This is a genomic window from Nocardia sp. NPDC051463, from assembly GCF_040681975.1.
In the GTDB taxonomy this organism is placed as follows: domain Bacteria; phylum Actinomycetota; class Actinomycetes; order Mycobacteriales; family Mycobacteriaceae; genus Nocardia.
In genome coordinates this window covers 1-91,898 of record NZ_JBFBAB010000029.1, presented here as the reverse complement: position 1 = coordinate 91,898, position 91,898 = coordinate 1, and the positions used below count along the sequence as shown (strand labels likewise).

At 65.8% G+C, this 91,898-nt stretch carries 85 protein-coding genes, 4 tRNA genes and 1 pseudogene; 49 read left to right on the top strand and 41 right to left on the bottom strand.

What is annotated here, in order from left to right:
- A partial coding sequence (locus tag AB0M74_RS29030; protein ID WP_366529465.1) for a cytochrome b occupies positions 1-1,306 on the top strand: 1,306 nt, incomplete at its 5' end.
- A 118-nt stretch (positions 1,307-1,424) separates the two neighbouring features.
- On the opposite strand, the gene AB0M74_RS29025 is transcribed toward AB0M74_RS29030, so the two are convergent.
- Positions 1,425-1,634: a DUF397 domain-containing protein gene (locus tag AB0M74_RS29025; protein WP_366529464.1), complete on the bottom strand. Its 210-nt coding sequence runs from the start codon at positions 1,632-1,634 to the stop codon at positions 1,425-1,427.
- 417 nt (positions 1,635-2,051) lie between these two features.
- On the opposite strand from AB0M74_RS29025, the gene AB0M74_RS29020 reads away from it, so the two are divergent.
- Genes AB0M74_RS29020 through AB0M74_RS29010 form a run of 3 tightly spaced genes read left to right on the top strand, consistent with a single transcriptional unit; the run spans position 2,052 to position 4,318 of the window.
- The gene (locus AB0M74_RS29020; protein WP_366529463.1) at positions 2,052-2,549 is read left to right on the top strand and encodes a DUF309 domain-containing protein; all 498 of its coding nucleotides are present in this window, start codon (positions 2,052-2,054) and stop codon (positions 2,547-2,549) included.
- 14 nt (positions 2,550-2,563) lie between these two features.
- Positions 2,564-3,502, top strand: a complete 939-nt coding sequence (gene gluQRS / locus AB0M74_RS29015; protein WP_366529462.1) for a tRNA glutamyl-Q(34) synthetase GluQRS — start codon at positions 2,564-2,566, stop codon at positions 3,500-3,502.
- Positions 3,503-3,547: 45 nt separating this feature from the next.
- The gene (locus AB0M74_RS29010) at positions 3,548-4,318 is read left to right on the top strand and encodes an RDD family protein (RefSeq protein WP_366529461.1); all 771 of its coding nucleotides are present in this window, start codon (positions 3,548-3,550) and stop codon (positions 4,316-4,318) included.
- A gap of 83 nt (positions 4,319-4,401) precedes the next feature.
- On the opposite strand, the gene AB0M74_RS29005 is transcribed toward AB0M74_RS29010, so the two are convergent.
- Positions 4,402-4,959 carry a DUF4190 domain-containing protein gene (locus AB0M74_RS29005; RefSeq protein WP_366529460.1) on the bottom strand — a complete coding sequence of 186 codons (558 nt, stop codon included), beginning with the start codon at positions 4,957-4,959 and terminating at the stop codon, positions 4,402-4,404.
- A 73-nt stretch (positions 4,960-5,032) separates the two neighbouring features.
- Here AB0M74_RS29005 and AB0M74_RS29000 point away from each other — a divergent pair, with 73 nt between their 5' ends.
- Entirely contained in the window at positions 5,033-5,815 is a 783-nt protein-coding gene (locus tag AB0M74_RS29000) for a queuosine precursor transporter (protein WP_366529459.1), read from the top strand.
- Positions 5,816-5,861: 46 nt separating this feature from the next.
- On the opposite strand, the gene tgt is transcribed toward AB0M74_RS29000, so the two are convergent.
- The 5 genes from tgt to AB0M74_RS28975 all read right to left on the bottom strand — a co-directional run bounded on the left by tgt (position 5,862) and on the right by AB0M74_RS28975 (position 12,129).
- Complete coding sequence (gene tgt / locus AB0M74_RS28995; RefSeq protein ID WP_366529458.1) at positions 5,862-7,109, bottom strand: tRNA guanosine(34) transglycosylase Tgt; 1,248 nt, start codon at positions 7,107-7,109, stop codon at positions 5,862-5,864.
- Positions 7,110-7,230: 121 nt separating this feature from the next.
- Entirely contained in the window at positions 7,231-9,144 is a 1,914-nt protein-coding gene (locus tag AB0M74_RS28990) for an ABC transporter ATP-binding protein (protein WP_366529457.1), read from the bottom strand.
- Positions 9,141-10,874 (bottom strand): ABC transporter ATP-binding protein, encoded by a 1,734-nt coding sequence (locus AB0M74_RS28985; protein WP_366529456.1) that lies wholly within the window; start codon positions 10,872-10,874, stop codon positions 9,141-9,143. Before AB0M74_RS28985 ends, AB0M74_RS28990 begins: the two co-directional genes overlap by 4 nt.
- Positions 10,875-10,955: 81 nt before the next feature.
- Positions 10,956-11,495, bottom strand: coding sequence for an Rrf2 family transcriptional regulator (locus tag AB0M74_RS28980; RefSeq protein ID WP_366529472.1), 540 nt, complete (start codon positions 11,493-11,495; stop codon positions 10,956-10,958).
- 40 nt (positions 11,496-11,535) lie between these two features.
- Positions 11,536-12,129 carry a helix-turn-helix domain-containing protein gene (locus AB0M74_RS28975; RefSeq protein ID WP_366529455.1) on the bottom strand — a complete coding sequence of 198 codons (594 nt, stop codon included), beginning with the start codon at positions 12,127-12,129 and terminating at the stop codon, positions 11,536-11,538.
- 202 nt (positions 12,130-12,331) lie between these two features.
- On the opposite strand from AB0M74_RS28975, the gene AB0M74_RS28970 reads away from it, so the two are divergent.
- A complete protein-coding gene (locus tag AB0M74_RS28970) occupies positions 12,332-14,629 on the top strand; it encodes an MMPL family transporter (protein WP_366529454.1) in 2,298 nt (765 codons plus the stop codon).
- 447 nt (positions 14,630-15,076) lie between these two features.
- Here AB0M74_RS28970 and AB0M74_RS28965 read toward each other — a convergent pair whose 3' ends face one another.
- Positions 15,077-15,259: a hypothetical protein gene (locus AB0M74_RS28965; protein ID WP_366529453.1), complete on the bottom strand. Its 183-nt coding sequence runs from the start codon at positions 15,257-15,259 to the stop codon at positions 15,077-15,079.
- 596 nt (positions 15,260-15,855) lie between these two features.
- Here AB0M74_RS28965 and AB0M74_RS28960 point away from each other — a divergent pair.
- On the top strand, positions 15,856-16,785 hold the full coding sequence (locus AB0M74_RS28960) for an EamA family transporter (RefSeq protein ID WP_366529452.1): 930 nt from the start codon (positions 15,856-15,858) through the stop codon (positions 16,783-16,785).
- Between the two features lie 90 nt (positions 16,786-16,875).
- Here AB0M74_RS28960 and AB0M74_RS28955 read toward each other — a convergent pair whose 3' ends face one another.
- Positions 16,876-17,049 (bottom strand): hypothetical protein, encoded by a 174-nt coding sequence (locus tag AB0M74_RS28955; protein ID WP_366529451.1) that lies wholly within the window; start codon positions 17,047-17,049, stop codon positions 16,876-16,878.
- Between the two features lie 186 nt (positions 17,050-17,235).
- Positions 17,236-17,436 (bottom strand): hypothetical protein, encoded by a 201-nt coding sequence (locus AB0M74_RS28950; protein ID WP_328408142.1) that lies wholly within the window; start codon positions 17,434-17,436, stop codon positions 17,236-17,238.
- A gap of 289 nt (positions 17,437-17,725) precedes the next feature.
- Between AB0M74_RS28950 and AB0M74_RS28945 the strand changes: the two genes are divergently transcribed.
- Positions 17,726-18,484 carry an NAD(P)H-binding protein gene (locus AB0M74_RS28945; RefSeq protein WP_366529450.1) on the top strand — a complete coding sequence of 253 codons (759 nt, stop codon included), beginning with the start codon at positions 17,726-17,728 and terminating at the stop codon, positions 18,482-18,484.
- A 402-nt stretch (positions 18,485-18,886) separates the two neighbouring features.
- Entirely contained in the window at positions 18,887-20,314 is a 1,428-nt protein-coding gene (locus AB0M74_RS28940) for a hypothetical protein (protein WP_366529449.1), read from the top strand.
- Positions 20,315-20,631: 317 nt separating this feature from the next.
- On the opposite strand, the gene AB0M74_RS28935 is transcribed toward AB0M74_RS28940, so the two are convergent.
- The 3 genes from AB0M74_RS28935 to AB0M74_RS28925 are packed head-to-tail and all read right to left on the bottom strand — an operon-like array spanning position 20,632 to position 21,937.
- Positions 20,632-20,949 (bottom strand): hypothetical protein, encoded by a 318-nt coding sequence (locus AB0M74_RS28935; protein WP_366529448.1) that lies wholly within the window; start codon positions 20,947-20,949, stop codon positions 20,632-20,634.
- The gene (locus AB0M74_RS28930) at positions 20,946-21,197 is read right to left on the bottom strand and encodes a hypothetical protein (RefSeq protein ID WP_366529447.1); all 252 of its coding nucleotides are present in this window, start codon (positions 21,195-21,197) and stop codon (positions 20,946-20,948) included. Before AB0M74_RS28930 ends, AB0M74_RS28935 begins: the two co-directional genes overlap by 4 nt.
- Complete coding sequence (locus AB0M74_RS28925; RefSeq protein WP_366529446.1) at positions 21,194-21,937, bottom strand: TauD/TfdA family dioxygenase; 744 nt, start codon at positions 21,935-21,937, stop codon at positions 21,194-21,196. The genes AB0M74_RS28930 and AB0M74_RS28925 overlap by 4 nt, the downstream gene beginning before the upstream one ends.
- 99 nt (positions 21,938-22,036) lie before the next feature.
- Between AB0M74_RS28925 and AB0M74_RS28920 the strand changes: the two genes are divergently transcribed.
- From AB0M74_RS28920 to AB0M74_RS28905, 4 genes and pseudogenes are all read left to right on the top strand, one after another.
- Complete coding sequence (locus tag AB0M74_RS28920) at positions 22,037-22,465, top strand: NUDIX hydrolase (protein WP_366529445.1); 429 nt, start codon at positions 22,037-22,039, stop codon at positions 22,463-22,465.
- A gap of 9 nt (positions 22,466-22,474) precedes the next feature.
- Entirely contained in the window at positions 22,475-22,699 is a 225-nt protein-coding gene (locus AB0M74_RS28915) for a hypothetical protein (protein ID WP_366529444.1), read from the top strand.
- A pseudogene (locus AB0M74_RS28910) lies at positions 22,696-22,740 on the top strand (hypothetical protein); the annotation flags it as partial. The gene AB0M74_RS28915 and the pseudogene AB0M74_RS28910, both read left to right, overlap by 4 nt.
- A 277-nt stretch (positions 22,741-23,017) precedes the next feature.
- The gene (locus AB0M74_RS28905; RefSeq protein ID WP_366529474.1) at positions 23,018-23,737 is read left to right on the top strand and encodes a hypothetical protein; all 720 of its coding nucleotides are present in this window, start codon (positions 23,018-23,020) and stop codon (positions 23,735-23,737) included.
- Positions 23,738-23,955: 218 nt separating this feature from the next.
- On the opposite strand, the gene AB0M74_RS28900 is transcribed toward AB0M74_RS28905, so the two are convergent.
- A complete protein-coding gene (locus AB0M74_RS28900; RefSeq protein WP_366529473.1) occupies positions 23,956-24,444 on the bottom strand; it encodes a hypothetical protein in 489 nt (162 codons plus the stop codon).
- Here AB0M74_RS28900 and AB0M74_RS28895 point away from each other — a divergent pair.
- Positions 24,358-24,915 carry a site-specific integrase gene (locus tag AB0M74_RS28895; protein WP_366529471.1) on the top strand — a complete coding sequence of 186 codons (558 nt, stop codon included), beginning with the start codon at positions 24,358-24,360 and terminating at the stop codon, positions 24,913-24,915. The genes AB0M74_RS28900 and AB0M74_RS28895 overlap by 87 nt on opposite strands.
- A gap of 10 nt (positions 24,916-24,925) precedes the next feature.
- Here AB0M74_RS28895 and AB0M74_RS28890 read toward each other — a convergent pair.
- From AB0M74_RS28890 to AB0M74_RS28880, 3 genes are all read right to left on the bottom strand, one after another.
- Positions 24,926-25,013, bottom strand: a tRNA-Ser gene (locus AB0M74_RS28890).
- 119 nt (positions 25,014-25,132) lie between these two features.
- Positions 25,133-25,567, bottom strand: a complete 435-nt coding sequence (locus AB0M74_RS28885) for a nucleoside deaminase (RefSeq protein WP_366529470.1) — start codon at positions 25,565-25,567, stop codon at positions 25,133-25,135.
- 51 nt (positions 25,568-25,618) lie between these two features.
- Positions 25,619-26,158: a tRNA adenosine deaminase-associated protein gene (locus AB0M74_RS28880; RefSeq protein ID WP_366529443.1), complete on the bottom strand. Its 540-nt coding sequence runs from the start codon at positions 26,156-26,158 to the stop codon at positions 25,619-25,621.
- Between the two features lie 58 nt (positions 26,159-26,216).
- Here AB0M74_RS28880 and AB0M74_RS28875 point away from each other — a divergent pair, with 58 nt between their 5' ends.
- A complete protein-coding gene (locus AB0M74_RS28875; protein ID WP_366529442.1) occupies positions 26,217-27,167 on the top strand; it encodes a prephenate dehydrogenase in 951 nt (316 codons plus the stop codon).
- Between the two features lie 123 nt (positions 27,168-27,290).
- On the opposite strand, the gene AB0M74_RS28870 is transcribed toward AB0M74_RS28875, so the two are convergent.
- The 3 genes from AB0M74_RS28870 to AB0M74_RS28860 are packed head-to-tail and all read right to left on the bottom strand — an operon-like array spanning position 27,291 to position 31,822.
- Positions 27,291-27,893, bottom strand: coding sequence for a putative glycolipid-binding domain-containing protein (locus AB0M74_RS28870; protein WP_366529441.1), 603 nt, complete (start codon positions 27,891-27,893; stop codon positions 27,291-27,293).
- A 36-nt stretch (positions 27,894-27,929) separates the two neighbouring features.
- Positions 27,930-29,978, bottom strand: coding sequence for an ABC transporter ATP-binding protein (locus tag AB0M74_RS28865; protein ID WP_366529440.1), 2,049 nt, complete (start codon positions 29,976-29,978; stop codon positions 27,930-27,932).
- Positions 29,975-31,822: an ABC transporter ATP-binding protein gene (locus AB0M74_RS28860; RefSeq protein ID WP_366529439.1), complete on the bottom strand. Its 1,848-nt coding sequence runs from the start codon at positions 31,820-31,822 to the stop codon at positions 29,975-29,977. Before AB0M74_RS28860 ends, AB0M74_RS28865 begins: the two co-directional genes overlap by 4 nt.
- Positions 31,823-32,096: 274 nt before the next feature.
- Here AB0M74_RS28860 and AB0M74_RS28855 point away from each other — a divergent pair, with 274 nt between their 5' ends.
- Positions 32,097-32,375: an antibiotic biosynthesis monooxygenase family protein gene (locus AB0M74_RS28855; protein ID WP_366529438.1), complete on the top strand. Its 279-nt coding sequence runs from the start codon at positions 32,097-32,099 to the stop codon at positions 32,373-32,375.
- Between the two features lie 10 nt (positions 32,376-32,385).
- On the opposite strand, the gene fadD32 is transcribed toward AB0M74_RS28855, so the two are convergent.
- Together fadD32 and AB0M74_RS28845 are read right to left on the bottom strand one after the other, a co-directional pair.
- On the bottom strand, positions 32,386-34,305 hold the full coding sequence (gene fadD32, locus AB0M74_RS28850; protein WP_366529469.1) for a long-chain-fatty-acid--AMP ligase FadD32: 1,920 nt from the start codon (positions 34,303-34,305) through the stop codon (positions 32,386-32,388).
- A 103-nt stretch (positions 34,306-34,408) separates the two neighbouring features.
- Entirely contained in the window at positions 34,409-35,659 is a 1,251-nt protein-coding gene (locus tag AB0M74_RS28845) for a KasA/KasB family beta-ketoacyl-ACP synthase (protein ID WP_366529437.1), read from the bottom strand.
- A gap of 357 nt (positions 35,660-36,016) precedes the next feature.
- Between AB0M74_RS28845 and dcm the strand changes: the two genes are divergently transcribed.
- The 3 genes from dcm to AB0M74_RS28830 all read left to right on the top strand — a co-directional run bounded on the left by dcm (position 36,017) and on the right by AB0M74_RS28830 (position 38,576).
- Positions 36,017-37,171 carry a DNA (cytosine-5-)-methyltransferase gene (gene dcm, locus AB0M74_RS28840; protein ID WP_366529436.1) on the top strand — a complete coding sequence of 385 codons (1,155 nt, stop codon included), beginning with the start codon at positions 36,017-36,019 and terminating at the stop codon, positions 37,169-37,171.
- Positions 37,168-37,599 carry a very short patch repair endonuclease gene (locus tag AB0M74_RS28835; RefSeq protein ID WP_366529435.1) on the top strand — a complete coding sequence of 144 codons (432 nt, stop codon included), beginning with the start codon at positions 37,168-37,170 and terminating at the stop codon, positions 37,597-37,599. Before dcm ends, AB0M74_RS28835 begins: the two co-directional genes overlap by 4 nt.
- Positions 37,600-37,868: 269 nt before the next feature.
- On the top strand, positions 37,869-38,576 hold the full coding sequence (locus AB0M74_RS28830; protein WP_366529434.1) for a DUF998 domain-containing protein: 708 nt from the start codon (positions 37,869-37,871) through the stop codon (positions 38,574-38,576).
- On the opposite strand, the gene AB0M74_RS28825 is transcribed toward AB0M74_RS28830, so the two are convergent.
- Positions 38,573-38,725 (bottom strand): hypothetical protein, encoded by a 153-nt coding sequence (locus AB0M74_RS28825; protein WP_366529433.1) that lies wholly within the window; start codon positions 38,723-38,725, stop codon positions 38,573-38,575. The two genes, AB0M74_RS28830 and AB0M74_RS28825, sit on opposite strands and share 4 nt — an antisense overlap.
- Before the next feature lie 299 nt (positions 38,726-39,024).
- A complete protein-coding gene (locus AB0M74_RS28820; RefSeq protein ID WP_366529432.1) occupies positions 39,025-39,711 on the bottom strand; it encodes an esterase-like activity of phytase family protein in 687 nt (228 codons plus the stop codon).
- Between the two features lie 194 nt (positions 39,712-39,905).
- Here AB0M74_RS28820 and AB0M74_RS28815 point away from each other — a divergent pair, with 194 nt between their 5' ends.
- The 4 genes from AB0M74_RS28815 to AB0M74_RS28800 all read left to right on the top strand — a co-directional run bounded on the left by AB0M74_RS28815 (position 39,906) and on the right by AB0M74_RS28800 (position 42,263).
- On the top strand, positions 39,906-40,298 hold the full coding sequence (locus AB0M74_RS28815; RefSeq protein ID WP_366529431.1) for a RidA family protein: 393 nt from the start codon (positions 39,906-39,908) through the stop codon (positions 40,296-40,298).
- 67 nt (positions 40,299-40,365) lie between these two features.
- Positions 40,366-41,097, top strand: a complete 732-nt coding sequence (locus AB0M74_RS28810) for a maleylpyruvate isomerase family mycothiol-dependent enzyme (RefSeq protein WP_366529430.1) — start codon at positions 40,366-40,368, stop codon at positions 41,095-41,097.
- A gap of 135 nt (positions 41,098-41,232) precedes the next feature.
- Complete coding sequence (locus AB0M74_RS28805) at positions 41,233-41,997, top strand: VOC family protein (RefSeq protein ID WP_366529429.1); 765 nt, start codon at positions 41,233-41,235, stop codon at positions 41,995-41,997.
- 44 nt (positions 41,998-42,041) lie between these two features.
- Positions 42,042-42,263 carry a hypothetical protein gene (locus tag AB0M74_RS28800; protein WP_366529428.1) on the top strand — a complete coding sequence of 74 codons (222 nt, stop codon included), beginning with the start codon at positions 42,042-42,044 and terminating at the stop codon, positions 42,261-42,263.
- A 186-nt stretch (positions 42,264-42,449) separates the two neighbouring features.
- Here AB0M74_RS28800 and AB0M74_RS28795 read toward each other — a convergent pair.
- From AB0M74_RS28795 to AB0M74_RS28785, 3 genes are all read right to left on the bottom strand, one after another.
- Positions 42,450-42,522 (bottom strand) — tRNA-Arg (locus tag AB0M74_RS28795).
- Positions 42,523-42,559: 37 nt separating this feature from the next.
- Positions 42,560-42,649, bottom strand: a tRNA-Ser gene (locus AB0M74_RS28790).
- 91 nt (positions 42,650-42,740) lie between these two features.
- The gene (locus AB0M74_RS28785; RefSeq protein ID WP_366529427.1) at positions 42,741-43,481 is read right to left on the bottom strand and encodes a dienelactone hydrolase family protein; all 741 of its coding nucleotides are present in this window, start codon (positions 43,479-43,481) and stop codon (positions 42,741-42,743) included.
- A gap of 96 nt (positions 43,482-43,577) precedes the next feature.
- On the opposite strand from AB0M74_RS28785, the gene hisC reads away from it, so the two are divergent.
- On the top strand, positions 43,578-44,672 hold the full coding sequence (hisC, locus tag AB0M74_RS28780) for a histidinol-phosphate transaminase (RefSeq protein WP_366529426.1): 1,095 nt from the start codon (positions 43,578-43,580) through the stop codon (positions 44,670-44,672).
- 42 nt (positions 44,673-44,714) lie between these two features.
- Here the strand turns inward: hisC and AB0M74_RS28775 are convergent, their stop codons facing one another.
- Positions 44,715-45,782, bottom strand: coding sequence for an alpha/beta hydrolase family protein (locus AB0M74_RS28775; RefSeq protein WP_366529425.1), 1,068 nt, complete (start codon positions 45,780-45,782; stop codon positions 44,715-44,717).
- Between the two features lie 950 nt (positions 45,783-46,732).
- Between AB0M74_RS28775 and AB0M74_RS28770 the strand changes: the two genes are divergently transcribed.
- Positions 46,733-47,785: a nitric oxide synthase oxygenase gene (locus AB0M74_RS28770; RefSeq protein ID WP_366529468.1), complete on the top strand. Its 1,053-nt coding sequence runs from the start codon at positions 46,733-46,735 to the stop codon at positions 47,783-47,785.
- Between the two features lie 100 nt (positions 47,786-47,885).
- Here the strand turns inward: AB0M74_RS28770 and AB0M74_RS28765 are convergent, their stop codons facing one another.
- The 4 genes from AB0M74_RS28765 to AB0M74_RS28750 all read right to left on the bottom strand — a co-directional run bounded on the left by AB0M74_RS28765 (position 47,886) and on the right by AB0M74_RS28750 (position 51,400).
- Positions 47,886-48,938, bottom strand: coding sequence for an alpha/beta hydrolase (locus tag AB0M74_RS28765; RefSeq protein WP_366529424.1), 1,053 nt, complete (start codon positions 48,936-48,938; stop codon positions 47,886-47,888).
- Between the two features lie 633 nt (positions 48,939-49,571).
- A tRNA-Ser gene (locus tag AB0M74_RS28760) sits at positions 49,572-49,656 on the bottom strand.
- Positions 49,657-49,680: 24 nt separating this feature from the next.
- Complete coding sequence (locus AB0M74_RS28755; RefSeq protein WP_366529423.1) at positions 49,681-50,181, bottom strand: MarR family transcriptional regulator; 501 nt, start codon at positions 50,179-50,181, stop codon at positions 49,681-49,683.
- A 43-nt stretch (positions 50,182-50,224) separates the two neighbouring features.
- A complete protein-coding gene (locus tag AB0M74_RS28750) occupies positions 50,225-51,400 on the bottom strand; it encodes a lactate 2-monooxygenase (RefSeq protein WP_366529422.1) in 1,176 nt (391 codons plus the stop codon).
- 153 nt (positions 51,401-51,553) lie between these two features.
- On the opposite strand from AB0M74_RS28750, the gene AB0M74_RS28745 reads away from it, so the two are divergent.
- Positions 51,554-52,558: an NAD(P)H-quinone oxidoreductase gene (locus tag AB0M74_RS28745; protein ID WP_366529421.1), complete on the top strand. Its 1,005-nt coding sequence runs from the start codon at positions 51,554-51,556 to the stop codon at positions 52,556-52,558.
- 285 nt (positions 52,559-52,843) lie between these two features.
- Here the strand turns inward: AB0M74_RS28745 and AB0M74_RS28740 are convergent, their stop codons facing one another.
- The gene (locus AB0M74_RS28740) at positions 52,844-54,046 is read right to left on the bottom strand and encodes a cysteine desulfurase-like protein (protein WP_366529420.1); all 1,203 of its coding nucleotides are present in this window, start codon (positions 54,044-54,046) and stop codon (positions 52,844-52,846) included.
- Between the two features lie 237 nt (positions 54,047-54,283).
- Between AB0M74_RS28740 and AB0M74_RS28735 the strand changes: the two genes are divergently transcribed.
- The 7 genes from AB0M74_RS28735 (at position 54,284) to AB0M74_RS28705 (ending at position 61,042) form a co-directional block, all read left to right on the top strand.
- On the top strand, positions 54,284-54,892 hold the full coding sequence (locus tag AB0M74_RS28735; protein ID WP_366529419.1) for a bacterial proteasome activator family protein: 609 nt from the start codon (positions 54,284-54,286) through the stop codon (positions 54,890-54,892).
- Between the two features lie 276 nt (positions 54,893-55,168).
- Positions 55,169-55,996: an ABC transporter permease gene (locus AB0M74_RS28730; protein WP_366529467.1), complete on the top strand. Its 828-nt coding sequence runs from the start codon at positions 55,169-55,171 to the stop codon at positions 55,994-55,996.
- Positions 55,997-56,006: 10 nt separating this feature from the next.
- On the top strand, positions 56,007-56,846 hold the full coding sequence (locus AB0M74_RS28725; RefSeq protein ID WP_366529418.1) for an ABC transporter ATP-binding protein: 840 nt from the start codon (positions 56,007-56,009) through the stop codon (positions 56,844-56,846).
- Between the two features lie 64 nt (positions 56,847-56,910).
- Positions 56,911-57,945, top strand: a complete 1,035-nt coding sequence (locus AB0M74_RS28720) for a glycosyltransferase family 2 protein (protein ID WP_366529417.1) — start codon at positions 56,911-56,913, stop codon at positions 57,943-57,945.
- 275 nt (positions 57,946-58,220) lie between these two features.
- The gene (gene rsgA, locus AB0M74_RS28715) at positions 58,221-59,270 is read left to right on the top strand and encodes a ribosome small subunit-dependent GTPase A (RefSeq protein WP_366529416.1); all 1,050 of its coding nucleotides are present in this window, start codon (positions 58,221-58,223) and stop codon (positions 59,268-59,270) included.
- Positions 59,271-59,325: 55 nt separating this feature from the next.
- Positions 59,326-60,030 carry a hypothetical protein gene (locus AB0M74_RS28710; protein ID WP_366529415.1) on the top strand — a complete coding sequence of 235 codons (705 nt, stop codon included), beginning with the start codon at positions 59,326-59,328 and terminating at the stop codon, positions 60,028-60,030.
- Between the two features lie 160 nt (positions 60,031-60,190).
- Complete coding sequence (locus AB0M74_RS28705) at positions 60,191-61,042, top strand: NAD(P)-dependent oxidoreductase (RefSeq protein ID WP_366529414.1); 852 nt, start codon at positions 60,191-60,193, stop codon at positions 61,040-61,042.
- Positions 61,043-61,113: 71 nt separating this feature from the next.
- Here AB0M74_RS28705 and AB0M74_RS28700 read toward each other — a convergent pair whose 3' ends face one another.
- Positions 61,114-63,015, bottom strand: coding sequence for a glycosyltransferase (locus tag AB0M74_RS28700; RefSeq protein WP_366529413.1), 1,902 nt, complete (start codon positions 63,013-63,015; stop codon positions 61,114-61,116).
- Between the two features lie 153 nt (positions 63,016-63,168).
- Entirely contained in the window at positions 63,169-63,699 is a 531-nt protein-coding gene (locus AB0M74_RS28695; protein WP_366529412.1) for a GtrA family protein, read from the bottom strand.
- Between the two features lie 195 nt (positions 63,700-63,894).
- Between AB0M74_RS28695 and AB0M74_RS28690 the strand changes: the two genes are divergently transcribed.
- From AB0M74_RS28690 to AB0M74_RS28680, 3 genes are all read left to right on the top strand, one after another.
- Positions 63,895-64,890: a glycosyltransferase gene (locus AB0M74_RS28690; RefSeq protein ID WP_366529411.1), complete on the top strand. Its 996-nt coding sequence runs from the start codon at positions 63,895-63,897 to the stop codon at positions 64,888-64,890.
- Complete coding sequence (locus AB0M74_RS28685; protein ID WP_366529410.1) at positions 64,887-66,563, top strand: DUF2142 domain-containing protein; 1,677 nt, start codon at positions 64,887-64,889, stop codon at positions 66,561-66,563. The genes AB0M74_RS28690 and AB0M74_RS28685 overlap by 4 nt, the downstream gene beginning before the upstream one ends.
- 322 nt (positions 66,564-66,885) lie before the next feature.
- Positions 66,886-67,590, top strand: a complete 705-nt coding sequence (locus tag AB0M74_RS28680) for a hypothetical protein (protein WP_366529409.1) — start codon at positions 66,886-66,888, stop codon at positions 67,588-67,590.
- A 63-nt stretch (positions 67,591-67,653) separates the two neighbouring features.
- Here AB0M74_RS28680 and rfbB read toward each other — a convergent pair whose 3' ends face one another.
- On the bottom strand, positions 67,654-68,667 hold the full coding sequence (gene rfbB, locus AB0M74_RS28675) for a dTDP-glucose 4,6-dehydratase (RefSeq protein WP_366529408.1): 1,014 nt from the start codon (positions 68,665-68,667) through the stop codon (positions 67,654-67,656).
- Positions 68,668-68,964: 297 nt separating this feature from the next.
- Between rfbB and AB0M74_RS28670 the strand changes: the two genes are divergently transcribed.
- Complete coding sequence (locus AB0M74_RS28670) at positions 68,965-69,675, top strand: hypothetical protein (RefSeq protein ID WP_366529407.1); 711 nt, start codon at positions 68,965-68,967, stop codon at positions 69,673-69,675.
- A gap of 305 nt (positions 69,676-69,980) precedes the next feature.
- Here the strand turns inward: AB0M74_RS28670 and AB0M74_RS28665 are convergent, their stop codons facing one another.
- Positions 69,981-70,973 carry an alpha/beta hydrolase gene (locus tag AB0M74_RS28665; protein ID WP_366529406.1) on the bottom strand — a complete coding sequence of 331 codons (993 nt, stop codon included), beginning with the start codon at positions 70,971-70,973 and terminating at the stop codon, positions 69,981-69,983.
- Positions 70,974-71,198: 225 nt separating this feature from the next.
- Between AB0M74_RS28665 and rfbA the strand changes: the two genes are divergently transcribed.
- Both rfbA and rfbC read left to right on the top strand, forming a co-directional pair.
- Positions 71,199-72,071 (top strand): glucose-1-phosphate thymidylyltransferase RfbA, encoded by an 873-nt coding sequence (rfbA, locus tag AB0M74_RS28660; protein ID WP_366529405.1) that lies wholly within the window; start codon positions 71,199-71,201, stop codon positions 72,069-72,071.
- A gap of 2 nt (positions 72,072-72,073) precedes the next feature.
- Positions 72,074-72,622, top strand: a complete 549-nt coding sequence (gene rfbC / locus AB0M74_RS28655) for a dTDP-4-dehydrorhamnose 3,5-epimerase (protein WP_366529466.1) — start codon at positions 72,074-72,076, stop codon at positions 72,620-72,622.
- Between the two features lie 72 nt (positions 72,623-72,694).
- Here rfbC and AB0M74_RS28650 read toward each other — a convergent pair whose 3' ends face one another.
- Positions 72,695-74,155 carry an MFS transporter gene (locus AB0M74_RS28650; RefSeq protein ID WP_366529404.1) on the bottom strand — a complete coding sequence of 487 codons (1,461 nt, stop codon included), beginning with the start codon at positions 74,153-74,155 and terminating at the stop codon, positions 72,695-72,697.
- An 85-nt stretch (positions 74,156-74,240) separates the two neighbouring features.
- Between AB0M74_RS28650 and AB0M74_RS28645 the strand changes: the two genes are divergently transcribed.
- On the top strand, positions 74,241-74,666 hold the full coding sequence (locus tag AB0M74_RS28645; RefSeq protein WP_366529403.1) for a MarR family transcriptional regulator: 426 nt from the start codon (positions 74,241-74,243) through the stop codon (positions 74,664-74,666).
- 29 nt (positions 74,667-74,695) lie between these two features.
- Here the strand turns inward: AB0M74_RS28645 and AB0M74_RS28640 are convergent, their stop codons facing one another.
- Both AB0M74_RS28640 and AB0M74_RS28635 read right to left on the bottom strand, forming a co-directional pair.
- Positions 74,696-75,571 (bottom strand): helix-turn-helix transcriptional regulator, encoded by an 876-nt coding sequence (locus tag AB0M74_RS28640; RefSeq protein WP_366529402.1) that lies wholly within the window; start codon positions 75,569-75,571, stop codon positions 74,696-74,698.
- A gap of 219 nt (positions 75,572-75,790) precedes the next feature.
- The gene (locus AB0M74_RS28635) at positions 75,791-76,351 is read right to left on the bottom strand and encodes a DUF4282 domain-containing protein (protein ID WP_366529401.1); all 561 of its coding nucleotides are present in this window, start codon (positions 76,349-76,351) and stop codon (positions 75,791-75,793) included.
- A 191-nt stretch (positions 76,352-76,542) separates the two neighbouring features.
- Here AB0M74_RS28635 and AB0M74_RS28630 point away from each other — a divergent pair, with 191 nt between their 5' ends.
- The 3 genes from AB0M74_RS28630 (at position 76,543) to AB0M74_RS28620 (ending at position 80,199) form a co-directional block, all read left to right on the top strand.
- Positions 76,543-77,028: a hypothetical protein gene (locus AB0M74_RS28630; RefSeq protein ID WP_366529400.1), complete on the top strand. Its 486-nt coding sequence runs from the start codon at positions 76,543-76,545 to the stop codon at positions 77,026-77,028.
- 115 nt (positions 77,029-77,143) lie between these two features.
- Positions 77,144-79,333 carry a molybdopterin-dependent oxidoreductase gene (locus AB0M74_RS28625; protein WP_366529399.1) on the top strand — a complete coding sequence of 730 codons (2,190 nt, stop codon included), beginning with the start codon at positions 77,144-77,146 and terminating at the stop codon, positions 79,331-79,333.
- Positions 79,334-79,557: 224 nt separating this feature from the next.
- Positions 79,558-80,199, top strand: a complete 642-nt coding sequence (locus tag AB0M74_RS28620) for a pyridoxamine 5'-phosphate oxidase family protein (RefSeq protein ID WP_366529398.1) — start codon at positions 79,558-79,560, stop codon at positions 80,197-80,199.
- Between the two features lie 132 nt (positions 80,200-80,331).
- Here the strand turns inward: AB0M74_RS28620 and AB0M74_RS28615 are convergent, their stop codons facing one another.
- A complete protein-coding gene (locus tag AB0M74_RS28615) occupies positions 80,332-80,787 on the bottom strand; it encodes a GtrA family protein (protein ID WP_366529397.1) in 456 nt (151 codons plus the stop codon).
- A 110-nt stretch (positions 80,788-80,897) separates the two neighbouring features.
- On the opposite strand from AB0M74_RS28615, the gene AB0M74_RS28610 reads away from it, so the two are divergent.
- The 6 genes from AB0M74_RS28610 (at position 80,898) to AB0M74_RS28585 (ending at position 91,747) form a co-directional block, all read left to right on the top strand.
- Positions 80,898-82,361 (top strand): FAD-binding oxidoreductase, encoded by a 1,464-nt coding sequence (locus tag AB0M74_RS28610; protein ID WP_366529396.1) that lies wholly within the window; start codon positions 80,898-80,900, stop codon positions 82,359-82,361.
- Complete coding sequence (locus AB0M74_RS28605) at positions 82,358-83,119, top strand: decaprenylphospho-beta-D-erythro-pentofuranosid-2-ulose 2-reductase (RefSeq protein WP_366529395.1); 762 nt, start codon at positions 82,358-82,360, stop codon at positions 83,117-83,119. The genes AB0M74_RS28610 and AB0M74_RS28605 overlap by 4 nt, the downstream gene beginning before the upstream one ends.
- 421 nt (positions 83,120-83,540) lie before the next feature.
- Positions 83,541-85,736 carry a galactan 5-O-arabinofuranosyltransferase gene (locus AB0M74_RS28600; protein WP_366529394.1) on the top strand — a complete coding sequence of 732 codons (2,196 nt, stop codon included), beginning with the start codon at positions 83,541-83,543 and terminating at the stop codon, positions 85,734-85,736.
- Positions 85,737-85,992: 256 nt separating this feature from the next.
- A complete protein-coding gene (locus AB0M74_RS28595) occupies positions 85,993-86,118 on the top strand; it encodes a hypothetical protein (RefSeq protein ID WP_366529393.1) in 126 nt (41 codons plus the stop codon).
- Between the two features lie 381 nt (positions 86,119-86,499).
- Positions 86,500-88,281 (top strand): glycosyl transferase, encoded by a 1,782-nt coding sequence (locus AB0M74_RS28590; RefSeq protein ID WP_366529392.1) that lies wholly within the window; start codon positions 86,500-86,502, stop codon positions 88,279-88,281.
- A 37-nt stretch (positions 88,282-88,318) separates the two neighbouring features.
- A complete protein-coding gene (locus tag AB0M74_RS28585; protein WP_366529391.1) occupies positions 88,319-91,747 on the top strand; it encodes an arabinosyltransferase domain-containing protein in 3,429 nt (1,142 codons plus the stop codon).
- Positions 91,748-91,898: the final 151 nt, after the last annotated feature.

Genomic DNA, 91,898 nt, shown 5'->3' with positions numbered 1-91,898 from the left:
ACTGCTGTTCGCGGCGTCGATCATCGTGCATCTGTTCCGCATCTTCTTCACCGGCGCGTTCCGCAAGCCGCGCGAGGCGAACTGGGTCATCGGCTCGCTGCTGCTGATCCTGGCCATGTTCGAGGGGTACTTCGGCTACTCACTGCCCGACGATCTGCTGTCGGGCACCGGCCTACGCGCGGCGTTCTCCTCGATCACACTCGGCCTACCGATCATCGGCACCTGGATACACTGGCTGATGTTCGGCGGCGACTATCCGGGCAACATCATCATCCCGCGCCTGTACATCGCGCACGTGCTGCTGTTCCCCGGCATCATCCTCGCGCTGATCGCCGCGCACGTCGCGCTGGTCTGGTACCAGAAGCACACCCAGTTCCCCGGCCCGGGCCGCACCGAGAACAACGTGGTCGGCGCGCGTATCGTGCCGGTGTTCGCCGCGGACCAGGGTGCGTTCTTCGCCTTCACCCTCGGCATCGTCGGCATCATGGGCGGCCTGCTCCAGATCAACCCGATCTGGAATATGGGCCCCTACAACCCGTCTCAGGTCTCCGCGGGTTCGCAACCGGACTTCTACATGATGTGGACCGACGGCATGATGCGCCTGATACCGCCGTGGGAGCTGTATCCGGGCCGCTACACGGTACCCGCGCCGGTCTGGGGCGCACTGATCATGGGACTGGTGTTCACGCTGCTCATCACCTACCCGTGGATCGAGAAGCGGCTGACCAGAGACACTGTCTCGCACAACCTGCTACAGCGACCGCGAGATGTACCGGTGCGCACCGCAATCGGCGCCATGGTGATCGCCTTCTATGTGGTCCTGACGCTGTCGTGCGTCAACGACATCCTCGCCTACAAGTTCGACATCTCCCTCAACGCGACCACCTGGATCGGCCGGATCGGCATCCTGATCGCGCCGCCGGTCGCGTACTTCATCGCGTACCGGATCTGCCTCGGCCTGCAGCGCAGCGACCGGGCGGTGCTGGACCACGGCGTGGAAACCGGCGTGATCAAGCGGCTGCCACACGGTGAGTACATCGAAATCCATCAGCCGCTCGGCCCGGTGGACGACCATGGCCATCCGATTCCCTTGGAATACCAAGGTGCACCGGTACCGAAGAAAATGAGCAAGCTCGGCGCGGCGGGCAAACCGGGCACCGGCGCCTTCCTACGCGCCGACCCCCGGCGAGAGTCCGAGCGCAACCTGGCGGTCGAGCACGAGGAGGAGCGCAAACAGCTCGCCGTGCTGCGGCGGTATCAGGACCTGGCCAACGGTCACGCGGGTAACGGCCACAGGTCGCACTGAGTTGGTGCCGCGAACCGCGTTGGTGCCCGCGAGGTCCGCACACCAGGCCTGAACAGCGCGAAGGCCCCAAGTCCTTTCGACTCGGGGCCCGTTGCTGGCTGGTTCGACGCGGCTTCGGTTAAGCGCGACCGAACTCCCCCGCCGCTACTCCCGTTAGGAATGCGTCCCACGCACCCGGCGCGAATGCCAGCGCCGGACCGCGTCCGTTGTTCTTGGTATCGCGAACCGCTACGTTGCCGTCGACGAGAAATGCGACTTCCACGCAGTTCCCGTCGGGACCACTGTGTGTGCTCTTGCGCCACACAGCGCCCGTAATATCAACCTCCACGGCACTAGCTCCTTTGCTGCGTCGAGAACGAGAATTCTTCTGACATCGTTCTAACTAGCACCGGCACTCGGCAGGAACGCCGAATCCCGTGGTGCGCCTAGTGGTAGCGCGCCGCTTTCACGGTGCGTCGTGATCGCACTGCGCTCGAGGTGGAATACACCCCCGGGGTTGCCCCCGCAGGCTAAAGACTAGCAGGTTCATCGATAATTTGCCGATCTCTTGCCGGTTCAATCATCGTATTTGCCAATCTTGCGAAGATTAAATGTTGCGGGAACATTGCCAGTCGGTGACTTTCATTCGGACAACAGGTACACCGCTAACTTTTACACCGATGTGATTACTCCGTGATCCGTCAATTAATCACCAGGGGCGCCCTTCCCTCGACAGCTTCGCAACGGGCCGTGGATCATGGGGGGCATGGTCGAACGCCCCCGCGACGAGGCAGGTCGCGCCCGCAATCCTCGCCCACGCGACAGGTTCGGGCGCCCGCTACCCCCTGGCAGCCCCGGTATACCGCGAATTCCGGATGACCTGAATCTGCCTCCCCAGCAAACTCTTTCGTACGCTCAGCAACTGCTGGACGAAGGCTTGGCATTCAACGCACACGAGGTATTGGAGGCCGCATGGAAGAACGGACCGTTCGCCGAGCGGATGCTGTGGCAGGGTCTGGCCCAATACGCGGTCGGTCTGACGCACATCCAGCGTGGCAATCCCAAGGGCGCGCGCACGCTGCTCGCCCGCGCGGTGACCCGGCTCAGCGCCTACCAACTGGACGATAGCGGCGATGCGAAGACCGACGCACCCTATGGAATCGACCGTGCCGGCTTGATCGCGCATGCCAAGACCCTGCTCGTCGAGCTGGATTCCGAAACACCGATCTCCGCTGACCGGCTCAAGCCACAGCTGCTGGGCTGACCGCTTCGCCTACGATGACAAATGTGCGCTTTCCAAATGCGGTGACAGGCGCGGGCCGGTACGCGCCGAGCCCGTCGGGCGATCTGCACCTCGGAAACCTGCGCACCGCACTGCTGGCGTGGCTGTTCGCCCGCGCATCGGGCAGGCGCTTTCTGATGCGTATAGAAGATCTGGATCGGGTGCGCCCCGGCGCACAGGCGCGGCAGCTGGCCGATCTGTCCGCAATCGGTCTCGACTGGGACGGACCGGTGATCAGGCAATCCGAGCGACTGCCTCGCTACCAGGCGGCCATCGATCGGCTGACCGAGGCCGGACTCGTGTACGAATGCTATTGCACCAGAAAAGAAATACAGCAGGCCGCCACCGCACCGCATGGGCCGATGGGCGCATATCCCGGCACCTGCCGCGCGCTGAGCAAGGCCGAACGTGCGCAACACCACGCCAACGGCAGACCCGCGGCGCTGCGACTGCGCGCCTCGGTGACGGAATTCGAGATCGTCGACGGACTCCACGGGCACTACCGCGGCCAGGTGGACGACGTCGTGCTGCGCCGCGGCGACGGCACGCCGGCCTACAACCTCGCCGTCGTGGTCGACGACGCGGCGCAAGGTGTGGATCAGGTGGTGCGTGGCGACGATCTACTGTCGTCCACACCGCGGCAGGCGTATCTCGCGACGCTGCTCGAGCTGCCCGTTCCCCAGTACGCGCATGTGCCGCTGGTGTTGAACAAGAACGGAATTCGCCTGGCCAAACGCGACGGTGCGGTGACGCTCGCCGACCAACTCGCCTTGGGCAACACGCCCGAGCAAGTCGCCGCGGCACTGGCCTGCTCGCTCGGATATCCGCCGTTGTCGCCGGTTGAGCTCCTCGCCGGTTTCACACCCGCCGATCTGCCCAACGAACCGTGGATACTCGACGAGAATGGGTTGTTGCAATGCAGCCGATGTCCGTAACGTACGCACTCGACCGATCTACTGATCACTGACGAGGACTGAATTATGACAAGCGGTGGGTACGACCCAAACAAGCATCCGCAAGGCGGGCAGCAGTATCCGCAAGGCGGCCAGCCGGATCCGTACGGGCAGCAGCCGCCGCAGTACGGACAGCAGCCGCCACAGTACGGCCAGCAGCCGCAGTACGGACAGCAGCCGCCCCAGGATCCCTACGGCCAGCAGCAGCCGCCGCAGTACGGCCAGCAGCCCCAATACGGACAGCAGCCGCCCCAGGATCCCTACAGCCAGCAGCCGCCGCAGTACGGCCAGCAGCCCCAATACGGCCAGGACCCCTACGGTCAGCCCTATCCGCAGCAGCCGCAGTACGGCGGGCAGCAAGGCGGTTACGGCGGACAGCCCGGTGACATCGGGAGCAGGATCGGTGCCCGTGTCATCGACCACCTGATCGTCGGAATCCCGGTCTCCATCATCATTCTGCTGATCTTCGGCTTCAGCAACACCGGCCAGTTCATCAACGGCGCGGTGGTTTCGCTGGCCCTGCTGGGCTACTTCGTCGGCATGGAGACCACTCAGGGCACCACGCTCGGCAAGAAGATGCTCGGACTCAAGGTCCTCGCGCCCGGTGGCGCGGCGAAGGTCGACCCCGAGACCTCGCTCAAGCGCAACATCTACGTCGCGGCGTCGATCATCCCGTGCGTCGGTGGCCTGATCTCGCTCGGCCTGATCATCTACATGATCATCTCCACCTCGCAGGACCCGAACAAGCAGGGCTGGCACGACAAGTTCGCCGGCGGCACCCAGGTCGTCAAGAACTGACACCACCTCGCACGACCACGACACACGTCAGGGGCGCACCCGATATCGGGTGCGCCCCTGACGTTTGCGCCGGAGTTCTGAGTTCAGGCGCTGCCTGCGATGATCACGAAAACGAACCACAGCACCGACAGCACGATGGCGCCGACACCGATCCAGATGCCCGCGAGCGCCATGCCGCGGCCTTCCTGACCGGACTGTTTGATCTGATTCAGCGCGACGACGCCGAGGATGATTCCGACGATCGACCCGATGCCGCAGGTGATGAAACCGGCCAGGGACGAGATCAGCGCGCCGATGGCCAGGCCGCTCGTGCCTTGCGGCTGGGGATAACCGTAGGGCTGGTAGGCGTAGTTGGGCGGCTGCGGATACGGCTGCGCGACCGGCGGCGGTGTCTGGTAGCTCGGGTACTGCGGCTGCTGCGGCTGCGGTGTCAGCTGCGGCGCGGGCTGCTGCGGGTACTGGGGAGCCGACTGCTGCGGATATTGCGGAGCGGACTGCTGCGGGTACTGCGGAGCCGACGGATATCCGGACGGTTCAGCGGTCGGATATTGCGGTACCGAGCTCGGTGTGCCAGCTTCCGGCGACACGCCTTCGCCGCCGTATTGCTTCCACCACTCGTCGGAATCGCCGGGATTCGTCATTGCTACAGCCTAATGGGTACAGCCGCACGCAGTCCGGCCGAAGTCGGCAGCCCCCAGTGCACAACCTGGTTGGATGAAGCGGGTGAGTGAGTTGAACAAAACCGAAGAACACGAAGAGTCTGGACGCCCCGCGCCGGACCATGCGGCATTCGCCCAGGTCGCGCGGGGGTACTACACACCGATAGTGGCGTTGTTCACCGCAACGCTGATCATCTCCAACATCTGCGCGACAAAAGGTGTCCAGTTCTTCACCGATCATTCAGTGCAGCTCGGGCCCGTGGAGGTGCTGCCGATCTCCACCGACGGCGCCTTCTTCCTCTTCCCACTGGCCTACATCCTCGGCGATGTGCTCAGTGAGGTGTACGGCTTCCGCGCCACCCGCCGGGCCATCTACTACGGTTTCGGCGCCCTGCTGCTGACCGTGCTGTGCTTCAGCATCGCCATCCGGCTGCCCGCCGCGGTGTTCTATGACAACCAGGAGGCGTTCCGCACCGTCATCGGCACCACGCCACAACTGGTGGCCGCGGGCCTGGCCGGATATTTCGTCGGCCAGCTGCTCAACTCGGCGACGCTGGTCTTGATCAAGGAACGCACCAGGGAGAAGCACCTGTGGGCCAGGTTGATCGGCTCGACCATCGTCGGCGAGCTGGCCGACACCTTGATCTTCTGCTCGATCGCGGCCTCCGCGATCGGCATCGACAGCTGGCGTCAGTTCGTGAATTACGTGATTGTCGGATTCGTGTGGAAGACGCTGTGCGAAGTGCTCGTCATGCCGATCACCTATCGGGCGATCGCCATCCTCAAGAAGCACGAACCGAGCTACGCGCCGAGGGAATCCGACCCGCTGCACGTCTGATTCGCGCCCCGTTGTCCCCGCGTCGGCGCCGGTCGGCGCCGGGGGCTCACGGAGTCGCGATGCGGCCCTTCCAGACAGCGAGGGTCGCCGCCTTGTAGTCATCGAAGTAGCCGCCCTCGATGCTGTCTCTGATGCGGTCGACCAATCGAATCGTGTAGCGCTCGTTGTGGATTGTGCACAGCGTCGAGGCGAGCATCTCCTTCGCCTTGAACAGGTGATGGATGTATGCGCGGGTGTAATGGGCGCAGGTGTAGCAGTCACAGGTGTCGTCGATAGGTGTGAAATCGCGACGGAACCTGGCGGTGTTGATATTGAATCGGCCCTCGGCGACGTAGATCGCGGCATTGCGGGCGACCCGGGACGGGTTCACACAGTCGAAGGTATCGGCACCGTTTTCCACCGCGGTGAAGATGTCCTCCGGCTCGCTGATGCCCAGCATATGACGTGGCTTGTCCTCGGGCAGTTCGTCGCAGCACCAGCCGACGATGGCTCCGAGGTTGTGCTTCTCCAACGCACCACCGATGCCATAGCCATCGAAACCCGTTCCGGCGCTGCCCCGGATCGATTCCAGCTCGCGGCAGGCCTTGCGGCGTAGATCTTCGTACTGTGCGCCCTGGATCACCGCGAACAGCGCCTGATAGGGGCGATGGGTGCGCGCCGCGGTCAGCCGCTCGTGCTCCTCGATGCAGCGCTGCGCCCACTCGTGCGTGCGTTGCAGCGACTTCTCTTGGTAGCCACGGGTATTGAGCAGAGTGGTCAGCTCGTCGAAGGCGAACATGATGTCCGCGCCGAGCTGATGCTGAATGCCCATCGACACCTCGGGCGTGAACCGATGCTTGGCACCGTCCAGATGCGAACGGAAGGTGACACCGTCGTCGTCGACGGTCGCCAGCCGCTCCTTTCCCTTGGCGATGACGTCGTCGCTGCGCACGTCGACCGCCTCCATCGCGAGCACCTTCTTGAACCCGACCCCCAGCGACATCACCTGGAATCCGCCGCTGTCGGTGAATGTGGGGCCCGGCCAGTTCATGAACTCGCTGAGCCCACCCGCTTCGTCGACGATGTCCGAACCGGGCTGCAGGTACAAGTGGTAGGCGTTGGCCAGCAGCGCCTGCGCACCGAGCTCCTTCATGGTCTCGGGTAGCACCGCCTTCACCGTTGCCTTGGTGCCGACCGGGATGAAAGCGGGCGTCGCGATCGAGCCGTGCGGTGTGCTGATCACGCCCGACCGACCGTGCCGCCCGTCATCCAGGCGGTTGGTCACGGTGAAGGAGAAGGATTCGGGTGTGGACACGCTGCCATCCTCTCAGGCGGCCTCAGGTGACCGTCGCCGCACGTCGGCCGGGCGGCAGCCGCCGGTCGGTGACGACTACCGGCGAGGCGCCCGTCCTCGGGCACATGACCCGCAACGGCGATCACGCATCGGCGGCAGCCGCAGCGAACTGGGCGTTGTAGAGGCGGTAGTAGGCGCCGCGCTCTTCGAGCAGGCGCTCGTGGGTGCCGTGTTCGACGATGCGCCCCGCCTCCATGACAACGATGAGGTCGGCGTCGCGAATGGTGGACAGGCGGTGCGCGATGACGAAGCTGGTGCGGTCGCGGCGCAGCGCCGCGGTCGCGTGCTGCACGAGCGACTCGGTGCGGGTGTCCACCGAGCTGGTCGCCTCGTCGAGGACCAGGATGGACGGCTTTGCCAGGAAGGCACGGGCAATGGTGATGAGCTGCTTCTCGCCCGCACTCACCCCCGAACCCTCCTCGTCGATCACGGTGTCGTAGCCGTGCGGCAGCGCGTGCACGAAGCGGTCGACGTAAGCGGCGCGGGCGGCGGCGAGAATATCGTCCTCGCTCGCGTTCGGATTGCCGTAGGCAATGTTCTCCCGAATGGTGCCCTTGAACAGCCACGTGTCCTGCAGCACCATGCCGATGCGGGACCGCAGGTGATCGCGGGTGATCGCGGTGATGTCGACGTCGTCGATCGTGATGGTGCCCGCGTCCAGTTCGTAGAACCGCATCAGTAGGTTCACCAGCGTGGTCTTGCCTGCGCCGGTCGGGCCGACGATGGCAACCACGTGTCCCGGCTCGGCGACCAGTGACAGCCGTTCGATGATCGGGGTCTCGGGTTCGTAGCGGAACGAGACAGCCTCGAATTCCACTCGGCCGCGATCGACCGGGCGGACGTTCTCCATCACCGGGTCCGGCGATTGCTCTTCGGCGTCGAGGATCTCGAAGATCCGTTCGGCCGAGGCCACGCCGGACTGCAGCAGGTTGGCCATCGCGCCGATCTGGGTCAGCGGCTGGCTGAACTGTCGGGAGTACTGGATGAACGCCTGTACCTCACCGAGCGAGATATTGCCCGTCGCCACCCGCAGACCGCCGACCAACGCCACCAGCACGAAGTTCACGTTCCCGAGGAACATGATGGCGGGCATGATCAGTCCGGAGATGAACTGCGCCTTGAAGCTCGCGTCGAAGAGGTCGTTGTTGCGCTTGTCGAACTCGGCACCGACCTCGCGGCCGCGACCGAACGCCGTCACGATCTCGTGGCCGGTGAAGGCCTCCTCGACCTGGGCGTTCACCATGCCGGTGTACTTCCACTGGTTCACGAAGTGCGGCTTGGATCGTTTGGCGATCTGCGCGGTGACGACGATGGCCGCCGGGACGGTGAGCAACGCGATCACCGCGAGCAGCGGCGAGATCCAGAACATCATGATCAGGATGCCGAGTACCGAGAACACCGAGGTCAACAGTTGACTCATGGTCTGCTGCAGGCTCGTCGAGACATTGTCGACGTCATTGGTGACCCGGCTGAGCACATCGCCGCGCGGCGCGGAATCGAAGTAGCTCAGGGGCAGTCGATGCAGCTTGTCCTCGACATCGCTGCGCAGCCGCTTCACCGTCCGGTTGATGACGATGTTGAGCAGGAAGCCCTGCAACCAGCCGAACACCGCCGCACCGATGTAGAGCAATAGCACCAGGATCAACACCTTGCCGACGGCGTCGAAGTCGACGCCGACACCGGGGGTGACATCCATCGCACCGAGCATGTCGGCAAAGGTGCTGTTGCCCTCGGCCCGCAGCGACTCGATCGCCTGGTCCTTGCTGATGCCAGCGGGCAGTTGCTTGCCGACCACACCGTCGAAGACCAGGTTGGTCGCTTTGCCCATGATGTACGGACCGAGCGTATTGAGCACCACCGCGGTGATGACGAGCAGCACGATCACCACGACGTACGCCCGTTCCGGGGCAAGCCGGGCAAGCAGCCGCTTCAACGACGGCTTGAAGGACTTCGCTTTGGCATCCGGCGAACCGGGATTCGGCATTCCTGGCCTCATCGCACCTCCTCCGCGCTGAGCTGCGACGCGACGATTTCCTGATATTCCGCACAGTGACGCATCAACTGTTCGTGGGTGCCGATCCCGGCCATTGCACCGTCCTCGAGCACCACGATCTGGTCGGCATCGCGGATCGTGGAAATCCGTTGCGCCACAATAATTACCGATGCATCCCTGGTCTCCGGCCGGAGCGCTTCGCGCAGCCGGGCGTCGGTGGCGACATCCAGCGCGGAGAACGAATCGTCGAACAGGTAGATCCGCGGCTTTTTCACCAGCGCCCTGGCGATGGCCAGACGTTGCCGCTGACCACCGGAGACGGTGGTGCCACCCTGCGCGACCGGTGCCTGCAGCCCCAGGGGCATATCCCGCACGAAGTCGTCGGCCTGCGCGATTTCCAGGGCCCGCCACAAATCCTCGTCGGTGGCGTCCGGATTGCCGTAACGGAGATTGCTGGCGATCGTCCCGGAGAACAGATACGCCTTCTGCGGTATCAGACCGATCTGCTGACGCAGCAGTTCGAGATCGATATGACGGACATCGGTCGCACCGACGTAGACCGCGCCGTCGGTCACGTCGATCAGCCGGGGAATCAGATTGAGCAGGGTCGTCTTGCCCGCACCGGTGGATCCGACGATCGCGGTGGTGGTGCCGGGTTCTACCTTGAATTCGATGGCGCGCAGCACCGGCTTCTCGGCGCCGGGAAAGGCGAACTCGGCGAATGCGATGTCAATCGATCCGGGATCGCCCTTGAACGGCTGCGGCAGTCGCGGCGGCAATACCGAGGATTCGGTCTCCAGCACCGCACCGATCCGGTCGGCCGAGACCGCGGCGCGCGGCGCCATCATGGCGAGGAACGAGGCCATCATGACGGCCATCAGGATCTGCATGATGTAGGACAGCATCGCGGTGAGCGAGCCGATCTGCATGGTCCCCGCGTCGATCGCGTGGCCACCGAACCAGATCACCGCGACAGCGGTGACATTGCTGATCAGCATCACCAGCGGGAACATCAGCGCAGCCAGTCTGCCGACATGCAGTGCGGTGTCGGTCAGCTCGGTGTTGGCGATGCCGAAGCGCCAGGTCTCCTGCCGTTCCCTGACGAACGCGCGCACCACGCGGATACCGGTGATCTGCTCGCGCAGCACCCGGTTCACCTCGTCGATCTTGGTCTGCATGGCACGGAAGCCGGGCACCATCCGCGCGACGATGAAGCCCATCGAGATAGCGAGCGCGGGCACCGCGATGAGCAGCAGCCAGGACAGGCCGAGGTCCTCGCGCAGCGCCATCACCACGCCGCCGACGCACATGATCGGCGCCATGACCAGGATGGTCGCGGACATCACGATGAGCAGCTGAACCTGCTGCACATCGTTGGTGGTGCGGGTGATCAACGACGGCGCACCGAACATCCCGACCTCGCGGGCGGAGAAGCTGCCGACCCGGTGCAACACGGCGCCACGCAGATCCCGCCCCGCGGCCATCGCGGCCTGCGCGCCGAGATAGACCGAAAACGCGGACGCGACAATCTGCACACAGGTCACCGCGAGCATCAGTAGCCCGGTGGTCCAGATGTAACCGATGTCACCTTTGGTGACGCCGCCATCGATCAGATCGGCGTTCAGGCTGGGCAGGTACAACATCGCAATGACGGAGATCAGTTGCAGGACAACGACCCCCGTTAATTGCGCCCGGTAGGGGTATAGATATGTACGCAGCAACCTGATCAACATGATGCTTGGCAGGCTACCTGCAAACGAGCAGGCGGGTCGCGGCGATTATCGACCTGCGGTAATCCACCACATCCGTGCCCATTACCTGCGCGCCCACGCGCCGGGGTCCTCGGTGAGCGCCTCGACGAATCCGGGCAGCTCGTTGTGCGCGATGTCCTCGATGGAGACATCTTCCAGTACCGCGCGAATATTCACCCGCAGCGCGATCCACACCCGCTGCAACGGTTCGGCCGCGCCCGGATAGTTCACATCCTCCGGGCGCTCACCGCGCACCGAAGCGAGCGGTCCCTCGATGGCCCTGATCACGTCGGCGATGGAGATCTCGGCGGCCGGGCGGGCCAGCCAGTAGCCGCCGTCGGGGCCGCGCCTGCTGATCACCAGATCGGCTCTGCGCAGCTCGGCGAGGACGGTTTCCAGCACCTTGGGCGGAATGCGCTGCGCGGTCGCGATGGCATCGGCCTTGACGACAGCGGCGGCCGTGATCACCGGGCCCGCCTGCGCGAGCGGGGTCGCATCGAGGGCAAGGACGCCAGCCGCCGGTTGAGCCCGGCTCACCCGCGGTGCGCGGGCGATCTCGAGCAAGGTCCGCACCGCGTAATCGACCTTCGCGGTGATGTGCACAGCCACCTTCTCCCTGAAATCTCCGATGACCTGGTCGAATTTACGCGGTTCCGCAGGCGGTCAATACACAGGTCGCCGCGTCCAGCAGCGTCGATTCCAGCAGAGAGTCGGCGGCGCCGGGCACGAACTCCTTGGACAGCAGCGCCACCCCGAGCACTTCCAGCGCCGCGCAGGCGCGCAGCATCGCCTCGTCGTCCGCGTCCGGCCCGGCCAGCCAGGAGCGCAGGCGTTGATTCGAATCCATCATGTCGGGGTAGCGGTCTGCCATGGCGTTGATGATCGCCACGGTGTCGCGCACGCACAGCGCCCCGGCGTCGCGGTTGCGGATCATGCCGCGCAGATAGGTGCGCAGCACGGCGCGCACGCCCTCCGCATCGTGTGGCACCGCGTCGATATCTTCGACGACCGCGCGCAAGTGATCGATGATCGGGTCGATGATCGCGAGGAGCAGATCGAGTTTCGAAGCATAGTGATAGTAGAGAGATGCCTTTGTGATTCCTACCGCATCCGCGACCTCGCGCAGGCTCGTCTGCTCGAATCCTTTGGCTCCGAACAGCCGAACCGCGGCGTCTCGAATCGCGATTTTCGTGCTGCCACCTGCGGTAACGGCGTCGGACGCGGCACGAACGGCCATGGGATGCTCCTCTCATCACTCGTGCGCTGAACTAACGTTGTCACCAAAATTGAGGTTGTCCCTCCGCTTAGACAATAGGTAGTCTACCTACCGCACGGTAGGCAGAAAGCGTCAGTGGAGGCGGGGGCGGCAGGGCACCCCGCGAGCGTTGTCTACAGGCCGAGAACCAGCACGCCCCCAGTCATCGCTAGGAGAATCCCTCGTGTCCGTTTATCTGTATAGATGGGGAAAGTTCGCTTTCCGCCGGAAATGGATAGTGCTTCCGGTCTGGCTCATCCTCTTCGTCCTCCTCGGCGGCCTCGGCGCGCAGCTGAAGGAGCCGATGAGCAACGATTTCAGCATGCCGGAGCTACCGTCCGCGCGCGCAAACGACATCCTCGACAAGCACTTTCCCGGCGCCTCCGACGCCTTCAAGTTCGACGCCGTCACCGGAACGTATGTGATCGGCGCACCTGCCGGACAGAAGCTGACCGACCCGAACAACCGGGCGGCACTGGACGCGTTCATCGCCAAGCTCAGCGGCCTGGATATCGTCGACCACAGCAAGCCGGTCACGAACCCGATCGAAGCGACCGACAAGATGGGCTGCCTGGCCAACCCCGATCCGTCGCAGTGCAGCGGCGCTCCGCTGAATGTGCTGAGCAAGACCGCGCCCGACTCGGTCGCGTTCATGAGCGTGCCGTTCTCGATCAAGAAGTTCACCGACGTCACCGACGAGCAGCGCACCGCGGCCTACAACGTGGCCGATGACGCGCGCAACGCCGGACTCACCGTCGAGATGAGCGGCTCGATCGCGACGAAGCAAGAGGGACCGAGCGGCAAGTCCGAGCAGATCGGCATGGGCATCGCGCTCATCGTCATGATCGTCGCGTTCGGTGCCATCGTCGCCGCGTTCGTCCCGATCATCACCGCGATCGTCGGCCTCGGTGCGGCCACCTCGCTGATCTTCCTCGGCACCTCGGTGATCGAGGTGCCGAGCTTCACCACCTTCCTCGCCTCGATGATCGGTATCGCGCTGTCGATCGACTACGCGCTCTTCATCGTCTCTCGGTACAAACATGAACTGGCGGTACAGGATTCGCCGGAAGAGGCCGCGGGAACCGCACTCGGCACCGCCGGTTCGGCCGTGGTGTTCGCGGGCCTCACCGTGATCATCGCGCTCGGTGGTTTGAGCATCGTCGGCGTCGAGTTCCTCACCTTCATGGGTCTGGGTGGCGCGATCGCCGCCGCATTCGCGGTGCTGACCGCCATTACGCTGATGCCGGCCCTGCTCGGCGCATTCGGTCGGTTCTTGTTCAAGCCCAAGCTGCCGTTCGTCGCCAAGCACGATCCGGAGGACGACACCTCGATCAGCAACGGCCAGCGCTTCGGCAGGCTCATCGGCAAGGCGCCCGCCGTCACCCTGCTGCTCAGCGTGGTTGTCCTCGGCCTGCTCGCCGCGCCGGCGGCCGGCCTGAACCTCGGCCTGCCCGGCGATGACAGCATGCCGAAGACTTCGACCGTCCGAAAGGCGTACGAGCTGCGCACCGAGGGCTTCGGGGAAGGCAGCAACGGCGTGCTGAACGTCGCCGCCGACCTCACCAACGTGCCTGCAGAACGCCGCGTGGATGCGGTGAACGCACTGCGCGGCAAGCTCGCGTCCTACTCCGGCATGGACTACGTGACCGAGCCGCAGTGGAGCGGCGAGGACAAGGCCGGTGCACTGCTGAACGGCGTGCCGAAGTCGGGTCCGAACAACCAGGCCACCAAGGATCTGGTCAGCGACGCTCGCGACGCCGAGGGATCGCTGAAATCCGAGTACGGCATGGAATACGGCATCACCGGCACCACGGCGATCTTCGCAGACGTCGACCATGTGCTGCTCGGCAAGATCGTGCCGTATCTGGCGATCGTCGCGGGCGCCGCGTTCCTGCTGCTGATCCTGGTGTTCCGCTCGATCCTGGTACCGCTGACGGCCGCGCTCGGGTTCCTGCTCTCCATGGCAGCGACCTTCGGTGCGACGGTGCTGATCTTCCAGGAGGGCAAGTTCGGGCTGATCGACGACCCGCACCCGATCATCAGCTTCCTGCCCATCATGTTGATCGGTTTGGTGTTCGGCCTCGCCATGGACTACCAGGTGTTCCTGGTGACCCGGATGCGCGAGGAGTTCGTGCACGGCAAGTCCCCCAAGGACGCCATGGTCAGTGGCTACCACCACGGTGCCCGCGTGGTCACCGCGGCCGCGATCATCATGATCTCGGTGTTCGGCTCGTTCCTGCTGGAATCCGATGCCACAGCTAAGTCGTTCGGCTTCGCGCTCGCGGTGGGCGTGCTGCTCGACGCGTTCATCGTCCGGATGATCCTGATCCCATCGCTGCTGGTGCTGATGGGCAAGTGGTCCTGGTGGATGCCGAAGTGGCTCGACCGGATCCTGCCGGACATCGACGTCGAGGGCTCGAAGCTGCGTGAACTGCAGCAGCGGTCCGTCGAGGTGGACAAGGAGCCGGTCCCGGTCGGCTGAGCCGGCCACTGCCGAAAGTAATCGCTCGGCCCCGCACCCGAAGCCTGGTGCGGGGCCGAGTGCATTTTGTAGAGGTTCTTGATCTCGTGCGCGCTCGGCAGCAGATTGGAGCGTTGTTCTCGGTGTTCGGATCCCTGCTTGCTGAATCCGACGCCACCGCGAAGTCGACGGTTTTCGCGCTCGCGGCGGGCGTGCTGCTCGACGCGTTCATCGTCCAGACGATCCTGATCCCAGCGCTGCTGGTGCTGATGGGAAATGGGCCTGGTGGATGCCGCATCGGCGGGAGACGGTCGTGCCCGGTTTCTCGATGGGAAGGGCGCGAAGCTGCATGCGCTGCGCGGGCGACCGTACGCCGAGCCGGTGACGGCACCGGCCGCCTCCGGTCAGGTACAACGAGACCCCCGCTCCCCCATCCGATCGGTGGGGGAGCACTCATGTCGGCGGCACCTACTGGCTGGGTTGAGGCAGCACGCAGTCGGTGACCGTGGGGTTCAAACCCGCGTAGTTGAGTGGGCCTGCGAGGGCAGTGACGGCAACGGTGCCCCAACCTGCGCAATTGAGGGGGCCACTATCGAAATAGTGGCGCTGACCTGCGGCGATAAGACCGATGGCCAACCAGATCAGAAGCATTGTGCTCAGCAGCCGAGTACCCCTTCGGTGTACCGGTCGTGCGTCGATCGATCGCTCGCGCATTGTCATCGCCTTCTTTCTGCACTCGCGTCTAGCGTGAGTACCCCCGTTTACTCCGATCACTCCCCGCGCGAGGCAACACAATCTGCGATACAGTTCGTCATATGCTCCACGCTTCTAATCAACCGACCAGTCTCTTGCCTGCCACTTAGAGCGTCTACCTTTCGCTCGTGAAGGCAATGCCGCCGATGGCGAACCCGCTCTCCACCGCTCGGCCACCGGCCTGTACTACGTCGACGTCCGTCGCCTGACGGACCCTCCCGCTCGAATCCCGGACATCCCCGCCCATTCGTGCTGATACCGAATGCGAAACACCTGGGTGAGCCCGCGCGCTACCGGCGCGCGCCCATCCCCATGGATATGTCCAATCCCCTTCCCGCACAGCCGAATACGAGATCCGACCGCGCACCACCGGCACGCACCGGTGGCATACGCGCGTGTCCGCAGAATGGAGTCACCCGTTGGTTATCGGCCCGGTCAAAAAAATCCCACCCGTTGCTGAGTTGCCACAATCGCACACTGGCAGAACAGCTTCCATGTTCGGCAGCGCGCCCGTTCTCATCCTCGGCGCCATGCTCAGCATCCAATTCGGCGCCATCATCGCCAAGCAACTGTTCGAAATCCTCGGCACCGGTCCGACCGCGGCCCTACGGCTGCTGATGGCAGGCATCATCGCGATGGCGTTGTGGCGGCCGTCGCTGCGCATCGAACGACACGCGCTGCCCGGCATCCTCGGGCTCGGAGTGTCTGTGGCCGTGATGAATTCGTTCTTCTACGCGGCGATCGATCGTATTCCGCTCGGCATCGCGGTCACCATCGACTTCCTGGGGCCACTCGGCGTCGCGGTCGCGTCCTCGCACCGCAGCCGCGACCTACTGTGGGCGCTGCTGGCCGGCGGCGGCGTACTGCTACTGGTGAAAACCGATGGGCCAGTGTCCTGGACCGGCGTGCTGTTCGCGCTGCTCGCGGCCGCGGGCTGGGGTGCCTACATCGTGTTCAGCAAGGTGGTCGGCGAAAACACTTCGGGCCATGACGGATTGGCATGGGCATTGGGCTTCGGCGCAATTCTCGCGCTGCCCCTGGTCGCGGCGGACGCAAGCGCGGCACTGTTCGACCCGATGGTGTTGCTCGGCGTCGTCGGTATCGCTGTGCTGTCGTCTTTGGTCCCGCACGCCATCGAACTCCAGGCGCTGCGGCGGATCACGGCCTCGACGTTCGGGGTGCTGATGAGTTTGGAACCCGCGGTCGCGGCCGGGGTGGGGCTGCTGCTGCTCGGTGAGGGGCTCCACCTCACGCAATGGATCGGAGTCGGCCTGGTCATTGCCGCGGCAGCAGGCGCCGCCCGCCTCAGCGGAGAGCCGAAAACCCAACAGTCGCAGTCGCAGTCGCAGTCGCAGTCGCAGTCGCAGTCGCAGTCGCAGTCGCAGTCGCAGTCGCAGTCGCAGCGAGAGATCGTCGCGGCGTAGCACGGCAGTATCTATCGCACCCGTTCCGGCGAGCAAGCGTTCCCCGGCCCGCCGGAACGGGGCGTGTCCGGTGCCCTCGAGACAATGGGACTATGAACTCGGTTGCGGGACATCGCAGTCCGCAACCTTGGGGTTCACACCCATGTAATCGAGCGGGCCGACGAGAACAGTCGATGCGATCGAGCCGAACCCGGCGCAATTGATCGGACCGCTGTCGAAATGGTCACGCTGACCCGCCGCGATCACGCCGACGGGCCGTGCCACGACGCATCCCGCCCGGCGTCGGTCCGCGCTTCCTATCGAGCGGATACCCGCACGTGTGCCGATTATCCGCGCAAGAGCGCGACCCGACCACGTGTTCGCCGACGTGTGCGCGCCGCGCCCTCGGGCCGCGCTGTTGCGGTGGACCACCGTGAACGGTGGACCGACTGGCCGACGCTGCCCTAACCGCTACGGACTAGGTTGTGGCACATTGCAATCCGAGATCTTCGGATTCACACCCATGTAGTTGAGTGGCCCGGCGATCACGGTGACGGCGATGGTGCCGAACCCGGCGCAGTTGACCGGGCCGCTGTCGAAATAGTGGCGCTGACCCGCCGCGATCACACCGATCACCAACCAGATCAGGACCAGCAGACTGCCAATTCTCATGTGACTCTCGCTCATATATCTGCCGCGCGTGGTTCCCACGCGGACTCTTCGGCGGCGCATTGTCATCGCGTCCTTCCCGCATTCATCTACTCTGCGTATACCCGCAATTTCGAAGATCACCCACGAGACCGTCGCCGGACTCAGAGTCATCTCCACCCGAGGAGTCCGGCGGCCCGCCCGGTCCCGCAGGACCGGCACAAGCCCTGCACCGTGTGCGCTCAGATGTCGATGTCACACTCCGCAGCTGCGTTCCGTCATCTCCTCAGAAGACCGAAAAAGGGAGCAGACCATGAAGATCGCAGTAGCCGGAGCAAGCGGGCGGATCGGCCGCGAAGTGGTCGATGTGCTGAAGAAGCAGGGCCATGAGGTGGTGACGATAGCCCGCGCTACCGGCGTCGATATGTACACCGGCGAAGGCCTCACCGAGGCGCTGGCCGGTGTGCAGGTTGTCGTCGATGCGGTGAACGCACCGACCGCGGAAACCGACGCGGTGACGGACTTCTTCGGCACCACCGCGCGAAACCTGCAACAAGCAGCGACCGAAGCCGGTGTCACCCGAATCGTCCTGGTCTCGATCATCGGCATCGACCCGTTCACCGCCGGTCACTACGCCGGAAAGCTCGCCCAGGAACGCACATTGAAGGAAGGCCCGGTGCCTGTGCAGATCCTGCGGGCCGCGCAGTTCCACGAGTTCACCGAGATGATGCTGGACTGGACCACCCGCGACAATGTGGCCTATGTCCCCGCGACCCGCACCCAACTCGTCGCCGCCCGCACCGTCGCGGAGAAACTGGCCGAACTCGCCACGGACGAAACAGCCCCCACCACGACCATCGAAATAGCGGGCCCGCAAGAGCTCAACCTCGCCGCGGCAACATCCCGACTGGCCGCCCGCCGCGGCGTCCCCTCCCGAGTCGAAGAAATCACCGACCTCGACGATCCCAACCACGAACTCCAAGCACACGGCGCCCTACTCCCCGGGCCCGACGCAGTCCTCGCCGGACCAACCTTCGCCGAGTGGCTGGACCAGCACTACCCCGTCCGGTAGTCACGCAGCGGACGGCGGCATGCCCAGACGACTGGGAGCAAGTCCTAGCCACCCGTTGCAGCGGCGACACGACCGCAACCAGTCCCGCGGCAGGGTCTACCAGTTGAACCGGACGCGACCGCGGAACAGGTGGTCCTGTTAGCCGTCGGGAGGTCGGTATCTTGTCCTTGTCCAGCGAGTGTTCCGTGAGCAGATCGACACGACCGAAGTGGTTGAGCGTGCCGGATTCGCCCAGTGCAAGCGCGATCCCGTGAGGGCTCCGACCACCGAGCTCGGTCTGCGCACGTCCTGATCGACCAGCCGAATCGCACAACGGCCATCGGCCCGCATTTCTACCGACTCGCTGAATACGCCTCCATCAGGCCGGGAGCACATCATCGGCTCCGAGAAAGGAAGACCAGTGTGCGCACGGAATCCGGCGGGGGATTCGCGATAATCTCCCAGCGGCTGGCGCAGATCTGCCAGGAGATGTCCGGCGAACTCATCTCGATCTTCAAGCAGGAGGCCTACGGCTACAAACATCGCCACGCCGAGGTGGTGACCAACAACATCAGGCACTCGGTCGGAATGATGCGAACGGTGGACACGCAGGGGCGAACCATCATGTGGACCCGTGGACTGCCGCCCGCCGACGAACTTGTGCCGTTCCCCGCCCCCATCGATCGGGCCCTCGAGCTGTTCGACCGCATGAAATCTGCGCGCCACGCCAAAGATGCCGCCACGATATACGGGGGGAGGTATTGGCGTAACGCCTCCGCACTCTCCACCAACGATGTGGAGGCGCTCAGAGTCTTGACAACTATCAACCGCAAACTCGACGATGTCGCGGCGGAACGTCGCAAAGATCCGACGCAGTTCCGACGCGAGGTCACCGCAGAACTGAAAAGGATCTTGGACGGTAAACCCGTTGCGATACGGATGAAACCGGAGGCATTGGAGGCTGTTCTTCGCGACGGACGCTTCAAGTCGATGTTCGAAACCGGAAAGTCCGCCGGCGAGCCGTTGGTGGAACGCCGGGTTTGGCTAGAGCGCATCTGGTTCGGCTACGACCGCAGAACGCTGCCCGACGACCAACGTCCGATCTATGGATACGTGATGCTGAACGGGGAATACGTCGCGGCGACCGGACCCCAGGGCATCGGCTGGTACGAAAGGCTGAAGGATATGTCTTGGAAAATCGGGATCGGCCACAGCGACCGTCTCAGCGCGTACGGAGAGGTTCAAGTAGTCCTCAAACCCGAAGTGCTGCAGCGGACCACTTTCACCATCGGCGACAGCTTGAATGATCGGGAATCGGCCTTTCCCTCTCACATCTTGAATCCCCAGCCCGAGTCCTACCACGCTTCTCCGAAACCGTCTGAGTCCGCTGAGCCTGGCCACTTGTGGGCTGACCCGCTTCAAGCGGTCGACCGTCAGTACGATACGGCCGCGTTCACCAAGGCGACATACGCGGAGGCACAGGTCCACGGCAAAGTGACACTGGACGATATCGACCATGTTCTGCTGCCCAGCGACCCGGCACCCGAGCTGCGCCGAGCGCTCGACGACAACGGCGTTGCGTGGAAAGTGCACAACAACGAAACCATCGCCCGGGACGGGACGTCGGAAGAGCGGGCCGCGGCGCGGGAACGGATCGCCGATCAACGACGCTGGCTCGACGACTCGCTCGCGAAGCATATGCGCGAAACCGGTGCCGGACCCAGCGATCCGGATGTGACCACGGCCTACGAGCGCCGCGAGGTCTTCGACCGGGAATACGAAATGCTCGCCCAGCCGCAGACCCCGCCGGGCGATACCGGCGCCGTCCACAGCTCGCAGCACGAGACCTGACGTACGCCGTGAACAGGACTCAGGAAATCAGTGAAGGAGAAATGCCCCCACCTGCGTGGGCAGGTGAGAGGCATTGGCATTGGCGGTGGCGGTGGCGGTGGCGGTGGCGGTGGCGGTGGGATTTGAACCCTTCTGAACCCCCTGGCGAGAGCCGCGAAAACGGTTCTACCAGCTAAAACACATTATTGTCGTTCACTGGGAATCACACCGGTTTATGGGCAATTGTGGGCAAAATGTGGGCACAGAAGGAGGTCCCGCCGGGGCAACCGGGCGGGACAACCGGGCGGGACCTCCTCGCGTATCCGAGCTGACGGCGATCAGCTCTGTTCGGCCGCGTCGTCGTCATCCTCCGGCCCCGGTCTGTCAACCGGTCCTGTTGTTTCGTACACGACGTTCTCACCTCCCCTCCGCTTCTTGTCGGGGTGGGTTTCCCAGTAGTGCGCGATCACTCCGTCAATTTCGGCTTGCAGGCGCGGCGGCCCGTCGGCTGTCTGTGCACGGAGCTCCGCCGCCACCCGGCTCCATGTCTCTGGGTCCGCCCGACTCGCGTCCCGAAGAATCGACTGCACCTCCGCGAAGTGGTCGGCGTCGAGTCGCGCCCGGCCCGGCAGCATTCGGCGGAACACGCCGTTCATGCCGACAACCCGGTGCGTGCCGCCCGATGCAGTAGCCCGGCAGCCACCAAAGTGCACAACGCCGCTTCACGCTGCCGGCACCGCACCGACTCGTTATGCAGGTGGATCTGTAACAGCCTGTGCGCTTGCCCATTTGTGAGTGCGCCTGGGTGGAAACCGCAGTGGTCGTAGTAGGCGTAGTGATTCGGGTCGTCCGAGCCATTCTCGAATCGGACCTTGACACGCACCGTCGCGTAGTCGACGTTCACGACTGCACCTCAAAGACGCTCGGCGGGGCGAAGCCGGACGGAATGCAGAATCCCAGATACGGGTTCACGCTGAGTCGGTACATGACCCGCTCGCCGGTAAACGCCGTCCGACCGTGCAGCCAGCGGTGGTTATGCAGCACATATCCGTGTCCCGGCTCCAAGGCGAACTTGGTCGTGTGGCGCTCGATGGCATCGCTCAGCGCTGGCAGCCACCGTGCCAGGTCGGGCGAAAACTGAGCCAGTTCATCGCGGCGGTACCGGACCCGAATCCGACCGTCCGGAGTGTGCTCGAATACGGAGCTGAGACATCCGGCGGCACCACCGAACAGCACGCTGCGCGGACGCGAGAGTGCCTGTGCTGCTGCCGGATTGGTGAGCATCAACTCGCCATAGACGGCGTACCCGTCTATGGCGATGCACTCGCCGCCGGACCTGCCCCTGCGCCCGCACGCCACCAGCAGCAGCGCAGGAGGTTCGGGTATCCCGGACCGGTCTGTGTGCGGCGGCAGCGCGCCCTGGCCGAAGCCCTCGAAACCGGCGCGTCCGGCGAAACCGCCGCGATGCATCAACGTCGTCACGCCATCCGGTCCGCTATCCCTATGCGGGACAACGTGACCGAGCGACGCCCCCAGGGTGACAAGTTGTGCCCGGGTCCGGATTCCATCCACCCACGCCAACCCATCCGTAGCCAGCTGTGTGGCCACCCCTGCTGCCCATTCCTGCTGTAAGTCCACGAACATGCCCCCAACCGTGCGCGGCCACCGTAAGCCGCGTCCACTGACAGACTGTCAATCGGCGACCAGCCGCCTGGTGTGACCAGCGGTGCTAGCGTCGCGGACATGACTGCCTCCGAATACGTGCCGCACATGTACTCGATCTCAGTAAAGGGCGTGGTAGTCCGCGACGGACAGGTGCTCCTGCTGAAGAACGAACGCGACGAGTGGGAATTGCCCGGCGGCAGAATCGAACCCACCGAGACGCCCGAAGAGTGCGTAGCCCGGGAGATCACTGAGGAGACGCAGTGGCCGGTTACCACCGGGCCGATTCTCGACTCGTGGATCTACTACATCAACGCAGCCGAACGGCACGTGTTCATCGTGACCTACGGCTGTTACCCGGATACCGACGCCGACCCGGTGCTGTCGCATGAACACAAAGAGGTCGGGCTGTTCAGCGAAGACCAGATAGCGGGTCTGAAGATGCCCGACGGCTACAAGCGGTCAATCATGACTTGGTTCGCGCAGCTCCGGCCAGCGGAGAGCGTCTAAGGAGAAGCCATGGGCGGCAGCAGGTGTCAGGCGTGCGGCGTCATCGTCGGCCGCTACGCGAGCGAGCCAGTGTGCCCCACCTGCGCCGCCAACAACAGCACCTATCAGGTCCAAGTTCATTCCGCACCGATCACATCCGCGATATGGCTGTGGGCGACCCCCGAGGCCGCTACCGCCATCGCAACTCGCGACCTGCCAACCATCCTGCGCGCATACCGGCGGATCAACGGATGAGCCAGATCGCGCTGGCCGAACTGCTCGGCTACGACAATTCCTATGTCTCGATGTTGGAGACCGGGCGGCGCGCGATCACCGATGTCGGCTCGCGCCGACACATTGCCGCCAGACTTGGGCTTCCCGCCCACGTCCTTGGCGTTACCGGTGTTGACGATGCCGAGTACCGAGCAATGCTCCAGTTCGGAGACTCCACGGTCCGCCTTGCCGAACTAGCGCGCCAGGCGGGTCACGCGGTTGAAGCCGTTAACGAATTGTGGCCGCTGGTAGCGCGATTGGAGGCGCGCGGCCGAGGGACGGTTAGAACGGGACAGCCTGGTGCTCCTGGCGCAGGCGCGGGTGGCCTTGGGGGTGTCTCTTGGAACGGTCTTGCCAGAGGAACGGCTCTCGTTGGCGGCGCGCTGGACGGGGCTCGCCGTTACCGTGGCAGCCCGGCTCGAAGACCAAACCTTCTATGCCCACGCACTGAGGATGCACGGTAACGAGCTGCGCAAGGCGGGACATGTCGGCGCGGCCGTTGCACGTCTGGAGCAGTCGCTCGCGTTGTCCACTCAGCCAGCAGATTTGGGTGGCAGTCTGGCGTTTCTATGCCGTGCTACCGGCGAACTCGGCCACGCGGACAAGTTCGATGCCGCCCTACTGGAGTATCGGCGACTCCTGGACCGAAATGCAGGCAGCGGCTTGCTATTTCAGCCATTTACCCTCCGAGAGATCGAACTCCGCGGACTGCTCGGAATCGGCCGCGTAGCGGAGGCTGGGCAGCTGGTGAGCGTCTCCGTCGGAACCCCGTCCGCCCCACAGTGGCGGATCATCGAGCGGGTCACTACGGGCGAAGTGTTCGTGGCCATCAACCAACCGGCCGATGCCGCCAACGCGTTCGCCGACGCCATCGAGTCCGCCGAGCATCACCGACTCCCACACCAGATCCAAAGGACGATTCGCGCGACTATGAAGGCCGATATGCGCGGCCTGACTGCTGAAGCCCAGGCTGCCCTGAAGCGCACCCGTTCGCTGTTAGCCCCACAGCATCCCGGGTGACCCTCCGCGCCGGAGAACGCTCCAATTCGGGGACCTTACCGCTACGCCACCCTTGCCACGGTGTGGGGAGGGCCGTTTTCGCACGCCAGCGGGCAATCCAGCGCGTGAGTCCGATCACGGCCAACCTTCAAGGGCGGCAGCGCTTTGCGATTCGGGAACGCCACGTAGACAGCTGCGCCCGCCTTCCCGAACGTGCGGCAGGCGGGTCCGGTCATTGCCTATTCTGGGCTGACCGCAAGCGCCGTGTAATCGTCGCCAACGCTGACCGGCAGCCCGTAGCGCGCGCTGATTCGGTTGGCCAGGTACCCGAGCGCGCGGGGCAGCTGCATCGCTTCGATGCGAACACCAGCCGCGCGGGCTTCGGGAACGGACCGGTTGTCGATTCCGCTCACGATGAACGGTGCCCCGTTGGTCTCCTTCGACGAGAAGCCCCAGCCATTCCGCTGTCCAGTGCAGCGGCGAAGTGATGAGCACACGGGTGGCGACGAGTTGGCCGCGAAGTTGGGATGCTCTGTCATCCGCGGATAGAGGATGTTGAGAAGGTCTGGCTTCATGACGACCGTGAGTCCGCACAGCCCGTGGTGACGTGCCTTGCCTACTGCGGCCCACGGTGGGGCGAGCTGATCGCGCTCCGAGTACGCGATATCGACTTTGTCCGTCGGCGAATCACGGTGGCGGACAACGCCGTACAGCTGGGCGTCGACCACGTCGAAGGTCCCACTAAGGGTAAGGAGATTCGGAGCGTACCGGTTCCGCGGTTCATCCTCACTCAGTTGGCCGGCCATGTGGCAGGACGTGCGCCCGACGCGTTGGTGTTCCCGCATCCCGACGACCCGTCCAAGTACCTACCCCGGCCGAAGACTGTCGACGGTTGGTTTACCGGCGCTGTGAAGCGGGCCAAGGTGCAGCCGATCACGCCGCACGACCTCCGCCACACCTGCGCGTCCCTGGCCGTGTCGGCGGGCGCGAACGTTCTGGCGCTCGCCCGACTGCTCGGACACAAGGACGCCAAGGAGACTCTGAACACCTACGCGGACTTGTTCGACGACGATCTCGACAAGCTCGCGAACGCGATGGATAAGGCGTACGCGCCAGCGGAGTGTGGGCAAAATGTGGGCACGGAGCCGTCGCGCGAATTCTTCGGCGAAGAAAAAGCCCCTCACCTGCCAAACAGGTGAGGGGCATAAGCGGTGGCGGAGGGATTTGAACCCTCGGAGGGGGGTTACCCCTCACACGCTTTCGAGGCGTGCTCCTTAGGCCGCTCGGACACGCCACCGCCGACAACCATACCGGAACGGGGACGTATCGCTAAATCGCCAGTAGAGGCGGAGGATGCGGGCCGTCGACCCCTGTGTGGGTCGACGCTGCTGATCGATATCCAGCGGATGCGATAGCTCAACGCTGAGTTCGGAAGAAGGCGTCGAGCAGTGCCACGCATTCCTGCTCGAGCACACCGCCGCGGACCTCGGGGCGGTGATTGAGGCGGCGGTCGCGCACCACATCCCAGAGCGAGCCGACGGCGCCGGTCTTCGGCTCCCACGCGCCGAACACGACGCGGCCCACGCGGGCGAGCACCAGCGCGCCCGCGCACATGGTGCACGGTTCCAGAGTGACCGCGAGGGTGACGCCCTCGAGCCGCCACCCATCGCCGTGCACCTCGGCGGCGCGGCGCAGGGCGAGGATTTCCGCGTGCGCGGTCGGGTCGCCGAGGGCTTCGCGCGCATTGGCCGCGCGAGCGAGCTCGCGGCCTGCCGAATCGAACACGACGGCGCCGACCGGCACATCCCGGACACCCGCGTCGCCTGCGGCGGCGATCGCGGCACGCACCATGTCGGAGTCGGAGAGACCGTCTCTCAGCAAGCCCACGTCGGCCGGCAACCGTCAGCGCGGCAGCTTGTCCAGCACCGCCGACAGCTCGTTGGAGAAGCCGAGCCGCTGGGCGATCATGTTGAGCTGTTCATCCGGGTACAGGTCCGTTTCGGCGAGGATCACGCTGAGCACGGGTTCGGGCAGGCCGAGATCGGCGAGAACGCCGAGGTCACCTTCCTCCCATGGCTCGACGTCGTCGAGTTCGTCGGGGTCGATGTCCGGGATTTCGACATTGAGAGCCTCGAGCACATCGGCGGCGATGTCGTAGTCGATCGCGGCCGTCGCATCCGAGACCAGCATGCGGGTGCCGCTGGGTGCGGGCCGGAGCACGATGAAGAACTCGTCATCGATGTCGAGCAGTCCGAACACCGCGCCTGAACTGCGCAATGCCTTGAGCTCGTTCTCCGCCGCCGACAGATCGGTGAGTGCAGCCGAACTCAGCGGACTACACCGCCATTGTCCTTCTTCGCGGACAACGGCCACTGCGAACCCTTCTACGTCGTCGTAATCATCCGACGCCGCCCTGTTCGTGCCCGAGCGCTGTGCTGCCATGGCCGCAACGGTAGTCGGCTCGAGCCGAAATGTTGAAGTCGTATGCGAATCTGTTCCGGTGACTCGAGACCAGAAAGCACCCGTGTGCGTCCTCGGGACGGGCTTGATCGGTGGTTCCTTGCTCCGCGCGGCCGTCGGCGCGGGCTTCGACGCCTGGGGATACAACCGGTCGGAGCCGGGTGCGCAGGCCGCACGCGCCGAGGGATTCGATGTCACCGGTGATCTGCTCGGCGTGTTGACGCGGGCCGCGGACACCGACGCGACGGTCGTCGTCGCGGTGCCGATGCCCGCGGTCGACCACATCCTCACGGAGGTTGCCGCCTTCGCGCCGAGGTGCACGCTCACCGATGTGGTGAGCGTGAAGGTCCCGGTGGCGACCGCAGTGCACAAGCACGGACTGGCCGCGCGCTATGTGGGCGGCCATCCGATGGCAGGCACCTCCAAATCCGGCTGGGCCGCCACCGATCCTGGCCTGTTCCGAGGCGCAGCGTGGGCGGTCGGCGTCGACGAGGGCACCCACCTGGAACCGTGGATGCGCGTGGTGCGGCTTGCGCTGGCCTGCGGTTCGGTGGTTGTGCCGGTTGTCGCGGAAGAGCACGACAGCGCCGTCGCCAGGATTTCGCACCTGCCGCATGTGCTGGCCGAGGCACTCGCGATCGCGGGTGACGGCGGCGGGGAGCTGGCACTCGGGCTCGCCGCGGGCTCGTTCCGCGATGGCACCAGAGTGGCGGGGACAGCACCGGACCTGGTGCGCGCGATCTGCGAGCCGAATTCCGCAGCGCTGCTGACTACGTTGGACGACACGCTCACAGTGCTTGCCGCCGCCCGCGACAGCCTGCGCGAGACGGGATCGCTCGCGGGTCTCGTCGACGCGGGGTTCGCGGCGCGGCGGCGTTATGAAACGGCGCAACGCTGGGAGATCACCGATGTCCGTCCCGGCGACCACGACTGGCTGGGGCAGTTACGAGAAGCCGGTCGGCGTGGCGGCGTCATCACCAGCCTGGACTGATAATCCGAGTCGCCCGGCCGATCGTCATGCTGGTTGCGGCTCGACCTACCCGGGCCCTCGCTCGATGCGCAATCGACTCTCGACCGTGCTTCGGGTCATGCCGCACAACAGATGGGACTGCCGTCAAATTCTCTCGGCCAGGCCGGGGTAGTCCAGCAGGAAGCCATCGGCGTCGGTGGTGACGGTGGCACTGGACACCGGAGACAGGACGCTGATCCCGTCCGTGCCGCTGCTGTAGGTGAGGCTGGCTTCCTGAACGAGCAGGTCGGGGAGGCGGACGTAGACGACCGGCACCTGGACATCGCCGACCGCGTGCTGCAGGCCGAAGCGGCGGATCGGCAGGGTGTTGAAGAACGGACTCAACACCACATCCACGTCGAGCGCGCCCGCGAAGGTGGAGCGCACGTGGCTGCCACCCGCATCCACCAGCCAGTAGTTCTCTTCATCGCGAGCGATGGATGCGTGCCGCTCCCCCGCCGCGGTGGTGCTGCGCAGCGACAATCGCTTGGTGACGCCGTTCTCATCGGTGACCAGATCGTAGGAGGCACTGAACGAGGGATGGTCCGCGCAGGCGCCACCGATCATCCGGCCCGCGGCGCGGATACGGTTGCCGTTGAGCGTCACGCGCACCGACTCCATCCGTACTGCGTTGTGCGCACGCCAGGTGAGAATCGCCGGCCACCGCGATGCCGGTTGGCTGTCAGAGCCAGAGGCTGGGTTCGTCACGTATCTACCGTAAGGGACGCAGCCCCCCGCCCCGCATCACACCAGCGACTCGCGCCAGGCCGCATGCAGACCAGCGAACCGTCCGGCGCCCCCGATCAGGGCGTCGGGGGTGCCGTCCTCGACGATCCTGCCGGATTCCAGCACCAGCACCCGGTCGGCGATGGCGACGGTGGAGAGCCGATGCGCGATGATCACCGCGGTGCGGTCGCGCAGCACCGTTTCCAGTGCCTGCTGGACCAGCCGCTCGCTCGGAATGTCCAGGCTCGACGTGGCCTCGTCCAGCACGATCACCGCGGGATCCGCGAGGAACACCCTCGCGAACGACACCAACTGTCGCTGGCCCGCCGAGAGCCTGCCGCCGCGCTTGCGCACGTCGGTGTCGAAGCCCTCGGGCAACGCCTGCACGAAGTCGTACAGTCCGATCGCGCGGGCCGCCGCGAATACCTCCTCGTCGGTGGCATCGGGTCTGCCGAGCCGGATGTTGTCGGCCACAGATCCGGAGAACAAGTACGACTCCTGGGTCACCATCACGACATTGCGCCGCAGGTCGACATCGGTCAGCTCGCGCAGGTCGATGCCGTCCAGGGTCACCGTGCCACCGGACGGATCGTAGAAACGCGTCAGCAACTTGGCCAGCGTCGACTTGCCCGCGCCGGTCGCGCCGACCAGGGCGATCACCTGGCCCGCCGGGATGTCCAGCGTGAACTCCGGCAGCACGGTGGGCGTCCTGCCCTCCGGCTTCGACTCCTCGTCGAGCGTTATGGCGTTGGGCTGCACCGTCTTTGCTGCACCATCAAGCACGGATGCCCCCGCCCGGACCGCCGGCCGTGGCTCGGCATCGTCGGGCAGCGCATTCACATCGCCGTCGACCTGCTGCGTCGCGCCGGCCTCCTCGGGCTGGTGGGCCCTGGAGTTGTATCCGAACCACACGCGATCCATCCGGACCGCGCCCACGGCCTTGCCGAGCGATGTCGGCTCGGTCGGTTCCGGTACCGACGGCTCCTCCTCGAGCACACCGGAGATCTTCTCCAGCGCCGCCGCCGCGGACTGATAGGAGTTGAAGACCTGGGCCAGTTCGTCAAGCGGACCATAGAACTCATTGAGGTACAGCAGGTACGCGGCGAGGACACCGACCGCGAGGTCCCCCTCGATCACCTGCCACGCACCGACCACGATGACGATCACAGTGGTCAGGTTGCCGAGCAGCCTGGTGAGTCCGGCGTAGTCGCCCATGCCGCGCATGGCGGCGGTGGTGGCCTGCCGATACTCCGCATCCTCCAATGCCAGTACCGATTCGTTGCGCTGTTCACGCCGGAAGGTCTGCACCGCGCGGATGCCGCCCATCGACTCGACGAACTGCACGACGACCTTCGCGATGGCCCCGCGCGTACGTCGATAGCCCGCGCGCTGCCTGCGCTGCGCCCAGCGGGTGACGAGCACCAGTGGGACGAAACCGACGAGCACGATCGCGGCGAGTGTCTGATCGAGGTAGACCAGCAGGACCGCGATGGTGAGCACCGAAAGTATCGCGCTCAGTGCCTGGTTCAGCGCGCTCTCCAGCAGCTCCTGGAGTGTTTCGATGTCGCCGGTCAACCGGGCGACGACCTTGCCCGAGGTGTACTTCTCGTGGAAGGCGACACTGAGCCGCTGCATATGCTCGAACAAGCGCACCCGCAGGTCGAACAGCACGCTCTGACTCAGAGTGCCGGAAACCCGCAGGAAGAAGAACGTGGTGAGCACGCCGAGGCCGACCGTGCCGAGGTAACCGGCGACGGTGAGCGCCAACGGGGTCCAGTTGCCGCGGGCTCCTTCGGCAATGCCGGTGTCCAGGCCGTGTGCGATGAACAGCGGCGCCGAAACCATCGCGGCGTTGTCCACCACGATCAGCACCATGGCGAGCACCGCGGTCTTGCGATACGGCCGAACCAGGTCGAGCAGCAGTCGCCGGGATCGACCGGCCAGCACCAGATTTCCGGTCTGGGTGACCGCTTTGTCCTCGCTGGCGATGCCGCGCCAATCGGCGACCGAATCCCGGGTGACCGATTCGGTGTCCGCCTGTGTGGTCGCCGCTGCTTCCGTTGTCATGATTCACCTCCCATCAGCTCGCGATAACGGCTGTTGGTCTTCAGTAATTGATCGTGGGAGCCTTCGGCAACGATCCGGCCGTCGGCGAGCACCACGACCCGGTCGGCCAGCGCCGCCGTGGACGGCCGGTGCGCGACGAGCAGCGTGGTTGCTCCCGCCAACACGGTGCGCAGCCGTTGCTGCACGCGCTCTTCGGTTTCCACGTCGAGCGCCGACAACGGGTCGTCGAGCACCATGATCCGGGTCCGATCACCCACGCCTTGCCGACCATTTCGGGTGGTCTGGACGTTGTCGCTGACAGGGCCGAGCACCGCACGCGCCAGCGCCAGTCGCTGACGCTGGCCGCCGGAGAGGCTGAGCCCCTGCTCGCCGATCCTGGTGTCGAGCCCCCACGGCAGGTCATCCACGAACTCCGCGGCCTGGGCGATATCGAGCGCGCGGCGCACCTCCACATCGGTGGCATCGGGGTCACCGAGCGCGACGTTCTCCCGCACGCTCGCCGAGAACAGCACCGGATCCTCGAATGCCACCGAGACCAGCGACCGCAGATCCGACACCCGCATCGCGGAGATATCGATGCCGTCGATGGTGATGACACCGTCGGAGACGTCGTAGAGCCGAGGAATCAGGTTGAGCAGCGCGGTTTTTCCGCTACCCGTCGCGCCGACGAGCGCCACCGTTTCACCAGGACGCACCTTCAACGAGACATCGTGCAGCACGTCCCCTTTCGCGTCGGGGAAGGCGAACCGCACACGGTCCAAGGTCAGCTCGCCCGCGATACGCGCGGGCAGCTGCACCGGGTCGACCGGATCGGTGATGTCGACCGGGGTGTCGATGATCTCCCAGTACCGGTCCGCGGCGGTGCGCGAATCGTTGAGCTCGGCAAGCAGGAATCCGGTCCAAATGATCGGCCACTGCAGGAACGTCGACAGTGTGATGGCCGCGACCAAGGTGCCCAGCGTCATCGTGCCGTGCGCGACGGCGTAACCGCCGTAGCCGAGCGCGAACGCGATCGCCAACTGCGGCAGGCTCATCATGGCCGACCACAGTGTCGCGTCCAACCTGACCTTGAGCATTTCGGTCTGCTGCAGTTGGCGCGACTGCGTGGTGAAGCGCCCGCCGAAGAACACGCCGCGGCCGAGTGCTTTCAACACCCGGATGCCCTGCGCCGACTCCTCGGCCGTAGTCGCCAGATCGCCGGACTGGTCCTGCGAGCGCCGCGACGCCACCTCATAGCGCCGCACGAAGCGCGTGCAGATGTACACCAGTGGGACCGAGATGATCCCGAAGATCAATCCGATCTGCCAGCTCAGCACGCACAGCACGAGCAGGCCGACCGGGATGATGACGAAGTGCAGCACCAGGAACGGGCCCGCGAACGCGACGAACCGGCGCAGCGTGGCCAGATCATCGATCGCGCGGGAAAGCAGCTGTCCCGATTCCCAGGCGTCGTGGCGTCCGATCGCCAACGACTGCAGCTTGCGGAAGATCGTGGCGCGCATCGTGATTTCGAAATGCGTCGCGGGTGTGGAAACCAGCCATCGGCGTCCCCACACGCCGAGTGCCTCCAGCAGGCCGAGCGTGAGCACCGCGAGCACCGGCAGGATCGCGCCGGAGAAATCGCGATGGGCGATCGGACCGTCGATGATCCGCGCGATCAGCAGCGGTATGACGATCGCGGTCAGGGTGGCGAGTATGGCAAGCGTCGTCGCCCCGATCAGCGCCGCACGATACGGCCGGAGGTAGGGCAGAAACCGACGCAGTGAATGCAAGCGTCCAGGCACGGCGGCAGCGAGCCGCTCTGGTCTATCGGCCTCCGGTTCGGCCGACGGCCGTTCGAGCATGACAGACAAAGCTCCCCCTCGTGGTCCGTGGATCGGCGGTGTCGCGAACGGACCTCCCAATGATGTTCGCATCGGGGTCCGACAATCCAGCGTCGCATCGACGCGCGCTCCGGCCAACCGATTTTCCGGCTGGTCCGCGACCGGCACACCGGTATCTGCGAGGGAAATCGCGCTCGGGCAGGTCGGCACCGCAGTCATGTCCACAGCCAACAACCTCGAGTTATCTCGAGGTCAAGCAACCACGCGCCAGACCAGCCGGGCATAGACTCCCCGGGTGATCATCGTCGCCGGCTACCTGCGCGTCACCGACAGGGAGAAGTATCTCGACAGCTGCCGCGAGGTCGTCGAGCTCGCCCGCGCGACCGAGGGCTGCCTGGATTTCAGCCTCGGCGCCGATCTGGTCGAACCGGATCGGGTCAACGTCTATGAGCGCTGGTCCACCCGTTCCGCGCTCGACCGATTCCGCGGCGCCGGTACCGAAGGCGACCTCGGCGCCCAGATCCTGGGCGCCGAGGTCAGCGAATTCGACTACACCGACGAAACACGACTGTAGCGACGGTTTCTCACACGGCCGTAGGCTCCTGCTGATCGTCCGGCGCGTCCGGAAAGGCCTGCTGCTGATATCCGCCGCGCAGGGTGCCCTCGAGATAGGCGGCCCGGCAGGCGCGGCGGGCGATTTTGCCGCTGGAGGTGCGCGGGATCGAACCCGCGGGCACCAACAGTACGTCGCGGACGGTGACGCCGTGCCGCAGCGCGATAGCCGCGCGCACGATGTCGGCGACCGGCTGGGGGTCCAGCTTGCCTGCGCCGGACCCACGCTCGGCGACTATCACCAGCTGCTCGGAGGTGTCGTCGGCGTCGTAGTTCAGCCCGGAGTGGCTGCCCAGCTCGAACACCAACGCGGGCAACTCATTCGCAGGCACCGAGAACGCCGCGACGAATCCCGGGCGCAGCGCGGTGCTGGATTCCTGGGCCGAGAACTCGAGATCCTGCGGGTAGTGGTTGCGGCCGTCGACGATCACCAGATCCTTGACCCGGCCGGTGATGAACAGTTCGCCGTCGAAGTAGGCGCCGAAATCCCCTGTGCGCATCCACTTCGCGTCGGACGCGGTGCCCTGTGCATGGCTGCCGTCGGGCTGCCGCTTGTTGAGCTTGTTCTGGAAAGTCGCGACGGATTCCTCCGGGCGCCCCCAGTAACCGATACCCATATTGTCGCCGTGCAGCCAGATCTCGCCGACCTCACCGTCGGCGCGCTCGATGCCGGTCTCCGGATCGACGATCACCGCCCATTGCGACAACGCGACGTAACCGCACGAAACCTGGGCGATCGCGTTATCGGTGCCCGGCTCGACCTCGACCATGCGTCCGCTGTTGAGCTCGCCGCGATCCACATAGACGACCTTGGCCTCGTCTTCGTACTTGGTCGCTGAGACGAACAGCGTTGCCTCCGCCATGCCGTAGCACGGCTTGATGGTGGTTTTCGGCAGACCGTAGGGCGCGAATGCCTCGTTGAACTTCTTCATCGACGACACCGATACCGGCTCACTGCCGTTGATCAAGCCGATGACATTGGACAGATCCAGCGCCTCGCCCGGCTTGGGCTTGCCTCGGGCCGCGGCATGCTCGAACGCGAAATTCGGTGCGGCGGCGAAGGTTCCCGCACCGTCGGAGGCGGCGGCCAACTCCTTGATCCAGCGGTAGGGCCGACGCACGAACGCGCTCGGCGACATGATCGTGATGAAGCCGCCGCCGATGGTCGGCAGAATCACGCACAGCAGACCCATGTCGTGGAACAGCGGCAACCAGGTGACACCTCGGGAGTTCTCGGTGACGCCGATGGCATCGATCATCTGCAGCAGGTTCGTACCGACCGAGCGATGGGTGATCTCCACGCCCGCAGGCGTCCGCGTCGACCCCGAGGTGTACTGCAGATAGGCCACGCTGTCGATATTGATCTGCGGCCGCACCCATGTCGCGCCGACGCTGTCGGGGATCGCATCGACGGCGATGATGCGCGGGCGCTGCACCGCGGGCAGATGCCGGAAGAAGTTTCGTACCCCCGCCGCGGCGGATCCGACCGTGAGAATCGCCGCGGGCGCGCAGTCACCGAGCACCGCGCGTAGGCGATCGGTGTGGCCCTGCTCTTCGGGATCGAACAGCGGCACCGCGATATTGCCCGCATAGACAGCCGCGAAGATCGACACGACGTAGTCGAGGCCCTGCGGGGCAAGGATCGCCACCCGATCACCCGGCTGGGACACCTGCTGGAGTCGAGCCGCGACCGCCCGCAGCCGGACACCGAACTCGCGCCAGGTCAGTTCCAGATACTCACCATCGCGTTCGCGTGAGTAGTCGATATAGCGGTACGCGAGCCCGTCACCGTTCTCCGCGCTGTGCTTGTCGACGAAGTCGATCAGGGTCTTGTCACCCAAGATCTTGATATTGCCCTGCTCGTCCACATAGTCGTCGAAGGTTTCGCCGATCATCGCCTTATCCTTTTCCAACGCACGCACTAAGCCATGACACTGAACACAGACAGACACCGGAGCGCCGGGAAGATTAGCAGGTCCGGTGGCCCCGGGGTACTCAGTACCGGCCGAAAGTGAGTGCGACGTTGTGCCCGCCGAAGCCGAACGAGTTGTTGACGGCGTACTCGATGCGCCCGGACCTCGGCTGCCCCTTGACGATGTCGAGGTCGACTTCCGGGTCCTGATTCTCCAGGTTCAGCGTCGGCGGAACGATGCCGTCACGCACCGAAAGCACGGTGATCACCGACTCGAGCGCGCCGACGGCGCCGATGGAATGTCCGAGTGCCGACTTCGGCGCGTACACCGACGCATGATTGCCGATCGCCTTGCCGATCGCACGCGCCTCAGCGGTGTCACCGATCGGTGTCGCGGTCGCGTGGGCATTGATGTGGCCGACATCGTGTTTGGTCAATCCGGCGCTGTGCAGCGCCCTGGTCATCGCGCGGGCCGCGCCGGACCCCTCGGGATCGGGAGCGACCAGATGGAAACCGTCGGAGGTGATCCCCGCACCCATCAGCCGCGCGTGGATCGTCGCGCCGCGCGCTTTGGCGTGCTCCTCGGTCTCGACGATCATCATCGCGCCTGCCTCGCCGAAGACGAAGCCGTCGCGATCGACGTCGAACGGCCGCGACGCGCACTTCGGGTCGTCGTTGCGCGTGCTCATCGCGCGCATCATGGTGAATGCCGCGATCGGCAGCGCCTGAATGGAGCCCTCGACGCCGCCGGCGACAACCATGTCGGCATCGCCCATCACGATCATCCGCCACGCGTTGGCGATCGCCTCAGACCCGGACGAACAGGCCGACACCGGCGTCACGACACCGGCGCGGGCGCCGAGCTCCAAGCCGACGCAGGCGGCAGCCCCGTTGGGCATGATCGCCTGCACGGTGAGTGGCGAAACCTTGCGGTAGCCACCGTTTTCCAACTTGTCGCGGGCGTCGACGATGGCCTCGGCACCGCCGAGGCCGGTGCCGATCACGACGCCGAGGCGGTCCTGGTCCACCTCCGGGCTGCCCGCATTGCGCCAGACTTCTCGGCACAGGCAGACGGCCATTTGCTCCACATAGGACATCTCCCGCGTCTCGGCCCTGGTCAGACCCGCACTCGGCGCCACCTTCAGGTGGCCGCCGATACGGACAGGCAGACCGAAATCGTCGATGAAGGCGTCCTCGAGGACGTCGATGCCGCTCTCCCCGTTGAGCAGGCCCTTCCAGGTGGAATCCACATCGCCGGCAATCGAAGTGGTCGCCGCGAGACTGGTGACGACAACGCTGGGGTAAGCCCCATTTTTGGTGGACGGAATCTGCATATCGCTCACTTTCCTGGCGTCACTTGGGATAAACCGGGAACTGCGCGTCGACGCTGGAGCGCCGGAAGGTCAGCAGTGGCCAGGAGCGGATTCGCCTCCTGCCGTCGAACGGCCATGACGATACCTGGCCGATAGCCCATTGGCATTATCGGTGCGCGCGTCCAGATCTCGGTGCCGGACACGCGGCCGGGTGGTCGGCGGTCACCGAGATCCCGACTCGAGTAACCTGCTGTTCGAGCACGGAGCGCAATCGCCGCAAGCAATCGCTGCTGGTTCGCAATCGCTACTGGTCCTTTCGAGCGACCTGCAAGCAATCGCTACGGCCTAACAGCGCCCATCGTGGGATCGCGGAAAGGGATGACAGTGACGCGCGGGCGGATGGTCGGGCTGTTCGCCGGTATCGGCGGGCTGGAGCTCGGACTCGGCACGCACGGTTGGGACACCGAATTGCTCTGCGAGATCGAGCCGGGCGCCCAGGCTGTGCTCGCAGCGCGCTTTCCCGATGTACCGCTGCACGGCGACATCACCAAGCTTCGCGCCATCCCCGCAGGCACTGAACTCGTCGCCGCGGGCTTTCCCTGTCAGGACCTCTCGCAGGCCGGGCGCACCGCGGGCATCACCGGTCAACGCTCCGGCCTTGTCGACGAGGTGTTCCGGCTGGTGCGCCGCAGGCGCGGGCCGCGCTGGCTGCTGATCGAAAACGTGCCGTTCATGTTGCAGCTCGGTCGTGGCGCGGCGATGCGGCACATTACCGAGGCGCTCGAGGAGCTCGGATACACCTGGGCCTATCGGGTGGTGGACGCGCGCGCGTTCGGACTGCCGCAACGCAGGCAGCGGGTGCTGATGCTCGCTTCCCGCACCGAGGACCCGCGCCAGGTTCTTTTCGGCGACGACGCGGGCGAGCGGACCGTCGGCGATCCCGAACGAGATCCGTGCGGCTTCTACTGGACCGAGGGCGTGCGCGGACTCGGCTGGGCGGTGAACGCGATCCCCACCATCAAGGGCGGCTCCGCGCTCGGCATCGCCAGCCCGCCCGCGGTGCGGCTGCCGTCCGGGGAGGTGGTCACGCCGGGCATCCTCGACGGAGAACGCTTGCAGGGCTTCGATTCCGACTGGACCGCTCCCGCGACCGACGCGCCGGGTATCCGGCAGGGGCATCGCTGGAAGCTGGTCGGCAATGCGGTGAATGTTCGCATGGCGGAGTGGATCGGCGCGCGCCTGGCCGAACCGCTCGGCGCGATTCCCGACGACCAGCCGCTGGCACCCGGCCAGCCGTGGCCGACCGCCGCGTGGGGTCGCTGCGGTGTTGCCTACCGGGTGCCGGTGTCGACCTGGCCGGTGCACGAGCCCTATGAAGACCTGGGCAATTTCCTCACCGATTCCCGGCTGCTTTCCGCCCGCGCGACCGCCGGATTCCTGCGCAGGACAGGGATGGGCAGTCTGCGATTCCCGCCCGGTTTCCTGGCTGATATGGAAAGCCATCTCGATCGAATGGGCGGCTGGGCGGCATGAGCGCGGGTGCTTCGGCCCGGCGGCCGACGACGGACGCGGCGACCAGTGCGCGCATGGCGCGGCAGCGGCGCAGCGGAACCGAGCCGGAACTTGCACTGCGCAGGGAACTGCACCGGAGGGGATTGCGATATTTCGTCGACCGCGCGCCGCTACCCGGTCAGCGCCGCCGAGCCGATCTCGTGTTCCCCCGACTGCGGGTGGCGGTATACGTCGACGGATGCTTCTGGCATCGCTGTCCGCAGCACGCCACCGATCCCAAGAACAATGCGGAATGGTGGGCGCAGAAGCTGCTCGGCAACGTGGCCAGAGACCGCGCCACCGATACGGCGCTGGCCGCCGCCGGCTGGCAAGTGATTCGCGTGTGGGAACACGAAGACGCCGTGACGGCGGCGGATCGGGTGCAGACCGCTATCGAGGCCGGCCGCTGAATCGCTGCTGGCGCACCCGGACCAAGCCGCGCGGAGCATGTGCGGCCAGAAAGCCCGACACCGCCATTGCGGACATCACAGCGATCCCGCCGAGGGCCGTCGCGAACGCAATCATGAGAACTCCTTCGATGTTGCCTCCCCCACAGGGTGTCCGATAGACCTGACAGGATCCTGTGCGCGGGTTGGGAATGTCGTAGGTCCAATGTTGGTTAGGACACACTGACCAATCGGTGATCACCGGACCGGAAATAGGCGGGACAATGGGTCGGGTGAGTGGTAGCCGGAAGATCGCCGAACGGCAGGTACGCGCGGCCTCCTGGTTCATCGCGGCGGCCATCGCGATCGCCGGACTCTGCTACTCGTCGTGGCTGCTCGAATTCTTCCTGCACATCGACGTCGACCCGGTGAATTCTTTTCTCAGCGAACTGGACGCCGAGGGCAGGCCCTACCGGGAGGTATTCGCGACAGCCGACAAGATCGTCGGCGCCTTGCTGATCCCGGCGGCACTTGCCGGGCTACTGCTGTTTCCCCGGCGCAGGTTCACCACGGTCGGCTGGGTGGCACTGTGGTGTTTCGGCGCCGCCACCATCGGCGATGTGCTGTTGCCGCTGCGCGATTGCACCCCGCAGGACAACGCCGCGTGTGGCGGAGGCGGCAGCGAACTGTTCCCGCAGCTGCATCAGCCGCACGCGCTGACGAGCACCATCGCGGTGACCGCGATCGCGGTCGCCGCCTTCGCCTTCAGCCTCGCGGCGTTCCGGTACCACCGCTGGCGGATCCTGCGCGAGGCCGGTCTGGTTGTGCTGGTGATCGGGTCGGCGGCGACCGTGTGGATGCTGGTCGCCGACAACCTGACCGGCAATTACGCGCTCGGCGTCGCCCAGCGGATCCAGGTCGGATCGATGTCGCTGTGGCTGATCACGCTGGCCGCCGCGGTGATCCTGGAGGGTCGGGAATGGACCGACCCGGATAGTTAGCCGACCCGCGGGCGCACGGTGTGGCGCTCCAGCTTCGCGGGCAGCTTGCCGGTGTCCACGAGCAGGATCTCGCCGGTGTCCTGGACACCATCCGGCAGGGTCTTGGGTTTCAGCCCGAACGGCGGCTGCTCACCTCTGCTGCCAGCCACGCCGAAGTCACTGTCGTTGGCGAGGTAGATGTGGGCGGCAGTTCGCCGTCACGTTCGTCGACCAGGAAGGTGGTCGGGCTCAATGCAGTGATCTCCGAGACTGCGACCTTCGTCTGCTTCGGGTCCTGCAACGGATAGACGAACTCGCGCAGCGCTGTGGTTTCAGGTCGACGGTCACGATGCGAGCCATCGGCACCTCCTTGGCCGAGCCGTCCAGTCCGGGGGTTTTCAGACCGCTCTGCACGATACCGACGAGAGTGCCGCCGTCCGGGGTGATGGTCAGACCCTCCATGCCCTGATCAGGGGGTGCGCAGTGCGATCTCCTTCGGCAGTCCGGCGCCGGGGGCGATCCGCTCGAGCTCGGCACCCTTGGCATCGAAATGCACCAGGAAAGGGCCATATTCGTCGGAAACCCAGAAGCTACCGTCGGATAGCGCGACCAGACCCTCCGGATCGAGGCCATGATCGGTGGGTGGCAGCACGGCGCCCGCGAGGTCGCGGATGGTCTCACCGGTGCGTGCCGCAACATCGATTTGGCCGTTGAAAGGGTTCCCGTTCGCGGTGTGCAGATCGATCGAGGACTGCAGGGTGGCGCGGTTGCCGGCCAGCTCGAATCGGCCGATCTTGGGCACGAATCCCGGTGTCGGCGAAAGCTTCTCGTTCTTGCCGGGACCATCGACATTCGGGCCGCGGTCGGTGCGACCGTAGAACTCCTCCTTCGATCCCGGCACCGGCGTCCATGCCGAGCCGAAACCGCTGGCCTGCACGGTGACACCGCCGAACTCGCCGAGCGGCGGTAGGGCGGTGGTGTACAAACGGACCGCATCGGTTGTGGTGACGCGGAATTCGGCGCCGGTGTATCCGGGCTTCGGCTGGTAGACGAACGCACCGTCGGTTCGCCTGCTGAGCGAACCGTGTTGCGGATCGGCGAAGGCGACGGCGGCACTGCCACCCGTCGCGCCGAGCAGATCATCCAGAGAGATCACCAGCGGCTGGTCCTCGCCACGGTGACGTTCACCTTCGGGTCCGAAGCGGAGCAGCCCGCGGCGAGCACGCCGACGCACAGAACGGCGACTGCGACGATGCGAGGACGAGAATGAGCGTCCACGCCTGTCTGCCTACCGTGTCGATCCGACGTTGGATAGAAGTCCGAGTGACGAGTCGATGCCATGCTGTCGTCATGACTGCTCGTGTGAATATCTCCTCGGCCTCCGAGTTCGAGGACATCGTCGGCTACTCCCGCGCGGTCCGGCTCGGCAACGTGATCGCGGTCAGCGGCACCACCGCCTCGCTCCCCGGCGGGGGCGCGGTCGGCGGCGCCGATATCGGCGAGCAGACACGGGAAGTCCTGCGCCGCATCGCCGCCGCGCTCACCGATGCAGGCGCAAGCCTCGAGGATGTGATCCGCACGCGCATCTTCGTCACCGATATATCCCGCTGGCCGGAGATCGCCAAGGCGCACGCGGAGGTCTTCGGCGACATCCGGCCGGCCGCTTCCATGTACGAGATCAAGGCACTGATCACCCCGGCACTGCTGGTCGAGATCGAGGCAGACGCGGTCGTCGGCCAGTAGTCACCGTGACAGCCCCGGACTCCGCCGCTTTACGAGGCGGGGCCGGGCCCGGATCGCTAGGGTCGGCATGGTGACAAGCGATGCTCCGGAAACCACCGTCCAGCTCGACACTGTCGCCGAGGCGACGACCCGCTTCCTCGACACCGCCCGCCGTCTCAGCGAGAGCGATGTCACCGGACCTTCACTGCTGCCCGGCTGGACCCGCGGACACGTACTCGCCCATCTGGCCCGCAATGCCGACAGCCTGGTCAACCTGCTGACCTGGGCCCGCACCGGCATCGAGACGCCCCAATACGCGAGCACGCACATCCGCGGTGCCGATATCGAGGCAGGCGCCGCACGCCCGTTGGCCGAGCAGCTCGCCGACAACGAGGTGGCCGCCACCCGCTGGCTCACCCTCGCCATGGAGGTGGCGCCGGAGGCGTGGGAGGCCATCGTCCGCACCAGGCAGGGCAGGCCGATCCCCGCTACCGAGGTGATCTGGATGCGGCTACAGGAGGTCGAAATCCATCACGTCGACCTGGCTGCGGGCTACCAACCTGCCGACTGGCCAACCGATTTCGTGACCCGTCTACTCCCGCGAGCCGCAGCGGACCTGACCAAGGCCGCCGCAGCCGACCCCGCCGCCGCGGCATTCGCCATCCACGCCACCGATTCCGGCTGCACCGCCACCATCGGCGCCACCGCACCCTCCCACACCATCAGCGGCCCCGCCACATCCCTGCTGGCCTGGCTCCTCGGCCGATCCACCGGCACCGACCTGATCGGTGAGCTCCCGGCACTCCCCGCCTGGAAGTGACATACGGAGGAGCCGCCGCGGCGTGGATTCTCTCGACACGCACCAGGCGACTTTGCTGGAATAGACCACCTCGTGCGGGATGCCAGCGAGGATAGGGACGGTACATGTCAGCGCACTTCGACGAAGGAGCGTCCCATGACAGTGATCACGCAAGCTCCGCCGAACGGTACGCCTACCTGGGTGGACCTGGGTATTCCCGACCACCGGCGCGCGATGGAGTTCTACGGCGCGGTGTTCGGATGGGAATTCGAGGAGGGGCCGCCGGAAACCGGCAATTACACGATGTGCTTGGCGCAGGGCAAGCCGGTGGCCGCACTGATGAAGAACCCCGACCCCGACGCCACCGACTTCTGGTGGAATATGTACTTCGCCACCGACGACTGCGACGGCGCGGCCAAACGCATCACCGATGCGGGCGGCCAGATCCCGATGGCGCCGATGGACGTCATGGAGCAGGGGCGGATGGCCATCGCCGTCGATCCGGCTGGCGGCCAGTTCGGCTTGTGGGAAGCGCGTGCGCACATCGGCGCACAGGTCGTCAACGAACCGGGCGCGATGGTCTGGAATGAACTCGTCACCGCCAAAGCGGACACGGCGCGTGACTTCTACACGGCCGTCTTCGACTTCACGCTGGAACCGATGGAAGGCTTCGACTACACGGTGCTGCATCGCCCCGACCAACGGCCCATCGGCGGCATCCAGGGCGAGCCGTCCGCGACCGAATCCGTCTGGCTGACCTACTTCGACGTCGCCGACGCCGACGCGACGGTGCAACATGCCACCGCCGCGGGCGCCACCATGACGCTGGAACCGCAGGACACGCCCTTCGGCCGGATGGCCGGACTGCGTGACCCGTTCGGCGCGGAGTTCCGCATCATCAAGTCCGCCCAGCCATCCTGAACCACAGCGAGACCGAGTACGCCGCGACAGGAGCGGGCCACAGGATGGAAACCGGCACAGTGTGGCGCTGGAAACCGCGTAACGGTACCGGCGTGATCAAGCTCGATGACGCCGACAGCACGCTCGTTTGGTTCCACCTGTCGGACGCTCACGGGGATCTCGACATCACCACGATCGCCGAGGGACTGCCGGTTGATGTCGAGGTCGAACCGATCCCGCAGAGGGAATACACATGTCGCGCACAGTCGGTACACCGAAGAGGCTGATACTCACGGCCTACGCATCGGCGAGCGCGCCGACCGGAGAACGCCGAGCATCGGCGCAATCGATGAGGTGCAGCGGGACGCGGCAACCGGGATGGACGCCCTGTTCGAGTGAGATGACCGTCAAACGGTGGGTCGATGATGCGAGAAGGCCCCTCCCGGTGTCCCGGAAGGGGCCTTCTACCTGTGTGCGCCCGAAGGGATTCGAACCCCTAACCTTCTGATCCGTAGTCAGATGCTCTATCCGTTGAGCTACGGGCGCATGCGGTGTTCAGTTGTTACCCGGCGAACCGGGGTTGTGGCGGAGGCGAGAGGATTTGAACCTCCGGTCCCCGTGAAGGGACAACTCATTAGCAGTGAGTCCCATTCGGCCGCTCTGGCACGCCTCCTGGAGCCTTCTCTTCGAGGGCACCGGTCCTTTCGAACCGCCGAGCATGAAGGTTACAGCAGCTATCGTCCAGATCGCAAAACGCCTGGTTATCAGCGTAGATTGCTGTCGAACCAGTCGAAAATCCTGGTTTGCGGGTCGATGAAATCGTCGTCGTCATCGAGGCCGGGGCGATCGGCGCGGTGCCGCAGGCCGGGGTAACTGATGACGAGGCTGGCCACCGCGGCGCGGGCGGCCGCGTCGCGTAGCTGGTCGACGTCGGCCGGCGGGGTGTCGGGGTCGTCGCAACCGTAGAGGCCGAGCCAGGGAGCCTGCAGATTCGGGGCGGCGGCCAGGAGCGCGTCGGCTCGGTCGGTCAGCGGCTCGATGATGCCGGGCGCCGCGACACTCACCGCGGCGCCGATCGGCCGGTTGGTGGCGACGAGGAAGGCGGCGGTGCCCGCGTGGTCGAAGCCGAGCACGCCGATGCAGTCGGGGAACACACCACGACGGGTCAGCCAGTCGAAGCACGCGTCGAAATCCTCGAACAGCTCATCGCCGAAGACCTCGGCGGCCGGTTCACCATCGGCCCGATGGAAAAGATTCGGCGCGACCACCGTCCAGCCCTCGGTCGCGAGCGCGCCCATGAGCTCCAGCAATGACCCGGTGATCTCGCTGGACTCGTGTAGCACCACGATCCCACCGCGGGCATTGCCCTCCGGCTCGGTCACGGTGATGGGCACCTGTTTCTCGGCCGCTCGGTGCCGGTTGTCCACCGACAATTCCGCGTCTGGATCGAAAATCATGTCGTCGCCACGGCGCAGCGGCGCAATATCGTCATAAATGCCCGACATGGAACCAGCGTAGGGCGACAGGCTGGTCTTCGCGAGAAATTGCACGTGAGCGGCCCTACCCCACAGATTTTCCGGTGCCCGGCATAGGCTTGGAGTGTGAGCGCGAAGATCCGGCCGGACCTCGATTCCATTCCGGCGTACGTCCCTGGCCGCAACCATCCCGGCGCGGTCAAGCTGGCCAGCAACGAAACGACCTTCGGTCCGCTGCCGGCCGCGGCGAAGGCGATCGCGGAGGCCGCCGAACTGGCCAACCGGTATCCGGACAATCAGGCCACGGAGCTGCGCGCGGCGCTCGCGGATTTCCTCGGGGTCACCACGTCGAATGTCGCCGTCGGCTGCGGCAGCGTGGCACTGTGCCAGGAACTCGTGCAGATCACCTGCTCCGCGCCGACCGACGAGGTGCTCTTCGCCTGGCGCTCGTTCGAGGCGTACCCGATCGTCACCCAGGTCGGCAACGCGACCGCGGTGCAGGTGCCGCTCACCCAGGACCTGGTGCACGATCTGGATGCCATGGCGGCCGCGGTCACCGAACGCACCAAGCTGATCTTCGTCTGCAATCCGAACAATCCGACGGGCACCGCGGTCGGCAAGGATCGGCTGGAGCGCTTCCTCGACGCGATCCCGAAGCAGGTGCTGATCGTGCTGGACGAGGCCTATTACGAGTACCTGCGACTGACTCCGCAGGACCACCCCGACGGCGTCGAGCTCGGCCGGGCCCGACCCAATGTCGTTGTGCTGCGCACCTTCTCCAAGGCCTACGGCCTGGCCGGGCTGCGGGCGGGCTACGCCGTCGGCGATCCCGCGGTGATCACCGCGCTACTGAAGGTGCATATCCCGTTCAGCGTGAACCGGGTCGCACAGGCCGCCGCGATCGCCTCGCTGGAGGCACGGCACGAACTACTGGACCGGACCGACACTCTCGTCGTCGAACGCGAACGAATCCGGGACGCGTTGCTCGCGGCCGGTTACTCGGTGCCGCCGAGCGAGTCGAACTTCGTGTGGCTTCCGCTCGGTGCGCGCAGCGCCGAGTTCGGCGAGGCGAGCGCGCAGGCAGGCGTGCTGGTGCGTCCCTACGGCGCCGACGGGGTCCGGGTGACCATCGGCGACCCGCACGAAAACGATCAGTTCCTGCGCTTCGCCACCGATCCGAGCGTTGCGGCCGAGTTCGGCGCAGCGACACAGCTCGGCTGAGCGCCCGCTGTGGGCTAGGCGACGCCCAGCGCCCGCTGTGGGCTAGGCGACGCCCAGCGCCCGCGACACCGTCGGCCACGACCGGGCGAGTTCATCACGCCAGTACGGCCACGAGTGGGTTCCGGTCAGCCGGAAGTGTGAGGTCACCGGGATGTCGAGCGTCGCGAGTCGCTCGGCGAGCCGACGCGTGCAGACATTCGTGGCGGCCTCCAGCGGACCACCGAATCCGATGGTGCTGACGATGTCGGGGTCGTTCGGTGTGTCGTACTCGCCGGGCAGGCCGCTGCCCACCGAGAGGTAGATTGCCTTGCCGCGCAAGGCTTCCGCGTTCAGCATGACGTCGTGGCCGAGCCAGGCGGGATCGTTTTGCTTACCGAACATATTGTCCGGCTGGCCGCGATAGGTGGCCACGATCGTGCGGGCCTGCGCCTGCCCGAAGTCGGTTCCCATGGAGAAGCACCCACTGTAGGCGGCCACTGCCACGTAGAGCTGCGGCTGCCGGAAGGTGAGCATCATCGCGGCCTCGGCGCCCATCGAGACACCCATGACCGCGTTGCGCCCGTTGCCCTCGAATTTCGCATCGATCAGCGGCGGCAGCTCCTTGGTGAGGAACGTTTCCCACTTGTTGGTGCCGAGCACCGGGTCCGGCTGCTGCCAGTCGGTGTAGAAGCTGGCGGGGCCGCCCACCGTCAGCACCACATTGACGTCTTTGTCTTCGAAGAATTTCTCCGCATGCCCCTGTTCGGTCCAGTTGTTGCTGGTCGGGTTCGCAGCGCGGCCGTCGAGCATGTAAACCGTCGGGCGCGCATGGTTGCGTTCACGGGGCAGCAGCACGTGTACCTCGACGTCGCGGCTCATGGCGGGCGAGTTCACGAACACCCGCAACCAGCGGTCGGTGATCGGTTCGATGTGGTCGATGGACGCCAGACTCGCGGGCGCGGTTGTCGGCTCGGCCGGGGCGGGCCCGTCCGCGGATCCGGTGTTGGGGCGCGGTATGTCGCCCGGTGCCGCCGATCCTGAGGTAGCGCCGATCGCCACCGCACCCGTAACCAGTGCAACACTCACCATTGCGCTGGACACCCAGCGCCGAACCCCGCGCCGAGACAGCATGGCTGCCATCCTGCCAGAAATGTAAAACTGACCACCGCCACCACCGGAAAGCCGATTCGAGCGTGATCTACATCACTCTCGATTCCCGGTTGGTGGCCGGCGCCTTGCCAGCGCCGTTCCACCCCGGCGCAGCGCTACACCACCGCCGCTTCCACCGAGGTCACTACGAACGGCCGGACGACGATGTAGCCGAGATCACCCGAGTCGGGGCTACCGATCCAATGCCCCCGCCTCGACCTCGAGTTGCAGACGAAGGTCGACACATCTCCTGTCCACCGATCGACAGAGCACCACCGACAATCCGGCGATCACCACGGTGCCGTGGCTCTTTCGGACCGGCTCGGCGAACGCCGAATACCACAGGGCGACAAGATGAACACCACGCTCGAATGGTCGAGGGCGAACCAGAAACCGACCGTTTGGACCTTCTAGCTACCGTTCTGCCACCAGCTTTCGCGTGTTGGTGTCGCTCGCGGCGATCCCATCAACCGTGCTGCGACACGCGGATCGGCACAGCCCGCCGCGGCCGAACAGCCAAAACCCTCAATCCAGGCACACGACCAGCACACCGGCCGTACGCTGCTACACGGGCCTTTTCAGCCGTCGATGGGGACGAGCATGATCGCGGATAGCAAACACCGGCGGCAAGTTCATACCGCGATGCGCGGCTGCGGCAAGCCAGTAGCTCGCTCAGCACCCTCGGTCGGCGATCATGCCCGCCACGCGATCATCGCAATCCGCGAGTTATCTCGCGGTCCACCGGATGTAAAGGGATCCACTGCGCCTACGCGCGCGAATTCTCGGCTCGAAAGATGTCTGTCCGTTTGGCCGCAGTACCTGATGCCCGACCGGAGAAAACTGTGAATCAAGTGCTACCCGTAGCGTCGCTCGACAACCAGATCGAAACCCCTACCAACACCCAGTCTTTCGGCCTCGAACTGCGGCGGCGCATGCAGGAATGCGACGAATTCTTCCGCAGGCCCGAACTGGCTCACCTCTCGCCGCACCGTCGTCGCAGTGCGCTGGAGCAACTAGAGCAGACCGGCAGCTACCAGCAGACGGCCGAGGAGATCCTGATCGGAGCCAAACTCGCATGGCGCAACCACGCCCGCTGTGTCGGTCGGAAACACTGGCGGTCGCTGAAGCTGCTCGATGCGCGGCGAGTGCGCTCGGCCCGAGAGCTCGCCGAAGTCTGCTGGCAGCATTTGCACATGGCCACCAATGGCGGTGCGATCCAGTCGATGATCACCGTCGGCCCGCAAAGCCAGTCCGACGGACGCGAATTCCGCATCGTCAGTCCACAATTGATCCGCTATGCGGGATATCGCAATGGTGACGGCTCCGTCACCGGCGATGCCGCCAATATCGCGATCACCGAGTTCGCGACGAAGCTCGGTTGGCGTGGCGCGCGAACACCTTTCGATATTCTGCCGGTCCTCATCAGCACCCCCGACGAGCCGATCCGCTGGTTCGATGTGCCGCCCGAACTGGCACGGGAGGTCGAGCTCGAACACCCCGAGTTCGACTGGTTCACCGGTCTCGGCCTGAAATGGCATGCGGTGCCCGCGGTTTCGAATATGAACCTGGAGATCGGCGGCATCACCTACCCGTTCGCCCCGTTCAACGGCTGGTACATGGGCGCGGAGATCGGTGCCCGCAACCTCAGCGACACCAACCGCTACAACATGCTCCCACTGATCGGCGAGATGATGGGTCTGGACACCCGTCACGAACGCACCCTGTGGCGCGACCAAGCTCTGGTCGAACTGAACCGCGCGGTGCTGCACAGCTTCCGCCGATCCGGCGTCTATATCGTCGACCACCACACTGTCGCCAAACAGTTCTGTGACCACGTCAAGCGCGAAGAGGCCGCGGGCCGCGCCTGTCCCACCGACTGGACCTGGGTCAACCCCCCGATCTCCGCAGGGCTGACCCCCACCTTCCATCGGTATTACGACCCGCCGGACCTCGACATCCGCCCGAATTTCGTCCGGCGCGGCTGACGGTGCCGGACACCACGGCCAACCAAAAACGCTGCCTAACTTTCGGTTTCACCTGAGGAGACGAAGTATTCGATCCGGCCGAAGCGGTCGGTTCCGGCTGCTATCGGGCGAACCGAGCGATCTCGGCCGCCACGCGCTCCGGTGCTTCGAAGGGAAACGCGTGACCGAGTCCTGGGTAGATCTGGAGTTCCGAACCCTCGATGTAGTGATGCAGCAGGGTGGAGTTGGCGGCGGGTTCTTGTTTATCGTTTTCCGCGCCCAAGATCAGGGTGGGCAGCCGCAACGTGGGCAAACTGCCGATGACATTGGCGGTGGGATCGATGAGCCAGCCGGTCATTGCCGCGCGTTGCCGGTTGAGCCCGATCAGGTCCACCCCGACCCGGTCGGGGCGCAGCGCTGTTCGTTGCCGCCACGCAGCCAGAGCGTCGGGATGATCGCTGAAATACAGAGGAATGACCTGGTCGGCGGGCGCAAGCGGGTTGAACGTCTGCCCGCCTGCGATCAGATCGGGCAGGTCGGGCAGCACCTGCTGTGATCCGCCGGGGCCGGTACCCATCAGGATCAGTGCGCCGATGTCGTCGGGGTGATCCACGGCCAGCCGTTGCGCGACGAATCCTCCGAGGGAGTAACCCACGACCGTAGGGCGGTTCAATTGGAGAGCCCGGATCAAGCCGGCGGCCTGATCGGAGAGTTGTGGGATTGTCGAGAAGGCAGCGGGGCCGGCTGGGGTCCGTCCTATGCCTTCGGAATCGAAGATGACGACGTGGTTGGTCGCGGCCAGGCGGTCGAGCAGCGCCGGGTCCCAGTCGTCCATGCTGAATCCGAGGCACGAGGTCAAGACCAGGGTCGGTCCGTGTCCGAAGCTGCGATAGCCGATCGGCAGCCCTGAGACCTCGACAACGTGGGTAGGTGCTGTCAACGACAGCGACTGGCTGAAGCCGTCGGCCGGCGCCGATGCGATATCGGTCGTGGAGACGGGCGCACCGGGAGTGGGTTCGGCCTGAGCGACACCGGGTCCGATCAACAGCATGCCGGCCGTCAGTGCTGCCACCACCGACCGGGTGGGCGTCCAACGTCCTGACACCGGCGGGCCATGCATCGGGCCGCCATCGGGTGTGGCTCGCATCGGTTGCGGCAGAGAGAAAGCGGACATAGGGGCTCCTTGTGGTTGGCGGACCGGAATCGAGGCAGTGACGCGCTCAGGCACTGGATCGCTGGCATGCCAACGTAGAGTCCGGCGATCAGCGACCTCGGCTATGTCGCAGTAATCCAATGCCACACACAAGAGGGGCCGACGGCCCAAATGGATTCACCCGCATCAGGCAGTCCACACGATCGCGAACTGCGCCTTGTTCGCAAGTGCTCGGTCGTAGGCGCCCACACGAATTGGGTTCCGGGCTGGGAGGGAAAGCTGTTCACGTCGTCAGAGGCTGCCGACGCCGAGATTGCCGGACGACGAGGCTACCTCCGTAGCCGCCGCTGAAATTCGTTGCGGCAGGGTCTTCTCGAATTCGTCCGGATCGGCGTTGTTCGCAGATCGTCGTCCACTTCAGCGCCTTGGCATGCTCGTCGAAGGCGACCGATCGCTGGGTACCTTTGTAGCGGTAGAGCAGCTGGGTGTAAGTGAACCCTCGATGCGGGTGCGGATGCGGGTACTCGACACGTAAACCCTTGTAGTGGGCGGTTATTGGTGCCGAGATCCCTCAGATGCTTTCAGTTGTCGACCTGTGTTGACCGCTGGCCGGGGAGAGCTCGAAAGGCTATCCCTGACCTGCGGTTTCACCGGCGGAGACGGAGGGATTTGAACCCCCGGTCGCTCTCGCGACGCTCGCTTTCAAGGCGAGTGCATTCGGCCGCTCTGCCACGTCTCCAGGATCACGATCGTAGCGGACGGGTCAGCCGGCACGCTCTCCGATCACCTGGTCGATGCACGCGAAGGCCTCGCCGATCGCTTCCAGTTGGGCGGGTGTCAGTAGGCCGATGAAGTCGCGGCGAACGGCGTCGACGTGGCCGGGGGCCGCCGCCTCCAGTCTGCGCATGCCCTCCTCGGTGAGTTCGGCCAGCACACCGCGGCCGTCCTCGAGGCAGGTATTGCGGCGCACCATGCGCTGGTCTTCCATGCGCCGGATCTGATGGGTCAGCCTGCTCCGGGACGACAGCACGCCGTCGGCGAGCTCGCTCATGCGCAGCGATCGACCGGGCGCTTCCGACAGCAGGACCAGGATCCGGTATTCGGCGAGGCTGAGATCACTGTCGCGTTGCAGCTGCCGATTCAGCGCTGCCATCAGGCGCTGGTGGCCGTCCATGTAGGCCCGCCATGCACGCGCCTGCGCCGGGTCGAGCCAATTCGGCTCGGCAGGCACGCGACCGTTCGGTTCGGATTGCACGTTCTCCATTCTAAGCACGTCTGAACTGGGGAAATCCCCGGCCGCGTAGGGCTCAGCGTGCGGTCGCGACAAGTGATCGGTCCAGCTCGCCCGGACCGGCGCAGCCGGAAAGACCGAGTGTGGAATCGAAATCGGCCAGCAGCACCCGCAACGCGTGGCGCACACCCTCTCGACCTGCGATACCCAGACCGTAGGCCCACGGCCTGCCGTACAGCACCGCCTTCGCACCGAGCGCCAGCGCGATCAGCAGGTCCGCGCCGGTGCGCACGCCGGAATCGAACAGCACGTCGGCACGGTCGCCGATGGTGGCGACGATGACGGGTAGGGCATCCAGCGCGGCGATCGAGCCGTCCACTTGGCGGCCGCCGTGATTGCTCACCACTACCGCGTCGGCGCCCGCGTCGACCACCTGGCGGGCATCCTCGGGGTGCAGGATGCCCTTCACCCCGATCGGCAGATCGGTCCATTCGCGCAGTCGGGCGAGGTCGGCCGGGCGCAGGGTGTGATTACCGAACAACCCGGCCCAGGTAAGGATGGCCGCCCGCATCGCGTCCTCGCTGGCTTCCGGCGGCTGCGGCAGTTTCGCGCGGAAGACCGGGTCGGACAGATAGTTGGCGATGCCCTTGCCGTGCAGGAACGGCAGATGCGCCACCTCCAGATCACGGGGGCGCCAGCCGAGACTCGGGGTGTCGACGGTGACGATGATCGCCTTGGCCCCCGCGCGCTCCGCGCGGGCGACGAACGAGCGCGCGAGCTCGTCATCACTGGGCCAATACAGCTGATACCACCACTCGCCCGCCGCCGCGCCGACCTCCTCGATGGTCGAGGAGGCCGCCGTCGACAGCACCGTGCCGATGCCGAGCTCCTTGGTGACCTCGCCGACGACCACCTCACCACGCTCGTGCAGCAGTTCGAGCACCCCGACGGGTGCGGTGAGCACCGGCGCGGCCAATCGAGTGCCGAGCACCTCCACCGACAGATCGCGCGCCCCCGGCCCCGAGGTGCCCCGCAGCATCCGAGGCACGATCCGATACCGATCGAACGCGCTGCGATTGGCCGCGGCGGTTCGTTCCGACGACGCGCTGCCCGCCACATACGCAAAGGCGACCGGGTCGAGCAGCTGCTGTGCCCGCTGCTCCAATCCCGCGGCCGTCATCGGCAATTCGGGCACCGAACCACCGAGTCCGCCCAGGTAGATCTCGTTCTGGAAGTCGATGAAGCCGCTCACGGGTGGGACGGTAGTCCGTTCGATCCGTTCGCGCAGGAGGCGCGACGGATTGGGTGCGCCGAGTCTGCGACGCGGTGCCACAGCTGTCGAGCCGACGGCTCGAACATGCCGTCACGCGCACGGTCCGATGGCACACCCGGCAGTATGGGTCGGGTGCGTGCAATCAACCTGAACGGTTTCGGCGGGCCCGAGGTGATGGAGTGGACAACCGCTCCTGCCCCGGCGCCAGGGCACGGTGAGGTGCTGATCGAGGTGGCCGCGGCCGGTGTCAATCGCGCGGATCTATTGCAACGCCAGGGTTTCTATCCGCCGCCGGCCGGCGCGAGCGAGATCATCGGCCTGGAAGTATCCGGAGTGATCGCGGAGCTCGGCGACGGTGTACACGACTGGCAGGTCGGCGATCGCGTGTGCGCGCTGCTGTCAGGTGGCGGTTACGCCGAACGGGTCGTGGTGGCAGCGACGCAAGTGCTCGCGGTGCCCGACGGACTGGATCTCGGTGCGGCCGCCGGTTTGCCGGAGGTGGCCGCGACAGTGTGGTCGAACCTCGTCACGACGGCGGGCCTGCACGCAGGCCAGCTGGTGCTCATCCACGGCGGTGGGAGCGGGATCGGCACCCATGCGATCCAGTTGGCGGTGACCCGAGGGGCGCGAGTCGCGGTGACCGCGGGGTCGCAGCAGAAGCTGGAGCGCTGCAAGGAGCTCGGCGCGAGCGTGCTGATCAACTATCGCGACGACGACTTCGTCGCGCGGATCCGCGCCGAGGAGTCCGGCGCGGGTGGCCCCGGCGCCGACATCATTCTCGACAACATGGGCGCCGCCTACTTGCCGCGCAATGTAGAGGCACTCGCCCGGCACGGCCACCTGGTCGTCATCGGCATGCAGGGCGGCGTCAGCGGCGAATTGAACCTGGCCGCGCTGCTCGGCAAATGGGGCAGTATCCACGCGAACAACGTGCGCAACAGGCCCGCCACCGGCAACCACAGCAAGGCCACGATCATCGCCGACCTGAAACGCCACGTCTGGCCGCTGATCGCGGACGGAACCATCGTGCCGGTCATCCATGCGGAGATCCCGATCGAGGACGCCCCCGAGGCCCACCGGATGCTCGATTCCGCCGAGACCTTCGGAAAAGTGATCCTGCGCGTCCGCGAGATCTGACCACCATGCCGCCGTCCGGCCGGGTAAGTCGGATCGGTGGCCTGCCCGGTGCGATGCCGGCGGAGTCTTCCGAACTCGGCGACACCCGGCGGTCGCGCGCTCGACACGAGACAGCTGCGCAGGATTGCACACCGCGTAGAGCCCGGCACGAACGCCCGGCCCTGCCGAGGATCATTCGATCCGAAGGCCCGGCGCGGGCACCTGGCCGACCACGATCACTCCAGGGCGGCGCCGAGGATCATTCGATCTGGCTTGGGCCCGGCGCGGGCACCCTATCGACCGCGATCACTCCAGGGCCGCGAGTGCCCTGCCGAGTTGGTCGATCTCGAATTTGGTGGTGTACGGGGCGAGGCCGACGGTTACCGCGCCGCCTTCATCGTTGACACCGAGCGCGTCCAGCAGGCGGCTACCGCCGTGGACGCCGCTGAGGGTGCCGATCCGGTTGTCGGCCAGCTTGGCGGCGACCTTCTCGGCTTGCATACCCGCGAGGGTGAAGCTGACGGTCGGTATGCGGGTGGAGGCGCGGCCGATGACGGTCAGATTGGGGATCTTGTCGAGCACGTCCATCAGGTGCTCGAAGAGCTGATCGTGGTAGTCCTGCAACGAGGTGATCGACATCTCTAGGCGCTCGCGGCGAGTGCCGGTAGCACGCTCGTCGAGCCCGGCGAGGAAGTCGATCGAGGTGGTGAGGCCGGCAAGTAGGGCGTACTGGTGGCCGCCGACCTCGAGCCGCTCGGCACCCTTCGCATACGGATTCAATGACATCGACGGAATCCGGTCCAGGAACGCGGGGTCACGGAAAACCAGCGCGCCGATCTGCGGGCCACCCCATGCCGGGGCGCTGAGCGCGACGACGTCGGCATTGAGCTCGTCGATATCGATGAGCGCGTACGGCGACGCACCGAAGGCATCGGCAACCAGCAGACCGCCCACCTCGTGCACCCGGTCCGCGGCGACCCGGACCGCGGGCGCGGATCCCACGATCGGGGATGCCGCGGTGAGCGCGACAAGCCGAGCGGTCGGCCCGATCAGTTCCTCGAACTGCCAGGACGGCATCTCGCAGGTCTCGATCTCGACCTCGGCCCAGCGCACGTGTGCGCCGTAGCGGTTCGCGATCCGCAGCCACGGCGCGACGTTGGCCTCGTCGTCCAGGCGCGAGAGCACAATCCCGGTGCCGAGCCCCAGGCGCGAACTCAACGACTCCGCCAGCCAGGCCAGCAGCACCGCCCGATCCGGTCCGAGCACCACACCTGCGGGATCGCCGCCAACCAGGTCCGCGACGGCCTCACGGGCCGCGTCCAGGATCGCGGCGCTGCGCACAGCGGCGCCGTTGCGTCCGATATGCGAAAACGAGGAGGTACGGAAACCTGTTGAGACGGCACGAGATACCGAATCCGGAACCAGCATGCCCGCTTGCGGGTCGAGATGGATCCAGCCGTCGCCCAGGGACGGTATCAGGCCCCGAACCCTCGCGACGTCGTAAGTCATGTTGGCCACTCTAAGGGCAGCGGGCGGGGCTGTGTAACCGCGTTCCCTCTCGAGGGGAAAGACACCGACAGGCGCGAGCGCGACGACCTGGGACTCAGCATGGCAACCGACTTTCAGCAAATCCGAACCACACGACCCGAACAGAATAGAACGCCGGCGCACCACCGCGGCACGGACTCCGGCGACCTCGACCGCCCGCCTTAGCGTGTTCGCGGCGGACGCGACATGATAGGGATCATGACGCAATCGGATGAGGCACCGGAATCCATCGTCGTGATCGGACCCGATGGCCGACCGCTGGCCGCCCCTGCGGAGGCCGGATCGGACTCGCCCTTCACCGCGCAGGTCGTCACCGACAGCGACAAGTCGTCCGAGGCGTCGGATGACAACGATGACTCCGGCGAATCGCTCGCCGACATGGTCGAACAGCCCGCGAAGGTCATGCGCATCGGCACCATGATCAAACAACTGTTGGAAGAGGTGCGCGCCGCACCGCTGGACGATGCCAGTCGCACCCGTCTGCGCGAGATCCACAAATCCTCGGTCCGCGAGCTGGAGCAGGGCCTCGCCCCCGAACTGCGCGCCGAGCTCGAGCGGCTCACGCTGCCGTTCACCGATGACGCCATCCCCACCGACGCCGAGCTGCGCATCGCCCAGGCGCAGCTGGTCGGCTGGTTGGAGGGGCTGTTCCACGGCATCCAGACCGCACTGTTCGCACAGCAGATGGCGGCACGGGCCCAGCTGGAACAGATGCGTCAGGGCGCGCTGCCGCCCGGCATCCATGCGGTCGACCCACGGGTTGGCGCACCGGGCCAGACCACCGGCGGAACCGGACAGTATCTATAGACCCCGCGTGGCCACGCGGGCCGACCGGAATTTACGAGGGTAGGCTCGGGCACCGTGCCCGCCGCTGCCGCTCGCCCCGACTCGGTTTCCGCAGTCGACCCGGGGCGTACTGAAGAGAGCCAAGTGCGTTCAGATACCAGCCAAGCACTTTCCGACGAGCCTTCCACGGAAGACGCGAACGAGAAGTCAGCGAATGAGACTCCGGTGACCCCCGACGAGCAGCCGACCGCATCGGCAGACGATGCGACCGCAGTGGACGTGGCGGTCGAGACACCGATCGTGTCGGATTCGCAGACCTTCCAACGCGCCTTCAAGGATTTCCGCGGTGGCTTTTCGCAGCGCGAACTATGGCTGTCGCTCGGCTGGCAGGACATCAAGCAGCGCTACCGGCGCTCGGTGCTCGGGCCGTTCTGGATCACCATCGCGACCGGCGTGCAGGCCGCGGCGATCGGCCTGCTGTACGCGGCGCTGCTCGATCAGCCGATCAAGGACTACCTGCCCTATGTGGCCGTCGGCATCATCGTCTGGAACGTGATCAACGCGAGCATCCTCGAGGGCTCCGATGTGTTCATCGCCAATGAGGGACTGATCAAACAATTGCCCTCGGCGCTGAGCGTGCATGTCTATCGCCTGGTGTGGCGTCAGCTGCTGTTCTTCGCGCACAACATGCTGATTTACCTGGTTGTGCTGGCCGCATTCGGTGTCTGGGAGAAACTGCACTGGACCGCGGTATTCGCCATCCCGGCACTGGGGCTGCTGTTCCTCAACGCGATGTGGGTGTCGATCGTTTTCGGCATCTTCAGTACTCGGTACCGCGATATCGCACCGATCCTGAGCAGCCTCACGCTGATGCTGTTCGTGCTGACTCCGGTCATGTGGAATACGAAGAGCCTGGAGGCGCAGGGCGGCCAGGTCAGCGAGCGCGCGAAACTGGCCGAAATCGTTCCGACGTTCCATTACCTGGAGATCGTCCGTGCGCCGTTGCTCGGCGACGATCAGCATCTCTATCACTGGGTGATCGTCGGCACCATCACCGTGATCGGCTGGATCGTGGCGCTCTTCGCGATGAAGCAGTTCCGTTCACGCGTGCCGTACTGGGTTTAGGAGGGGCTCGATGACCGACCATGTGAGTATCGAAACCCGCCAGGCGTGGGTCGAGTTCCCGATTTTCGACGCGAAATCACGGTCGCTGAAGAAGGCGTTCCTCGGTAAGGCGGGCGGCGCGATCGGACGCAATCAGTCCGATGTCGTGGTCGTCGAGGCCTTGCGCGACATCACGCTTTCACTGAAGGAAGGCGACAGGGTCGGCCTTGTCGGGCACAACGGCGCGGGCAAATCGACGCTGTTGCGGTTGCTTTCGGGAATCTACGAGCCCTCGCGCGGCAGTGCGCGCATCCGTGGCCGGGTGGCGCCGGTGTTCGATCTCGGGGTCGGCATGGACCCGGAGATTTCCGGCTACGAGAACATCATCATCCGCGGCCTTTTCCTCGGGCAGACGCGCAAGCAGATGCTGTCCAAGATCGATGAGATCGCCGATTTCACCGAACTCGGCGAGTATCTGTCCATGCCGCTGCGCACCTATTCGACGGGTATGCGGGTTCGCCTGGCCATGGGCGTTGTCACCTCGATCGACCCGGAAATCCTGCTGCTGGACGAGGGCATCGGCGCGGTGGACGCCGAATTCATGAAGAAAGCCCGCCTCCGACTGCAGTCACTGGTGGCCAGGTCCGGCATCCTGGTGTTCGCCAGCCATTCCAATGAATTCCTCGCGCAACTCTGCGATACCGCCATGTGGATCGACCATGGGCAGATCCGTTTGCGCGGCGGGATCGAAGAAGTTGTGCGCGCGTACGAGGGACCGGATGCGGGAAACCACGTCGCCACCGTGCTGCGCGAAATGGAAGCCGAGCGGACAATGGGCACCGAACGAGAATTGGAGCGGAATAAGGCATGAGCGAGCGAATCGTGTGCCGTCGCGCACCGCACATGCCGAAGCCGAGCGCCGGCGAGGCGGACGCATGAGCGAATCGACCGGGCAGGAACCCCCGATCGTGGGGCAGTCCCCGGTCGATACGCCGCCGGACACCTCCGAGACCGCCGCGAGCGATTCGGCGCCTGCGACCGCTCCGGCCGACTTCACCCCCACCAGCACCGGCCCCGACGCCAGGATCATCGCGGTCGTGGTGACCCACAAGCGGCGTGAGCTGCTCGCGGAATCGCTGAAGGTCGTCACCTCCCAGTCGCGGCCGGTGGATCACCTGATCGTGATCGATAACGGCAACGAGCCCGAGGTTGCCGAGCTGGTCCGGCAGCAGCCGATCGAATCGACCTACCTGGGATCGGCACACAACCTCGGTGGCGCGGGCGGTTTCGCGCTCGGCATGCTGCACGCGCTTACCCAGGGCGCGGACTGGGTGTGGCTCGCCGACGACGATGGCAGGCCCGAGGGCGCCGAGGTGCTGTCCATTCTGCTGAATTGTGCTGCTGCGCACGGCCTTTCCGAGGTCTCGCCGGTGGTCTGCGATATCGACGAGCCGGATCGGCTCGCCTTCCCGCTGCGCCGCGGCGTGGTGTGGCGGCGCCTGCGTTCCGAACTGGGCGATGAGGACTTCCTGCCTGGTATCGCCTCCCTGTTCAACGGCGCCCTCATCTCCGCCAAGGCGGTCGATGTGATCGGCGTGCCCGATCTGCGCCTGTTCGTTCGAGGCGACGAGGTCGAGGTGCACCGCCGTCTGGTCCGCTCCGGACTGCCGTTCGGCACCTGCCTACAAACGGCCTACCTACACCCCAACGGCGCCGCCGAATTCAAGCCGATCCTCGGCGGCCGCATGCACACCCAGTACCCCGATGATCCGGTGAAGCGCTACTTCACCTACCGCAATCGCGGCTACCTGATGGCCCAGCCCGGTATGCGAAAGCTGCTCCCCCAGGAGTGGATCCGTTTCTCCTGGTTCTTCCTCGTGACCCGCCGCGACCCCGCCGGCCTGCGCGAATGGTTCCACCTGCGCAGCCTCGGCCGCAACGAGCAGTTCGGCAAACCGGACAAACGCTGATCTCGTAGCACCCGACCGCTGCGAGCCATCCCCGCGCCGAACCACGCACGCGCTTCGGCGCGGGAAAAATAAGTTGCGCAGGGCTGGGCGCAGCTGTCAGTGTGTTGGGGAACTTCGACGAGACAGGTGAGGAGGCGGGCCGCGTGACTATCAAGCTTCGGATTGTCATGCCCGGGCGAGCCGCGCGACTGTGCGCCGCCCGACGGACCTCCACCTCTCACTCCCCTCACTGAGCCCTGGTCGGGCTCGGTGCTCGACGAAGGATTCCTTCCATCATGGTCGACTACGACCTGCTTGTCCCTTACGGCTGGACCGAAGCCGTAGCTACTGAATACGAGGCGCTCATCACCGACGGGTGTGTGCCCGCGCGGGTGATTCGCCTGGACCGCAGCGAATGTGATGTCGCGACGCCCACGGGGCAGGCCCGGGCTCGGTGTCCGCGATCGGATTCCGAGATCAGCGGTCTGTGCACTGGTGACTGGGTGAGCATCGATGCCGAGTCGACGGTGCGGCAACTGCTGCCGCGACGGTCGGCGATCATGCGATCGGCGGTGTCGGGACGGTCGCAGGGTCAGGTGCTCGCCGCGAATGTCGATACGGCGCTGATCTGCACCGCCGCCGACGGCGATATCGATCTCGGGCGCATCGAGCGGATGCTCGCCCTGGCCTGGGAAAGCAACGCACAGCCGATTGTGCTGCTCACCAAAGCGGATGCCGCGCTGGACATTCCGCTCGACGAGGTGCGCGCGATCGCACCGGGCGCTGTGGTGCTCGCGGTCAGTGCCAGCAGTGGATTCGGGCTGGATGTACTCACCGCGATGCTCGACGGAACCGTCGCGTTGATCGGCCCCTCCGGCGCGGGCAAATCGACGCTCGCCAATGCCCTGCTCGGTCGAGAAGCATTCGCCACCAACGCTGTTCGCGCGGCCGATAAGAAGGGTAGGCACACGACAGTGCACCGGGAGCTGCAACCGCTGCCAGGTGGCGGCACGCTGATCGATACGCCCGGATTGCGCGGCATCGGGTTGTGGGATGCGGCCGAGGGCCTCGAAAAGACCTTCAGCGATCTGGAATCCATTGCCGAGCAATGCCGCTTCGGCGATTGTGCGCACCATGGCGAACCGGGCTGCGCGGTACAGGAGGCCATCGATAGCGGCGAGCTGACCCAGCGCCGGGTCGACAGCTATCGCAAACTGGCCCGCGAGAACGCCTGGATGGCCGCCCGCACCGACAAACGACTGCACGCCGAGCGGGAGCGAGTCTGGCGCGACATCACCAAGCAGCACCGCAGCACTTACCAGCAGCGGAACTCTCGGCGGCGCTGAACTGGCCGAATCACGGTAGGGTCGGCTCGCATTGATCGCTAACTGGGAGGGTTGAATGAGTTACCCCGGCGGGTATCCGCCTCAGGGCCAGCAGCCCGGGCAATGGCCTGGGCAGCCCGCATACGGCCAGCCCGCACCGCAGTACGGTGCGCCGCAACCATATGGCGCACCGCCGCAGCACGCGCCGGATCAGCAACACGCAAGCCAACCGCAGATCCCGCAACCTGCCTACGGCCAACCGCAGATCCCGCAACCTGCCTACGGCCAGCCACCAGCTCCACAGTTCGGGCAACCGGCCGCACCGTATGGGCAGCCGTACGGGCAGCCCGCACCACAGTTCGCGCAGCAGGCGCCCTATGGCGCACCGCCCGCGCCGCCTGCACCGCCCGGACTCACCATCGATGCGTCGTATTCGGGATTCGCCTTCCTGCTGGCATTGACCAAGCCGAAGATCCTGGTCAATGGCCAGCGGGTGCCGAACACGCGCTGGGGACAGAATCACATCCCCGTCGGGCCGGGCCAGTACCACGTCAAGGTCACCACCCCGTGGCTGTTCGACATGGGCCCCGCCACTGTGACTGCGCCGATCGCCGAGGGGCAGGGCACACGGTTCTATTACCGCGCGCCCGTGGTCGTCTTCCTCAACGGCGCTATCGGTCAGGTCCCGCAGAAGACGCCCGGCATGTTGTTCCTCTACATCACCTGGGGACTGGCCGCACTGATCATGCTGCTCAATATCGTCATGATCGCGAGTATCTGACGCCTCCGGCGAAGTCGAGGGCATCGGAGTCGCGGGGTTCCGATGCCCTCTCTTCGACCACCCTATGCAACTGGTTGCATAGGAACAGGGTTTACGCTTAACGTGCAAAGCGCGGAAGGCCGCTGGGCGCCACCTGCGGCACAGACGACAGGAGCAGGTCATGACGGAACCGGGATCGAAGCCGCTCGCAGGCAAGACGATGATCATGTCGGGCGGCAGCCGCGGCATCGGTCTGGAGATCGCCAAGCGGGCCGCGGCCGACGGCGCGAACATCACCCTCATCGCCAAGACCGACCAGCCGCATCCCAAGCTTCCCGGCACCATCCACACCGCGGCGGCCGAGTTGGAAGCCGCGGGCGGCCAGGTGCTGCCCTTCGTCGGCGACGTGCGCATCGACGAGTCGGTGGCCGAGGCCGTGCGCCAGACGGTCGAGCGCTTCGGCGGCATCGACCTGGTGGTCAACAATGCCTCGGCGATCGACCTCTCCCCGACCGACGCCCTCTCGATGAAGAAGTACGACCTCATGCAGGACATCAACTGTCGCGGCAGTTTCCTGCTGTCCAAGCTCAGCATTCCCGCACTGCGCGAGTCGGCGGCGGCGGGCCGCAACCCGCACATCCTCACCCTCTCGCCGCCGCTGAACCTCGACCCCAAGTGGGCGGGCATGGCGCTGGGCTACACCATCGCCAAGTACGGAATGTCGCTGACCACACTGGGATTGGCCGAGGAGCTCAAGGGTGACGGCATCGGGGTCAACTCCCTGTGGCCGCGCACGACCATCGCCACGGCCGCGGTGAAGAACCTGCTCGGCGGCGAAGAAATGATCGCCACCTCCCGCACCCCCGACATCTACGCCGACGCCGCCTACCTGGTCCTCACCGCACCGTCGAAGGAGACCAGCGGAAACTTCTTCCTCGACGACGAAGTCCTTGCCGCCCACGGCATAACCGATCTCGACAAGTACCGCGTCGTCCCCGGCGACGCCGAACTGACCACCGATCTATTCCTCTGACCGGTCGGTGAAGCACAACAGCCGGGCCGCACCTGCGAGACAGGTGCGGCCCAACTGTTGTCCACGGCGATCTAGTCGGACTCGATGCCGTAGAGGCGTTCCCAGTTCGCGCGGCTGGTGAGCTCCGGGACCGCGGCACGGTACTGCTGCTGCAAGGCAGGCAGTTCGCGGCGCAGGCGGCGCAGGACGCGGAGCGTACGTAGCAGCAGGGCGCGCGCCCTTGCCTTGTCGCGGCGGCGGATTCGAACGCCGGACTGGGAGGCATCGGTGACGACCACGTGGTCGAACAGTGCGACGTGCCACCAGTGCGCATCCTCACGGGTGATGCCGATCAAGCCGTGCTGGGTGCGGCCGGTCCACTGGCCGATGGCGCGCTTGATCAGCACGGCGGTTACCCGGCTCGGTTCACCGCCCGCCCGGCGCAGCTGGATATCCCCGGAGCGCACCGGCGGGGTCGCGGCGGCGTGTTTGGCCGTCTCCGGATAGTCGGCCCGGCCGGCGCGGGCGGCGGCCAGCGCCTCGATGCCCCCGTCGCGCAACACCTTCGGGCCCTGGAGGAAGTCCTCGATGCCCTGCAGGGTGGTGTGCACCAGACCGTATTGCATGGCGACCAGATGTTCGGCCAGGCTGCGGAACAGCTGGCGGCTGATGGCCTTCGCGTCGAGATCGGCGTGCAATGAACCGACGATGAGCGAGTTCCGGGTGCTGAAATAACGCGCCCAGTCGTCGTAGTCCTTCCAGTAGAAGTCGGCGTGCCACACCGCGGCATTCGGCAGGGTGACCGTCACGAACCCGTTCTCGCGGGCCCGGACACCGTATTCGACGTCATCCCACTGGAAGAAGATCGGAATCGGCAGACCGATCTTGGCCACGACCTCCGCCGGGATAAGGCAGGTCCACCAGGCGTTGTAGCCCGCATCGACGCGCCGTTCCTGGTTGCGCTTGAGCATGCTGGTGTTGCGCAATGCCTTCGGCACCTTCTGCCCGTGCTTGAGCTCGTGCAGGTGCACCTCTTCGGCGCCGACATTGAGGTAGTCGGGGTTCAGCAGAAACAGCATCTGCGCGCCGACCAGCGTCGGCTCCACCGTCATGTTGGCGAAGGCATTGAGCCGCAGCACCGTCTCCGGCTCGCACAGGATGTCGTCGTCCATCAGGATCACATCAGCGTGCTCGTTCACCGCGGACACCTCGTAGAGGCCGCGGGTGAAGCCACCCGCACCGCCGAGATTGGGCTGGCGGATGTAGCGCAGTTTGTCGCCGAAGACCGGCAGGGTCTGCTGGAACACCGGACGGTTCTCTACCAGATCGGTGCCCTGATCGACCACGTACACCGCGTCGATCGCGGCGAGGACGGTCGCGTCCGAGGCCAGCGCGGCCACCGTTTCGGCGCAATCCGCGGCCCGGTTGAAGGTGCAGATCGCGATCGCCACCGGCCGCACACGGTCGGGCGCGACCGAGGTCCAGGTGAGTTCGGTGATCCCGAGGTCGCCGCCGATGGCCTCGAACTCGAGCCACAGCGCACCACCGTCGACGTATTGGTCCAGCGGCGCGGTCAGGGTCACCGGGCCTGCAGCGGTGATCTCGGCGGTCTCGATGATCCGTCGATGCCCGGCGATATCGGAGGCAACCACCCGGACCCTTGCCTTCGCGGCCACGTCGAGCACCATCGTCGCGCGCACCTCGGTGACGGTGGTCCAGCGCTGCCAGTAGCTGGCGGCGAACCGACCGAAGTAGGTGTTGGTGTGGGCGGTCGCGCCCTTCTCCAGTCGTAACGCCAGTCGCTCCCGATGCGCGCGGCCCTTCACGACGGCATACAGCTCGTCGCTCACCTTCGCCGATGGTCCGGTGAAGATGCCGCGCTGCAGCAGCAGCCGATCGGGCGCCCGATGGTCGGCGCGCAGCGAGGCGGGCGCTTCAGCAGCCGAAGGTCGATCGTTGGTTTCGGTAACGGCTTGGGTAGCCGACTGATCCATGAAGTCCTCGAAATCCTCGGTGTCGATTGGCGGCGCTCCCGGTATTCGCTCCGGGTGTTGATGGGACAGACAGCCCCTGGATGCCGTTCGCGGCGGGTGCGAGGATATCAACCGACCTCGCCCCGTGCCTGTTCAGCAAGCAGGGTGCCGCAATTACTTCTGTTGCTCGACGTTCGCCGAACCGCCGACAAAGACGAATTTGTCGTAGGCCCAGTAACGGAAAACCACCGCGACGATCTGCCCGATCAACGTGCCGGAAATGTTGTCCGACAGCGGGGTGGACAGGTCGAGCACATAGCGGGAAAAACCGAGACAGCCCAGCTGTAAGCCGATGGCTACTACGTTGAACACGGCGTAGAGCAGATATTCACGGCCGGGGTTGCCGGTCTTCTTGTGCGCGAACGTCCACCACTTGTTTCCGAAGTAGGTGACAACGGTAGCCACAGCGATCGCGATGATCTTGGCGGGCAACGGAGAGTGGTACAGAATTCCCTCCCCGCCCCAGAACACGAGCAGGTTGTAGGTGCCCGCATCGACGAGGAACCCGATCGCGCCGACCACGAGGAACGCCCCGCCGCGCCGCAGGGCGCCGATTACTTTCGTGGCAAGCGGCTGCGCGGCAGGCGCCGGTGGCACGGAGCCGGACCGCTCGGGTGCTGACACGGGCTGCTCGGGGTAGGACACCGGGCGACGGTACCCCAGCCGGTGCCGACCGCGCCTTCGCTGCGCCCGGGCGCCGGAACCGGCCGCCTCCGACCGCACGCATTAGGCTCGGTGAACCGAGCGCACGCAGATCCTTACCGAGTACGCGCTGCGCCGCACTGCCCTGTACCCTCCCGGTGTTCCTATTCACACCGCCGACCTCGAGGATTGACCCGGGTGGACTCCACCGAGCTTCGTATCGCCGCCGTGGTCCCGTGCCACAACGAAGAGGCTTCGGTCGCCAAGGTCGTCGCCGACCTCCAGGCTGCCGTGCCGGGAATTGTCGTCTATGTGTACGACAACCTGAGTACCGACGCGACCGCTGAGCGGGCCCGCGCGGCCGGGGCGATCGTGCGCGCCGAGCACACCAAGGGCAAGGGCAATGTGGTGCGGCGGGCCTTCGCCGACATCGAGGCCGATGTCTATCTGATGATCGACGGTGATGACACCTACGAGGCGTCGGCCGCGCCGCTGATGATCAAGACACTGCTCGACGGCCCCTACGACCATGTGCTCGGCGTCCGCAAGCAGCAGGACGAGGGCGCCTCGGCGTACCGCTCGGGCCACGAGACCGGCAACAAAGTGCTCAACGGTGTTGTCGGAAAGGTGTTCGGCGAGAACGTCGAAGACATGCTCAGTGGCTTCCGAGTGTTCTCGCGCCGCTTCGTGAAGAGCTTCCCCGCGGTGTCGCGCGAATTCGAGATCGAGACCGAGCTGACGGTGCATTCGCTGCATCTGCGGGTGCCGCAGACCGCTGTCCCCGTCGGCTTCCGTGATCGGCCCGCGGGCAGCGAAAGCAAGCTGCGCACCTATCACGACGGCTTCAAGATTCTGGCGCTGATCATCGGCCTGGCCAGGCATGAGCGCCCGGTCGCGTTCTACGGCCTGTTCGGCACCCTGAGCTTCCTGGTGTCGATCATCTTGACCATTCCGATAGTGGTCGAGTTCTACAACACCCACGAGGTGCCGCGCTTCCCGACCCTGTTCCTCGGTTTCACGCTGCTGCTGCTCGGCAGCCTGGCCTGGACCGCGGGCCTGATCCTGGACGGCATCCGCCGCTCACGGCACGAGGCGTCCCGGCTGGTCTACCTGCGCTACTCGGCCGTCAGCGCCGACGACCCGCAGCGCCCGAACGGACATGGTGGTGACGCGAACGGTGGAGCCGACCGTTGACCACTTCGGCCGACCGGACCACGACCGACGACCGCGAGCCGGCACCCGCGGACAACGCGACACCAGCCGATAACACGCCGGATCGAGCACCCGACCTGGACCAGTCCTCGAGCTCGGACAATGCTGCGGCACAACCGAAGTCGCCCGAAGCCGCCGAATCGGCGGGCACAGCACGCAACGCGGTCGGCCGAACAGCGCAGCGCATCGTCGCCCGCTTCGGCGCGGCGACCATCGCCTTCACCCTCCTTGCCACCCTCTTCGGCGCATTGTTCACCGTGGTGACCCCGCCGTTCTGGGGTCATGACGAGATCACCCAGTTCGGCCGGGCCTACCAGGTCGCCCACGGCGGCTTCCTGCCCGAGCGGATCAAGGACGATCGCGCCGTCGCCTACGGCGGCAACGTGCCGACCAGCATCACCGCGTTGATGGGCTACGCGCTGCAGGACTACACGACCAACCCCGATGAGCCGGACCCGATGGTCGCCGAGCCCGGCGACTACGACCGGCTCGGCGGTGCGGCGATCTCCTCTGCCACCGAACCGGTCTGGTTTACCAATACCGCCGCGTACTCGCCGGTGCCGTATATCCCGGCCGCCGTCGGCATTCGGCTTTCCGAGCTGTTGGGCCTCGACGTCGGCGGCATGGTGCTGCTCACCCGGTTCGCCGGACTTTTCGCTTACCTGAGCATCGTCGGATTCGGCTTGTCGGCGCTGCGCAGACATCGGGTGCAATGGTTGGCGTTCACCGTCGCCGCGCTGCCGATCGCGGTGTTCCAGTCGGGCACGGTCACGGCCGACACGTTGACCAACGCGCTGGCCATCATGGTGTCCGCGTTGCTGGTCAAGGCACTTTTCCTCGGCGACCGGCTCGGGCGGGTGGAAACGGCGGCGTTGCTGAGCGCGACCATCCTGCTGCCGATCAGCAAGCCGACATATGTGTTGCTCGCGATGCTCGTCGTGGTGGTGCCGGTACATCGGCTCGGATTCTCGCGCGTCGCGCCCGGCGCATCGTGGGCCGACTCCGGGTGGCAGCGCTGGATCCCGTGGGGATTCGCCGCCGCCGGTGGTCTCGTTTTCGCGGCCTGGATGAAGGTCGCCGCGCCGACCGGCGACGGCATGGGCCTGATGCGCCCGCCGCACCAGTGGAACTCCGTCAAACCCGGCGAGCAGTTGCACGGCATCCTCGCCGATCCCCTCCATTTCGTGAACACCTTCGGCGACAGCATCGCGCTGCGGGACGAGCGGTGGTTCAGCCAGTTCTTCGGCGAGCTCGGCTTCTCCTACATCGACGTGCCCGCCTTGTCGATGCTGGCCTGTCTGCTCGCCTTCGCGGTGAGCGTCGGCATCGCGGAGCGGATGAATCCAGCCACAGCGACGTTGCGGCGCGCACTGATCGTCGCACTCACCGTGGCGGCCAGTGTCGCGATGATCTACGTGACGCTCTATATGTCCTTCACGCCGGTCGGGTACTACATCATCGACGGCGTGCAGGGCCGCTACTTCGTCCCGCTGGCGATCATCGGGCTCGCCGTGCTGCTGCGGTGGATGCCGTTGCGTCTCACCGACTCCGAGGGCAAGACACCGACTCGAGGCCCGGCGATCTCCGTCATCGCGGCCACCGCGTTCGCGCTGATCGCCGCGCTGTGGAAGTACTACTCCATTGTCTGGGGCTGATCTCGATAATCACCGAACAATCGGTCACCAGTTAGCGATCTCGAGTTTGCCGAGCACTCCCCCCTGATCACAATGAGGACATCGATGTGCGCGATAAATTGTGATGTCCGTCTCGAGATGCTCTACGAATCCTGACAGTTCACTCTGATAGTGAACACGAAAATCGCTGACAGATAATGGTTTCGAAATATCAAAGAGACCACTCGGTCCGATAGATGAACCAGACCTTAACAAACAATCACATTTCATTCACCACGAATTAGCTGGCCTCGATTCTCATTACGGAGTCCCCCTCCGAACAATGTGCATCGAGGTTCCAGAAATGCTGATGAGGAAATTTGCCGCCACGTCGGCACTGCTGATCGCCGCGATCAGCGTGACCGCAGGCGCTGTCAACGCCGCACCCGCCGAGGAGGCGTCGGTCAACTTCACCGCGAACGCCACCGACACCTCGACCATCGTCACGACCGATGCCGGCGCCATGACGATCGAAGACGGTGTCTTCAAGATCAAAGCGAGCAACGGCACGGTGCTGGCGGGAACCCCGCTGTCGTTCCGGGTCGACGACTTCGAGTTCCCGATCGCCGCCGCGATTTCGGGCCGCACCGCCGCCCTCACCCCGCAGCTCGACATGGATCGCGCGGTCTACAAGCCGGTCGCGCTGCCTTTCGAGGACAAGGCCCCCTGGAAGAGCGAGTACGACCGTGAGGTGGCCGCCTTCAACCGCTTGAAGGACACCATCGCCATGGGCGCCACCATCGGCACCCTGGTCGGCGGGCTCGGTGGCGCGGCGGTCGGTTGTGTGCTCGGTGGTGTGCTGGGCGGCGCGGTTGTCGGTGGCACCATCGTCGGCCTGTTCGGTCCGTTCCTGCCCGCTGCCGCTGTCGGCTGCATCGCGGGTATTGCCGTGGTCGGCGCCGTCGGCGCCGTCGCGGGCCAGATCTTCATCACCGCCCCGGTGGCCATCGGTGCGGCGATTCAGTACTTCACCACCATCAACCAGCCGTTCAACGCGCCCGCCAAGTAGCGCGCGCCTTCGAAACCGCGAAACCCGCCCGGCGAATACGCCGGGCGGGTTTCGCGGTTCAGGTCAGTGCGCCGAGCCGATCTCGGTCTCGCCCGCGGCGGCGTAGGCGCGCTCGGTCAGCGCTTTGTGCGGACGCCACCACGATTCGTTGTCGCGGTACCACCGGATGGTCGCGGCCAGTCCCGCGCGGAAGTCGGAGTAGCGCGGGGCCCAGCCGAGTTCGGACCGCAGCAGCGATGCATCGATCGCATAGCGCTGGTCGTGACCGGCGCGGTCGGTGACATGGTCGAAGTCGTCGGGGTCGCGGTCGAAGGCCTCCAGGATCATCCGCACCACCGACTTGTTGTCGAGTTCGCCGTCGGCGCCGATCAGATAGGTCTGACCGATCCGACCACGTTCGAGAATGTCCCACACCGCCCGGTTGTGGTCGTCCACATGGATCCAGTCGCGCACCTGATGTCCGGCGCCGTAGAGCCGCGGCCGGACCCCGTCGATGAGATTGGTGATCTGGCGCGGGATGAACTTCTCCACATGTTGATAGGGCCCATAGTTGTTGCTGCAGTTGGAGATCGTCGTACGGACACCGAACGAACGGGTCCAGGCACGCACCAGCAGGTCACTGGAGGCCTTGGTCGCGGAGTAGGGGCTCGACGGGTTGTAGGCGGTGTTCTCGTCGAACGCGGCGGCCTCCGGAGTGAGGTCGCCGTAGACCTCGTCGGTGGAGACATGGTGGTAGCGGACCTCGTGCCTGCGCACCGCCTGCAGCAGCGAGTAGGTGCCGACGATATTGGTCTGCACGAACGGCCACGGGTCGGCGAGGGAGTTGTCGTTGTGCGATTCGGCCGCGAAATGGACGACGGCGTCGACACCGCTGACGAGTTCGTCGACCAGGTCCAAATCGGCAATGTCACCGTGTACGAAGTCGATTCGGTCGGCCACCGGCGCGAGCGAGGCCCGGTTGCCCGCGTAGGTCAGGGCGTCAAGGACGGTTACCGTCGCGTCGGGGCGCTCGGCCACGGTCTGTCGAACGAAATTCGCACCGATGAATCCGGCACCGCCGGTTACGAGCAATCGCACTCCACGACACTACGTCCACCGCCGGGCCCGTCGGCGGCCGAGGGCCTTCGCAGTGCTGGGAGGCATTTCGGCGATGTGATCTTGATCTCATTACCTGAGGGAAGAGTGCGGCGCCCAGTTCGATTTTCCGACAAAATCCCTAGTCGATGCGCTTATTTCCAACACCCCACCGAGCCTCGGGTCTCAATGGTGAACAAAATTTGAATAAAAGGTCACAACCGGTTCACCACTCGTTAGCTGGTCTAGATTTCGATCGTCTAGTCCCCTCCGAACGCTTCACACTGAGGTCTAAAACAAATGCTGATGAGGAAATTCGCCGCTACGTCGGCCCTGCTGATTGCCGCCATGGGCGTCACCGCAGGTACCGTCCACGCGGATCCGGCGGCCCCGGCTGCCGACGCGCCGATCAACTTCACCGCCAAGGCCACCGAAACCCAGTCGATCGTGACGACCGATGCCGGATCGATCGTTGTCGAAGATGACGCACTGAAGATCAAGGCCGCCAACGGCACCGTGGTCGCGGGTACCCCGTTGACGTTCCGCGTCGACGAGTTCGAGTTCCCGATCGCCGCCGAAATCTCCGGCCGCACGGCGACTCTCACCCCGCAGATGGACATGGAGCACGCGACGTACAAGCCCGTCGCGCTGCCCTTCGAGGACAAGGCGCCCTGGAAGTCCGAATACGACCGTGAGGTGGCCGCCTTCAACCGCTTGAAGGACACCATCGCCATGGGCGCCACCATCGGCACCCTGGTCGGCGGCCTCGGCGGCGCGGCCATCGGCTGCGTGCTCGGCGGCGTGCTGGGCGGCGCGGTTGTCGGTGGCACCATCGTCGGCCTGTTCGGTCCGTTCCTGCCCGCTGCCGCTGTCGGCTGCATCGCGGGTATCGCCCTGGTCGGCGCGGTCGGCACCGTACTGGGTCAGATCTTCATCACCGCCCCGGTGGCGATCGGTGCGGCGATTCAGTACTTCACCACCGTCAACCAGCCGTTCGTCCCGGCCAAGTAGAACCGGCGTCGCACAACCCGATGCAGGGAACCCCGCCCGGCCCTCGCCGTGGCGGGGTTGCCTGCATCTGTCATATGGAACCGCCGCGCCGAATGCCCGTAAGCCCGATCAGGTAAACGAACGGTGAATGATTCAGGGACAGCAGCTGACAATTTGCGGTCCAGGGCCACCGAGCCGAATCAATTCCGAATGGAAGAGCAAGCAATTGTCGATGCGGAAAGGTGTTGCGGCAGGCGCCACCTGGCACATGTGAACCCCGCCCCGGAAACTCCAGGGCGGGGTTCGACTCGTCCGGCCGACCGTGATCAAGCCGTCCGAGCCTGCTCCGGCTGCTCGAGGCGAGCGCGCACGAATCGGGAGACCCTGGCCAACGCCGCTCTGCCCTCGGGGAGGTTGGGGAAGATGCTCATGAACGCGTGCACCTGGCCACGCCAGAGTTCGAGGGAGTTCGGCACGCCCGCCGCGGTGAGCCGCTGCGCCATCAGTTCGCAGTCGTAGCGCAGTATTTCGTCCTCGGCCGCGATCAACAGCACCGGTGGCAGGCCGGCCAACGCACCGTTGACCGGCGAGAGCATCGGATCGAGCCTGCGGTCGACTTCGGCCCCGATCCGCACCACAGCGGCCAGCGCGGACAGCGGGATATACGGATCACGCGCGGTGTTGATGTAGTCCCGCTTAGCGGCGTAGTCCAGATCGAGCAGTGGGCTCAGTCCGATCAGGCCCGCCGGGCTCGGCAGCCCGAGTTCGATCGCGCGCAGCGCCGTGGCGAAAGTCAGGTAGCCGCCCGCCGAATCGCCCGCGAAGACGATTCGTGCCGGGTCCGCCCCGTGTTGCAGCAGCCAGCGGTAGGCGCTCATGCAGTCGTCGATCGACTGGGTGATGCTCTGTGCGGGCAGCTGGCGGTAGTCGACATTCACCACCGGCAGGCCGGTGCGCCTGGCCAGACTGGCCGCGACGGGGCGGTGGGTACGCAGTCCACATACCGCGAATCCGCCGCCGTGCATGTACAGCACCGCGCCGTGACGCAGTGCGCGCGAGCCGCCGGAAGGACGGATCACCTCGAGCCGGAAACCGTTCAGCTCCACCTGCTCCCGGTCCACGCCACGTGGCTCCGGGCGCAACCGCGCCAGGGTGTCGATCGCGGCCGCGCCGATGGGAATGGTCGCGCGGGTGATGGGCGCGACTCGCAACACCGGCCGCACCACCCCCAGGCAGGTCGCCAGCAACATTCGGGAGTGCGCGCTCTGGCCATCCGGATTCATCACCACACCGGGCTCGCCGACTCTGCTCGTTGCCATCGCGCACCTACCTCACAACTGGCGCGCCGAGCCCGACCGGGGGTTGTCGCGGGCGAGGTGTCGACGCTGACATCTCACATATTGATATTTCAGAACATCACGTTAACGTGATCTACGCAACAAGAATCGCCCGGCACGCCCGGGCACCAAACGTTTGTGATCAATTTGTGGGCGAGTCGGAACCTCCCCAACTCCGGGCCAGGCGAAACTGGCAGACTTCTCCCCATGCGCGGAATCATCTTGGCGGGCGGCACCGGTTCCCGGCTGCACCCCATCACGCGCGGGGTGAGCAAGCAGCTCGTCCCGGTCTACGACAAACCGATGATCTACTACCCACTGTCCACGCTGATGCTCGCGGGCATCACCGACATCCTCGTAATCACTACCCCGGAGGACGCCGAAGCCTTCGGCAGACTGCTCGGCGACGGCAGTCAGTTCGGCATCGCCATCGACTACGTCGTCCAGCAGGTGCCCGACGGGCTCGCCAGGGCCTTCGTACTCGGCGCGGATCACATCGGCGGCGACAGCGCGGCACTGGTGCTCGGCGACAACATCTTCCACGGTCCCGGCCTCGGCACCAGCCTGAGCCGTTTCGCGGCGGTCGACGGTGGCGCGGTGTTCGCCTACTGGGTGTCGGACCCGACCGCCTACGGCGTCGTCGAATTCACCGAAGGTCGGGCGGTATCGATCGAGGAGAAGCCGAAGACCCCGCGGTCCAACTACGCCATCCCCGGGCTGTACTTCTACGACAACGACGTGGTCGAGATCGCGCGTGGGCTGCGCCCCTCTGCGCGCGGTGAATACGAGATCACCGACATCAACCGGGCCTACCTGGAACAGAATCGGCTTCAGGTGGACGTATTGGCCCGCGGCACCGCGTGGTTGGACACCGGCACCTTCGACTCGCTGCTGGACGCCGCCAACTACGTCCGCACCATCGAACAGCGGCAGGGCCTGAAAATCGGTGTGCCGGAAGAGGTCGCGTGGCGGATGGGGTTCATCGACGATGACCGGCTGCGCGCAGCGGCGGAACCGATGGTCCGTTCGGGTTACGGTAGCTACCTGCTCGACCTGCTCGAGCGCGGACGGGACTGGTGAGCATGGAGTTCCGTGAACTCGCCGTGCCCGGCGCCTGGGTGATCACCCCGCGCCAGCTCGGTGACGATCGTGGCATGTTCCTCGAATCGTTCAAGGCCTGCGAATTCGAGAAGATCACCGGGCGGGCGTTCGACCTGCGACAGGTCAATTGCTCGGTCTCGGCCGCAGGTGTGCTGCGCGGCATCCACTACACCGAAGACCCACCGGGCCAGGCGAAATACGTGACCTGCGTGCGCGGTGCATTCCTCGACGTTGTCGTCGACCTGCGCCCGAGCTCGCCCACCTACGGCCACTGGGACAGCGTGGTCCTCGACGACGTCGACCGGCGCTCGATGTTCCTGTCCGAGGGCCTCGGACACGCGATCCTGTCGCTGGAGGATCACTCCACCGTCACCTATCTCTGCTCGTTGGAGTACAGCCCCGAATTCGACAGGGATATCGATGCTTTCGATCCACAGCTCGGCATCGACTGGCCTACGGTCGGCCGCGACGGCACGCCATTGACCTACGTCCGCTCCCCCAAAGACACTGTGGCACCGCCTTTTTCGTAATCCGACGGCAATGACCGAACGCCACCACCGCAATAGGTGGTGGCATTCGGCTGCCAGTGGGCCGCAGCGGAGTCAGCCGACGAGTTCGAGCTCCGGCTCCGGTGCGGTGGCCCGCTTGCGCCGCGTGGGCACGAACGCGAGCAGCGCGACAAGGGCACCGATAATGGTGACGCCGGCGGCGAACTCGAGTCCGGGGCGATAGGCGGCGAGCACCGCCGACGGCGAAGTGTCGGTGTGCGCACCGGAGGAGATGATCGCGGTGGTGACGGCCAGGACGATTGCCGCGCCGACCTGCATGGAGGTCTGGAGCACGCCGGCCGCCAGGCCCTGTTCGTCGTCCTCGATACCGTTGGTCGCCTGAATGTTGATGGCGGGGAACCCGACCCAGCCGATACCGATCAGCAGCACCGCGGGCAGCAGCATCGTCCAGTAGGACGGTGCGGTGTCCAGCCGCAGGAACAGCAGGTAGCCGATGGCCATCACTACCATGGTGACCGCGATGATCGGCCCGGTGCCGAACCGGTCGACCAGCTTGTCGGAGAAGAACGCCGAGCCCACCACGAGCAGCCCGACCGGCAGCAGCGCCATCGCCAGCTTCAGCGGCGACCAGCCGAGCGAGTCCTGCATGTACAGCGTCACGATGAACTGCCAGCTGAAGTAGGACCCCGCCACCGCGATGATCGCGAGACTGGCCCGCACCAGCGACGACTTCTTCAGGATGCCGAGCCGGACCAGCGGGTACGCGACCCGCTTCTCCACCTCGACGAAACCGACGAACAGCACCACGACCGCGACGAACGAACCGATGGTGCGCACCGATGCCCAGCCCACTTCCGGCGCGGTGACCACGGTGTAGACCAACAGCAGCATGCCCGCGGTGGACAACAGCGCGCCGAGGATATCGTGACCACCCTCGTCGGCGGCCTCATCCTTGGGCACCAGCACGTAGGCGGCGACCAGCGCGGCCAGCGCGATCGGCACCGGAAGCAGGAAGGTCCAGCGCCAGCCGATACCGGTCATCAGCCCGCCGAACAGCAGGCCGCAGGAGTAGCCGCCCGCGCCGAACACGGTGTAGATGGAGAGCGCCTTGTTGCGCGCCGGGCCCTCGGCGAAGTTCGTGGTGATGATGGAAAGGCCGGTCGGCGCGGTGAAGGCGGCGGCAAGGCCCTTGATGAAGCGGGTGAGGATCAGCAGCGGGCCCGAGGTGACAAGGCCGCCCGCCAGCGAGGCGATCGCGAAGACCGCGAGCGCGATCAGGAAGACTTTTCGCCGACCGAGCAGGTCGGCGGTGCGTCCGCCGAGCAGCAGCAGGCCGCCGTATCCGAGCACGTAGCCGCTGATCAGCCACTGCAGGGTGGAGGTGGACAGATCGAGTTCGGCGCCGATGGACGGCAACGCGACTCCGATCATCGAAACGTCGAGACCGTCGAGGAACAACACAATGCAGAGGGTGATCAACATGCCCCAGAGACGGAGAGACCAGTTGATCGAATCCGTCGCCTGGGCGGCCGGTTCGGTTGCCGCAGAAGTCATGCGAGGTACGTTACATGCAGGCGCATTAAATGCCAACACAACTAATGCACTTGCATTTAAGTTCGGAGACCACTAAGATGGGGCCATGTCGAAGGTGTCGACTCCAGACGCAGCCCGGCGCACCGTCGCGCCGACCGGGCTGGTGGGCGAGTGGCGTGAGCTGCTCGACCGACATGCGGCGGTGAGTTGCGCACTCGAAAAGGCGCTGCAGAATCAGCATGAGATCGGGCTCAGCGAGTTCGAGACGCTGGATCGGCTGATCGACGCCGACTGCGGCAACTACCGAATGAGCGACCTGGCCAATGACATCTACCTGAGCCAGAGTGCACTCTCGCGCGCCGTGGCTCGACTGGAACGCGATGGGCTCGTCTCACGCACCATGTGCGCCGAGGACCGGCGCGCGATCTTCGTCTGCCTCACCGACAAGGGCCGCCACGTCTACGAACAGGCAGTGCCGACCCATCGCGGGATACTCGAGAACACCTGGGACGTCGGTCCACGCTGCACCTAGGCGGCACCGATCGCCCGTTGTCCCACTGATTACACGCCGGTGCGCGCCTCTTCGATGACGAACCGCGCATCCGACGCGGCGGCCTTGATGCCGGCGAAAGCCTTTCGGTATCGCGCTGTTTCGGGTTCCTTGTCCAAGTAGACCGGGCCGGTGAAGGCCTCGACGTAGACAACCGGCGGTTCGGTCAGCTCGCCCGCGGCAACCTCGGCGAAATCGAGCAGCACGAAGCGGCCCGCGTCCATGCCATCGTGATAGCCGGAGTCCGAGGGCACCACCTGGATGCGCACATTGGGTAGATCGCACATGCGCCGTAGGTGTTCGAGTTGCTCGGCGGCCACCTCGCTGCCGCCGATACGGTGCCACAGCAGCGACTCGCTGATCACCACGTCCAGCTGTAGCGGCGAATCGCTGCGAGTCACCAACTCCTGCCGCGCCATTCGCAACTGCACCCGGCGCTCGATCTCGGCGTCCGTCGCGTCGGGTCGGCCCGCGGCGAGCAGCGCGCGCGCATAGGACTCGGTCTGCAGCAGGCCGGGAATCAGCTCGTTCTCATAGGTGGACAGCAGCCTGGCGGCTTCCTCCAGCCCGATGTACACCTCGAAGCCCTCGGTGATCACATCGCTGTAGCCGGTCCACCAACCCCTGGCCTTGGTTTCCCTGGCCAGCGCGGTCAACGGCTCGACGAGTTCGCTCGGTGCACCGTAGATCTTGCACATGGCTTCGACATCGAGGCCGCGCAACGAGGTCTGGCCGGTTTCGATCCGCCAGATCTTGGCTTCGGACCACTCGAGCCGCTGGGCGGCCGTCCTCGTGGTCATTCTGGCTCGGTTGCGCAGATCGCGGAGGTGGCGGCCCAATTGCCTGCGCGGCATCGTCGAACCTGTGGTGCCGTGCGGTGAAGCCATACTTCCCCCTCGTGCCGTGCGTCATTGCCGCTCGCGAACCTCCCGTGAACGTGAGTGCGACGCTTCCTACCTGATGTCCGTCGGTGGAATCGGAAATCCGAACAGCATTGTTTCACAATGAAACTCACAGAGAACACTGTGGGTGTCACAGATACGCCGATGACCTAGCTACGTCGAATGGGTTCGAGCACCGTCGGATGCGGCAATCCAGGTCGGTTGCTACTTGCGCGAACCGCCCTTGCGGAACCGCCAGAACTGCACCGCGCGCACATCTTCGGAGAGCTGGTTGACCGGCTCCGCGACATCCGAAAGCGCCTGGAACAGATCGTCGGCCAGCTCGCTGATGTGCTCCACCCTCGTCGCCAGCCTGGAGGCGTTCACCAGGAATTCCAGCAGCAGCCGGACCACGGCCGCGATGGTCAGCCCGAGCGGCATCGCCACCAGCGCGGCCAGCACCCCGAGCACCGCGGAGACCTGCCACATCACTACGATCAGCGTGATCGGCAGCGCCACCGCGAAGGCCAAACCGAGCATGTAGGCCAGCGGCAACAACGTCCTGGTCGCCGGGCGATGAAACTGAACATCGAGCAGTCCGCGGGCGGCCTCGACACTCCACTTGCCGAAGGCGCGCGGGCTTTCGAAGGGCTCGGCGGGCGCTTCCTCGGAGACGGCGGAGCGGGAGAACCGCCGGGAGGCGGACTCTTTCCAAGCGATCCAGCGCGATTCGGTCTCGTATTCATCCGAATCCGGCGCCGGAACGCCGTTGGATTCATCGGTCATGTCGCGATCCTCCCCGCATCGCGCCGACCCGCCAAGAGACGACCGGAAACCTGCCATAGCGAGCCCGCACGAGTGAGACGAATACGACACTCGGAAAGATCTTTTGAAAACCCGTAACGCCCACGCCACCCCCTGCCGATACGACCCATGAATGCAGCAGGACCCAGTTCATCGGGGAATGGAGAAAGACAGTGCGCACCACGTTTCCGACTTCCGTCTCGGCGGCAGAAATGACTGCCGCGGCGCAGGAGTACATCCAGCGCGGGTGGACGATCGCTGAAACGACGAACGGAATCTGCCTGATCACGGATGCCGATTTATCGGGCATCGAGGTCAGCGGTGAGCTGGCCGCCGAGGTGCGCCGGTTCCTCCGCGCGAACAACCTGTCCGGTCCCGTGATCGAGATCCCCGGCGCCGAGCGTCGCGAGATCCACCTGGTCACCGGCGTCCGCAAGGCCGCGATGGCGCTGGAGGCGCTGCGCGAGGCCGGCGCGACCGTCTACACCGACGGCGATGGCATTCCGCTGCCGCCGACTCAGCTGATGGCGGGCTCGGCCTGCTGGCGCATCGCGCCGAACGAGGCCCGCTGGATCCCGCCGGTGGTCGCGATCAGCGCGGCCGTCCGCTCGGCGTTCTCGCGCAAGCAGCGCACCGCGCTCACCAGCGTCGCCTGCTGATAGCCGCCTGCATCAGGGCAGGGTCCGCACTACCCGGCCCACCATGACCGATAACCGCAATGCGGTTATCGGTCATTGCTGTTTCACTCTGCGTTGCCGCGGGTGATGATGGGGTATGGCCCAGATCACCGATCCGTCTCGCACGCTGCTGCGCACCTGCCCGCTGTGCGAGGCGGTCTGCGGACTCGAAATCACCCTCGATCCCGACAACCATGTGACCTCGGTCCGTGGTGATCGGCAGGATCCGTTCAGCAAGGGCTTCCTCTGTCCCAAGGGTGCGAGCTTCGGGCATCTGGACGAAGACCCGGACCGGTTGACCGAACCGATGATTCGCGACCGTGCGACCGGCACGTGGCGCACCGCGTCCTGGGGCGAGGCGTTCGATCTGATCGCCGAGCGCATGCCTGCGATCGTGGCCGAGCACGGGAACCAGTCCACGGCGCTGTATCTAGGCAATCCCAATGCGCATACGGTGGCGGGTGCGCTCTATGCACCGGTGCTGATCCGCGCGCTCGGCACCAAGAATTTCTATTCCGCGAGCACGGCCGACCAGATGCCCAAACAGGTGGCAAGCGGGCTGATGTTCGGTGATCCACTGACGGTGGCGGTGCCCGATCTCGATCGCACCGACTATCTGCTCATGCTCGGCGCCAACCCGCTGGAGTCGAACGGATCGCTGTGCACCGCACCGGATTTCCCCGGCAGGTTGAAAGCGATGCGCAAACGGGGCGGCCGATTCGTCGTCGTCGATCCTCGGGTGACCCGCACCGCGAAGCTCGCCGACGAACATCTGTTCATTCGGCCGGGCAGCGATGCTTATCTCTTGTTCGGAATTGTCCACACGTTGTTCGCGCAGAACCTGACAGACGTGCGCGTCGAAGTTTCCGGACTCGATGACGTGCGCGCAGCCGCGGCGGATTTCACCCCGGAGGTGGTCTCGGTACGAACCGGGGTACCTGCCGAGACCGTTGTCCGGCTCGCCCACGAGCTCGCGGCCGCGCCGACCGCCGCGGTGTACGCCCGGATCGGCACCTGCACCGCCGAATTCGGCACCCTCACCCAGTGGCTTGTCGATGTGATCAATGTGTTGACCGGCAATCTGGACTCCCCCGGCGGCGCGATGTTCGCGAACGCCGCTGCCGGCGGCATCGCCCGCACCACACCGTTCCGCACCGGCCGCTGGACCAGCCGGGTCCGCGCACTGCCCGAGACGATGGGCGAACTGCCGGTGGCCACCCTGGCCGACGAGATCACCACACCCGGCCAGGGGCAGGTCCGCGCGGTGATCACCGTCGCGGGCAACCCGGTGCTCTCCGCGCCGAGCGGGGTCCGGCTGGACGCGGCCTTCGCACAGCTGGAGTTCATGGTCAGCGTCGACAGGTATCTGAACGAAACCACCAGGCACGCCGATGTGATCCTGCCGCCGCCGCGGCCGGTGCAGTCGCCGCACTACGACTTCGCACTCCTGCAGTTCGCGGTCCGTAACTATGCGCGCTATTCGCGGCCGCTCGTGCCGCTCGGCGATCGTCCCTCGGAGGCCGGAGTCATCGCTCGGCTCGCCGCGGCGCTGACCGGAAGCCCGCACGACGGGACCGGTGGGCCGGACCCGCTCACCACGGTGGACGAGCTGGTCATCGCGGGCACGCTGCACAAGGCCGGGCTGGCGGATCGACGGCCGGAGCTGATCGGCGCCAACAGCACCGAGCAGCGCATCGACCTGATGCTGCGCCTGGGCCCCTACGGGGAGTGGAATGGCGGCACGCTCAATCTGCAAGTGCTGCTCGACAATCCGCACGGCATCGATCTCGGGCCGCTGCAGCCGAGACTGCCGGGAGCGTTGCGCACAGCTTCCACGCGGGTGGAGCTCGCGCCGCGACAGCTGCTCGACGATGTGGCGAGGATGCGCGGCAGGCTCACCGACACCGCGCCGGATCTGGTGCTGATCGGACGACGCCAGTTGCGGTCCAACAACAGCTGGATGCATAACATCGCGACACTGGTGAGCGGATCGAACAAGTGCACGCTGCATATCAATCCCGCCGATGTGGCACGCCTCGGACTCGGCGACAATGCCGTGGTGAAGTCGGCCGCCGGATCGTTGACGGTGCCGCTGGAACCGACCGACGCGATCATGCCCGGGGTGGTGAGCCTGCCGCACGGCTGGGGTCACACCGGCAGCACCCAGACGGTGGCACAGGACCACGCCGGGGTCAATGCCAATGTGCTGACCGATGATTCGGTGGTCGACGTGCCGTCCGGGAACGCGGTGTTCAATGGTGTCCCTGTCACGTTGACGCCGGCCTGAGTGTGCCGCCGCGTTCGCTGTCGACCGACCGGCAAAAATGCCGGTCGGTCGGCTTCTGGCTAGCTTGTGGAAACCCTTGCGCTAACTAGGCATTCGATACATTCTCAAGATGGATTTTGTAGCTTTGCCCGGTGAAACCCATTAAGATGGATAGGATTTCGGTTTAGTCGCGGTTCAGCGTCGAACCCCGAGTAGCCGGACTCCGGCTACCAGAGGGGGCCCAGATGCCCGGCACGCAGCGTGGCAGTGACGGCGAGCACGAACTACAAGACAGGTACGGCACCCAGGACAGAGCCGGTCGTTTCTACGACGACCAGGTGCTGGACCGACTGAATCCCACGATGATCGAATTCATCGCACGGATGGACATGGCCTTCATCGCCACCTCGGACAAGCACGGGGAATGCGACGCCAGCTTCCGCGCGGGCCTGCCCGGCTTTCTGCACGTCATCGACGAACGCACGATTGCCTATCCCGAATACCGCGGCAACGGCGTCATGGCCAGCCTCGGCAACATCCTGGAGAACCCACACGTGGGCATCCTGCTAATCGATTTCGTCCGCGACCTGATCGGCCTGCACATCAACGGCGCGGCCCGCATCATGGATGACGAGAACTTGCGTCGATCGGTGTCCGACCTACCGGAGAACCACAAAGGTCGAGCGGCCGAACACTGGGTGGTCGTCGACATCGACGAGGCCTATATCCACTGCCGCAAGCACATTCCACACCTGGTACCCACCGCGCGAGAGCAGCGCGACTGGGGCACCGACAACGTCCGAGCCAAGGGCGGCGACTACTTCGGCGCCAAAGCACAATCCCGCGAGGCAACCGACCCCACCACCCCCGCTTTGGTCCCCCGCTGATCGCCGCACCGGTTCACGGCTGCGTTCCGGGAGCGTCCTCGGACTCTCCGCGCGTCGAGGGTAGTGAAATGGACGTTTCAGACAGGGCTTTGGACCGCCCTCCGACTACCCTCGCTGAGCTCCGATCCGAGGTCAGTGGATTTTGAAGATGACCAGGCGTTGGACGACGAAGTTGATGACGGTGGCGGTGCCCTGGGCGACGACAAAGGCCAGCGGCTGCCGCCACCATTCGTCCGCCAGTGTGGCGTAGAGCACCCCGTTGATGCCGACCTGGACGGCGAAGGTGATGGCGTAGAGAACCACCACCGCGAGGAAGCGGGCTCGACTCGGTGGCGCCTGGAAGGTCCATCGGCGGTTGATCAGATACGCGGTGGTGGTGCCCGCGATGAAGCTGATCGACTTGGCGACGCTGACCGGCAGCCCGATCAGGTTCAGCAGCAGGCTGTAAATCCCGTAGTCGACGACGGCCGACAACCCGCCGGTGACACCGAAGCGGATGATCTGCGTTTTCAGGTCGACATCGGTACCGCCCGGCTCGTCGACAAGCGGCAGCTCGGTCGGGAGCGGGAGGTGGGGTTCGGCATGCACGCGACGAGCGTAGCGGGAGGCGGCCGGTGACGTAGGCGGGCGTTGTGCCGGTCTCCGTACCGGGGAGTACGGCGAGGCCGACCGTATGTCCGGCCATGCATGTAGCCTCTATGCCGATGTCCACGAAAGCTCCGACCGCCACCACAACCGGTATCAACTCCGGCAGCACCCCCGATGACGCGTTCGCTCTGCCGACACGTACTCGGGCGTTGACCGGGTGGGGTCGCACCGCACCTACCTCTTCCGAAGTGCTCTCGACGAGCGATCCCGAACTGATCGCCAAGGCCGTCGCCATGGTCGCCGAGGACAACGACAGCAAGCCTGCCCATCTGCGCCGCGGTGTGATCGCGCGCGGACTCGGCCGCTCCTATGGCGATCATGCGCAGAATGCCGGCGGCCTCGTCGTCGACATGACCGCGCTCAACCGCATCCATCGCATCGACGGCGACACCCACATCGTCGATGTGGACGGCGGGGTCAGCCTGGATCAGCTGATGAAGGCCGCGCTGCCGTTCGGGCTGTGGGTTCCGGTGCTACCGGGCACCCGCCAGGTGACGATCGGCGGCGCCATCGCCTCCGACATCCACGGCAAGAACCATCACAGCGAGGGCAGCTTCGGCAACCACGTGCGCTCGATCGATCTGCTCACCGCTGACGGGCAGGTGCAGCACCTCACACCGAAGCGCAACGCCAAGCTGTTCTGGGCCACCGTCGGCGGCAACGGACTCACGGGCATCATCCTGCGCGCCACCATCGAGATGGTGGTCACCGAGAGCGCCTACTTCCTCAACGACGGCGTCAAGACCACGACCCTCGACGAGACGATCGCGGCGCACAGCGACGGCAGCGAAGCCGACTACACCTACTCCAGCGCATGGTTCGACGTGATCAGCCCGCTGCCGAAGCTCGGCCGCGCGACCATCACCCGTGGCCGCCTCGCCAAGCTCGACGAGCTGCCCGCGAAGCTGCAGCGTAGGCCGCTGAAATTCGACGCACCCCAGCTCATGACGGTTCCGGACATCTTCCCGAACTGGACCATGAACAAGGTGACGCTGATGTCCATCGGCGAGGCGTACTACCGGATGGGCGGCAACTACACCGGCAAGGTGCAGAACCTGACGCAGTTCTACCACCCGCTGGACATGATCGCGGAGTGGAACCGTGGCTACGGATCCAACGGATTCCTGCAGTACCAGTTCGTGGTGCCGACCGAGGCGGTCGAGGAATTCAAGCGGATCATCATCGACATCCAAGCCTCTGGCCACTACTCGGCACTCAATGTTTTCAAGCTGTTCGGGCCGGGCAACCAGGCGCCGCTGAGCTTCCCGATGCCGGGCTGGAACATCTGCGTCGACTTCCCCATCAAACCGGGGCTGAACGAACTGGTCGGCGAGCTGGACAAGCGGGTGATGGAGTTCGGCGGTCGGCTGTACACCGCGAAGGACTCCCGCACCACCGCGGAGGCGTTCCACAAGATGTACCCCCGGATCGACGAGTGGATCAAGGTCCGCCGAAGTGTCGATCCCACAGGCGTTTTCATGTCCGATATGGCGAGAAGGCTGGAGCTCCAGTGATTAATGCCGTAGGCAACCCACAGTCCATCCTGCTGCTGGGCGGTACCTCGGAAATCGGGTTGGCGATCTGCGCCGAGTACCTGAAGAAGGGGCCCGCGCGGATCATTCTCGCCGCGCTGCCCGGTGATCCGCTGCGCGAGGACGCGGTCTCCCAGATGAAGGCGGCCGGCGCGAGCGAGGTCGAGGTCATCGACTTCGACGCACTCGACACCGAGAGCCACCCGAAGGTCATCGATACCGCCTGGGACGCGGGCGATGTGGATGTCGCCATCGTCGCCTTCGCTCTCGACGGCGATCCGGAAGAGCTGTGGCAGAACCAGCGCAAGGCCGTGCAGGTCGCCGAAATCAACTACACCGCGGCGGTCTCCGTCGGTGTGCTGGTCGGCGAGAAGATGAAGGCGCAGGGCTTCGGACGCATCATCGCCATGTCCTCGGTCGCCGGTGAGCGGGTGCGCCGCTCGAACTTCGTCTACGGGTCGACCAAGGCCGGCCTCGATGGTTTCTACCTCGGTCTCGGCGAGGCGCTGCGCCCCCATGGCCCGCGGGTGCTGGTGATCCGGCCGGGCATGGTGCGGACCAGGTTCTCGGCGCACGTCAAGGAGGCTCCGCTCACCGTCGAGAAGGAAGACATTGCGGCGCTTGCAGTTTCGGCCTCCCAGCGCGGCAGGGAGCTGATCTGGGCGCCCGGCGCCTTCCGCTTCGTGATGATGATCCTGCGCCACATCCCGCGCCCGATCTTCCGCAAGCTGCCCATCTGAGCTTGCCCGCCGCACCTCGGCCCTCCGCACCCGTTCCCGGGAACCGCAGCTCCTGCGGTGCTCGGAGCGGGTGCGGACCCGTAAGTAGGTGCGGCGCTACGGCCGATCGACCCGAGACCGGCAGGTCCGGTCGGAACGCACCAGGTCGCGTGCGGTGCGCGCATACCGCGCCGGGACCTGGCAGCATAAGCGCCGGTCGCCTGCGCGGCGACCTCGCGCAATGCCGAGTAGTCGGTGCGGCGCAACGATCACCGAGCCGACCCAGTGATTCTGGAGATGCAATGCGAGTATTCGGACAAGATCGCGCCGGCCACCCCGAGGTGCGCCGACCTCGTGGCAGGGTCGCCGACACGGTGGCCGCGCTGGATGCGGCCGCACGGTCCGATCGGCAGGCAGCGCGGCGCGGCGACGAGGCGGTTCGATGACCACGGCGACCGCAGTACATCCCACCGTCACGCGTCCGACCCGTGGCGCACTGATCGCGCGGCACATCGGCTCCGGCCTCGGTGCGGCGATTTCAGCGGCCCTTGTCGCCGTCATCGTGGCCACCGTTGGGCTGGTGGCGTTTTCGATGGTGCAGTGGCCTGCGTTCAACTCGTCGAATGTGACTCGGGCGATGACCACGGTGGGTCAGGTCCTTGCCGCGGTGCTGCTCGCCGTCGCGATCGGTCTCATTCGCGTTCAGCGGTGGCCATTGGTGGCCGAACTGCTGTCGTGGGTGGGGATTTCGACGTTCGTCACCTTCACCCTCGGCATGCCGCTGGCGGCGACCAAGCTGTATCTGTTCGGCGTCTCGGTGGATCAGGAGTTTCGCACCGAGTATCTGACACGGCTCACCGACAGCGCGGCACTGCACGACATGACCTACGCCGACCTACCTCCGTTCTATCCCGCCGGGTGGTTCTGGATCGGCGGGCGCGTGGCGAACGTGCTCGGCATGGACGGCTGGGAAGCCTTCAAGCCGTATGCCATCGGGTCGCTCGCTGTCGCGGCGGCGATCTCGCTCGTACTGTGGTCGAAGCTGATTCGCGCGGACTGGGCGATCGGAGTCACCGCGGCGATCACGGCGGTCGCTCTGACCACCGCCGCACCGGAGGCCTACAGCGCCGTCATCGTCATCCTGCTGCCGCCCGCCCTGGTGCTCGCCTGGGGTGCGTTGCATCGGCCGGGTGAGCACGGCGGAAACAAATCGGCAGCCAGACCTGCCACCCCGATAGCTGGGGGCGACACGACCAGCGGCGCCGCCTCGGCGGAGCCTGACAGCTCAACAACAGGCGCAAGTGCACCGGAAAGCATCGCCGACCCAGCCGAACACGGCAGCCGAACCACCGGCACGGACGCCCGGGCGGGCGCCGTGGTCGCGGCGGAGCGCGGGAGCCGGACGGCAGGCGGCTGGGGCGCGGTGATCGGGACCGGGTTGTTCCTCGGCATCGCGGCCATGTTCTACACGCTGTACTTCGGGCTCGCGGCCTTCGCGATCGGGCTGATGGGTCTGACCGCTGCCGGACTCGCCGTGCGGGCGCAGCGGGCGGCGGCGCATCCACGTCGGGCGCGGGTGGTTGCGACTACCGACGGTGGGGCGCCGTGGCGCGCCGCGATCGCACCACTGGTACGGCTGGCTGTCATCGCCGTGATTGCCGGGGTTGTCGCGCTCGTCGTGTGGCTGCCGTATCTGCTGAAGTGGCTGGGCACGACCACACCCAAATCAGGCACGGCGCTGCATTACCTGCCGGTATCGGGCTCCGAGCTGCCGCTGCCGATGGCACAGTTCTCGCTGCTCGGCGGACTGTGCCTGATCGGCACGGCCTGGCTGGTGGTGCGGGCTTCCTCGTCGCGGCGAGCACAGGCGCTCGGCATCGGTGTCGTGGCCATCTACCTGTGGACGCTGCTGTCGATGGCGGCCACGGCAGCGGGCACCACGCTGCTCTCGTTCCGGCTGGAGCCGATCCTGGACGTGCTGCTCGCCGCGGCGGGCGCGTTCGGCTTCGTGGAGGGCGCGCGAGCCGCCTACCAGGCGTTCAACGAGCCGGGACGATTCCGGCTCGCGGTGATCGCGCTCGCCACTGTCGGTGCGCTCGCGTTCACCCAGGACATCCCCAGGGTTCTTGCCCCCGAGATCACCACCGCCTACACCGACACCGACGGAAACGGCGAGCGCGCGGACCAGCGCAGCCCCTCGGCGGTGTCGCACTACCGCGAGGTGGATGCCGCGCTACTGGCCCAGACCGGCCGGCCACGCTCGGAGACGGTGCTCCTCACCGCCGACACCAGCTTCCTCGCCTTCTACCCCTATTACGGATTCCAGGCCCTCACCTCGCACTACGCAAACCCGTTGGCGGACTTCGCAGGCCGCGCCGCCACCATCAAGGGCTGGAGCAAGCTGGACTCCTCCCGCGCCATGCTCGACGCCCTCGCCGCCTCCCCCTGGCGCGCACCGGACGCCTTCCTGTTCCGCAGCAACGGCGACAACTACACCCTCCGCCTGGCCGAGGACGTCTACCCCAACGACCCCAACGTCAAGCGCTACACCGTGACGTTCCCCAAGAAGCTCTTCAACGATCCCCACTTCACCAGCACCGACATCGGCCCCTTCACCCTCATCACGGTGACCAGGTAGACGCGGATCCGCCCCGAGCGGAACGCCGAGCCTACCGACGAGGTGTGCAGCCGATCGGATCGGCGATACAGGCGTTCGCCGCAGGGCGACGGTTGCCTCACCGCCATCCCGGAAACCACGAGCCACAGTGGCGAACGCGGCATGCCACGAACACCAGGCCCGGGAGCGGCCCGATGTCGCCTGGCGAATCGCCAGGGCGTCCTGCCCAGCGGGCCCGACGGGGTCCGCAGCGCCGCGGCTCGCTCGGTGTCGGTGCATGGTGGTTCCCGTTATTCGCGGCTTGGTCGCCGAGGGCGTGCCGACCAGTCTCGACGCCATGCGCGCGAGTGTGGCCGATGCGGCGCTCGCCCGAATTCAGCGTGGTGAACGACGTCTCGGGTAGTCGGCCCGACCCTGATGTGACGCAAGTCGTTGCCGCAGCCGATGCTCCATGGAACATCCGCAGGGCCCTACCCGGGTGTTCGCCGCGGCCGCATGCCAATCGTGGGGCGGAATGAGTGGTTTGCGGGCGGAATGGGTAAGTGGACGGGGGCGGCCGGAACTCAGCGGAGTGGTCGGCGCAGGCAGAGTCGCGATGGCCTCTGCTAGGACATCCCGCTGACGCCAGGAAGCGGGGCTGCCAGGGTGTTCACAGGGTGGCTGGGTACTTTGGGCGGCTGGTTCTGCCATCTGGAGGAGTAGTTTGCAGGTCGAGACACTGGAAGTCGTAGGCGTCGGTTCAGCGGGAGCGACACCGAACGGAGTGTCTCTATCCGACCGACCGGTGTCGGTCGGGAAACGGCGGCAGTCGCGGATTCGGGTCGGTCGCGGCGATCTGGTCGTCGCGGTGGGGTATCTCGCGTTGGCGGTCACGGTGCTCTCGGGCCAGTGGCGCAACACACAGAGCGGGTATCTGATCAAAAGTGGTCAGGACCAGACGATGTGGGAATGGTTTTTCGCGGTGACCGCCCATTCGGTGGCCCACCTGCGGAATCCGCTCGGCACCGATCTGCAGAATTTTCCGGCCGGCGTGAACATGATGGCCAATACGGCCATGTTCGGGGTGGGAGTCCCGCTCACCCCGATCACTGTGATGTTCGGTCCGACCGTCACCTTCGTGCTGGTGCTCACACTCGGCCTGAGCAGCACGGCCTTCGCTTGGTATCGGCTGTTTTCCCAGGAGCTCGTCGAGTCTCGACTTGCCGCGGCGATCGGCGGGCTGTTCTGCGGTTTCGCACCGGCGATGATCTCGCATGCCAATGCGCATCCGAATTTTGTCGCGCTGCTGCTGCTTCCGATCATCGCGGGTTTGGTTATTCGCCTGGCACGACGCGCGACAACCGGTGGCGATGCGGGAGAAGGTGCGCCACGCAGGCGTATTCGCGACGCGGTCGCACTCGGTCTGCTCGTCGCGATGCAGATCGCCCTCGGCGAGGAACCGCTGCTGATCTTCGTGCTCGGTTTCGGTCTGTTCGCCGTGGTGTACTACGTGCACGCGCCGCGCACCGGGCTGCGAGTGCTGCGCGCGCTGATTCCGACAGTCGCACTCGCCGTGGTGATCACGGTGATGCTCACCGAGATTCCGCTGTGGTGGCAGTTCTTCGGACCGCAGAGCTACCGCTCGATCGACCACGGGCCGATGGGCAACGACCTGAAAACCCTCGTACAGTTCCCGTCCGAATCGCTGGGCGGGCTGTTCACGCCGGGCCAGTATGTCGCGATCAACGACACCGAGCAGAACGCCTACTTCGGGTGGCCGTTGCTGCTGTTGCTGATCGTCACCGTGGCGCTGCTGTGGCGAGCGCGTGTTGTCCGCGCCGCTGGTGCCGTCATCGTGGTTTTCGGGGTGCTGTCGCTCGGCGCGGTCGCCATGCTGGGCAGACAATCCACCGGGATCGAGCTGCCGTGGCATTGGGCCGAACAGGTCCCGCTGCTGGATACCGTGCTGGAAACCCGACTCACCATGGCGGCCATCCCTGCGATCGCGGTGGTTCTCGCGCTGGCTACCGACCGCGCGGTCGCATCGTGGCGGCACTCCGATGGCGACTGGAAACCCTTGGCCTGGTTCGCGGCGCTGACGCTCGCGCTGCTGCCACTGGTGCCGACGGTCCTTCCGGTGACCGAGCGCGCGCCGACGCCGGCGTTCTTCGCCGACGGGACGGTGCGCGACTACGTGAGCGGTGGTTCGGTGGTCACAGTGCCGCCGCCGCGACCGCCCGACGCGCGAGCGCTGCGCTGGCAGGCCGACGCGAATTTCGACTTCGCACTCGCAGGCGGCTATTTCGTCGGCCCGACCGGCACCACGAAGAAGGGCATCTACGGACCAGAAACCAGGCCGACCGCCGCGTTGCTCGTCCAGGCGCAGGACACCGGAGTCGTGCCGGACATCGACGCGGATACCCGCACGCGGGCGCTCGACGACCTCCGGTTCTGGCAGGCCGATGTGGTGGTGCTGCCGTCGACGAGGAACGTCGATGTGCTGCGCACGACCATGACACAACTGCTCGGGGTCGTGCCGACCCGGGTCGAAGATGTGTGGCTCTGGGACGTTCGGGTGCTGCGGTAGCGGGGATCACAAACGACGGTAGATAGCATCAACCCCCGTGCGACCGGACCGATCATCACGAGCGTTCACCCGTAACCGCCTGATCGCCCTCGTCTCCGGGCTTCTCGGATTCGTGCTGGCGCTGCTGACACCGCTTTTGCCGGTAGAGCAGGACCAGGCGACACTGGACTGGCCTCAGGCGGGTGCAAGCAGCGTCGAGGCGCCGTTGGTGTCCTATGTGCCACAACGGTTGAGCGCGACGCTGCCGTGCTCGGTCGTGCAGGCGGCCGGGTCGGGCACGCTACTGTCGACCGTTCCCGACGGCTCCGGTCAGGCGACGGCCAAGGGGCTCGTCGTCTCGGTGACCGACGGCATGCTCACGCTCATCCAGCGTGACGTCCCACTGCTGTCGGCTCCGGTCGCCGAAATCGCGGGCTGCGAGGCAGTCACCGTCACCGCGACCGCCACCGCGACGACCGCCGAATTCACCGGCGCGAAGCGCCGAGACGGGACGCCGTTCCGTAACACTGTGGCCAGGGACATCCGACCGCAGGTGGTCGGGGTGTTCACTCCCCTGGAGGCCACGCAACTCGATGGCGCCCGGGTGCACATCGATATCGACTCGCGGTTCTCCTCGACGCCGTCCGCGCTGAAATTGGCCGCGATGATCGCCGCCGCCGTGTTCACGATCATCGCGCTGGTCGCACTGCATCTGCTCGACAATGCCGACGGCAGGCGGCCCCGCCGCTTCCTGCCCGCGCACTGGTGGCGATTCACCGTCGCCGACGGCGCGATGCTCGGCATCCTGGTGCTGTGGCACTTCATCGGCGCGAACACCTCCGACGACGGCTACATCCTGAACATGGCTCGCGCCTCCGAGCATGCCGGGTATATGGCCAATTACTACCGCTGGTTCGCCGTGCCCGAGGCGCCGTTCGGTTGGTCCTACGAGGTGCTCGCGTGGATGACCAAGGTCTCCGACGCCAGCCCGTGGATGCGGCTGCCCGCCTTGACCGCCGGCGTGGTGTGCTGGCTGGTGATCAGCCGAGAAGTGCTGCCCCGCTTGGGCGCGAGGGTGCGACGCAACAAGGTCGCGCTGTGGACGGCCGGGCTGGTCTTCCTGGCCTTCTGGCTCCCCTATGACAACGGCCTGCGGCCGGAACCGCTGATCGCCGCGGGCGCGCTGCTCACCTGGTGCTCGATCGAACGCGCCATCGCGACCGGACGATTGTTGCCCGCCGCCATCGCGGTATTGATCGCCGCCTTCTCACTCGCGGCCGGGCCGACCGGACTCATCTGCATCGCCGCGCTGATCGCCGGGTCCCGACCGGTGCTGCAGATCATCATCCGGCGGGCGCGGGACGCGGCGGGGACGCTCGGTGGGGTGCGCCGCGACGAGGCCGAGGCGGAGCTCGCTGCGGTCAAAGCCGAATCCGGCGCCGACGCGCCGACCGGAAGCGGCCGCGATGGGGATTCCGCTGCCGGCCGAGCTGATTCCGGCGACCAGAGCGAGGGCGCTGCGGTTCGCACTACCGACGGCCGCCCGTCGCGACTGGCCGCGTTCTTCCGATATGCGGCACTGCTTGCACCTGGGCTCGCGGCCGGAACCCTGGTCCTGGTAGTGGTCTTCGCCGATCAAACGCTGGCGACCGTGATGGAAGCGACCAGGGCCCGCACCATCGTCGGCCCGAATGTGGCCTGGTTCGATGAACGAACCCGCTGGGATTCACTGCTGATGCTCGCACCGGACGGGTCGCTGTCGCGACGCTTCGGCGTGCTGGTCATGCTGCTGTGCCTGCTGGTCTGCGTGCTGCAGGTGCTGCGCAAGGGGCGGATTCCCGGCACCTCGCGCGGGCCGTCGGTACGCATCCTCGGCATCGTTTTCGCCTCGTTGTTGTTGATGATGTTCACACCCACCAAGTGGACCCACCACTTCGGTGTGTACGCCGGCTTGGCCGGATCGCTGGCCGCGCTGGCCGCGGTCGCGGTGGGCAGCGAGGGCATTCGCGCACCACGCAACAGGGCGCTGTTCGCCTCCGCGGTGCTGTTCCTGCTGGCGATCACCTTCACCGGATCCAATGGCTGGTGGTACGTCTCCAGTTACGGCGTGCCGTGGTGGGACAAGGCTCCGCTGGTCGCGGGCAAGGGCATCTCCACGCTGTTCCTCGTGCTCAGTGGCGTGGCGCTGGTCGTCGCGGTGTGGCTGCACTACCGCGAGCCCTATCGGAGGGTCAGCGCTTCGGCCCCCACGCGTTTCGATCGGTTCGCCTCCGCACCGCTGACCATCGCCGCGGCGGTGCTGGTGCTGTTCGAGGTCGCCTCGCTGGCCAAGGCCGCGGTCACCCAGTTCCCCGCGTACTCCATCGCGAAGTCGAATCTGGAGTCGCTGGCGGGCAATTCGTGCGCACTGGCCAACGATGTGCTGGTGGAGACCGATACGCCGGACTCGCTGCTCCTGCCCCTCACCGGCTCCCCCGCCGACGGACTCTCGGCGGAATCCGAGGGCTTCACCCCCAACGGCGTCGCGAGCGACCTCACCGCCGACGCCGACGAAACAGTGTCGGGCGGGGCCAATTCGGTGAACACCGATTCGAAGAACAAGACCACCAAGACAACCGGAGCGGGCACCGGCGGCGGCACCAGCCAACAGGCCGGCATCAACGGCAGTACGGTGGCCCTGCCGTTCGGAATGGACCCGGCGCGCACGCCGGTCATGGGCAGCTACCAGGACAGCGATCAGCAGCAGGCCAAGCTGACCTCACAGTGGTATCGCCTCGACCTGGGCGGCAGCTTGCGCGACGACCCCGCGTACCGGGTCCTGGCCATCACCGCCGCGGGCCGGATCCGCTCGGTCGACGCGGATGGTGTGGTCACCTACGGTGCCGAACTGCGGCTCGAGTACGGCACGCGAGCCGCGGACGGCACGGTGAATGTGCTCGGCTCCCTCACCCCGATGGACATCGGCCCCGCACCGTCGTGGCGCAATCTCCGTGTCCCACTGAACCAATTGCCGCGGGAGATCGACGCGGTTCGCCTGGTCGCTGTGGACAACGACATCACCCAGAAGCAGTGGCTGGCGCTCACCCCGCCCCGGTTGCCCAAACTGGCAACCCTGAATTCCGTTGTCGGCTCGACGAATCCGGTCCTGCTCGACTGGCATGTGGGCCTGGCCTTCCCCTGCCAGCGCCCGTTCGATCACCGCGACGGCGTGGCCGAGGTCCCCGACTGGCGCATCCTGCCCGACCGCGTCGGCTCCGACGCCTCCAACGCCTGGCAGGATGACATCGGCGGCGGCCCGCTCGGCTGGACCGGCCTGCTCCTGAAGTCCCAAACCATCCCGACCTACCTGGACAACGACTGGTCCCGAGACTGGGGTTCGCTCGAAAAGTTCACCCCCTACGCCCCAACAACTACCCCCGCGACCATCAGTGTCACCCCCGAATCCCGCAACGGATGGACCAAATCCGACCCGATCCGAGTACGCTGACCGCTCCCTACCCCGATAAATGCGCCGAGCGTAGTGAAATGGCGGCCCCCGCCTCCCTTGGGTTCAAGGGGTGGATGCAACACCCACCCCTTGAACCCCGTGGAGTGTTGCGATGGCGCTGCCGCCGTTGAATGTTGTGACTTGCTTGTTC

Excerpts from the sequence above, each read along its gene's own strand:
- AB0M74_RS28610 (WP_366529396.1), top strand. The coding sequence starts at position 80,898 with ATGCCGATGTCCACGAAAGCTCCGACCGCCACCACAACCGGTATCAAC.
- AB0M74_RS28880 (WP_366529443.1), bottom strand. The coding sequence starts at position 26,158 with ATGGCAGCACAGCGCTCGGGCACGAACAGGGCGGCGTCGGATGATTAC.
- AB0M74_RS28710 (WP_366529415.1), top strand. The coding sequence starts at position 59,326 with ATGAGTTACCCCGGCGGGTATCCGCCTCAGGGCCAGCAGCCCGGGCAA.
- rfbC (WP_366529466.1), top strand. The coding sequence starts at position 72,074 with ATGGAGTTCCGTGAACTCGCCGTGCCCGGCGCCTGGGTGATCACCCCG.
- AB0M74_RS28665 (WP_366529406.1), bottom strand. The coding sequence starts at position 70,973 with ATGGCAACGAGCAGAGTCGGCGAGCCCGGTGTGGTGATGAATCCGGAT.
- AB0M74_RS28595 (WP_366529393.1), top strand. The coding sequence starts at position 85,993 with ATGGTGGTTCCCGTTATTCGCGGCTTGGTCGCCGAGGGCGTGCCGACC.
- AB0M74_RS28965 (WP_366529453.1), bottom strand. The coding sequence starts at position 15,259 with ATGCTTCTGATCTGGTTGGCCATCGGTCTTATCGCCGCAGGTCAGCGC.
- AB0M74_RS28835 (WP_366529435.1), top strand. The coding sequence starts at position 37,168 with ATGAGCGCGGGTGCTTCGGCCCGGCGGCCGACGACGGACGCGGCGACC.
- AB0M74_RS28705 (WP_366529414.1), top strand. The coding sequence starts at position 60,191 with ATGACGGAACCGGGATCGAAGCCGCTCGCAGGCAAGACGATGATCATG.
- dcm (WP_366529436.1), top strand. The coding sequence starts at position 36,017 with ATGACAGTGACGCGCGGGCGGATGGTCGGGCTGTTCGCCGGTATCGGC.
- AB0M74_RS28915 (WP_366529444.1), top strand. The coding sequence starts at position 22,475 with ATGGGCGGCAGCAGGTGTCAGGCGTGCGGCGTCATCGTCGGCCGCTAC.
- AB0M74_RS28680 (WP_366529409.1), top strand. The coding sequence starts at position 66,886 with ATGCTGATGAGGAAATTTGCCGCCACGTCGGCACTGCTGATCGCCGCG.
- AB0M74_RS28785 (WP_366529427.1), bottom strand. The coding sequence starts at position 43,481 with ATGTCGGGCATTTATGACGATATTGCGCCGCTGCGCCGTGGCGACGAC.
- AB0M74_RS28625 (WP_366529399.1), top strand. The coding sequence starts at position 77,144 with ATGGCCCAGATCACCGATCCGTCTCGCACGCTGCTGCGCACCTGCCCG.
- AB0M74_RS28920 (WP_366529445.1), top strand. The coding sequence starts at position 22,037 with ATGACTGCCTCCGAATACGTGCCGCACATGTACTCGATCTCAGTAAAG.
- AB0M74_RS28700 (WP_366529413.1), bottom strand. The coding sequence starts at position 63,015 with ATGGATCAGTCGGCTACCCAAGCCGTTACCGAAACCAACGATCGACCT.
- AB0M74_RS28735 (WP_366529419.1), top strand. The coding sequence starts at position 54,284 with ATGACGCAATCGGATGAGGCACCGGAATCCATCGTCGTGATCGGACCC.
- AB0M74_RS28645 (WP_366529403.1), top strand. The coding sequence starts at position 74,241 with ATGTCGAAGGTGTCGACTCCAGACGCAGCCCGGCGCACCGTCGCGCCG.
- AB0M74_RS28740 (WP_366529420.1), bottom strand. The coding sequence starts at position 54,046 with ATGACTTACGACGTCGCGAGGGTTCGGGGCCTGATACCGTCCCTGGGC.
- AB0M74_RS28885 (WP_366529470.1), bottom strand. The coding sequence starts at position 25,567 with ATGGTGCGTGCCGCGATCGCCGCCGCAGGCGACGCGGGTGTCCGGGAT.
- AB0M74_RS28935 (WP_366529448.1), bottom strand. The coding sequence starts at position 20,949 with ATGAACGGCGTGTTCCGCCGAATGCTGCCGGGCCGGGCGCGACTCGAC.
- AB0M74_RS28800 (WP_366529428.1), top strand. The coding sequence starts at position 42,042 with ATGGAAACCGGCACAGTGTGGCGCTGGAAACCGCGTAACGGTACCGGC.
- AB0M74_RS28600 (WP_366529394.1), top strand. The coding sequence starts at position 83,541 with ATGACCACGGCGACCGCAGTACATCCCACCGTCACGCGTCCGACCCGT.
- AB0M74_RS28985 (WP_366529456.1), bottom strand. The coding sequence starts at position 10,874 with ATGTTGATCAGGTTGCTGCGTACATATCTATACCCCTACCGGGCGCAA.
- AB0M74_RS28845 (WP_366529437.1), bottom strand. The coding sequence starts at position 35,659 with ATGCAGATTCCGTCCACCAAAAATGGGGCTTACCCCAGCGTTGTCGTC.
- AB0M74_RS28725 (WP_366529418.1), top strand. The coding sequence starts at position 56,007 with ATGACCGACCATGTGAGTATCGAAACCCGCCAGGCGTGGGTCGAGTTC.
- AB0M74_RS29020 (WP_366529463.1), top strand. The coding sequence starts at position 2,052 with ATGGTCGAACGCCCCCGCGACGAGGCAGGTCGCGCCCGCAATCCTCGC.
- AB0M74_RS28635 (WP_366529401.1), bottom strand. The coding sequence starts at position 76,351 with ATGACCGATGAATCCAACGGCGTTCCGGCGCCGGATTCGGATGAATAC.
- rfbA (WP_366529405.1), top strand. The coding sequence starts at position 71,199 with ATGCGCGGAATCATCTTGGCGGGCGGCACCGGTTCCCGGCTGCACCCC.
- AB0M74_RS28765 (WP_366529424.1), bottom strand. The coding sequence starts at position 48,938 with ATGTCCGCTTTCTCTCTGCCGCAACCGATGCGAGCCACACCCGATGGC.
- AB0M74_RS28640 (WP_366529402.1), bottom strand. The coding sequence starts at position 75,571 with ATGGCTTCACCGCACGGCACCACAGGTTCGACGATGCCGCGCAGGCAA.
- AB0M74_RS28975 (WP_366529455.1), bottom strand. The coding sequence starts at position 12,129 with ATGGCCGTTCGTGCCGCGTCCGACGCCGTTACCGCAGGTGGCAGCACG.
- AB0M74_RS28865 (WP_366529440.1), bottom strand. The coding sequence starts at position 29,978 with ATGACAACGGAAGCAGCGGCGACCACACAGGCGGACACCGAATCGGTC.
- AB0M74_RS28860 (WP_366529439.1), bottom strand. The coding sequence starts at position 31,822 with ATGCTCGAACGGCCGTCGGCCGAACCGGAGGCCGATAGACCAGAGCGG.
- AB0M74_RS28960 (WP_366529452.1), top strand. The coding sequence starts at position 15,856 with ATGTTCGGCAGCGCGCCCGTTCTCATCCTCGGCGCCATGCTCAGCATC.
- AB0M74_RS28805 (WP_366529429.1), top strand. The coding sequence starts at position 41,233 with ATGACAGTGATCACGCAAGCTCCGCCGAACGGTACGCCTACCTGGGTG.
- AB0M74_RS28670 (WP_366529407.1), top strand. The coding sequence starts at position 68,965 with ATGCTGATGAGGAAATTCGCCGCTACGTCGGCCCTGCTGATTGCCGCC.
- AB0M74_RS28990 (WP_366529457.1), bottom strand. The coding sequence starts at position 9,144 with ATGAGGCCAGGAATGCCGAATCCCGGTTCGCCGGATGCCAAAGCGAAG.
- AB0M74_RS28950 (WP_328408142.1), bottom strand. The coding sequence starts at position 17,436 with ATGAGAATTGGCAGTCTGCTGGTCCTGATCTGGTTGGTGATCGGTGTG.
- AB0M74_RS28925 (WP_366529446.1), bottom strand. The coding sequence starts at position 21,937 with ATGTTCGTGGACTTACAGCAGGAATGGGCAGCAGGGGTGGCCACACAG.
- AB0M74_RS28810 (WP_366529430.1), top strand. The coding sequence starts at position 40,366 with ATGGTGACAAGCGATGCTCCGGAAACCACCGTCCAGCTCGACACTGTC.
- AB0M74_RS28755 (WP_366529423.1), bottom strand. The coding sequence starts at position 50,181 with ATGGAGAACGTGCAATCCGAACCGAACGGTCGCGTGCCTGCCGAGCCG.
- AB0M74_RS28775 (WP_366529425.1), bottom strand. The coding sequence starts at position 45,782 with ATGCTGTCTCGGCGCGGGGTTCGGCGCTGGGTGTCCAGCGCAATGGTG.
- AB0M74_RS29010 (WP_366529461.1), top strand. The coding sequence starts at position 3,548 with ATGACAAGCGGTGGGTACGACCCAAACAAGCATCCGCAAGGCGGGCAG.
- AB0M74_RS29000 (WP_366529459.1), top strand. The coding sequence starts at position 5,033 with ATGAAGCGGGTGAGTGAGTTGAACAAAACCGAAGAACACGAAGAGTCT.
- AB0M74_RS28815 (WP_366529431.1), top strand. The coding sequence starts at position 39,906 with ATGACTGCTCGTGTGAATATCTCCTCGGCCTCCGAGTTCGAGGACATC.
- AB0M74_RS29005 (WP_366529460.1), bottom strand. The coding sequence starts at position 4,959 with ATGACGAATCCCGGCGATTCCGACGAGTGGTGGAAGCAATACGGCGGC.
- AB0M74_RS28945 (WP_366529450.1), top strand. The coding sequence starts at position 17,726 with ATGAAGATCGCAGTAGCCGGAGCAAGCGGGCGGATCGGCCGCGAAGTG.
- AB0M74_RS28650 (WP_366529404.1), bottom strand. The coding sequence starts at position 74,155 with ATGACTTCTGCGGCAACCGAACCGGCCGCCCAGGCGACGGATTCGATC.
- AB0M74_RS28720 (WP_366529417.1), top strand. The coding sequence starts at position 56,911 with ATGAGCGAATCGACCGGGCAGGAACCCCCGATCGTGGGGCAGTCCCCG.
- gluQRS (WP_366529462.1), top strand. The coding sequence starts at position 2,564 with ATGACAAATGTGCGCTTTCCAAATGCGGTGACAGGCGCGGGCCGGTAC.
- AB0M74_RS28620 (WP_366529398.1), top strand. The coding sequence starts at position 79,558 with ATGCCCGGCACGCAGCGTGGCAGTGACGGCGAGCACGAACTACAAGAC.
- rsgA (WP_366529416.1), top strand. The coding sequence starts at position 58,221 with ATGGTCGACTACGACCTGCTTGTCCCTTACGGCTGGACCGAAGCCGTA.
- AB0M74_RS28770 (WP_366529468.1), top strand. The coding sequence starts at position 46,733 with ATGCAGGAATGCGACGAATTCTTCCGCAGGCCCGAACTGGCTCACCTC.